Genomic DNA, 115343 nt, shown 5'->3' with positions numbered 1-115343 from the left:
ATTGATGGTTGATTTTTTTGCAGGAAGTGGTGTTGCTGAAGAGGCAGCTTGGAAAGCTTTTGAGATAGACTTTAGGTGGTTTGAAATCTGTAAGAATCGTATACAAAATGTCATAGAACTGCGGAGTTAACTAGGACGTGTCTGAAAACTCATTACTGAGTTAATTTGAAAATCGCAGCTAAGTAAACAAACGACAAGAATGATCGGGCTAGCTTGTCGTAACGAGTAGCCACGCGGCTAAAGTGCTTGATTTTATTGAAAAACACTCAACTACGTGGCGTTCTTTATACAATTGTAATTAACTTTTCATGGGTTTCGGCTATTCGTTTTAGGTGGAATAACATAGGATGTCTGTTTATCCGTAATCCATTTCCGAATAGCTTCTGAGCCATATATTTATCGCCAAGAATATGGCTTCCCGTAATATCAAATTCCTGAAGTAAGCCTATCGCGGGAACGGAATCATAGATTTGACCGCCCGTGAGAAAAAAGGCCAGGGGAAATCCTAATCCATCGACTACAGTATGAAGTTTTGTTGTCTTTCCACCACGACTGATACCGATATGTTGATTTACTTCGTGTCCTCTGCGTTTTTTTACACTAGTACTATGTTAATGAGCTTTAACCGATGTTGAATCGATGCTCAGGTTTTCAAAATCAGGTCTTACGTGATGCGCTTGGCAGATGGCGACAAGTAATTCCGTATCTCTCCATTTACAAAAACGGCTGTAGGCCGTCTTCCATGAGCCATAGCGTTTTTCCGGCAAATCATGCCAAGCGGACCACTGCAAACAATCCAAATAATGGCATAAAATATCGTGCAATTTCTTAATTTTGACGGACGTCCTGTTCGATAGGGAGGAAACATATCCTTAATTTGTTCCCATTGTTTATCGCTTAGTTCATACCGTCTTTGAATCATCATTGATGCTCCTTTCGTTTTCCTCAAATCTTAGCATAAAATTCTTTATTTTTCAGACACGTCCTAGAAAACAATCAATAAGATCTTTGAATTTAGATGGGATATCCCTGATTAGAGTTATCAAAGTTAAAGACCTATTTGTTATTTGGGTTTCCAATCTATTGCGGAATGCTTTTATCGTAGAACCTCTTCTATTGATAGAATTTGTCATTAAACTTCGCACATAACTTGAAAATATATAATCACATGAAAATACATACATTTACTTAACACAAAACGTAATATTATGCAATGTAACGAGAGAAAATAATACAATTGACAAGTAATGGCTGATCTAATGTATATTATATGTTAGAAAACATAACATGTAGTATTGGAGGAGTTTGATGTGAAGTATAAGTTTAAGAGTAAATTTGTATTTGTAGTAAGTATAGTTATAGCCATATTAATTAGTAATTACATATCTGTGAATGCTGATAACATGAATGTGATGAATGACACAGAGATTTTAGCAAATAATGTATCTGCTACTAAAAGCAATGCATTAGTTTCCGGAGGAGGCCATGTATTGCAGCTAAGGCCAGATGGAACTGTTTGGAGCGTTGGTCAGAATGACGGTGGACAACTTGGTAATGGAAACTATTCTAATCAAACCGAATTTGTGCAAGTTAAAGGATCAAATGGCATTGGTTATCTATCTAACGTTGAGATGATTGCAGCAAGTTCTTCAGGTGATATGATAGGGAATTCCATTGCTTTAAAAACAGATGGAACAGTATGGACTTGGGGATATGGAAATGATGGTCAATTAGGTAATGGGTCAACATCTACTACAAACATCCCAGTTCAGGTAAAAGGTATGGATGGCGTAGGTTTTTTATCGGATATTGTATCAATAAGCATGGGAACGAGATTTGCAACGGCTCTAAAATCAGATGGAACGGTCTGGACATGGGGATATAACTATCTTGGTTTAGGTGATGGGACTTCAGTAACCAAAAGAACAACACCAGTTCAAGTAAAAGGTCCTTCTGGAGTAAGTGTGCTATCAAATATTATTCAAATCGCATCTAGCTCATCACATTCATTGGCATTGAAATCAGATGGAACTGTATGGTCCTGGGGAGCTAACTCATCTGGCGCATTAGGAGATGGAACGACAGTTAGTAAGAATACACCTGTACAAGTAAGAGGTTTAGGTGGGAATGGGAATCTATCTGACATTACTTATGTATCAACAAGTAATGGAGGTAATAACATTGCATTGAAGTCAGATGGGACTGTATGGTCTTGGGGTAGTAATACATCAGGGGTATTAGGAGATGGAACTACTCTCAACAGAACGTCCCCTGTTCAAGTTAAAGGACACGGAGGAGTAGGTGTTCTTACTGACATCATTTCGATAAAAATTAGCACCTTACATAGTTTAGCATTAAAAGCTGATGGTACAGTATGGAGTTGGGGGGGGAATAGTAGTTACCAACTAGGAATTGGTTTTGCAGGTTCATCACACACACCAGTCCAGGTTAAAGGTGAGAATGGATTGGGTGCCTTAAATGATATAGTTTCAATACATACAGGTGAAAGAAATTCAATGGCTGTAAAGGTTGATGGTTCTGTCTATCTATGGGGTGATAATAACTGGGATTATATATATACCGGAAACCGAATCATAACTCCACAAATTAAATCTATAGAAGTAGAACAAGCTTATAGTCTTAATCAGGTTGCTGGTGATTACTATACTTCTACTACGCCTAAAAAATATATTGGTAATGTTGAAATTAGCAAAATGTTAATAGCAGATATCGAATCAGGTGCTAGTCATACATTGGCTTTAAATGCAAAGGGAAATTTGTTGAGCTGGGGCACGAATGAAAGTTTTCAGATAGGTAATGAGATGAATAATTACAATAATTTGGCGAACGAAGTATTGGGAATTGATAAAGTTAAGAATATAGCTGTTGGAAGTAATCATTCCGGTGTTTTAAAATCAGACGGAACAGTCTGGATTTGGGGAAAAATCCAATTGGGTATTCCAGGTGAAATTTCTACCATTAATAGAAGTAATCCAATACAAGTTAAGGGTGCTGGGGGAATTGGATTCTTATCAAATATTGTGTCTATCAGCTTCGGAAACGATAGCAGTTATGCATTAAAAGCAGATGGTACAGTCTGGGCATGGGGTTCAAATATGCGTGGACAACTGGGAGATAATACTTTAATAGCTCGTAATGTACCTGTACAAGTTAGAGGTGCCGGAGGAGTAGGAGTGCTATCAAACATTGTAAAGATATCAGCAGGAGAAAACCATGTTATCGCTTTAAAGACTGATGGAAGTGTCTGGGCATGGGGCTCGAATAATTATGGTCAATTAGGTGATGGAACTTATACTAGTCGAAGTGTACCCGTCCAGGTAAAAGGTTTAAGTGGTATTGGAAATATTAGTGAGGTTAAAAGTATTGACGCAACTAGTTCACAAAGTTTTGCATTATTAGCCAACGGTACAATTCGTTCCTGGGGGAATAACGATTGGGGACAACTCGGTGATGGAACAAAGTCTACTAGAGTAACCCCTATTCAAGTATCAGGATTATCAAATGTTATTCAAATAAAATCAGGTTTTGACCATTCTATAGCTTTGAAAGCGGATGGAACAAGTTGGTCTTGGGGCGATAATACATTAGGACAACTAGGAGATGGAACCTACACTAGCAAAACAACCCCAGTGCAAGCAATTAGCAAGAATGGAATTGGGTATTTAACAAATATTAAAATGATATCTTTAGGGCAGTATTTTTCTGTAGCAGTTTCTTCAGATGGAATGGTGTATACATGGGGGGGGAACAATAAGGGGCAATTAGGGAATGGAAATATAGTTGCTTCTAACCATCCTGTTTCACTTTCTTTTTTTAATCAGAATGTAATGCAAAACAGATACGATGAACGTAATCGTCTAATAACTACTTATTTCTATAGTAATGGCGTTCTGTATTCTCGTAATTATACTTATGATGCTAATGGGAATTTGTTGCGAGTATATAATCAAATTGTTTGATTATAATCAAAACCTTGATGGAAGAAATCATTCCAATTTTCCTTCGTTAGGTAGTCAATGTTTTTAGTTAATGATAGGCACATTTTTCAAAAAATATTTAGTACGTATTTCAAGTAGCAAAATCCTTTCTAACATAGCACTACAATAAAGCATGGATAGAGTCATGGAGATCTATAAGAGTTCACATTTTGATAAATTCAGTCAGGAGTAAAAATATGGAAAAAATAATCTTAAAAGCTATTACATTGTTATTGGTATTATCCATACTGAATACTTCTTATCCAGTATGGGCAAATGAAAACAACCAACAAGTGGAAATAGTGAATAATAATACTCAGAAAACCGAAGATCCTGTTAAATTAATCCCTCCAGTTTTACAATCAACATCGGTAAGTGGAGCCGTATATGATAATGATTGGGTACTAACACTCCAGAAAATAAACCAAAAGTCTTTGGAGAATAGCCATAAGCGTCTTTATAAACAAAATCAATATGTCTATAGCAAACAAGAATTAGAAGAGTTTGTTCTTAATGGCGTAACGGAAGAAGATATCTATTTATCGGATCTAATAGGAAACGAATGGATGATAAGTCCATACGAATTAATTAATCGAAAAAGAGAACATAAGGAAACGTGGGATGAAATAGAAACAAGTTTGAGGCAAGAGAAAGAAGAAAAGCTTGCAGAACTCCTGCTTAGTAACCCAGATGCTGGACAGGCTCTTGAAAAAAAGAGTATGAGCACTGCAGAAAAGATAGGTATTTTGGAAGGTACATTAAATGATAGTGGACGAATAATTGAACAAACTATAGAGGAATATCAATTAAATGGCCTAAGTGCGTTAAACCAAAGAAATGAGAAATCTAAAGAAGAGCTTAATAGGGCTACTTTTTTAGATGAAAATCTTCTTGAACAGTCAGTAAGTGATTCGGTTTACATTCCTGAAGATTTTGTGGAGCAACCAGAAAGCGAACCTATACAACCATTTACCTTAAATAGATATGCAGAAGATTTAAATAGCATATACAACGGATTAATCACCCAGACACAGATTAATCAAACCAATAAACCTCAATATTCCGATCAAAACGGGACTAGTGAAATAATCGATCCATCTTCTGGTAAATTACTATGGAAGCAGAATAACATAAGCCTCCCTGGTAGAGATGGTTTGGATTTGAATATCGGCGTTATTAATCAATCAAACTACTCATATATGTATCAAAAAACATATGGCACATCAGGTGATTTAAAAAAAGCAAACTATTTACTATCAAGGTATGATCTTGGAGTGGGCTGGGCTTTTCAATTTCCATCTATTCAATTGGAAGAAGGCGGCTATCTTTATTATCATAAGGGTGATGGTGCTGTATTTCGTATTGATTTAAATGCTAATAATAATCCTGATAACGTTACACATTTAGTTGGTTACCAAGGAAAAGATATGAAACTTATGCAAGATACACAAGGATTATTTACAAATGGGCAAGTGAACTCTGCTTATTATCTGGAATATGCAGATAAGAAGAGGGAGTATTTTGCAAATGATGGAATACTCCTTGGTATTGTAGATCGATATGGTAACAACATTACTTTTCATCATGAGGACAGAACGATAAACGATCGAAAAACTTATAAAGTAATTTCGTCTATAACAGATTCCATAGGTCGTACTGTAACATTTACTTATGATACCTCATTACAAAATGATAATGAAACATTTAATGGTGAAGGTATCGTTGTAGCAGTCAAAGATTTAAATGGGATTGTAACACAAACTGTCACTTACATGAAATCGAGATCGAGTGATACTTTTAATGGGGTTTCAGATGGATATTCTCCGATCTTATGGTATATACAAAATCAAAATAATGATACTACCTATTTTACTAATGAGAACTTTCAAAACAATAAGTTTGACTACCTTCGCTCAGAAGACTCAATTTATGCAGGTTGGGTTACTTTACATCCTTTAAAAACAATATACAATTCAAACTCATATACACACTATCAATTCGAAAAGGTTACACGTCGATTAGGTAGCAATGGATTCAGTCAGGAATATAGAACAACATCAAGGAAAGATCAAATAAAGAGAAACGCTATTGCTGCTGGAAATTTCAATCAAGTCAATTATAACTATTCAGGGGATTACACTGGATTCAACCCAGCCAATCCTTACAGTAACCCAAGCAGTTTTTTATATTCAACTACCCAAACGGTAATAAGTACGTCACCAACCGGTGGAATGGCAACAACAATAAACTATAATAATATTGGACAAGTTACCTCTATTTCAACGCGTGCATCTAATGGTGAACGTAAATTAGTCAGCAATGTTGCTTTTGATGCAACCTATATAAGTATGCCTACCGTAATTGAAAACCGAATATATGAAAGTGATAACGATTCCAGTCCAAATGTACTATATATAGAGAAACAATACACTGATTGGGGAGGGGTTAAAAGTGAAACGGTACCATTAACACAAACGCAATATAATAATGCGACAACCAAAAGTAAATATACTACCTCTTATACGTATGATCCAACGTATTATTTTTTGATCACAAAAAGTGGTTATCAAAACGATAATATTCTCCAAACAGAGCGTTATGATTATTTTTCCAATGGTCGAATAAAGAGCTATACAAACGCAAAAGGTGAAGTGACCAATTTTTGTTATGAGGGTGTAGACAGTAGTGGCGGACAAACTTCTAACTGTTCAACTTCTAGCATGAATGTAGTCGGAAAAGTTACTAAAATCAAAACAACAAAAAATCTTGGAGAAGGTCAATTATCCATTAGTGAATTAATATTTAATTCATCCACTGTTTATGCCTACCCAAGTGAAGTAAGAAGTTATTTTACTATTAAGACCGTACCCAATATCACCCAACTGGTTCAGAGTTCAATGAACTACAATATGGGGAATGGTACTTTGGAAAGCGAAATAAACGGAGACGGTAAAGTTACATCATATCAATATGATGCACTTGGACGAACAACCATGATTACTTATCCGAGTTTTACTAATGCCAATGGCGTTGGTTACAATGTTATGGACGAAATAACGTATAGTAATTCAGTTATTCCTTCATCAGCAGATGCCTATAATGCATACGTATCATCAATACTCGTCAGTTCTAAACGTAAATATACTCAGAAATCCAACAATGTAACCACAGCATTTGCTGTCCAAAATGACTATTATGATGCTTTCGGCTTTTTGCGCTATTCGCAAAAATCTAACAATGGAGAAACTCAGACCACACAATATCGTCCAGACGATTTAACTAGGGCTGTCTATGCTATTGACCCGATGAACAACACGACAACAGTTACTTACGATGCTTGGGGTGCTCAAAAAGAAGCGATTGATATATATGGGAATTTATATGTATCAGAAAGCAACCTGAAATTAAGAAAGGAAAATAATTATTTTATTGCCGTTACGGATATCCCTGCTTATCGGGATAATCAAATTCTAAACAAAAATGCTTTGAAATCGAACTATATTGAACGAGATTACGATCAATGGGGACAATTATTAGTCAATAGGGTATTTAAAGACTGGCCTAATCAAACGATTCCTTTGACAGAATTGTATTCGTATGACTTAAGAGGAAATCTAATCACTTATACAGATCCCAAAAGGAATTTGAATAATGAGAGTGTCACTACGAAATATACGTATGATATTCTGAACCGATTGATTGAAGTTAAAGATGCTCTCGGACAAATAGTAAAGTACTCATACAATAAAAGTGGTCAAATAACGGATACTAGCACACACAGCAGTGAATTTGATTCACCGACGCTCGTCAACACTAAGAAATATAATGAATTAGGCGGACTAATCTACAAAGAAGACCCATCCTTTATTCGAGAAACGTATGATTATAATAACTTAGGTCTGTTACAGCAATTAACCGACCGAAATGGGACAAAATCCAATTATCAATATGATGAACAGAATCGACCAATTCTCCTCACATTAACACGTTCAGGCGCAGCTTCGGAGCAAGTCAAGTCGATTTTTGGAAGCAATGGCATTCGTTCTGATACTCAAGAGTATTATAAAAATGGTGTAAAATCATCTTCTTTGACAACACAAAAGGATTATTTAGAACGGCTAACTTCTATTCAAGTTCAAGGAGCTAACAATACATTTTCATCATCACTAGGGATTGAATATGACTTGAATAACCGTATTACTGAACTTAATATATCAGGTGGAGCATCAAACAGCTTTCATACTCAGTTCAAGTATGACAGACTTCAATTGGAGAAAGTACAGACAAATGGACAGCAGACTTTAAACAATTCTGATGCCGTAAACGTCAAATATACGTATTATCCAAATGGGCGAGTGAAATCTTTATCCTATCCGCCTTTAATGGATGGCTCTATTCTGAAAACAGAGTATGTGTATGATAAACTCGAGAGGCTTGACACCATAACGAATAAAAAAGGTAGTACTTTATTATCTTCATATAGCTATAAGTATGATAATAACGGAAATATTGAAACGGTTTTACAGTCAGAAGTTAATCAAATGTTAAAGGTCAAATCCTACACCTACGACAAGCTTAATAGACTTTTAACTATTACAAGCGTTGATAAAACAGTTGTCTATACTTATGATGTTCAAGGTAATCGATTGACATTAAGTGACACTAGTAATGTACCCTTAATTTTAGACGAGAGATCGTATGAATATGATCTACATAACAACTTAATTAAGAATACCAATGGGAATGAAGTAACGACATTTGAATATTCACCAGACAAACTTCGTTACCGGAAGGCAAAAGGATCAGATATAAAGCAATATCGCTATAATTTGAATAGTGAAGTAATCTCAGAGGTGAATGGGAATAATGTAGTAACAGCAAATTATGTCCGTGGGGATAGATTACTTGTCAAAAAGGACATAGCAATGAATAAAGATTATTATTATTTATACAATGGCCATGGTGATGTTATTCAGATGGTAGACACTAATGGTGAAGTTATTAATTCATACGAATATGATGAATGGGGAAAAATCACAAAAAAAACCGAGGGAATTGCAAATGAGTTTAAATACGCAGGTGAGATCTATGATGAGGAAACGGGTCTTTACTATTTACGTGCTCGTTATTATGATCCCAACGTTGGTAGATTTATTAATGAGGATACGTATGAAGGGGAGATAACGAATCCGCTTAGTTTGAATCTTTATACTTATGTGCATAATAATCCGTTATTATACATTGACCCTACAGGAAATTGGGCAACAGTGATTACAGCCAATTGGACTATTAATGAAATGAAATGGAAATATCAAGAGGCGTATGAACAAGGGAACAAAGAAGATATGCGTTATTGGTCAAGTGAAGCTAATAAGCTCAGGGAATTGATAAGAAATGCTTCATGGTTTAAGGAACAAGGATTAAATGAAAATGACATAATGCAGTCAACAGATAAAATGATTCCAGAAGATGTTGTAATGAAACTTGCAAGGGATAGCACAATTAAATGGATTGAGTCAGATGAAAATGGATTTGGATTGTATGCAAATGCTACAAAAGTAGCGGTTACATTTTTAGGAAGAGGAGCAATAAAATATGGAAATAAGGTTAGTATTACAGCAAGAGAGATAATTACAAAAACAAAAAAAGGAGCTATAAATAAAGAATTTCCTAGTCAGTGGGTAGATAAAACAATGGAGGAAATAGAAAGAGCAGCAAAACAGGGAGATAAAGATGCTAAGAAAGCTAAGAAATTGCTGACAGACAAACGATTTGATAAGACAGACAATAGAAAGTGAATAAATATTTATCTTTTGTTTGTTAACCTATTGGAGGTAGATTACTTAAATGGGAGAATTACTATCATTGATTTATAATTTTTTTCCTAAGGGAATTGCATTTAATGATGTCAGATACAAATTGAGTGAAGAATATAATAGGTTAAGTAGGAAAAGGAATGAGTTTAAAGGAAAAACTAGCTTGCTAGTAAAGGAAATAGAGAAATTACTACCTGAATATTCGGTGGTTGATTGGACGAATTTAGAAGAATACAATTGCATGCAATATAAAGTCTTAATAGCCAAGGATCAGAAAATTCTTGACGATGATGTAGAATTAATTAATGTGCTAGGGGGTAGACGGATTGATTTGGTGCTATATGTAAGCATTCTTGGAGATTTTTATTATTTTAATTATGTCAATACGAATTTAATTGAAGGGAATTGGCACTTTAGTAGCGTAAATGTAATAAATAAAGAAATGCAAAGAATATCAATCGAAATTGATTCGTTGATGAAAAGAAAAAAGCGTACCAAACTAGAAGATTTAGTTTGCAAAAGTTTTGTTCCTGATTTAGAAACTGAACTTTTGAATTTTGGAGAGGTAAGAGTGTTTAACTGTTTATTCTCTGAATTAGATACAATCTAAAACTTGAGGAACTACATGTGAGTATAACAACTCCATGTAGTTTCTTTTTTTGAATTTTCTTGATACGTCGTTTTATTGGAGGGATATTTATGATTGGTTTAGAATACATCGTAAATTTTACAACGGAACGTATAAAAAATTAGCTGAGAAGCTGGAGATTACACCATCTACGGTTACGGATTGAATTAGTAAGCGCAGAGCCATTCCAAATGCCAAGCTAGAAGTACTTTCACAAATATTTAGGATTGAAGTGGAGTTCTTTCAGAAGGAACTTACTAAGGTTGAAGAAATAGAATTACGACTCGACTATGTAAGACGTATATCTAAACGAGATTCGTTTGAAGTTGAAGATATTATTACAAACGATGATGGTTAGGAATATGAATATACAACTATAAATGAGCAAAAACGAATATAAAATATCCAATTGAGATTAAGCTAATTTAAACCGCTCACGAACAAGATGAAAAGGGATGCCTTTCTGAACACAGTCGTAGACAAACTGCAGGCGATCCATTTGAACTTGTTTGCGAACGGCACGCAAGCCATCGCCAAATGGACAGGGTTGCCCTAAGCCAGTGGTACAGTACAAATGCGTCCACGCAAGTAGCGCCCAGAGTCGAACAAAAGCAGTTGCTGAACGAACTTGGTACGTATCGAAGCCGAGGTTATTCTTGGACTGACGGAAAAGGATCTCAATCGGCCATCGTTTGCTGTAGTAAGTCGAAATCGTTTCCGTGTTCAAAGAGACATCGGTGCATAGAAAAGCTCGGAGTGCTTTCGGCACGCCAAACGCTTGCTCCGGCCAGCACAGAAGAACAACGGCGTTTTCAATCTCGTTCAAAGCGCCCTCATATCGGTACGTCCAGTAAGAAGTTTCGTTCACGGTCACAAGGCGAACGTCTTCTTTGCGCATATGAGCGGCAAAATCCTGTATCGAAATGCGGATGCCTTGCGGGTAGATGATTCGGTTTGTTTTAAGACCGCCAATCAAGTGGTATCCCACAGCGGGGTAACTGCCGATCACACGGGCGCAAGTAAACCAGGAATCGACCAGTGCATAACCACCATAGGGCGGAATCGGAAGCGTAACGGCCATGTCACATACGTGATCGATCTTTGTGTAGACCCTGCCATCGGGATGTGTTTTCGTTTTGTCGTATAAGTCAATGTGATGGATCAATGAGGTGTCGCTGCTTTGGACGACCGTCGCTTGAACCTGATGTCGGTTAAACTCCCTTATTGTGGACACTGCACCTCTTATTCAGTATGGATCAAAGGATTGCTTTAAATATCTCTCTTATGCTCCAAAATGGACGTTTTGATCGATACTAAACTTTAATCTGCTTAGGCTTCACAGTTCCATCTTTGACTGCCTTCATATATTCGTATGGTGAAAAGTCGTAGATACTACCATGTAGGCGAATGTGGTTGTAATCTTGAATAAATTGACTAACGATCTCATACGCCTGAGGGTAGGACTCAAATTCATGGCGACGGTAGCACTCTAGTTCGATGATGGCATGATAAGATTCAATATGAGCATTTTTATTCGCTGTTTTAGGTGGAATACGCTCATGAATCATGACAAACTCAGCACAGGCCTTTTCAAATCGGTGGCTTATAAACTGTGGTCCATTATCGGAACGTCTAACTGGCTTAACCGCTTGATCAAGGAGCTGGCGCTTCGTGAGCGCTTCCTCCGTGATCTGAACGAGATGTTTGGCTTCACAGGTCAGTCCAATATGATAGGCGACAATGGCACGGTCAAACACATCTATAATGCACATTAGGAAGAAGAATCGCTGCTCCCCATGAATCCATCCATACTTAATATCGACCTCCCACAATTGATTGGAATCCGTTATCACACGATTGTTAGCAAGTCGCTTGGGATAGGTAATGATGATTTTACGCTGTGGACGAAGCACGCCCATGAGCTTGCACAGACGGTACACTTTCTTCTTGTTGATCTTCAGCTTTTGTCGTCTTCTAAGAAGCACGGTTAGTTTTCGGTAACCGTACGCTGCGCCTTCTCCTGCTAAGAATTCGGTTATCCATTCGCAAATTTGCTCGTCGCTAATGGGGTCCCCAGCTTGCGTGTAAGAATAACCTGGTGCAGGACGACCAACCCTGTGGATGGTTTTTGCTTCTTGCTGTATTTTAATCACATGTGCATAATACGTAGATCGTTCGACCTCTACTACACGTAGTACAAAGCTAATGTTATGCCCTTGTCCAATATATTTCTGAGCGATTTCTATTTTATCCGCAAGTGCGGGTTCGTTTTTTTTAGTAGGTCTTTGAGAATGTCCCTCTCCAAGGCTTGCTCCGCAAAGAGCTTCTTTAATTTTTCATTCTCTTTTTCCAGCTGTGCATAATCCTCTGCAGTAGGAACAAACTTGGTTTGTTTAACACTATTTCCGTCTAACTGATCTATATCCTTGCGGTTCAGGTCTCTGGCCCATCTGAGAACCATCTTAGGATCAAGCTCATGTTGGCGCGCTACCGCCGTCATATTACCGATCTCTTTCCCTTTGGCTACAACCATTTTCTTAAAGTTTAAGTCGTATTGTTTCTTCTTCATTTCTCGTTCCCCTCCGCTTGTTTTCATTGTATCTAAGTAAGGGGTGTACTGTCCAAGTCTTAATAGGGGCTAAATAGATGTCCCTAAACGACTTTACCTTCCAGATGCGAATGATGAAAGCCAGTCTGTTCCATCGGAGACGTAGCCTGTGACGAAGGCTTTGTCTTCTTTGAGATCGTATCATCATGAATAACAAACAGTGGCTCCGCCGTCTGGTTGGCTATCTGAACCACCTGTTGAAGGGATTCATCCTTCACTTTGTTTTGCAGCACCGCTTCATTCCACTTGCCTTCGGCTAGAAAATGTCCAAGTGTTGTGCGATGGCTAGCACTGAATTCGGCCAGATCCACCACTTTACCACGAAACCCTTTGGCTGTCGCGGCCACCATATACGTCTCGATATGCGCCATCACCGGCTTGGAATAATAGAGCGGCAGACGATGCTGTAAGAAGTAGTTGCGAAGTGCGACATGATTAGGTACGATGGCGGTATGAGACATAGCGATTTCTCCTTGGTGTGAAGGTTTGTTGTGGTGACTACTTTTTACCACAAGGAGAGCGCTTTGTCTCTATTCTTTTTGATTTTACAGTTTAGTGGAAGCGAATTTGCTCATTTATAGTTAAATACACAGATGAACAACTTACAAAAGATGATATTCATAATCTTATCAATTTTTTGCCTTTTGGTGATATGAAAATAAGTTTCTCAGATCATATAAATGGAAATGTAGTTCGTATCTATATCGATAAACAAAGAAATGTTTCAAATTGCCTCCCAATGGAAACATGTAACGAAATGCAATTGACTAACTAAAAAAAATTCTTAGTTTTTTAATAAATCAAACATTTTCAAAGTGTGGCTACCCATTACGACAAACTAGCAAAGTCATTCCTGTCGTTTGTATACGTGGCTGTCATTTTGAAATTGACTCAGTGATTAGTTTTCAGACACGCAAGTAAAAACAGTCAACGATTATTGATACATAAAAAGGGCGAAGAAGCTAAACCGGTCTTGAATGGACTGGTCTTGTCTCAATCGATCTTATAACTCATACTAAGTGTAGGCTATTATTCAATTTGGCACATCAAATTGTTCGTTTACGCCAATAATGAACGCAGAGTCTTTGGCATTTTTGCTTGGCGATGTTAAATGAGATGAATTTAAATTGAAATGGAGGATGAAATTGCCAATGAGTTATGAAACTTATTTTCAAAACTTAAGGGAACAGCAGTTGGGCGAGCTGAAGCAATGGTTGTCTATTCCGAGCATATCGGCTTTATCTGCGCATAAAGCGGATATGAACAAAGCGGCCGAATGGCTTGCGGACACGCTCACCCGCGCAGGTCTAGAGAACGTGGATGTCCATCAAACGGACGGACATCCGATTGTGTATGCCGACCATTTACATGCTCCCGGAAAACCTACCGTGCTTGTATACGGTCATTACGATGTGCAGCCAGTCGATCCGCTGCATTTGTGGACGACGCCACCCTTCGAGCCTGACATTCGGGATGGTAAGCTGTACGCCAGGGGAGCGACAGATGATAAAGGTCAGGTGTTTCTACATATTAAAGCAATAGAAGCCATATTGAAGCAGGAAGAGAAGCTTCCGGTTAATATTAAGCTATGCATCGAGGGTGAAGAAGAAGTTTCCAGCCGTAGTCTTCCTCCTTTCTTAGCCACGAATCGGGAAAAGCTGGCCGCTGACGTCATCCTGATTTCGGACACTTCGCTGCTTGAGCCGGGCAAGCCTGCTATCAGTACGGGACTTCGGGGATTATGCTCGCTTGAGGTCACTGTGAACACTGCGAATACGGATTTGCACTCCGGCTCATACGGAGGTGGTGTTCCAAACGCGCTTCATGCCCTCGTCTCTTTGCTTTCGACTTTACACGATAATGAGGGTCGCGTGAGCGTCGAGGGATTCTATGAAGGCGTACCGGAGCTTTCGCAGCTCATGAGAGAAGAATTCGCCAAGCAGATGCTGAATGAAGATCACTTGAAGGAAAGTCTTGGTCTTGACGCGTTGTACGGCGAAGAGGGCTTCTCCTTTGTGGAACGGATTGGAGCGAGGCCAACGCTTGAATTGAACGGCGTTTACGGTGGATTCCAGGGCGAAGGCACCAAAACGGTTATTCCGAAGGAGGCGCATGCCAAGATTACGTGCCGCCTAGTTGGAGACCAGGACCCGCAAGACATTTTGGAAAAAATCAAACGGCATTTGCAGAAGCATATGCAGTCCGGCGCGAAGCTGCAAATCAAAGACGGCGAGAAGGCTCGTGCGTTCAACATTGATCCTTCCAACCCGATGCTGCAGTTGGCTGCGGATGCTTACGCAGATGTCTACGGTACGCGGGCACTGTTCACGAAAGATGGCGGATCAATTCCGATCGTCGAAACCTTCTCCCGCGAACTGGCGGCTCCTGTCGTTATGATGGGCTTCGGTCTTCCAGATGAGAATCTACATGCACCGAACGAACACTTTAATCTGGACAATTTCGATAAAGGGCTTCTGACGATCGTATCGTTCCTGAAGCGACTATAGGTATGAAAAATCGCGAAGCGGCAGGCTTCGCGATTTTCACGTATCTTTCTAAAACTTCCATACAATCGGCTGTTCTTCTCTAGACTGATTCTTAGATTCCTCGATAATTTCAACCACTTCAATGGTACATTGAAACAATAGCTTCAGTATAGCGAGTCCTCTTATCTGACTTTCTCGCAATTTGTCGTTTGTGTCATTTCGTTTACATTCAACGAATCTGATCTCGGAATAATCCGGTTTGTAAATTAACAAATCCGGTTCTTCTACCTTTACATAACGAGAAAAAGCTGGATAGTATTCTCGACCGCTCTCGTATCTCGAATCTCCGAAATGTTTACGTAGTACAGCTTCTGTTTCAGGGTATTTCCCTAGTTTGTTGCCACCGAGCAGGTTGAAATCATGATGAATCCAACTGTAACCTAATGTTTCATAAAATGACCCCGCAATGTATTCAGCAAATCCTCGTGAGCCTTGGAGTTTTTTGCAATATGCATCGATACAGTCATCGCGATTCCCGCTCTTCCACCGCCCTAATTGCCCTTTATTGTAAGTCACCCTGCGGGTAGGAATAATAATCTCCAAGTGAATCACTCCTTAACATAACGAATGGATGTAAAGATAGGGCTAATCACAATTCGAGCCTACTTGCGTCATTATTCCATATACATCCAAATTGGATCTCATTACAATGATAACATAAGAAGATATTTGAGATTTGAAAGGTGTTTAATATGACCGATGCAAATAAAATCGTAGTTGTTGTTAAAGGTGTTATTGTAAACGGAGGCAAAGTATTAATTGTAAAACGAGCGGATGAGGATGAAGTCGGCGAGGGAACTTGGGAATGTGTCGGTGGGAAAATAGAGTTCGAAAAAAGGAGAGAGCAGATTACGCTGCACTCTCCCTATTTGCCTTACAGTACAACGACCAATCTAACGAATAATACCACAAGCGATACGATTGCCTGAGTTGCCAGATGGGTCGGTCACATAATCATCTGCTTTCTCGTGAATGATGATCGCTGTGCCGTCTTCCTTCAATAAGGAGTTTGGTTTTCCCTGCTGAAGAGTAACATCTGCGCTAGCAATATTGGCAATGACTTTTCCGTCTGCACCAACCTCGATATTCGGCAGGTCTCCGCTATGATAGCCCTTGGAATTGTTGAAGCCATGCTGTTTGCTTAATGGGTTGAAATGATCGCCTGCTGATTTGAAGTCAGGTGTATCGCATTTGCCTACGCTATGAAAGTGAACACCATGCATTCCCGGTGCCAGCTTCTCCGCTTCGATATGGACAAATACTTTATCTGCCTTTTGTACAAGCTGAGCCGCTCCAATTTGTTTTCCCTCGCTATTGATGATCGGGATCAGCAAAGCAGTTGGTTCGGAGTTCGACATAGCCATTGCGGCAGCTGCCGATTGTGTGCTTAACAGCAAACAAATCATCGTAATGATTTTTTTCATAGTATCCTCCCAGTTATAACGATCTTGGGATAGGATGTGCAAACCTTATTCTTTTATGCATAAAAAGGAAAAAAAGATAAAGCATAGGCGTGATTGCGGTAATGGTACACGATAAAGCAGCTTGCTTCAATTGTATATTTTTGATACATTTCGGATAATTCATGCTATTTTTTCTATGAATATGGGTATAAGAAGATGACTTTATACATCATGAAATGGTTGATCAGAAGAGGGGGATATGAACTTGATTACTACCTATTTGAGAGAGCTGCTTGCATTATTGGAGACGAGGCTTCCTCAGCTTGCTGAATCCTTAGAAGCACCTGCAACGCCGGATCAGATTGCTGCTGCGGAGCAGCATATCGGTGTGACCTTTTCTGATGATCTTAGACAACTATATTTGGCATTTAATGGTGAGAAACGAATGGGTGTCGGTTTGTTTTTCGGACTTCGATTCCTAAGTCTTAATGAGTTAGTCGCGGAATGGCAGATTTGGTCGAAGCTGAATGTGGATTACGGGGAGGAAGGCAATCATTTCTCCATTCCAACGGGATGGATTAAGGAGAAATATATCAACCTCGGATGGCTGCCAATAGCGGAGGATGGCGGGGGCAATCACCTAGGCATCGATGTAGACCCGGATGATGAAGGCATTAGCGGACAGGTCATTAATTTCGGACGGGATGAGGAAACCAAATATGTCATTGCCAATCGTCTAGCAGATTTGATGCGATTTATGTGCGACACGGTTAAAAGCGGCAACTACAAGGTGGACAATGATGAGGAATACGTCTATTGGATGTACGGTGAGCAGGGAGTCGGTCATTTCCTTGATGCTGTCCGTTCTTTCAAGCTGCCTCTCTATCATTCGCAAGAGGAAGAGCATAAATCGCATGTGCAGCTCGAGGTATGGGAACATTCGCTTAGCGAGGAGTGGAGGGCGCGGGTCGAAAGCAAAGCTGCTTCAGCCGAAGCTTTTGTCAAAATAAAGCAGCTCTATCTGATCCGGGAAGGCATAACGGATGCGACTCCGCTTAGCCGATGTACTGAGGTGCGAGAGCTTGTGCTAACCGCTAATGCAATTGTAGATATTGAACCGCTGCGCGGCTGTGATCAACTGAAGGTGCTTTACCTTGGAGGGAATCCGGTATCGGATATTAAACCGCTCGCTAGTCTGCGGCATTTGCAGTTTCTGAATATAGCGAAGACGAATGTTGAAGACATATCACCGCTGGAAGAGCTCCCTAAGCTCAAGGAGCTGCAGCTAGAAGGTGCAGCAGTGCGAGATTTTTCTCCGCTCAGACAGATGAGGGCATTACGCATACTGTCCGTATCTGGTGTGGGAGCAGAGCAGCTTCGAGCATTGTCGCAAATTAAACAGCTGCAAGAGCTGTCGATCGAAGCAATTGAAGCAGGTGCAATGTCTGAACTTCCTATCATCGGAAAACTAAAAAGCTTGAAGGCTTTGCATTTGAAAGACATGAATCTTGCTGACCTTCAATTCCTCAGCGGATGCGTGAAGCTGGAGGAGCTGAAGCTAGAACAAGTGTCTGTGGCTGATTTCTCAGCAATTGCACAATTGAGCAGCCTACGAAGCTTAGAGCTGCAAGGAAGCGAACAAATCGGTCAGTTGCTTGAGGCAACGAGTCTTCCGAACCTCCGAAAGTTTACGGGTTCATATGCACAGTTCAACTTGCTCAAAAAACAATTTGTACAGAAGGTGGATTTCTCAAGCATTACAGGGGCAATGACGAAGGAACAGTCAGAGCTCTGGAGCCAGTATTTACGCGCAAATCGATAATGCGATTAAAACTAGCGGTTGCGTGACCACTTATTTATATGTTATTTTTAAGAAACGAACGTAAAGGGAGGTGAAGTAGGTGAATCACGAAATGGTCAATAACCGTATTAGCCAGCTGCCGATTGCTATGGCTGGCATAGTTCATGCTTTTTCCGCGAACGGGATCAGTCTGTCTAATTATGCTTATACGATTAAACCATTCGCGAGAAGACGCCTACTTTAACCACGACGGATAGCTGTACATTCCGAAGGGTCGCAGGCTTGTTGCTGCGGCTCTTTTTGTTATGCCGGGAACGATTCCGACATTGCTCGCTGTACGGGGAAGTTAGGGTCTTCATCTATTAGGAGGCTCTTTAGATGATTATTGTTAATATAAAGGATGTTAAAAAATACCATGCTGCCGATTTGTTGTTCGATGGTCTTACGCTTCAAGTACATGAGGGGGAACGGATAGGGCTGATCGGAGCCAACGGAAGCGGCAAATCAACCTTGCTCAGGTTGATCGCAGGTACTGACCAATCGTACGAGGGAATGCTAACGGTGAAGAAAGATTTGGTGATCGGTTATTTGCCGCAAATTCCAGTGGTGTTCGATTCGCTCACCGTTTATGAAGTATTGACTTACGGATGCCAAGAAGTGCTGAGCTGCAGAAAACGAATGGCCGAGCTGGAGGAGCAGATGTCGAGCGCTGAGGTGGCATCGGATCAGGCGGCGCTGAATCGATTGCTCAGCCTATACGCAGAGCTGCAGGAGCGGTTTGAGCGAGACGGCGGCTATAATCTCGATACAGGGATCGATCAAGTGGCAACTGGTCTTCAGATTGAACGTTCGTATTATGGGAGAATGTTTGCCAGTCTCTCTGGAGGAGAGCAAACCCGAATTTCGCTGGCCTCGCAGCTTATTGTTCGACCGGCCTTGCTCCTGCTGGATGAGCCATCGAATCATTTGGATCTGCGCGGCATGGAGTGGCTTGAGCAATTTCTAAGACAATATGAAGGAGCATGCGTCATCGTATCCCATGACCGCTACTTCCTAGATACAGCTTGTTCGCGAATTATTGAGCTTGAGGATGGAGAGGCTCATGCATTCCATACAAACTATACTGGCTATGTGAAAGAGAAGGAGGAGCGGCTGCTTCAGCAGTTTGCCCAGTATCAAGAGCAGCAGAAGCAGATTAAAAAGATGAAGGAAACGATTAGGCAGCTGGAGGAATGGGGACGGATCGGCTCTAATGAGAAGTTTTTTAAACGGGCAGCCTCCATTCGCAAAGCCTTGGAGAAGCTAGAGCGGGTGAAGCGTCCAGTATTGGAGCGTAAAACAGCCGATTTCGAGCTTTCACCGCTGGATCGTTCTGGACGCAGGGTGATTACCTTCGAGAAGGTGACGAAGCGCTTTGGTCAGCGAACCCTTCTAGAAAACGCAGAAGGCAGCTTGCTGTATGGAGAGAAGGTTGTGCTTATGGGCGATAATGGCTCTGGTAAAACTACCTTATTCAAGCTGCTGCTTGGTGATCAGCAGCCGGACAGCGGTGAGCTCGTCCATGGAACTAGGCTGACGATCGGTTATTTGGCACAAGAGGACCGTGTAGAGGATCGAAAGCTGACCGTATTGGCCTTTTTCAAGGAGGAGGGCAAGCTGGAGGAAGGTGAAGCAAGACGTATTCTCGCAAGCTACCTCTTTTATGGTACCGACGTGTTCAAGCCGCTGCATACTTTATCCGGGGGTGAGTGGTCACGCCTGCGCCTAGCACTGCTTATTCGCAAGCAGCCGAATCTGCTGCTCCTGGATGAGCCCACGAATCACTTGGATATTCGCTCACGCGAGGCGCTGGAAGAAGCGTTGGAGCAATTCCAAGGAACAGTGCTGGCGATTTCGCATGATCGCTTCTTCACCAATCGAATCGCCGAACGAATTTGGCAGCTAAAAGACGGACGAATAGCTGCTCATCTCGGCAATTATAACGATTGCAAGGATAAGCTGCATAATAACGATGGAACCAAGATAGAAGGCTTGTCAGCTAGTCGTACCGATGCTGTTCCAGATACTTTGCAAGTCAAACGAGTGGAGCGCCTGCCAGCTGGAGGAAAGCATACCGCTGCAGCGATTGGGCTAAAGCGCCTTGAGCTTGAGATTGCCGAGCTGGAAGAGAAGCTTGCTGCTGCGAGCCAAGAGATGGAGCAGCTTGCGGCTGCCAGTGATGCGGTGATGTTGAACCGACTGTGGGAGCTTCAAGAACAGGATCAAAAGAAGCTCGAGCAGCTGCTTGAGCAATGGATGAAGATCGCTGAGACGGATTAGTAAACGCTGTATATTTCTTTCATTTTTCTAATATAAACGCTTACTTCCTCTTTAAGATATGGTAAACTAAATCTTGGAAGCGCCAAGTCTGAGGGAGTGTAGCAATGGAGCAGTTAATCGGGAAAAAAATGAAAAATGATATTTTGAATGCATATGGCGTAACGATCGTACCAGCTGACTCTATCCTAACCAAAGAATCTATTCAAATTATGATCAATCATCGGATAGATTTAGACTCGATTATAACGACGTTTGATCATAAACCGGTAGCAGAAACGACTATTCAGCTTGGAGAGCTCGTACAGCAGACGGTCAGTGTATCCAAGGAGCTGTTTGAATCGATTCTAGTGTCTCGGAAGGTTCCGTTAATGGAAATTCGTAATGCAGTGCTGCCTTCTATCCTACAGCTTTCCAAAAACCCGGACATCTTCGAGCTATTCGAAGCTGTGAAAGCGAAGGATGACTACGTATACCAGCATAATGTTGGTGTTGGTGTCATATCTACACTGATAGGCAGATGGATGAACCTAGATGACGCGGAGCTTTCGATTCTGTCGCTTGCGGCCACTTTGCATGATGTCGGCAAGGTTAAGCTGCCGCTTGAGGTGCTGAACAAGCCTGGCAAGCTGAATGAAGTGGAGTTCCAGCTCATTAAGAAGCATACGATATACGGTTACGAGCTGCTAAAAGGCACAACTGGCTTAAGCTTGCGTATCGCTAGAGTGGCACTTCAGCATCATGAACGCGAGGATGGCAATGGATATCCATTAGGTATAAAGAAAGAAAACATAGATTTATTCAGCTCTATCGTATCGGTAGCGGATATTTTTCATGCGATGTCCTCTAAACGTCCCTATCATGAGCCGTTGTCCTTCCATGAGATTGTCAGTCAAATGAGCGAAGGGAAATTTGGCGCGCTAAACCCGCAGATCATTTCCATATTTATAGAGAACATGATGAAGCGGCTGGTAGGCAGACAAGTGCTGCTGACGGATGGACGAGCCGGAGAGGTCGTCTACATCAACCCGCATAACATCGAGACGCCGTTAATTAAGCTGGCTGATTATTTCCTCGATCTCAGCCAAGAGCGGGATATTCACATTAAGAACGTAATTGCATAACATAGACAAGCTAAGGCGCTGCTAACCAACTAATGTTGATTAGCGGCGCTTTTTATATGTGTATTTCTACGATCGTTGTCGGCGCTGCTTCCAGAAACGGGTAGAAATAGCCACACAGGCAGCCTTATATTTTTGCTATAGTACAATTATTAGCCGGAGGTGTCAGCATGCGAACGGGTTTAAGCAATCCTATGACAAAGCTGAACGTGAAGCAGCAGCTTATTCTATTGTTTCTTGTGATGGTTAGTCCAATTTTCCTGCTTCATTGGTACGGGAATATGAAAGCGGAGCATTTGCTCAAAGATCATATAACGAGTGCCTACGTGGAGCTTAGCAAGCAAAACTATACGGTCATCAAACGGGATATGGATACGATTAGCAAAATTACGACGACGATCATACAAAACCCGATCACGCAGCAGCTTATACCTCTCGAGAGTGATTCGGTTATTGAACGGGTACGCAAATATGATAAGGTCGACAAGCTGCTTGCCGGCAACTCCATCCCGCTGAACGGCGGAGAGGCAGTGTATTACTCCTTATACATTTATGATCCGAATGACTATTATTTCTTCGCTCCCAAGCGCCAGCTGATGCAGACGGGGGTATACTTCTTTTCTGATAATGATAAGCCGGATTGGTTCGATAAGGCCGTCCAGCACAAGAGCAAAGGCTATATGGACATTATTAATACGAATGTAGGGCTCTCCAGAATCGATACACTTGCCTACATTCGGGCAGTTAACAATGTGACAGTTGGAAACGGTATCATTGGTGTGCTTGTTGCGACCAAGATGGATATGAAAATCGTGGAGTCGCTTAGCTCCGTCTCGCTTCCTGACGGTAAAATCATGTTCACAGACTGGAACAACCGCGTACTTGCAGCTACGGATTCAGAGCTGATGGGGAATGAACTTGATCTGCCACCCGAAATGGAAATCGAGGATACGATGGAGGCGGAGGGCAACTTTGACATTATGACGGATGATTTCATTTACGTGGTCAATTATAACCGTATCATGAATCATAAGCTTGTTTATCAAATTCCCGTCAGCTCATTATTGAAGCAGCAAAGCGAGCTAAAGAACGTCATTCAGCTGATTTCAGTAGCGTATATGATGTTCGGATGTATCGTTATCGTTTATTTCTGGCGCTCGCTCATGATGCCGCTCCAAAAGCTAGCTCAGTTTGTCCATGCTTACGAGCCAGGCAAGCTTGTGCCGGAGACGCCGGGCAAAGGACGGAACGACGAGATCGGCGTATTGTTTGCTGCTTTGTATGATATGGCACGCAGGCTGAATACGCTCATTCACTATAAATACCATATGGACATTAAGCAGAAGGAATCGCAGCTGCAGCTGCTTTATCAGCAGATCAACCCGCATCTGCTCTACAATACGCTCGAGAGCATCTATTGGAAAAGCTCGCTGGAGGGAAATACGGAATCGGCTGAAATGATCAAGGATTTATCGAAGCTCATGAAAATAGGCCTTAGCCGAGGAAGGGAATTGATTCCACTCGTAGAAGAGCTTGAGCATGCATCAGCCTATGTGAGTCTTCAGCAAAAGCGTTATAAATATGAGTTTCAAGTACTGTGGAGTATACCAGATGCAGCTAAGGAGATTCTGATTCCAAAAATATCGCTGCAGCCGCTCATCGAGAATGCCATCATTCACGGCGTTAAGCATATGGGCGAGGATGGCGAAATTCGCGTATCTGCCGTAATTGAAGGCGAGCGGGTGACGATTAAAGTAGAAGACAACGGACATAAGGAAGTGGACTACGCCGCGCTTGACCGCTTGATAGGCGGGGATAAGCCTGAGCATATAGCAGGCTACGGTATACGAAACATACATCAGCGAATCCAGCTTCATTTTGGCAATATATATGGAATGAGCTATAAGCGTGGAGAGCTCGGCGGAACGGCTGCAACGATCATATTACCAGTCAGCAATGAGGGGCCGAAATGAGCGGAGTGGACCTAAAGAGAATCGGGAGGAAACGGTATGTATAATGTATTGATCGTGGATGACGAACCATTAATTTGTGAAGGGCTGGCGAGCCTGCTTACGTCTTCCGGCATTAATCTGACCCATGTTTATATTGCACACAGCGGCTACGAAGCGCTCGATTATTTGAGAATCGAAGAAATTGACTTGCTTATTACGGATATTCAAATGGGCTCGATGAACGGTATAGAGCTGATGCATCAAGCCAAGCTGCTTAAACCATGGGTTCAAACGATTATTATATCTGCTTATGAAACGTTCCAATATGCTCAGATGGCCATTCGCCTTGGCGCCAAGGACTATATGATCAAGCCGCTGAGCAATGAGCAATTTCTGGATTCTGTTCGGAATGTGCTGCTTAAGATGGATAAGCCTGCGGCCACGGAGAATCAGTTCCTATCACAGCTGCAAGCACACTTCCATATGGATGAGCCGCTGCCGCAGCGTAACGAGCTGTTTAATAGGCTGCTGACTAGCACAGAGGACGACGCTTATGAGGTCGCGAAACTGCTCAATGATCGGTATGCGGTTAAGCTGAATGGTCCATATTTCGCAGTCATCAAGCTGCGTCTGCATCTAACCGCTCCAGATCATGTGATTCCGGCAAGGGATGCGCGTCTGCTGCAATATGCAGCTCTTAATATTGCCAACGAACTGCTCGATAAGGAGTGGAACCATAGCGCCTTCTATTCGCCCAATGAGGAGATCAGCGTCCTCATCCAATGGGATGAGAATGAATTTGGTGATTCAAGCGCGAACAAGCTGAATCAGCTTGATATGATCGGTCGCAGTCTTCACCATAACATTCACAAATATTTGGGGCTCCATGTCGTTATCGGTATAAGCCAAATCATACGCGGGATGGAGTTCTTGAGCATGCTCGGTGAGCAGGCGCATAAGGCGATTCTATGGAATCGTGAGCATCGTGACCATTATGTATTTTATTACGGCGACTTTAATTGGAGCACTTATTCGCAAGAGCCGACATCTGAGCAGCTAAGCGAGCAGAACAGCCTCATTGTGGAGAAGTCAAAGGACTATATCGACAATCATTTTGCCCAGAAGGGCCTTACCCTGCATGAGGTGGCGCAGAAAAATCATGTGAGTCCGAATTATTTGAGCTATTTGTTCAAAAAGGACACGGGCTATAACCTATGGGAGTATGTCATAAAGCTCCGCATGGAAGAGAGCCGCAAGCTCATTCTTCACACGGATTTGCGAAGATATGAAATTTCGGAGCGGGTCGGTTATGAATCACCAGAGCATTTCAGCAAAATCTTCAAGAAGTATTACGGCATGAGCCCTAGTGAGCTGAAGAAGGATGACAAAAAATAAGATGAAGTAAAAATAGCTATCATTGCCTTAGATATGCACATTACCAGCCTGCTGTCTTCCTTCTAAAATGATATAGAGCGATAGAAAAGAAAAGAGGGGAAATTGGATGAACCAACCAGCAGCAGTAAGCAAGCCGCTCGATACCCAGGTGCAGAGGAAGGCTGGCAGGTGGAAAAAGCATATTTCAGGCTATTTGTTTCTATTGCCGGCAGCCATCATATTTATTTTGTTTTTGTGGGTGCCGATAACGAAAGGGATTATTTACAGCTTCTATACGATCGATTTTGTCAAAGGCAATGCATTTGTCGGTCTGGACAACTACAAGACGATCTTTAATGATCCGGATGTATGGATCAGTGTGAAAAATACACTGTATTACATGTTTTTATGTCTCATAATCGGTTTTTGGGTACCGATTCTGTTCGCAATTGCCATCTCTGAACTGCGTCGCTTCCAAGGCTTCGTGCGCGTAGCGGCTTACTTGCCGAATGTCATTCCTGCGGTCGTGCTGTACGGTTTGTGGCGATGGTTCTATGATCCGGTTGGACCGATCAACGGGGTGCTGACGCAGACGGGGGCGGATCAGATTGCGTTCCTAACGAATAAGAGCTGGTCGATGGTCTCATTGGTCATTATGGAAACGTGGCAGCAATTCGGTTCTGGTATGCTCATTTATTTGGCGGCGGTGCTAAGCATTCCGCGTGACTGGTATGAAGCGGCGGAGATCGACGGAGCGGGCATCCTCCGCCGAATCTGGCATATTACGCTGCCTTCAATTCGCGGGCTGGTTCTGCTGCTCTTCCTCTTGCAGCTAATTGCAACGACGCAGGGCTTTCAATCACAGCTGGCATTGCTTGACGGCGGACCGAATAAAGCGACGCTTACGTACTCACTGCTCATCGTCAAATACGCATTCACCAGGCTGGATTACGGGGTTGCTTCCGCGCTTGGCGTGCTGATGTTCCTTGTTCTTGGCGGATTGGCGCTGCTGCAATTTAAATTGAGCAACAAGGGGGCAGCGAAATCATGAAGAGTCTAGACAGAGGTATTCTATCGAGCTACGATTACCGAAAAAAAACAAACAAGCTTGGTTTCCTGTTCATTATTGCAGTCATTATTGCGATGGTAGCTTCGATGCTTTATCCGGTATTGACCGCGTTGTTTAATGGCTTGAAGGCAAATACGGAGGTTAATTCTTTCCCGCCTCGCTTTCTGCCTTCGGAATGGCATTTCGATAATTATAAAGCAGGATGGAATTTTATGGACCTGCCCGGTTTTCTAAAAAACACGCTGATGATATTTGGCGGCAACATGGTCATGACGGTCGTTGTGCTCGGTCTTGCAGCCTTCAGCCTATCAAAGCTCAATGTTCCGTATCAACGGGCAATATATTTCTTCTTCATGATTACGTTGTTCATACCGCCGAGCACATATATTATTCCGAACTTTCTCAATTTGAAAGATCTTGGCTTGCTGAATACTTATGCAGCTTTCTGGCTGCCGGCCAGTGCCAGTGCATTCTATTTGCTGCTTCTCAAAAACTTTATGGACGGCATTCATCATGAGATGATCGAGGCGGCTCGTATTGACGGTGCATCCGATTGGAAATGCTTTAGCTTAATTGCTGTACCGCTATCCATTCCGATTTTCTCTACACTAGCGATCTTCGTATTCTCGACGGCTTGGAATGATTGGTTCTGGCCATCTCTTGTGATGCACAGCGACAGCAAATATCCACTCGCAACGGCTGTATACAAATACGTCATTAGTGCGCAGCGGCTAAATCTGAATATTAGGTTCGCCATCCTCACAATGGTTATGCTGCCTCCGATTATCGTATTTCTTACGTTCCAGAAATTCATTATGCGTGGACTTCAGCTTGGCGGGGTCAAGGGATAAGCAATTCGTAAACATACACATGATCGGAATAGGAATACACCTCGTGGTATGAAAACGCCTCCTTTATGATGGGGATGTAGCGAAAATATGAGTTGAGAAGGGGAATATCGATGGTAAAGAAAAATGTAGCAATCCTAATTTGTATGGTTATGCTATGCTCCATCTTGGCTGCATGCAGCGGCGGCAACGCCAAGAACGATCCGAAGGAAACGGAAAAGCCAACAAATGCAGCGACGAACAATACAGCACCGGCGGAGACAGAGCCTCCTAAGGAAGATATTAAAGACAAAAAAATTACGATCAGCATCTATTATCCACTGCCTGACCAAGTTGAGAACCGCAAGCTTGAAGACGACAAAATTAAACGGTTTAACGAAGTCTATCCTAACGTTGAAATCGTGAAGAGCGACTGGCATTATAATCCAAGCGAAATTGGAATCAAAATGGCAGCAAACGAAGCACCGACTTTCTTCAATACGTGGGCAACCGAAGCAAAGTTTTTGCAAGAGCGCGGCTGGGTAGCCGATATTACGGAGCTTTGGAATGCTTATGAATATAAAGATCAAATCAATCCTGTACTGCAAAGCCAGTTCATTATTGACGGCAAAGTGTTCGGGGTTTCCCAGAAGGCCTATGTAACAACTACGGTTGTTAACAAAAAGATGCTTGATGAGAAAGGCGTACCAGTTCCTTCCTACGATTGGACATGGGAGGATATGTACAACACAGCCAAGGCGGTTGCCGATCCGAAAAAAGGGATCGCAGGTATCGCTCCAATGGGCAAAGGCACAGAAGCAGGCTGGAACTGGACCAACTTCTTGTTCGAAGCGGGCGGTGAAATCCAGACTGTTGCAGACGGTAAAGTAACTGCAGCATTCAACTCGCCTGCTGGTCTGAAGGCGCTTGAGTTCTACAATAAGCTTAGATGGGAAGCTAATGCGATTCCTCAGGACTGGGCACTTGGCTGGGGAGATGCGGTTGGCGCATTCGGCCAAAGCCGTACTGCAATGGTTATTGCAGGAGCAGAAGGCGTACTCGAGCAAGCGCTTAACCAAGGCGGCTTGAAACCGGAGGATGTATTAACATTCCCGATGCCGGCTGCTGAGAAGGGCGGCAAGCACACGGGTGTACTTGGCGGCGATTACCTAGTCATCAATCCGAACGCAACGAAGGATGAGCAAGAAATGGCGTTCCGCTATATCACATTCGATTATTTTACGGATAAAGGCCTAGAGTCGATCGAAGCAGATATTCAGAAGCGCCAAGCAGAAGGCAAGTTTTTTATTCCACCACAAATGAACTACTATAGCCCGGCATCGGAATACGGTCAGAAGGCGCAAGCGATTTTTGACAAATACGACAACGTCTACAAATACAATGCAGAATCCGATGCGCTGCTAGACGGCAAGCCGGAAGCGCAATACAATACACAGGATTATTACGGCGAAATGACAAACGTGCTGCAAGAGGTATTTTCGAATAAAGGCTCGGATCTTCAAGCTCTGCTAGACAAATCCGCGAAGGTTGTTCAAGAAAAGTTTTTTGATTCTATTAAAGTAGAATAGTAAACGAAAGGCCTCCCTCTCATATTGAGAAGGAGGCTTTTTGATGTCTAGCTTTCGAAATCTTCATTCGAGTTCGTATGCACGCTGTCCTCTTCGTTGTCGCGAATTGTTTTTTGCAAGACTAGACAAGCGACGATCAGGAAAGCACCAGCAATGGCATAGTAGCCTTTGACGTAAAGCGGTTCTTCAAGTACGTAGATCCCGATATATTGGGCAAGAATGGCGAGAATGAATCCACCCCAAGCCATGAAAGTGAAAGCCGAGGTATTGCGGTTTCTATATCCAGGGTTATATTCTTTAAGAAATTTATCTTCGTCGTTATCGCGCGCTACCTTTTGCAGAAGAAATGAAGTAATGATGAGTAGAATGCCGGTTACGGCGTAATAGCCTTGTACGGAAAGCGGCTGCTTAAGCGTGTAGATCCCGATAAATTCAAATCCGGCTGCGATCAGGAAAGCGGCCCATGCCATGAATGTGTATGTCGGTGTATTGCGGCGGCGGTAAAAGTTAGCTGGTTTGCGTACGTGCATCGTTTCCATTTTTTCCATTTGTAAAGCCCTCCCGAACCGTGTTGTTGTTGATGTCTTTATTTTACTTTATATTCAGATTCTTAAAAGTACCAACTTCATATAGTACCAGGTCCGTATACCTGGAGTGCCTGTACGTTCATACGTTGATTCACAAAGAACAAGCTCCTGCTGAAGGCAGGGGCTTGTTCTTTGTATCCGTAATATAACACCTACTTTATTTAGAATTGCACATCGTTATGAAAGCGATTCCAAATTATGATAAATAGGAATGATTGCTTTACATAAACGAGTGCTTTCGAAGTCCGTCAGCACTTGCAAACCCTTGGGGAGGTCTGTGCAATGAAACGAGCAAGGTCCATATTGGCAATGCTGCTGGCACTTCTGCTGCTCCTTACAGCAATGCCGGTCTATGCGAATGAGACAGCACCGGAAACGGAAGGAGCTTCACCACCGGAGACAGCCGCCATATCGGTAACGGAGTCTACCTATGTGCGCATTCAGAACAAATGGCAGAGCAATTACTTGTATGAGGATGAGAGTGGGATTGTCCGTTACGGCTTCCCGAGCTATGAGGATCATTCCTCGCAATGGCTCATAGAGGATTATAACGGCAACAAGCGGTTTCAAAACCGCGCAACCGGACATTACATTACCATTGCAGAGGTTGGACAAAGGAGGGACGCGCTGACGAGCCGTAAGCTAGAAGAGAGTACGCTTGCTGATCAATGGACGATTCATGATTCCAATCGTGCGGGTTTTGTGGTCATTAAGAGCGCTACCGTACCGGCAAATGCGAATCTTGTCATTCATCAGGAGGATCAGCTCGGGTTTGCGGAAGCTAGCAACGATATCAATATTACGTTTGAAAGCCCGCAATGGGCGCTTGAGCCGGTAGAGGTTGAAGCACCAATACGTCTCGCTAACAAGTTCCGAGCAGGCCAGTATTTGTTTGAAGCAGCCGACGGTTCCGTTGATTATGGCGAGATACCGGCTGTGGACCGCGCTTCGCATTGGGTGCTGGTACCTGGGGCAACCCCGGAATCCTACCGGATCAAAAACCGTTCTACCGGACATTACATTACGCAAGGCGTTTTGTGGGAGCCAATCAAAGCCGTTACTTTGGATTCCACGGTCAAGAGTGAATGGATGATTGCGCCTGCGGCCGGTGAAGGTTTTGTCACCTTTCAGAACGTAGAGGCTTATCAGTCAGACCCTGCGCAGCCTTTCGTGTTGAACACGCAGTTTGAAGATATTCATGTAAGGTCCAACAATTGGTCGGTGCTGGAGAGGGACAATGCCCATTGGCGAGTCGAGCTTGCGCCGGACGTACAGCCCTACCGAATCGTTAATTTCACGAATGAGGCCGTTGGAGTCACTTACTTGCATGAAGAGACGGGACGGGTTGAATATGGTCCGCTGACTGCCGCGGCAGTGGAAAAGACGTATTACCAATGGGTGCAGGAGGACTTTAACGGAAAAAAAAGGCTGCGCAATCTAGCAACCGGGCATTACATGACACGTAATGGCGCTTTGAATCCAAATGATTCCATTCAGGCTTTGACACTTGCAGCAAGCTCAGCAGACGATCAATGGTCCATTACCAGCTCTAAGCTGTATGACGATTATAAAGTGGTGAAGAGTGAAGCGGGTTCCGATCATTATTTGCATATTCAAGGAAGCACGGGAGCTGCGCAGGCGGGCGCTATTGATCCGAATGAGGATGCAGCACAGTGGCTGTTCGAAGATCCTGCCTTTAGTGGGGATGGCACTCCGCAGTATGTAAGAATTCAGAATGATTGGCAAGCATTTGTGCTCTATGAGGATGCTTCGGGTCAACTGAAATACGGCAACATTGCAGAGGATGACCATAAGGGACAATGGCTGATTGAGCGCTTCAACGGCCGCAAACGCATTCAGAACAGGGCAACGGGTCATTATATCAATCTTCAAAATATGAAGGACGGGCGTATTGATGTAACCGAGGTTGCAGATGAGTGGACGAGTGCAATATGGGTTATCGAGGACGTTAGCGGCTCGAAGCTGATTCACAGCGTTCAGGATGCGAATGAAGTTGTGGGTCAGCAGAAATATATCAGTTTGCAGAATCTAACCAAATACGCGGAGTACGGGGCGATTAATCCGACTTGGGGCAGTCCCAAATGGAAGTTCATTCCGGTTGTCGATGCGGCATTGACGAATGTACGGCTCAAAAATAAAGCAGCCGGCGGCTATCTATATGAGGTGACGGCAGAGGGTGAGGATCTAGGCAAGCTGAAGTATGGCGAGCTGCCGGAATCGGATGCGAGCTCGGTTTGGTATTTGGAGAGAACGGGAGATGGTCCAACATCTGTACGCTTGAAAAATGGGCAAACGAGCCATTATGTGTCCATGGAGCATGTGGGAGGCGACGTTGAGCTTGAGGCTCCAACGCAGCAGATTATTGCACAAGGCGATATTTGCACCTGCTGGGGCAGCGCGAAATGGCTTATGGAGCCGGGAGCTTCGGATGACTTGGCTGTTTTCAAAAGCGGTTGGGCAAGCCATTTGCTCTACGCGGACGGAGATGGATACACGAAGGTGAGCAAAGCGGTCGCTGGAGAGGACAGCGCCCAGTTCGTGGTGGAGCCCGTTGCGATGGCTTCAGAGCCGCTTTCGGAAGCTCCAATTCGCATTCGTAATAAGGCAAATGGCCAATACTTGTATGAGAATAACGGCGGTATTGTGTTATATGGCGATTTGGCAGAGATTAATGGCTACAGTCATTGGATCATTGAGTCTGAGGGTAACTCGCGAAGGCTGAAGAACAGGGCGACTAGTCATTATATGGTTATGACGAATGATTACGCTTTTATTGAAAGCAAGTATGTGGAGGCCTCTGATCAGGCTTCGCAGTGGGCGATTGAAAGTACGCCAAGCGGCGCGGAATATTGGATACGCAGCATGAATGGGAAATATAATGATGAGCTCATTCATGTACAGAATAACGCTGGATATGCGGAACGCGGCTTGTATCCGGACAGGTTCGGAACGGTGCAATGGACCTTCGAGGCTGCGCCTGAGCAATTCGAGACGCCCCTGATGGGTGAGGAGAAGACGAATGACACGGCTACTCCGATCTTTGATGATACGGGATATGTTCGGATTAAGGCCAAACATGGCGGTTACTTGTATGAGAATGAGGGTGCTGTATTTGTAAGACCGTTGGCGAGTGACAGTACCAGCTCCCAGTGGCTGCTGCAGGATTTCAATGGGCGGCGCCTGCTGAAGAACAAAGCGTCAGGGCATTTGCTCGCTTGGGATGCGCAAGCAGCTAGTCTTATTGGCTATTCGGGCGAGCTTAGAGGGTATGATGCCGCCCAATGGATGATCGAGAGCAAGGCAGGCTATAAACAGCTGTTGAATGCTTCGGAGACTGGCGCTATGCTTCTATCAGGAGACCAAGCGGAGTACGGTATAACAGATGCTATAGACGATAAGTTATGGCAGCTTGAGCCGGTTGCGTCGAATCAACGCTACGAGGCCGAGAAGGCATTTGCATCAACGGGAATGAAGGTGGAGGCCGAGTATAAAGGTTACACAGGTGGTGGCTACTTGGGCAGTTTCGCAGGCACGGGGGACAGAATCAGTTTTACGGTTCATGCTCAGGCTGCGGGTAATTACGAGGCGGAGCTTCGCTACTTGAACCATTCAGGTGATGGCAAACAATTAAGCTTATATATAAACGGTGTGCGTGCGCAGCAGGTATTGTTCGCGGCCGCAGGAAGCACATCAAGCTGGTCGAAGACTGCTATTGCAGTTCAGTTGCGCAGCGGCATTAATACGATTGCCCTGCAGCGAGATACAGCGGATTCAGGCGAGGTGTGGCTTGACAGCTTGGTTGTGAAAGACAGCGTAGGCATCGCATATCGGGGCGCTACGGTTCCTTATATTACTTATGAAGCGGAGCATGGTACAACGAATGCTGAGCATATCGGGCCGTCGCGCAGCTATCGCGAGATGGCCGCCGAGGCGTCGGGCCGCCAAGCTGTTAAGCTGAATGATGATGGCGATTACGTGGAATTTACACTGGCGAAGCCAGCTAATTCACTCGTATTGCGCTATGTAATACCGGACAGCGCGGACGGCGAGGGCTTGAACGAGACGCTGGCGCTTTATGTGAACGGCGAGTTTAAGCAGCATTTAGCGCTCAGCTCGAAACATGGCTGGGAATACGGCAGCTATCCATGGTCGAATGATCCGAAGCAAGGCAATGCACATCGCTTCTTCGCCGAGATCCATGAGCTGATTGGCGAACTGCCGGCAGGCGCTGTAATTCGATTGCAGAAGGATCATGAGAATGAAGCGGATTATTATGTCATTGACCTAGTGGATATGGAGCAGGTAGAAGGCCCGCTTGCTATGCCGAATGGCTTCCTGTCAGTGACTGACTATGGAGCAGTATCCGCTGATGGCATCGATGATTCTGCAGCCTACCATACCGCTGCTCTCGCAGCAAAGGAGCAGGGAAAAGGCGTATGGTTCCCAACCGGCCAATTCGAGCTCAAGGCAGATGTTATTTATTTGGATGAAATCACGATTCGCGGAGCGGGCATGTGGTATACGACACTGATCGGAGCCAGATTTATCGGTAAAGGCTCACAAATTGGCGTATATGATCTGCTTATCGACGGTGATCTCAATATTCGCGATGATGAAGCACTGACGCACGCATTCTATGGCGGCTTTGGCGCAGGCTCAGTTATTCAGAATGTGTGGGTAGAGCATTCAAAAACGGGGCTTTGGCTCTCAAAAGTCAGAGGAAGCGACGAGCTGACAGATGGTCTGCATATGGTTAATCTGCGTCTTCGCAATCTGATGGCCGACGGTATTAACTTCTCTGTAGGCACGAGCAACAGCCTGATGGAGCAATCTGATATTCGTTACCCAGGCGACGACGGAATTGCGATGTGGTCGGCTGAAGGACGCGCGAGCGTGAATAATACGGCTCGATTCAACACGGTTGCTTTGCCATGGCTGGCCGATAACTTTGTTATATTCGGTGGGCAAGGCAACAAGCTGCAGGACAGCATCGGTACGGATACGATTACGAATGGAGCGGGAATTGCCGTGTCCACACGTTTTAATCCCGTAGCATTCAGCGGGACCACGATCGTTGAGCGTAATACGTTGATTCGCACAGGAAGTGCAGATTCAGCCTATAATATCAATTTAGGCGCGATTTGGATTTTTGCAGGTGAGAAGGATTTGAACGGCAAGGTTATCGTACGTGATAACGTAGCGCTCGACAGCACATACGCGGGCTTAATCGTTCATGGCGGCGGCTTCCATATCGATAACGTTACGCTGCAGAACCTTGTGCTCGATGGTATGGGAACGAATGGAATAGACGTCACAAGCAACGTATCCGGTACCATTGAAGCAGATAACATCATCGTACGGGGAGAGAAGATTGCGATGGTGGCGGACGCGAATGATCAGCTCTCATTCACGGAGCTGAACGAAGGCTTTGCGAATCGATTGAAGCCGTTCCGCATCACGACTGCTGCTGGAGATAGAGGCCCACTCACCTTGACAGTGGGAGAGTCGGTAGCGCTTCAGGTGTTTGATTCGGAAGGTGTGGATATTACAACCGATGCAAGCATTAGAATTGAGCTTCCGGAAATTGCTTCGATTGGGGCGGATCAGAAGCTGACTGCACGGACAGCGGGATTGACGAGGCTTACGGTGACGGCAGCAGGGGAGAGCAGAGTTTACACGGTAGAAGTGAAGGTAGCTGCTGAGGCTGGCGGAGAAACAGGAGGAGAAGGCAATGGTAATGGCAACGGCAGCGCAGGTGGAGCTGGAAACAGCGTTCTGACGCAGAAGAACGACAGCGCATTGAAAGAAGCAGCTGGCGGCAAGCTGCAGCGGATCGTATTTGACAAGGCGGCGTTCTCCTCAAAAGGCGAGCTTGCTTTCACAGCAGCAGCGCTTCTGGAAGCTGCAAAGAGCAGCCCAGCTATAGTAATTGTAATGGAGCAAGGAGTTGCGACGTATGAGTTTCCTCTTTCGCTTGTTCAAGATTTGCTGGAGCAGTCAGAACTAGCTGGAAGCATGAAATCCGTCTTCGTTTTCACCATACAACCAGTAAGCGCGGATCAGTCGGCTGAACTGAAGGCGAAGGCAGAAGCAGCTGGCTTAGAGCTTACTGGAAATCAAGTAGGCTTTACGCTTTCCATTATAGATGGCAGTACTTCAACCGAGGTTCACAGCTTAGGAGGGAAGTATGTGAAGCGTACTTTAACCGTGGAAGGTTTACCAGATACGAAGTCTGCTGTAGCGCTGGTATACGACAAAGCAACTGGTCAATTCCGTTATGTCCCTGCTTTGTTCACGACAGAGGACGGACAAACAACGGCAGAGATCATGAGTCTTAGCAATAGCATCTATGCGATCGCCATTCATAAGCAATCCTTCAAGGACATTGGCAAACACTGGGCCAAATTAAACATCGAGCTGCTAGCTTCCAAGTTAATCGTCAGCGGCGTTTCCGACTCGGCATTTATGCCGAATCGAACCGTTACACGCGCGGAATTCGCGACCATGCTCGTCAGGGCGCTTGGACTTGGCTCAAGCGATGGCACCAAGCTACACACGTTTGCAGATGTATCGGCATCTGCTTGGTATACAGATGCAATTACAATTGCCGCGAGTCATGGCATTATTAAAGGTTTCGATGATGGTACATTCCGTCCGAATGCGACAATCACACGCGAGCAGATGGCTGTAATGGCAGCGAATGCACTCGAATTCGCGAAACAAGCTGGCGCTAGCGTCGGTCTTGACACTGTTCAAGCGGTGAGCTTCGCAGATGAAGCCGCTATTCACAGCTGGGCACTTGCTGCTGTGAAGACCGTTGCCGCCGCAGGCATCTTGCAGGGCAAGGGCAATGCATCATTTATGCCCGCCGAGCTTGCAAGCCGCGCGGAAGCGGCAGCCGTTATTACGCGTTTGCTGCAGCATGCGCAATTATTGAATAAATAGCAGCCGATGTCTATACAAAAACGGAGTCAACCTATTCCGCTAACGCGAGAAGGCAGACTCCGTTTTTTGCTGTGCTCATCGCTTTCTCAGTACAAAAAATTCGCATTCATTGCGGTTATGATAGGCAATATCGCTTACTCCAGACTGAGTGACGATAATGTTATCGTCAAATCGCACGACAAGTGAACTTGCGTCGATAAGCTGATTGTTCTGAAACACGCGTATGCGATGCTGCTGTTCGAGGACCTCTTCGAAATCGAGGTCGGTGCTCAGCCTTCGGTTTATGGCCATCGTTAAGCTCCTTTGGCTATGCCAGCTTTTCTGTTAGTTTATCGCATCAAGGGGACATTGCAAAGTCCCCTCCTTCGGTGGCGGCTTATCTTCTTTTTTGGCCAAGTTCCGCATAAGTATGGGTAATGGAAGTGAGCCGGAATACAGGAGGGGATCGGATTGGCGAAGTGGGGAAGGAGAGGCTGGCGGTTCAAGCTGTTTGGCGGAAGCCGGATGCTCGGGTCAGGCCGTCCGTTCTCAAGGGTGAAGGCAGTAAGCTGGGGAAGCCGTGTCCATACGTCCTCGTCTCGTTCAGCCCCTAAGAAATGGGGAACGCGCGGAAGAGTATCCAGCAGCAGACGTCCTGCGCTTAACTTTGGCAGCTTCAGAAGCAAGAGCAGCGGCAGCTCTGGCGGTGCATGGGGAGCAGGGCCGACAAGGCCAAGAATCCGACGCAGGACGATATTCATTATCACGCTTATTGTAATGATGATATTCACGATACAATCCTTCGTTTATATTGAACGAAATCTGCGGCCGCCACTTATGAACATTGCCAAAATTAGAGTCAAGCAGGTTGCTACGCAAGCGATTAACAAAGCGATAACCGAGCAGGTAGCAAGCCGTTCTGATACGGATAAGCTGATCGATTGGAAGATGAACAGCAATGGTAAAATATCGGGATTCATGCTGAATTACGCTGAGCATATGAGCATTACCTCGCAGACGATTAATACGGTGCAAACTACACTGAATGACATGAAGGATATTCCTGAGCACATTCCGATCGGGCATGCGCTGAACAGTGCCATAATTTCTTCATTTGGCCCGCGGGTTCCGGTCAAGTTCGAGCCGGTAGGCGCCGTAAAGGTGGATCTCAGCACGCGTCAAAAGGATGCCGGCATCAACATGATTTTGGTTGAGGTGTACATTCGCATCATAGCAGAGGTAACGATCATTATTCCATTTGACACCGAGCCGGAAATCGTCGAAACAGATATACCGATTTCCTATTTGCTCGTTGTTGGAGACGTGCCTATGTATTATTACGACAATACGGGCAAGCCTGTTGGGGATTCAGCCGCTCAAGCGCCTAACATCTCAGTTCCGCTCGGCCAAGGTAGCGGTAGTGGTGTGACGGCGAACCCTTCAAACAGCGAGGGTAGTGAAGGTTCCAACGCTGGCACGGGCTCATCGAATACAGGCAGCTCGTCAGAAGGTTCTACTGAAAGATCTAGTCATTCGGATGCATCAGGCAACGCAGGCATCAGCGGAGAATAGCGTTTATTTAATCAAAAACGACTTTATTGCCCTAGCTTAGTGAGGGCGATAAAGTCGCTTTCGTTCAAATATAGGAAAGCATATGATTTCGCCAACTTTCTCTATATTTGTACGCAAAACGTTAGCTTAGCCGCCAGAGGACGGCTTCAGCCGTTTGCGCTTGAAATATAAGAATCTAAAAGTTTGTTCGCTTATTAAGGGCTTATATTTCACCGTCAAAGCTACTTCAGCGTTTTAAAGGATGCCGAAGGCGTTTTTGCTTGGTAATTATTTTGGTTTTTCCTTATTTTCCTGCTCGAATTCTTTTACGTTCTGCTTGCTCCCACCGACGAAGCATCGGATACGGATCGAATGACCATTCAATGAGACCGCGGTCGCTGTAGACGCCATAGTGCAAATGAGGCGGGAATTTTCCTGACGTACCCGGTTTTCCATAACCCGAGCTGCCTACCCAGCCGACTACCTGCCCTGGCTTCACGACATCGCCTATGCCGATCGTTTTGTCAAATCCGGAGAGATGTGCGTAATAATGATAGAAGTTATTGAGATCGCGTATGCCGATCCGCCAACCGCCATAAGGGTTCCAGCCCCTTACCTCGATAACCCCATAGCATACGCTTCGGACTGGAAGTCCATGATCCGCGAAAATATCGGTTCCCTCATGTGTCCTTCTGCCTCCCCAGCTCCGTCCCGTTCCCCACGTACTGTTGTAGGAGTAGTGGGTGCCGATTGGAACGGGAAAAGCATGTTCGAACAAATCTAGCTTGCCGAATGCAGCATAGATGCGAGCGAATTGCTGAATACGTTGTACGGCACGGTTATTCTGGTAATATTCCCATAGCCCTATCGAGAAATCATCATCAGATAGGCCATATGCGGCAACCTGGCTGACGAGCGAATACAACAAATCGTCATCGCTTGTTCGCTCCGCATGGCCGTTTCCGTCGCCATCACGGCCAATGCCGTTGAAAAAGCGAATGGAAGCTGGCGAGTTGTCGGCCACGTTCGGATTGAGCGGACCTGCCCAGCGCTCCAAATCGATAAACACACCGACCGTGCTGCCCAGCATAGGTCTTGCCTTAGGCTTAACCTTTGATAATGAACGCTCATATTGATCAATGGCGGCTATCCAGTACCAAGGAACGTCCGTAAATAAGCTTAACTTCTCATATAAGCTTCTTCTTGCTGGCAAAGGATCAGCCTCAGCCGCTGCCTGCCGATTCGCTTCTGCCCCGGCCTGACTTTGAATCACAGGAGAGGCTTTGGCATCGCTGACTGGCAAATTAATGAGTAGTGAGGCTGCGATTAGTGTTGCCGCAGCAGGTATAGTCAGTTTCATGCGTCTCATCCTTCCAAAAGCATGACGGTTATGACGTTATCGTTTGCAAACAGCTCATTTTTATGCGAAATCAGCTTCCATAAGATATGAAATGCTGATAAAGTGCTATTATTTATGGAAACATGTTATAATAACCCCATGAGTTTAGGATGTATAAATGAACTTGAAAGCAGGTTATTCCTTATGAAACAACGAGAAACTCTAAAAAAGCCTGATTGGCTTCGCATAAAATTAGCGACAGACGGCAATTATGCCGAAATTAAAAATATGATGCGCACCAAAACATTGCATACCGTTTGCGAGGAAGCTCGTTGTCCGAATATATATGAATGCTGGTCGAATCGGACGGCCACATTTATGATTCTGGGTGATATTTGTACGCGCGCCTGCCGTTTCTGTGCGGTCAAAACAGGTATGCCGACTGAGCTTGATTTGGATGAACCGGAGCGCGTGGCAGAAGCTGCGGAGCAAATGAACCTGCAGCACTGCGTCGTTACGTCGGTAGCGCGCGATGATTTGAAGGATGGCGGAGCTTCGATATTCGCTGCTACAGTCCATGCCATTCGCAAGCGTATGCCATTTTGTCGCGTAGAGGTGTTGATTCCGGATTTCCTCGGCAACATAGAGGCGCTTCAAGTCGTTATGGATGCGAATCCGGATATCCTCAATCATAATGTGGAGACGGTGGCGCGGTTATCTGATCGCGTTCGCGCAAGAGCGAAATATAGCCGTACGATGGAGCTGCTAAGACGCGCCAAAGAAATGAAACCCAAAATCCCGACAAAATCAAGCATTATGCTTGGCGTTGGCGAGGAGTGGGATGAAATATTGCAGACGATGGATGATCTTAGAGCCAACGATGTGAATATTTTGACACTGGGTCAATATTTGCAGCCGTCACCAAAGCATCTTCCAATCGCACGTTATGTCCACCCAGACGAATTCGCAAAACTTAAAGAAGAAGGGCTGAAGCGCGGTTTCAGGCATGTTGAATCCGCACCATTAGTACGCAGCTCTTACCATGCACATGAGCAGACCGATTCGGCACACGCAGCTATTGCTGCTGATGCAGTAGAAGCGGGATTTGACCGTGAAGTTTCTTCCGGTGCTTGCTCGAGCAGCTTGTAACTGACGCTCAAGATGAGGTGGAGACCATGGCTTTGATTCATATCGGCGGAAAATCATATGAAATCGTACAAGAAAATAGGAATGGCTGGAATCCGGAAGCATTTCGCGACCGATACAGTGAAGTGCTGGAGCGTTATGATTTTATCGTAGGTGACTGGGGCTATAGCCAATTAAGGCTGAAGGGCTTCTTCCGCGATAACCATCAGAAGGCGACGAAGGACAGCAATTTATCGAGTATGTCGGACTACATTAATGAGTATTGCAATTTCGGCTGTGCTTATTTCATTCTCGAGAAGACGATAAGCACGCAGCGGGAGCCTGAGGATTTCGACTTGGATGCTGATGATCAACGTCCACGTCTCGATGGGGCTGATTTGCTTGCTGCAGTTGCAGGAATGGCGGATGGTTCTGACAGTTCGGATATCGACACAACCGAGGTTGCTACTGCGAAGGAAGAAACAGCAACTCCTTCTCATGAACGTCATAGCCGCCCTCATAATCGGGAGAATCGTCACAGAAGTTCCAATCGCAGCAGTAATCAGGAACAAAAAGGCGAGCATACAAGTACATCGGCAGGCGAAGGCCGTAACCATAGCGAGCAGCAAGGCAGCAGCAAGCGAGAGCATCAACGCAAAGGCGGATATAAAGGCAATGACCATCGCGGCAAAAAGCCGTTCCGACTTGCAGCTAGCGAAACTGCGGCCGCTTCGGCTGAACCAAGCAGACCAAACAAAAAAGACACGGAGCGCCATTAATCGGCGCTGAAGTGTCTTTTTTTTAATGTACGTCATAGCCAAGGAAGGCTTCTCGTACCCGATTCCAGAACGGGAAAGGGCGATAGCGGGCAAAGCTGACCTTGCGGCTTGACACGCTGCAGCGAATGGAGAGGATGTCGCTGCGCATGATGCTGACATGGTCAATCGTGAGCTGAAGCCGCTGTTCCTTCTTGGATATGATGTCGCAATGATGATGCTGTGGAAGCAGCACCGATGAGCCGAGTGTGCGGTACACACGGTTGTTAATGGAGGCAATCTCAGCAATTTGGAGCGATTCTATAGACGGATGGACGATGGCGCCACCCAAGCTTTTGTTATATGCCGTACTGCCTGAGGGTGTCGAGATTACAATTCCGTCACCACGGAACATCTCAAACATTTCGTCATTAATATTAATTTGGGCAACGAGAGTTCCGTCTACACCCTTGAGTGTAAACTCATTCAATGAGAGGTAATGACGTGTTTCGGTCGGAGTCTCAAGCTCAATCTCCGCAAGTGGATATCTAACAATCTTTGGTGTTTCCTTGGCCATCATCGTGACAAGCTCATCCAGCTCATTCGCCTGCCAATCCGCATAGAAGCCAAGATGGCCGGTGTGGACGCCTACAAAGGCGACATCTGTTATTTGGTCGACATATTTATGGAATGCAAGCAGCAGCGTACCGTCTCCTCCAATTGAAATGACAATTTCAGGTGTTTCGTCATTTCGGGTAAAACCACGCTCCGCAGCCAATGTATGAAATTTCTCCGCCAACGATTTGGATAGCGCATCGCCTCGATCTATTACCGCATACCTCAAAATAAATCCCCTTCCGATCACCTTAGTAATTACGATGATAAAGGAAATCGCCTTTAAATTCAATGCGCTGCGGTGCATTGACAATGAAAGGAACCAGCTCAAGGACCGATCCAGCCCCAGAGCACATAAACGAGTGCCATTGCGATCAATCCATGCAAAAACCTAGCAAGCAGGAAAGGGCGGTAGCGCAGATCGGTTTTGCTTAGCAGACTTGCGATTTGAGCATGGACCGAAAGACCTCCCCAGGACAGCACCCAGGCGGCAATCGCAGCTTGATGCAGGAGTCCTGTGCCTGCTGTACCTGCTGATCGAGCTCCAAGCGTGACCTCGAACAGCCCATATATCCCAGCGTCTGCGAGTGGTTTAGGAAGTCCAATAAGCTGGAACAGAAATCGCAAAGCTTCAGCCATTGCTTCTACGATACCCGCGTGGGTGAGCATCTCCATGACGACGGAGAAGAATACGACCAGACCGCCGACAACGATCATGAGACGAAGTGCAGACTGGACAGAATCCTGCAGTAACTTACCTAGGTCTCTTCCATCCAGAAGTCTGGCTTGGTGCATGGCTTTCAGTGCTTCCGCTATAACTGAAGGTTTACGCTGACGTATGCTGGATGTCGTATTAATAGTTTTGGATAGAGTCGAGGGCAGGGCACGGCGGTCATGGAAACGCATGAGCAAGCCAATAACAAGCCCTCCGCCGTAGTGCGCAGCAGCAAGCACAGGGGCGAGCGCAACGTTATGGAAAAACCCAACTGAAACGGCACCAATCAGAAAAATAGGATCAGAGGTCGTGGTAAAGGCAACAAGCCGTTCGCCTTCTGCCCGATTAATGAGTCGCTGCTCCCAAAGCTGAGCAGTAAGCCTTGCGCCTACAGGATAACCTGAGATGTACCCCATCGTTACAACGAACCCGCCGATGCCGGGAAGCTTGAACAAGGGGCGCATATACGGGTCGAGCAGCTTGCCAAAAAAATGGACGATGCCAAAACCGAGCAGCAGCTCAGATATGACGAAAAAAGGAAACAGCGCGGGGAAAAGCACCTGCCACCAGATCGATAGGCCTCGAAGCGAGGCGCCCAGCGTTTCTGTGGGATACACAGTCATAAGCACGATTATAAAAAGAGCGCTGAACGCGGTAACGGATAATGGATGAATGAATGATCGCAGCAGATTTACCGCCTCCAATTGGACTAGAAGAGCGTATGTTATGAATGATATAAACAAGCTGTACAACCTCTCCTACACTTATATGATGGAATCAGGAGATCCATCACCCATGTCTAATGAAAATAAATTCTGCACAAAAAGAAAACGCTTGCAAAACACTGGATTCCTGACATTTTTATGGTACAATAGAATTACCTTTGAAACGGTTGGAGTGATGAGTATGAGTATAATCGCTGGCATCTTGGTATGTGCTTTCGTCTATGTCATTCGAGAATCTCTTACAGCGCCTGGGGAAGAGGACTATGAGGGTTAATGGGTAATAAGAACTATAGGCTAGTGCCCGCATATTCATTTGCGGGCTTTTTTTTTATTTCTGCAGTAATAAATTTGTGATATAATACTAAGTACCTACAAATTGGAGATGGTTTTGACGATGAATAGGAATATTAGCCTCTATGAAACGATTGGCGGAGCTGAGACTTTAAGACTGATTGTTGAAGCCTTCTATCCGAAGGTGCAAGCTCATCCCCTGCTTGGGCCTTTGTTCCCGGAAGATATTATTCCGGTTATGGACAAGCAATATTTATTTTTGACCCAGTTTTTTGGAGGACCGTCGCTATATTCTGATGAATATGGGCATCCAATGATGCGAGCTAGGCACTTGCCTTTTCCAATTACACCTGAGCGAGCAGAAGCATGGCTTGGCTGCATGCGGCAAGCTCTGCAAGAGATCGGCATACATGAGGAGCTTCAGCTCATCATTATTAATAGACTATCCGGACCAGCACATCATTTTGTTAACACATCTGAAGAGGAGACGTGATCGTATGGAGCCGCTCTACCAATCCAAAATCGTATGCATTTGCTGTGACAATTCGTTTATGACATCTCGGGTAAGACCTAGCTTCAAGCGAGCAGCTAGCGTGGACTCTGACTTTTGCGGATATTATAAAACAGAAGTAAACCCGGATTATTACGTTGTTCGCGTTTGCCCGAATTGCGGCTTTGCTTCGACTGAGAATGGCATTGAGCGGTTGAATGATCAACAAAAGAAGCAATATCATGAGAAAATAGGAGTACGCTGGCTGACGCATGATTATGGCAGTGAGCGTAATGCGAAGCAGGCGATGGCGAGCTATAAGCTTGCTCTTCTCTCTGCACAAGCTATCGGTGAGAAGGACCGTGTTATTGCGGGCCTATTGCATCATATTGCATGGCTCTATCGGTATGATGGCAATCAAAGTGAAGAGAAGCGGTTTTTACGCTTTGCACTGCAAGCGTACATACGAGTGTATGAGGCGGAAGGCGTTGCGCTGAACAATGCGAAGCTGATGTTCTTGATCGGAGAGCTTAATCGAAGAGTCGGAGAACTAAACGATGCGGTAAGATGGTTCTCACGTGTTGTGAACGACAAGAAAATTGTTGATGGTGCTATGATTCGTGCAAGCCGCGAGCAATGGCAGCTGATTCGCGAGGAGATGGAGGTCAGAGCTAAGAACGGATCTGGCGACCTATCTCCAAGCGATCTTCAAGGCTTGTCTGAGCAACCGGTATCTACTTCCGCTTAATAAGCGGTTACCTAAGAACGCGGTCGGTTAACAAATAATCTCGGTCAGCATCGAGAATGGTGACTTTGTTGTGGCAGCATGGGAAGACGAGCAATCGTTTCATTCCGTCTTGAATGTCTGGCAGCTCAGCGGGTTTAACGGGCAGAAGCACATTCTCCGCGGAGCAGAAGGGACAGCTTGATACGTAAAGATCGCCCATAATGATGTCATAAGGCCATGCCTTCTCGAACGGAATCATAGGCTGGTATCGCTCTTAGGTGCTGCTGGAGCATCGGTTTTGGCAAGCTCGGCAAGCTTCTGCAGCAGGATATGCCTAGGCATATGCATTAAGTGCTCGATCGGCACGCCAAGCTGCTCAGATAGCTTCACAGCGGTATCGGCCGAAATTTGCAACGGTTTAGACATGGTGAAATTCCTCCAATCTGGATATAATTAAGTTATACACTGCCAAGAAGGTTTGCGCAAATAAAAACGCAGCCGTAGCTTGGCTTTTTTTTGTGGAGGAGAGGGTGGAGAAATATGGATAAGGGATATCCGCAAAGTTGGGATTTGGATGTACTATACGAAGGCGGCTCAGGCTCAGCAGCTTTTCAAGAGGAACTAGCGGGCATTGAAGACGATATTGTGAGGCTGGATGGCCTGCTGCAAGCAGATTCCAGCTCATCAGGGACGAATATTATTGAAATGACAGAGCTGCTGCAAAGTGTCATCATAAGGCTGCGCGAATCGGAATCATTTGTTTCATGCTTGCTGGCGCAAGACATAAAAGATACGGCTGCGAATGTACGGGGAGATCGTGTCAAAACGCTTGGGGCGAAACTCCTTGGCGTGCTAACGCGTTTTGATAATTTACTGCGTGGGTTAAGTGATTCAGAATGGTCCGTGCTGCTTGAGAATGAGAAGTTGGTCGAGGTTGCCTTCAATTTGGCTGAGCGTCGAGAGCTGGCCAAGCAGAAGATGGCGCCAGAGCTTGAGGCGTTAGCGGGAGATCTTGCAGTTGATGGTTATCATGGATGGGGCGATTACTATAATATGATCGTCTCGCGAGCGAAGTTTACAGATACCGACAAAGACGGAAAAACAACTGTGCTGTCCGCTGGACAAATGCATAACCGGTTATCTGATGCCAATCGTGATGTACGCAAGGCAGCCTTCGCGGAGTGGGAACGTGAATGGTCCGAGCAGGCAGATTTGTGTGCGGAGACGCTGAATCGCATTTCTGGCTTTCGCCTGAAGCTTTATGAGAAACGCAGCTGGAGCTCGGTGCTTCAGGAGCCTCTTCAAATCAATCGCATGAGCGAGGCGACATTGCAAGCGATGTGGGACGCCATAGAGGAGAGCAAGCATGTGCTTGTTACCTATCTGGATCGCAAGGCCAAGCTGCTCGGCGTAGATAAGCTTGATTGGCATGACGTAGAAGCACCAATCGGCTCCGCGACGAGAACGATTCCGTATGATGAGGCAGCCGCTTTTATCATAGAGCAGTTCCGCTCGTTCAGTCCGGAACTGGCTGATTTCTCGGAGATGGCTTTCCAGGATGGCTGGATTGAAGCCGAGGATCGTCCTGGCAAGCGTCCTGGCGGTTTCTGTACTGCGTTTCCCAAAAGCGGTCAAACCCGCATTTTCATGACCTATTCGGGCAGCGCATCGAATATCTCGACACTTGCGCATGAGCTGGGTCATGCCTATCATCAGCATGTCATGAACGATTTGCCGGCATTGTCACAGGAATATGCGATGAATGTAGCAGAGACAGCATCTACGTTTGCAGAGCTGATCGTATCTGACCGAGCATTCAAGGCAGCAACGGAGCCAGAGGAGAAGCTGGGCTTGCTCGAAGATAAAATTCAGCGGTCAGTTGCTTTCTTCATGAATATTCATGCCAGGTTCCTATTCGAAACGAGGTTCTACGCTCGCCGCAGCGAAGGATTGGTATCTGTAGAAGAACTGAACGCAATGATGGAAGAGGCGCAGCGTGAAGCCTATTGCGGTAAACTTGGTGAGGTACACCCTCATTTCTGGGCATCGAAGCTTCATTTTTACTTAACGGATGTGCCGTTCTACAACTTCCCGTATACGTTCGGCTACTTGTTTAGCGCAGGTATATATGCAAAGTCTTTGAAGGAAGGCCCTGATTTCAAAGAGAAATACGTTGCCTTACTGCGGGATACCGGAAGGATGACTGTCGAGCAGCTGGCAGCGATGCATCTTGGCGTAGACCTTGAGCAAAAGGAATTTTGGCGCGATGCGGTTGCTTTAACAGCAAGTGATGTGGAGCAGTTTATTGCTATGACAAATGAATAAACGCTATTGATAGCACGATCGGACAGCCGGAGACGTAGGAGAGAAATCCTGTCTCTGGTTGTTTTTTTTTGAAATATAGGAACGTGTATCTTTGAGCTATTATACATTCTCTATATTTCTCTGAATGAGACGCGCCGCGTCGTCAAATAATGGCGATAGCCGTGTCACCTGTTAGAATGGTTATATCGATACTAAACTCCAAGCGAGAGGCGGAAATGAAATGACAGAGCAAGTGATTGATCAAGCGATTGCTATCGGATTTATCGGGACAGGCATTATGGGGGCTAGTATGGCCGGTCATTTGCTGGAAAGCGGGTATAAGCTGAATGTGTACAATCGCACGAAAACTAGAGCAGATGGTCTGACAGCTAAAGGTGCAGTATGGCGGGAGTCGCCCAAAGAGGTTGCTGCCCATTCGGATATTATCTTCACCATGCTCGGGTATCCGGCTGATGTCGAAGAGGTTTATTTGGGGGAAGGGGGTTTGCTGCGTTATGCAAGGCCGAGTGCCATATTTATTGATATGACGACATCCAGCCCTTCGCTTGCTAAGCGAATACAGCTTAAAGCGGAGAGTATTGGACTGCAGACGCTTGATGCTCCCGTCTCAGGGGGAGATATAGGAGCGAGGGAAGCAAGACTTTCGATTATGGTTGGCGGGAAGGAGGAGACCTATGAGGCTGTCTTGCCGTTGTTCGAACATATGGGCCAAAATATTGTGCACCAAGGAAGCGCAGGCTCTGGTCAATTCACCAAAATGTGCAATCAAATCGCAATTGCATCTAATATGATCGGTGTTAGCGAAGCACTCGCTTATGCGAAAAGCTCAGGGCTTGACCCAAGCAAGGTACTTAAAAGTATCGAGACAGGAGCAGCTGGAAGTTGGTCACTGTCGAATCTGGGTCCGCGGATTATTAAAGGGGATTTTGCCCCAGGCTTCTATGTGAAGCATTTCATGAAGGATATTAAAATTGCAATTGAATCAGCAGAGGAGATGGGGCTCTCTCTGCCAGGTCTTGCGTTGGCACGCTCGCTCTACGAGAAAGTGATTGAGCAGGGGGATGAAGACAGTGGAACACAAGCCTTGTATAATGTCATATTTCAACAGAAATAATGGTATGTATGGTTGACATTGTTTTAATGTGATGTATTATTAAATAAATAGGAGTGCTATTTGGGTTAGTATGACTCATAAATGAGATGGAGGTGAGTCCGATTCAATTATCCACACGGCAGTTGGAGCTTCTTGAGCTTGTGAAGAGGCATGCGCCGATTACCGGTGAGCAATTAGCAGATAATCTGGGCGTGAGCAGACCGACGCTTCGTTCTGATCTGTCGCTCCTTGTCATGCTGGGCTTACTTGATGCAAAGCCGAAAGTCGGTTACTTCCTAGGCAATGCTTACCGAACCAGCCGCGAACCGCTGCAGCAGCTTAACAGCATGAAGGTTAAGGAGGTTCAAGGTGTTCCAGTGAACGTGCCAGACTTTTTATCAGTGCATGATGCTGTCATTACTTTATTCACTGAGAATGCGGACACCCTTATTGTTGTCAATGAGCAGAAACGATTTGTTGGCATAGTGACCCCTAAGGATCTGCTCAAAATAACGTTAGGAAACGCTGGTGCTGCAGCCATTCCAGTCAGTATGGTGATGACCCGCTATCCGAATATTGTGACGCTTATGCCTGAGGATTCCGTCATGGATGCGATCCGGAAAATGTCGCTCCATCAGGTCGATTGCCTGCCCGTTATCGTTCCTCGCGAGGAACATGCGGCTGATCCTGAAGTGACTGGCTCGGTATCGAAGTCGAACATTATACGTCTAATGGCGGACATTGCAATGGACGGGAAATTGGGGGAGCCGTATTGATGACACAGCAAACGATATATGTATGCTCTGATGCTGTCGGTGAAACGGCGGAAGCGGTTGCCAAGGCGACCTTGCGTCAATTTTCATCCGAACAAGTAAAAATTAAACGTTATGGGCATATCAAGTCCGAGGATGAAATCGTACGCATTGTCACAGAAGCGCTCAGCACTGGAGGATTTATCAGCTATACACTCGTACAGCCGGAGCTGCGCGAGCTTATGAGGGAAGAAGCGCTTAGAGTAGGTGTGAGAGCCGTAGATGTCATGGGGCCAATGCTGCAGGCATATGTGGATACGTTCGGGAGCTTCCCTAAGCGTGAACCGGGATTACTGCATTCCATTGATGATGCTTACTACCGACGAATGGATGCCATAGAGTTTGCAGTCAAATACGATGATGGCAAGGACGCACGCGGCTTTATGCAGGCGCAGGTCGTACTGATCGGGGTATCTCGGACATCAAAGACGCCGCTAAGCATCTTTTTGTCGCATAAAGGAATTATGACTGCTAACCTGCCATTGATGCCAGAGGTAAATCCGCCGGAAGAGCTGAAGCCTTCCCCTGGGCGGCTAATTGTTGGGCTTACGATGCAGGCTGAGCATTTGCTGGAGATTCGTTCCGAACGGCTCAAGACGCTTGGACTTCCGGCTTCTGCACAATATGCGACGATCGAACGGATTCAAGAGGAGCTGGATTATGCGGAGGCGGTAATGAAATCGCTGGATTGTCCTGTGATCGATGTAACGAATCGCGCAATTGAAGAAACGGCAGGGATCATTACTGAATGGCTTAACAAATAAATGGCTATACCGATAGTAACAAGGGGGATTCCACATGGACAGAACGTTTGTAATGGTTAAGCCGGATGGCTACGCACGAGGTTTAGTAGGTCGAATTGTTGCACGATTCGAGGAAAAGGGCTTTAAGCTTGCAGATGCAAAGGTTATGCAGTTGTCGAGAGAGCATGCTGAGCGTCATTATGATCACTTGCGGTCCAAGGTTTTTTTTGACGAATTGGTAGACTTTATCGTCTCGGGACCTATATTCGCAATGGTATGGGAAGGCAAGGACGCCATTAAAAATGCTCGTGCACTTATTGGGGCAACGAATCCCTCTGATGCTCTTGCAGGAACGATTCGCGGTGATTTCGCAATCGACGTGGCAAGTAATATTATTCATGGCTCCGATTCGGCTGAGAGCGCAGAACGGGAAATTAAGCTATTTTTCCAATAGCTGATGCGAGCTGATGAGATCATCCGCTGTCGTCTATAGGAATTGTGAAGATATTTTGCGCGAAGCAAGTGGAAGAAAATTCCTTGGTTGACGAAAGTAATCAGGATATGGTAAATTCTACTCAAAGTTAATAATCAAACACGGAAGCACCGTACAAGGACGCAGCTAACTGCGCCTTCTACGGTGCTTTTTTTGTGTTTTCTGAAGAAAGGAGGCGTTTCAGCATGAACATCTATCAACTGGGAGTAGCTGTGAAGGATTCCGAATATTTGAGAAGGCTGGCCGAATACATTCGCGATAGCAAGCTAGGCGAACAGTGGAAGATTATTGCGTTCACCCATGCCGAAGCATGCAAGCAGTACATTCAGCAGGGATATAAGCTTGATGTGCTGGCCGCTCAGCCCGATCTGCTGGCAGAGGTTAAGCCTGCAGTTCCTAAGCTGCCTGTCATCGCGCTTGTACATAAGCTGGGCGAAAGTGGTGAGGAGCATGAGCTGCATCAATATCAGCCGCTTCCTCAATTGCTGCAGCGTTTGTCAGAAATTCATGCTCAGGCAGCGCCGCTTGCAGGACAAGCGGCGGCAGTTGCGGATGAGCCATCTGAAGGAGCACGGGTGCTTTCCGTATATTCATCATCCGGCGGAACTGGGAAGACTGCCCTTGCGCTTCATTTGACACATGCAGCAAGTATACATCGCTTTCGCACCTTTTATCTGAACTTGGAGAGATGGAATTCCTCTGAGGCGTGGCTTGGAACGTACGCTGGCAAGGAAGTGATGGAGGGAGTGCGAGGGACCACTAAGCATGAAGGTTTGTCGGAGCTGCTTTACAGCCTCAAGACACAGCCAGCACAAGCGGCCAAATGGCTGTTGGAGCATAGGAAGCGTGATGCTCGGCTAGGCGGCGATTATTTGGCGGTATGTACGAATTTGGAGGATCGCTTAACGCTTTGTGAGGAAGACGCAGGCTTGTTAATCGAGGCGATATCGGCAAGTGGGCAATATGATTTGATTATCGTGGACCTCGATAGCGATTTGGAAGGTATGCATATAGGACTGTTTGAGAAGTCGCATCGTATTCTTTGGCTGATGAATGACTCCGCATCCGCACGGCTGAAACAAAGTATGGTTCTGCGTTACGGCGAGCAGAAGTGGAATGGTCGGTTTAACAAGTTGCTTAGCAAAATCATTTATGTGCACAAGGAAACGATTCGGGATGAGCTTGCAAGGAATGCGCAAGAGATTGGACAACATGCAAGCAGGCTACAACTGCCTGAGATTGCCGACTGGCGCGGAGCGGGCAACGTCCAGCTGTTATCATCTCCCTTGTACCGAGCAGCGGCCGATCAATTGTTTAAGCAGCTTTTTCTGGAAGGAGCGGGAGCGGTTGCCGAGCGATGAAGCGGTGCTGGAGCTTCGGGATAAAATTCGGGCCAAAATTGATTTCAGCGGTTCTTTATCCGATGAAAGTTTGCTGCTTATTGCGGAGGAGACCGTATTCGAGTGGTGCCTGCATAACCCGTTGACGGCAACCGAGAAAGTGATACTGGTACGCCGATTATTCCATTCCTTTCGCGGACTCGATATTTTGCAGCCGCTGATGGAGGATGCATCGATTAGCGAAATCATGATTAATCATCATGCAGAAATTTTTGTGGAACGCAGAGGACAAATGTCTTTGCTGCCCGTGTCCTTTGAGAGCAAGGAGAGGCTGGAAGATTTGATCCAGACGGTTGTAGCGAGTGTAAACCGTGTCGTCAATGAGTCTTCTCCTATTGTGGATGCCAGACTGAAGGATGGTTCAAGGGTACATGTTGTGCTGCCGCCAGTTGCGCTCAAGGGACCATGCATGACGATTCGTAAGTTTCCCGAGCAGCCGCTGACGATGGAGGAACTGGTCTCACTGGGATCATTGTCTGCAGAAGCAGCTTCATTCCTCCAAGAGCTGGTAGGGGCGCAGTATAACATGTTTATCAGCGGGGGAACTGGGACGGGGAAAACGACCTTTCTGAATGCCTTATCGCAGTTCATTCCACAGGATGAGCGAATCGTCACAATTGAGGATTCGGCTGAGCTGCAAATTCGATCGATACCGAACCTTGTCTCTATGGAGACGCGAAACGCGAATACGGAAGGCAAGGGCGAGATTACGGTCAGGGACCTGATTCGGGCGTCGCTCAGGATGCGTCCAAACCGGATCATCGTGGGGGAGGTACGCGGAGGTGAAGCATTGGATATGCTTCAGGCATTAAATTCCGGACATAGTGGAAGTGTGTGTAGTACAAAGTGCTATTCAACGATACTTTATTTCTATCCGAGCTGGGTAATATCTGCCGTTTCTATAACCCCTCGGATTGTTTATATCACTGAATATGCGAATCTCGTCAAATATCTCATTCAGCAGCTCTTTCTTCTCTAGATCATCTGCATGCTCCCACGCTTGACTAAACGTATCCAGCTTAACCTTAATCTCATTTGACTCCTTAACGCTCTCTTGTGCGTCCTCAATGGCCTTCAATATATCAGACTCAGCTTGATACTCAACGGCTAACCGACTTCTTAAATCGTCTGCTGTGACAAGCTCCTCAATGAACATAAACTGCCACTTCTTAACCCGCGCGCGAACAGATTCAAGATCGCGTGTCAATTTTTGAATCATTTTTTCGCGAGCTGCATTTTGATTATCAGCTTTCTTCTTTTCAACCGTAGTTAATGCTTTATCAACATGAAGAGCAGATATATATTCCATTAGCATATGTTCAATGTGTCGCTGTTGTATTGTTGGCAACATGCAGGAGTTGTTTTCTTTACGCATATTACAAATATAGTAGGAGGATTTTGTGGTATTCCCATTCTTGTCTTTACGACTGTGCACCATCCTACCATGCATAGCTGCTCCACATCGGCCACAACGCAACAAACCAGTGAAGTAGTACTCTAGTTTGCGAGAGTAGCTGTTCCCAGACCTACGGCGCATAATTCTTAAATGCTCGTAAAACTCTTCTTCTGTGAATATGGCTTCATATATTCCTTTTTCATGAATTACATCCTTACGCATCTCTTTCTTATGATTGGCGTATTTACCATTCTCCATTTTATTTCCGAACTGAATGATACCGGCATAAAAAGTATTTTCAAGAGTCGAAGAAACGGTAGAGGCTCTCCAAATAGAACCACGGCGAGTTATTCCCTGGTCTATTAATCTCATTGCAATCGTCTTAAACCCCATCTGTTCTTTCATATACATGTGTCTTACTAATCGGATAATTTCTGCTTCCTCAGGGATAATGTTTCCTTTCTTATCGTACCCATATGGGAACATGCCGTTTGGACGCTTTCCTTCTCTAACCTTCTGTTCCATCCCAAAGCGTACACGTTCCCCGATCAGCTCACGCTCAAACTGTGCAAACACGCCAAGCATGCCGAGCATAGCCATACCCATGGCCGTTGAAGTATCAAATTTCTCCTGCTTGCTGATAAAGGACACGCTGTGAAGCTTCAGGTAGCCTAGCAGCTCGTACAAGTCCTTCACCGAACGAGTGAACCTATCGAACTTATGAACCAGCACAGCGTCAAATAGACCCTTTGTAGCATCGTCAAGGAGTCGTTGCAGTTGCGGACGGTTCGTATCCTTTGCGGAGATGCCTTCATCCATATAAATATCAGATATTTCATATTCATTGACCTTACAGTATTCGATTAAGGTAGCGCGCTGAGCTCGAAGTGAGTACCCATCCTCAACCTGCATTTCTGTGGAAACCCTTAAATATATCGCGATCCTCATAACGTTCCTCCTGAATGTCCAGTTATACCTATTATGATAGGAGTGGGGGAAATAGGAAAGCTGATTTACAAAGTGAAAAGATGAAAATTGTAAATATAGGAGTTTTCAAATTTATGGTAAAATAGTCATGTGATTTTATAGAGATGAGAATAAGAAATATATTAAACAGTTGATCTATCAATTATAGATTTTATCTCAGGAGGGAATAAAATGCTCAAAATTGGACGAAATGAACTCTGTCCATGTAAATCGGGTAAAAAATATAAGAAATGTCATGGGGCAATTGAAGATAAGAAACAAATTTTAGATGCAAACATTCCGGTTGATTCTGCTATTGATAAATGGCTGAATGTTAACCGGATCAAGGATTGTGCACATCCCAATAAAACAGAGTGCTCTAAAGATATCATCAAAGCTCATTCAATTCAGAACAACAGAATTTTATCGAAGCTAAGCGAAAATGGAGATGTATTAATGGTTCGTCAAGCTGCCACAAGGGAGAAATTTGATTTTAAGTTTAAACCAATTGGAAGGAAGGTTGCTACCACATTTACCGGATTTTGTGGACATCATGATAAGCAACTTTTTCAGGAGATTGAAGATATTGAATATGTAGGCACTAATAAGCAGAAGTTCCTTTTTGCATACCGAGCTTTTTCTTACGAGTATCATAAAAAACTTGAAGCTAAAAAAAATCATAGAAGTGTTATTGAGCATAAACCTAGTCTACTAAAAGAAGAAACGTTCCATTCAGTAAGTTTAGGTTATGATTTAGCTGAAAGCGACAGTCAGCGTATAAAAACATTATTAGATAATGCTATCATAGAAGAAAATTATGGTGTTATAGAAACAATAGAATTCAGTTTTCAATGCAAACCTTCATTAGCAGTATGTTCTGGATTTAATTTAGAGTATGATTTAAAAGGTAAAGTAGTTAATAATCTATCTGATTTTAATGCATCAATGTCAATGATGATGTTAAATGTAATCCCAAACGATGATTCTACTGTTATATTAATGAGTTGGTTGAAATCAGATAGTTCTTTGTATGTTAATTTTTGTGATCAACTAACAAAATTATCTGATTGTGAATTAAGGCAATGTATGAGTAATTTGATACCTTCATATTGTGAGAATGTAGTTTTTCATCCACCTTTTATCAAAGGTTGGGATGAAGCACTCAAAAAAGAATATTTATCAATTATTTTAAGGTCGCTAATTATTCCGTTCGAACCCAACAAACGAAACTTATTAAAACCAACAAAATTTAATTTATTTCCTGAATAAATTATTCTAGCTTTTCAATAATTTTTTCATGTTAATGCTTGTATTTTAGTAAGTGGTTATTCAGACGTGATTAAAGGATCTATCTATACTCTTATGGGTATACCTTCGATATTAAAGATATTTAACACTAGATGGAATGGTTTTTGAGAAGGTTTCGATTAGACAGGTCCTATTACTGGACATACCTTCTACTAGGGAGATAGTGACAAAGTGCATTTAAATTACTCTTACTGTAATACCAGGTAGTGGAGGAGCGTTTTTGTGATTTTTCTCTAGAGATAAAACCAACCAATCTTTCTTTAGATTGCGTTCAACTATCGTATCAGGAATAATTAATTGAATTCCGTTACCTTCAAGAAAAATTACGTAATAAAGAGCGCTGCATCCGCGATTTTTTGCTAATGCTTTATGTGCCTCAAATATATCTCTTCTCACACAATTTACGTGTGGTTGATATGAAGCACGATTAATCGTTCGAATTGAAATTGAGCCTTTTTCTGTTGAATAGGCTATAAAATGATTTCTTGCATCCTTTTTTGGTTCCGAAAAATTGTTTTTAGATAACCATTCAGTTAAATGTTTGAGAGAATTAGACATGTAAAAAGCTCCTTTCATGTAATTGTGATTGATAGTATCACATTCGAAGTGGATGATTCCAACAAGTAGCCCCACTTCAATGGTGCTACTTCTTTATTATTTTCTTGACCTTTATCTGCTGGCCATACCTTGGATGATGAGTAATTACACCTTCAATGACATATTCTTTGTTTATAGATAGTCGGTCTTCGTAATTCCCAACGATTGTAAAGCATTCACCTTCATTATTAATGAATCTCGCAACAAAGAATGGAACCTTCCTATAGACACGTTTAATAATAACGCCTGAAAACGTTATTGGTTCGTCTGGAGGTGGTGGTTCTTTAAGTGCAGGAGTTATGTCTATACGTTTACGAACTGGACGTTCAAAAGAGGTGTTTCTAATAAATTTGGCTATGTAATAAATAACAATGGCACCGACAATTCCCCAGATAATGAAGGCTCCCATAATGCTATTATCCTCAGTCTTATTTGTTCTGTTAACAGTATTATGAAAGTGATATTCTCCGTATTCCAATCCCCATCTCTCGCAATTAGTTCTACATGTATGCCCTCCATTAGCATCGGTTCTTCCAGGGTGTGAGGATACTGGATAAGAAATGAATACAAACATTAGCAGAGTAAAGGCAAGTGCAACAAACGACTTCTTCATAAATTTACCGTGTTCTGGATTTGGTTCAGCATCATGTATCGAGCTTCAGTCCTCAAGTTTTCGAGCTTTTTGATATACCGATCAGCAGATCCTGTGTTGAGCTCGCAAAGAATATCTATGTAGGCATCAATTTTAACTATTAGCTGTTCAGGGCTATCAATTGCAGTATATGTATGACATAACTTTTCATCTACAAATTTTATCCGAGGCATATTATAAACCCCTCTGTATTTTTCCAATATAATATACTGTGTCCTGCTCTTAATCTTTCTTAATAAGCTTTCTTGAATTATAAGCGGGGAGGAATGCTGATCATTAAATGGGACTACACTGGCTACTGCATATGCTAATAACAAAAGGAATGCGACTCCGATAGCTTCTAAAAACTCGGATCTAAAAGTGAATTCCATGTCGTTAAAGTACAATATACAAATTTTCACTCCGAAGTATATAACGAACATTTTTAAAGGGAATACCATAGGCTCTCGCAAAAACTTCATTTCCACACTCTCCCATGATTAGATGTAACTATGTAATCGGAAAGTAATTGGAAATTGTGTAGGTATAGAGAAATGATACTTAAGACTCTTTGTTCTAAATAAAAGCAGCGATCGCCGTGAAAGATAAGGCTTAGACCGCTGCTGGTATATTGAGTTAATATCTTTAGTTTTTGTAGATTTAAGTTCGATAAATGAATTTTAAAATTCCGTGTTCTGTGTAATCTTTTTTAGTCGATAGGATATTTCAGGATCATATGTGACAATGGGATTAACTGTTGGTAGATGCTTTTGTTCCATATTAAACAGTGCATAATTAGTATAGGTACCAGCTGACAGATGGACACCATTATACTGCACACCATCATAACCTATGTAACTGCAACAGATTCCAATAAAGTTGGGTAGTAAATAGGCTTTCTTTAATGGTTTCGATTCTTCGTTCACTTCATTAAAGAAACCGGTGAACTCTTTGTTAAAAACTCCAATATCAAATAGTTTTAAGTCTTTCTGGAGTTCAAATTCAGCTATATCTAGTAGATCATCTGAAGCTGGATGCACCTCAAACGGCAGTCCGTCTAATTTATTTGTAACATATAACACAGGAACACCAATGGTATTAAATCGGCCGTGTTGTGGAAGGCCAGGTGGTGGGGACCACATTCCATCGACGCTATAAGGTTTTTGACTATCTTTTTTTCTGGTCCGGCCTCTAAATAATATAGATGATGCACATAGAGGGACATATTTATTTTGATCAAAGTGAATCCGCAATGCTTCGAGAATCTTCTTGCCAGTTTCATGTTCCGTTCCTAACATTGGATAGTGGATCAGGTGATCACGAAAATCGATAAAGTCATCCGTTGAAAGATCAATACCGTATTGTTCCGTGAACTCTAAGAATTCAGGAATATCAAATCCCCAGAAATCAGCTATACTGCTTTGAGTGAATATGTCATCTTCTGGTTCAAAAATTCCTCCGTCTGGATTATGTTTATGGCTGTATCTATCTCGTCCATATCCACAACGACACACAATTAATTTAGCAAACAAATCAACTAACTCAAACGGAACTCCATTTTCCTGAAGGTGATATGAAACACTTGTTCCAGTTGTTATAGACTCATCCATCCTTGATGTTCGATCAAAAGGATCGTTATTGTAAGCATTAACCATTGCCGATCGTCTGTCGCCTTCACAATGTTGACATCCTCCGATATCCTCAGAAAGCGTGTCACCCATATTTTCTAGGACATGTTCAGGTACTAGATAGCTTTCTGCCTCCTGAAGAATTTCAGAATTGCAAATATCACAATCCACTGAATCATCATGCACCATATCCATGCCTAATGCTTCCAACGGAAATTTTATATCATTGGCAGCCTCCTTCAGATAGTCATAACATTCAGGACAAAAAATCTTATTCTCAGGATTAAAGTTCATATAACAGCACCACCCGTTTCAAAAATAGTCAAACAGTAATAACCATGGGAGCTAAGGGTTTATTTAGAAAGCAACTCGTAATTATACAATTCGTAATCCATATCTGGCTAAAAAAAGCACAACACTAGGCTATGCTTTAGCTAATATGTTATGAGTAACTTTTATTAAGTACTATTTTCTAGAAAATAGTATATTGAATCACTTCTTGATATTAGCATAATTGGAAGTGTAGAATATTCAATAACATTCATTCTAGCGATGATTCTATAAAAAAAATACTTAACAAAATATCGAGCATACGATGATGGAGGTACAATATTAATGAAAACAGATGAAGACTTGATTGAAAGAGTAAAGAAAGAAATTAACAAAACGGGATTTCCTTTAGAAATACGGATTGGAAATCTACTTATCAATAGAGATTATTACGTGACTCATAGTAAATTTTATGTTGATGAAGAAGAAGGGAAATCTAGGGAAATTGACATTCGAGCAATTAAAAACTATACATTTCTAGATGAAGATAAAAAGGTGTTTGTACGAAATTCTATTCATATTGAATGTAAGAAAAGTGATAATAAACCGTGGGTATTCATGTCTTCAGATAAAACAGGAAGCGATCCAGGGTTAGATGACATTTTTGTATTTTCACGCAAGAGAAGTGTAATACCTCTTAGTATTATAGATAAATTACAAGGTGTGCACCCTTTTTCAAAGAAAAGTAATGTAGCCAGAGGATATTTTGAAGCTTTTAAAGGTAATGAAACGGGTGAGATGATATTTAAAGCGATTACCTCTTCTGTAAAGTCAAGTTTGTATAATAGAGGAATTGATGAACAATACTCTAATGATATAGAAGACATAAATTTTTATTATCCGTTGATTGTTTTTGAAGGAAATATGTTTGAAGCTACTATTATTAATGATGATATTAATGTTACAGAAGTGGATTCAGTTTTTATATCATTCCTATATGAATCCAAATTTTATGAGAGGTCCAATTTCATAATTCCGGTATTAACACCAAAAGCGTTACCTGGTTTTTTGGAAGAACTAGAGTTAAGTTTGATGCGTATCGGGGATGAAATACAAAGTAAGTATGACATGATAAAATTATTATATGAGAATTCAGAGGATTAATATTTGATGATATTAAAATAAATTATTTCTATTTATTGGGGATGCCCTCGTGGATCGCGAGGGCATCTTAAGACGTTTATGCAATCGGATAACGGGCATGTAGAAGATATAATTCTAGAAAAAGACACCTAGCGATTAGGTGTCTTTTTCATTTTATGACTTATAGTCGGTAAGTCAGATTACAATGGTTCAGTTCTAACTGTTATTACATCTTCTTTGTTTCTCGATGGGTTTTCAATTATTTCTACTTTTTTCAGTGACTCTTCACTAATAAATGGTATATCTTTTGCGTAATCTAAAAACTTCAGATAGAAATGATGATGAAGTTCTCGTAATTCCTTTTTCTTTTTAAAAAGTTCTGGAGTCTCCCAGTCAGGGTTGAAAGATTCGAAAACTGATTGATAAATTTCATAGTTGTAAAATAATATCCTAGCTTCTCTATCGTAATTTGTTAACCCTATTAAAAAATCTGAATTTTCATTGACTATCCTTGATAGTTTAACAAGTGTTTCTAAGTTCGGTTCTCGTTGTCCATTCTCTATTTTGCCGTATCCCGCTGCAGACATTCCGATCATGTCAGCAATTTCTTTTTGAGTCATTCCCTTCTTTTCCCGTATCCATTTTAAACGTGCAGAAAAAAGTTCCAAAATATGTGCCTCCACTCATTGACTTATAAACAAAATGGTTATATATTTAATCCGTGATAAACAAAACGGATACAAAAGGTGGTGTTAATATGTCATATCCAAAAACTAGCATTGAAAAACATCGACGAACTAAATACTTGAATCAAGCAGATGTTTCATCTGAACTTGGTATGTCTGTAGTTAATTATTCTAAAATAGAGCGTGGTCAACGAAGGTTAACAGTTGATGTTGCTCTGAAGCTTGTTAAAATATTTGAATTGAACTCAATCGAAGAACTGATTGAAAAGGAAACATTAGAAGTAGTTTAAATCCATTATGGCTATTTTATACTGCGTTGAGCAGTAAAACAAGGAGGAAAGGTAAATGAATAAGTTGATAATGTTTGAAGGCCATGAAGTTTTGGTATTGAGGAATGATGATGTGTCAATATCATTCAAGGGAGACTTCATTATTAGCGCGAAAGATGTAGCTGCAATTTTGGAATATCAAGGTGCATCAGCAACAAATGAAGTTTTGAAGTTTTGCAAGGAAGAACACATTTATAAATTGAGCAATTCAGACATGGTGAATCGCCATGTTAGAAAACTACACAATACTGGTGAGAAGTTTATATCCAATTTTTCACTCAATCGTGTACTCGGTCAATCTGGACAGCCAAAGGCAATGACATTTCAAGATTGGCTTTACGAAGACATGCTTCCAACCGTTCAGAAACAAGGAAGTGAACGAATTCCTTCATACATGCTAGAAGATCCTGAGGATAGAGCTAAGAGATGGATTGAAGAACATAGGCAACGTAAGGAACTGGAGAATCAAAAAATCCTTTTAGAAAATAAAATCATCAAGCATATGCCTAAAATTGCTTATCTCGATACGATTCTTCAATCCAAAGGAACTGTTACTACTACTCAAATTGCTAAAGACTATGGACTAAGCGGTGCTGAACTCAACAAAATACTTCATGACCTAGTTATTCAATATCTAGTGAATAAGCAGTGGGTTCTTTACAGCAAGCATGCGAATAAGGGATATACGCAATCATATTCATTCGATATTACACACAGAGATGGTACGCCTGACGTGAAGATGAATACTCGATGGACGCAACGTGGACGCATCTTTATACATGAGCAGATAACAACACTAGGGATTAAAGCAAACATCGAAAAAGAATATGGGGATGCCAAATAAGGGGGAAACAATGTGTTTAAGGTCATCGAGAGCATTCCAAAAATTAAACCTGATATATACCGTCTTTATTTGAATGCTTATATCCGCTGCGTGGATCGCATCATTGAATCGGACGTACGGTTTGATGAGGTGGAGCTTATTGAAAGGCAGCGCCTCGTATTTTATGGGGTGAACATGATAAATCGCCAATCTCAGGAAGGTATGAGTTGCGACGATCTAGATCTTCGATTCCGAACTATGGACTTCATTCAAGCGGCGTTTTCGTCACTTACACCCAATGAATTTGAAACTATTTTTCCGATAGATAAAGAGTTTGATGGTAATCGATATGAGAGGAAGGATTACTTCTACACAAAGAAAATGATAGAAAGCAGAGGATCAGACCAGAAAATTGGGCATACTGTTGAAGAGTTTCTCTGGGACTATCAGAATGTTACAGTAACTATGTTCGTTGTACATTTAATGTCAACAGTAAGTGAATTAAGGAGACGCCAGGGGCAGAAGGGGATAATGGAAGAGTTTTGTGAAGAAAATGGAATAGATACGTACTCTATGTATAAAAACGAGAATGGGAAACAATACTTACAAAATAATACTACTGGAGAAGTTGCTGCAGTGAAGAAGCCAAAACCAAGATATTTGAACGTAGTAAAATAAAAAATCGCCTTCATAAGAAGACGACCATTCACCTATTCACCGTCCAAAGTATATAGGTGACAAAAAAACAAACCGGGCAGCGCCCATCTGAGTAATTATACACTAATATATTCTACATAAGTCAACCCACAGATGGCGTTGCCCTCAAAATGGAGGGTAATATTATGATCACAGTAAACAACGAGTCTTATCCGATCGAAGGCAGCTTATACGTTCCAGGAATGGAAGATACAACCGTGCTGGTAGATGATAGAGTAGAGACAACTAAAGCAGGAGAAACAGACACGGTAATAAGTGAATGGATATCACTTTTAAGTAATGAACAAATCGAAGCATTGGAAACCATGCTATCAAAGAGTGAACGTAGCCCAAAACGGTCGATAAATGAATTCCTTACTTTAATAGCGAATATAATTGATGATGAAATGCTTAAAGACCCTAGTTTTACTCTTTAATTATTCTTGAATGGGGGAGATTTAGATGAAGGAAGATCACTCTTCGTTATACTGGAGGGTAATGGATATTTGCATCGATATTGAAGAAGGCGTTAAAGGCCATGCAGCCGCTACAACAGAGATCTTTGATCTAATGAATGGTAGACATCGAAAACACTCTAAACACCCCAAAGAGACCGCCTAGGCGGTCTTATTTTATTGCAGCCACAATTTAATCATATCGTTAATTCTACGTATTTCATCTGCATCTAATGGCCTTCCGTGGAAATAAACAGAAGGTTCTCTCTCCAGAATCAAACCGATATCCGCTCTTTCTCGCTCGTTTTGTTCTCTTAAAATAATAGATATATGTTGGGAAGTTTCTTCGTCTGTCAAGGTACGAGTATGTCCTTCAGCGTCTATAAACATTTGACCATTCAAGTATCCAGCTCTAAATAATAAATCTTCATACATGTGATTATAAGCTTCAGATAACTTCTTTAGTGTTTCTGGAGTGGGGTTGATCGGTGAGTTAGATCCCGGTCGCTTCCCTTCTTCCAGATACCTGATGTATGAATGACTTAAGCCACTTTTCTCAGCTGCTTCCCGAAATGATAATTTTAGTTGAGTCCTTAATTTTTTTAAATACTCGCCTATTGGTTCCATAGTAGTCTCCTATTCTATTAACCGTGCTGTTAAACATGTTAACCACATTGTAAAACAAATATTCATTCAGCACTGTGCAACATGTTGACGAAAGTGTAAAACGAGTTTATTATTAATAATGTAAAACGTATAGCACGAAAGGGCTGGTGATGTTAAATATGAAAAACACTCTGAACTTGCTCTTGGAAAGTAAAGGTATCAACAAGAGCGATTTTGCGCGTGAAATTGGTGTTACACGGCAAACGGTTATCAGGATTTCTAACGGCAGTCCTCCTTCTTTAGAAATCGGTCTTAAGATTGCAAATTATTTTCAAAAAGATGTAAGGGATATTTTTTTTATTTCAAGTGTAAAACAAAGTGCACGAAAAACAAAGAAGGAACTAGCATAAGGGGGAGTCACACGTGAGGCCTATTGGACATGACGGCAAGGAAATGTCTGAGCAAGCATGGAGGCGAGTGCACATGGTAATTGCACGGATCGAAGAAAGATACAACGCTCGTCTAGCAAATGAACAAAAGCAAAATAGTGCCTGATCTCGTTAGGTATGTTGGGGAAAGTCATTCTTGAAATTATTATACGTAATCCTAGCAAGTTTCTTACGAGAGTGATATGAGAGGATGCTGCATTAATATGGCCAAAAAGTTAAAAAGAGAACGTGGGTATTATCGAGAGTTGAAAAATGAAATGAAGGCAGCCTATCAACGATCATTAAAGAAACCGAAGATTATTGAATTTTGGTTGAAGCATTCGTCTGATTTATTGAAAGATGTTCACTTTTATGTGAATTGGAATGACAACACTCAAGTGCTTGAAGCATGGGACTATATATCAAAAGTTAAAGACGGTGATTTTGAAGAAAACGTCAGTATCAGAATCCTGGACGCTCCAACAACTCGAGCGCAAAAAGCAATTTTAAAATCACACATGCATGGGATTCCTCATCTAATTGAACTAAGTTAGGCGGTGGTATCGTGCCGGGATATATTAGCTTACATCGGGATATTCAAAAGCATTGGTTGTACCAAGAAGACAGGGTTTTTAGTAAGTATGAAGCATGGATTGATATCCTTATGCGTGTCAATCATTCGGAGGGAAAGGTAACGCATAATGGTTCACTTGAGACCGTTCAAAGAGGGTCAACAATATGGTCAATGGGCGATATGGAACGTCATTGGAAGTGGTCAAATCGTAAAGTTAAGCGGTTCTTAGATTGTCTCGTAAGTGACCAAATGTTGGCTTATAAAAGCACCACCAAAAAAACGTACTTATCCGTTATAAATTATGATGTTTATCAACTTACAGAAGGTGCAAAAGCACCACCAATGCACCAACAAAGCATAACAGAAGCATTTCAAAAGCATACAAACAATAATGATAATAATAAAGAAGAACTAAAACATATAGTCGATTCTAACGAATGCGACAGTAGTTTTGAAACATTTTGGGGAGTGTATCCCAAGAAAGATGGCAAAGCTCCTTGCCTGAAAAAGTGGCAGACGTACTGGAAAGCAAAGAAGATTAATCCTGAGGAAGTTATGGCTGGTTTCCAAAGGTACAAGTCATTCGTCGAACATGAAAGAAATGTTCGCAAGTTTGATAGAGCATGGCTATCTCCGTTAACCTTCTTGAACCAACGTCAGTGGGAAAGCGAATGGGAGATTTCAAATGTCGCCATATTTAAACTAAAAGAAGGCGATGCCCCAGTTAGGAAGTATGAGGAAGTTATTGCAGAAGAAAACAAGCGTAGCGAACAACTGGTAGAGGAAATGAGGAGGGACATGTTTTGAGACAAAACGAACTAGCAGCAATCGGCAAGGCGATGCTCGATCGCACTTTCCTAGAATTGTTCCTTTCAGAGTTTGGAGACGATCATTTTTCCATACCTGAAACGCGGTCCATGTTCCAAGCGATGGCGAAGATATACGAGAACGGTAAATTCCCGGATGCTTCTGAAATGCGCAGGCAGTACCCAAACGCAACGAACTGGATTCAAGATGCTGTTATAGCCGGAGCAAAGACGAACAGTATTGAGCGTGACATGGATGCATTGGTGAAAACGAAGAATAGATCATTATTCAAGCGAATGGCTGAGGGGCTAATAGATCTTATAAACGATCCTACCTTTGAACCGAAGGCCGCTGAAGAAATCGTAAACATGTATTTGCCCGAAAAATACGGAATTGTCGGTGGAAAGCATATGGTCGAGATAGCGGAGGCAGTACAGACCGCATCAGACGCGCTAGAAGAACGCATGAAGACACCCGGTAAGGTAAATGGTGTATCGCTTAGCTATAAAGCGGTCAATGGCGCTATACAGGGTTTCCCGGGCTTAGACGAGGCGTTACATGGATTGCGACCTGGAGATTTTATCATGTTCGCTGCAAAGAGTGGTCATGGTAAAACGGCGATGGCGATGAATTTAACTCGGATCATGGCACACCACAACAAGAAGCGAGTCTATTATCTTAACACAGAGATGGACTTAACACAGATGGTTAACCGCTGGGCAAGCATGGCGACATTAATCCCTTACTCAAGCATCGAGCGCGGTGATATTAGTCTAAGTGATAAAGAACGGTTTGATAAGTGGGCTGCAGACTTCTCTATGAGTCCGCTATTGGTATCACAAATATCCAACCTAACGCCGGACTCAGTAAAGGCGCTAACTAAGATCGCGCAGCGCAAATACGGTCAAATTGATTGTATTATCGTGGATTACGTAGGGCGGATGGAGGTTGAAAGTACAAAGAACATGCAAGAATATCAAATCATGAGCTATTTAGCCAAGAAATTAAAGACATTTGCGCAGGATTTTGGTGTGCCGGTAATTGCTTTAGCACAGCTTAATGACGAAGGAAAGCTAGAAGGCGCAAAGAAAATGCGTAACGAGTGTGATGGTCTATTCTTCTTAGAGCCAAAGGTTGAAGAGGTCGAGGTGGACGGAAAGAAAGTTAAGAAACATAGCGATATAGATTACTTTATGGTGAAAGAAAAGGTTCGTCGTGGTAGTCCAGGAATAGTAAGATTGGAGTTTGAAAAACGATTTCAGTTCATTCGGGAGGTGTAGCGTGTACGAGCAAATCGATCTGTACAGTTTAGACTCACCACCGATTACGGACCCGAAAACACACGAAGAATACTTAGGTATACTGCAGAAAGAAGAAGAGGATCGAAGGTGTGAGACGGTAAGATTCTTAAAAGAACGATATTTAGCGATGGTGGATTCTCAATATGATCACAGGGCAATTAATATATTCGGCCATTTACGGAATAGGGCTCTGGATACATTGGAAGAAATACAAGGATCAATGATCGAACTAGCCCATTTCATGAAAAACAGAGACTATTACATCACGATAGAGAGAATTGAACATGGCGAGAAATTGATGAGTGATGAATTAGATAAAGCCAGACGTGACTACTTTGCCAAGATATTAAATGAATTGTATTCACAGTTAAATAAATTAATGCCAAAGGATGAAGCGGCATGAATAATGGTGTCAGAATATTAAGACTAATTGAAATGGCAGATAGAGAGCAGGATCGATATAAACGACGATTAATGATGCTAGAAGTGAGATCATTTGAGAAAAGATTACGTGATTTAGGTCATAATAGTTGCTTGTAGCGGGTTAATCTTAGAATGTGAAAGTGTTCGATATGACATGTTATTATGTATTTTAATACCTAAATGAATAATTTGATTTATTACTTATATTATAAGGAATATTGTGTGTATTTGCTACTCATTAACATGTCATAGTGATATAATTATAAGAGATGAAAAATTGTGGGAGGTCTCAAATGAGCCAATTAGAACAGGAAATTAAGGCGTTGGAAGAGCAGGAAACCATCTACACAAACGAGATTGAAAGAATCGCTCAATCTGACCCATTTGACTCATACCAACACAGTGCGTTAAAGGGTGAGTTGGACACGGTGCAGGATAAGTTAGCTGCGTTGAGATCGGAGCAGTCTGCAGAAACTAAAGTAGAGGTTGAGTCCTTTGAAAAACTCACAATGCCAGGAACAACGGACGAGATCCCTCTTGCATATTTACTTAGCACAGACCTCATTCCGTTAGAAGAGAAAATGACGATCATCACAGCGGCGCTGCAGAACAAATTGGCTAATGCTGCAAGCGTTAAGGCGAGTTTGGAACGGCAGATTGATTCAATGCAGGACCGTTTGGACGATTCGGAAGCAGAGAACAAACTGCTATACCAAGGCAAGAAAGAACTGGAATTGGTGGTCAACGACCTCGAAACCAAGTTACATAATGCCAGCAAGCAGATTGAAGAATATAAAGCGGCAGACGATCACAAGGAATCGGAGATCACTAAGCTACGGGAGCAGCTCAGTAAAAATGCTCAGCCGGTAGATGCGAAAATTGAATCAAACGAGAGTGTACAAGAAGCGCTGGCGAAGCGTCCGGCTATTTATAACGTTCGGTGGGAGCCAGTAGTAGGGCCACAAACTCATAAGCTCGCTAACCTCGCGGAAACGGATGAAGAAATCCGCTACCACTACTTCAACGAAGGCATTTACCGGATTCTGGACAAAGAAGAGTTGTTGCAGTTTCGCAAAGAAAAGGAAGATAGAGACCATCAAGCAGCTCTTGAAGCCGAACGTTTGGATCAAGAAGCTCTGGCAAATACCCCATTGGTGAATCCACCCCTATTCATTCCCAGTGGCGAAGGGACAGAACACGGACTGGCTGAAGGAAACACTGGTGTGGAAGGTGCAGGAGAAGCGGTTACGAGAGCAGAACACGAAGCACTCGCCGCACGAGTCGCATTCCTTGAACAGCAGTCGCAAAGGAGTGTAGCTTAGTGCTTAAGTCGGAAGTTGAAGTCGGAGTTGAAAACGTAAAAATAACTTTGAAGAAAAAGCTGGATTTTTACGTTGGAAAAGTCTACGAAACTGAAGATAGCGAAGGAACTAAGGTGCTAGGTGTAGTCACTGAGATAACAATGGTGAAGATTGAAAACGGAATGTTAACACTGGATGCTAAGGTACAACCGCTTCACATAATCGAGTAATTTAATCATACAGAGCGTCTCTACGGGGACGCTCAACAAATAAACTAATCAAGGGGCTGATTAGGATGCAGAGCTTATTCAACGAGCTAATTGCAGAACTAGAGATTTTAAGGGGCAGAGAAGACGATTTAGTCAAACAAGCGGAGATAGCTCAGAAACATTGCTACAACAGCCGTGTGGACCGCAACACGTATCTGCCACTAGATGTGGCACTATACAATTACGACGAGGCTATGGCGAAGTTGGAAGCTGTGAGAGCGTATATTGACGAGAAGATGGAGCTGTTCCGCAAAATCGAGATTTTATTGGAGAACGCGAATGAGCTTCCGGCAAGAGTTGCGTATATGAGAGACATTGAACGCCTTCCGCTTACGGAGATCGCCAAGCGCACTAATTACGCATACGGGTATATCAGGCTTGTAAGTGCGAAAGCGCCACGGCTGAAACTAGCATAACTAACATTATTATAACAATATTGTCATTTCAACCGTGGTATAATAGTAATGTGGACACCACGCCGTTACGGGTAAAGCGTACGGTTACTCGCCCCGACGGCGTGGGTCTGATTAGCATTATATTGACGAAGAGGATGATACGAAGATGACAGAAAAGGATCTAGGAATCACAGATGTTCGTGGAGCTAAAGCAAACATTTCTGACTTGCAAGTATACGGAGACGGTGACACGTTTACGCTATTATGTAAGGCATCTTCTCAATCGCAAGGTTGGATGAAGTCGACGAAGGTAGCGAATGTTGATGGCGGATGCATCGTACAAGTCACAACGCAGCAAAAGAATCCAGATGGAAGCTACGCTGTTGCTGAAGCTGTAACATACGTACCAGGAATGAATATCGACAAAGATTCCGAACCGCGTCAATTAGTGCCATTTAAACGTTTTAATTTGCTCACTGAAGAATGTGTGCCAGCACAGGATGCCGCTAGACATGACGATTATGAAAAGAATTACAACCGCCGCGAATACCTAGCTGTACTGATCGAGCTACAAAAGAACGGCCACAACGTACACGATGAAATTAATGAGTCGTTGAAAACGTTGAAGGAATCATACGGAATTTAATTGGTGACAAGCGCCCCTTGCGCTTCACATATCCTTTTCAGAGAACGAACAATCCAGCGCGACAGGAGAGCCGATAAGGCTCTTTTTTCGTTATAGGATAACTTAGGAGGAATAAAATGATTCCAACAGTAGGAAGAGTAGTGTATTACAAAAGCAGAGGTAGCAAGGATGGCGCATATGAACCAGTGGATCGCGCTGCAATCATTACGATTGTAAATAGTCCGACAGATGTGGGATTGTGTGTGCTCAATCCTGAGGGACTATACTTCCAACCAACCGTTAATCAAGGAACTGAACCCGGTCAATGGGACTGGATGCCATTCCAAAAAGGTCAGGCGGCAAAGACGGAAGAGTTGGAAAGAAAGTTGGATGAAAAATCGTAAGGAGGGCCTAGCGGCTCTCTTTTTGTTTGGGGAGATGAAACAATGAAACAAACACTCCATAAATGTGGAACGCCATTAAAGGTAGGATACGAATGGAATTCACACTATTACTATTGCCCCAAATGCAGGGAAGAAGTCAGCGAAAAAGAGTATCGAGGATAGTGTGACTGACCTAGACGCCATATCCATATATGCAATAGGGAACTGGTTATTATGGCAATATGCGATGTATGCGTTCTTTGGAGGGGATGACGATGGAGAAGACGATCACCATAAAGATGAGCCAGATTGACGGAACAATCGAGTATGAGCATGATGGTGGGCCGACATACGCTGAGACATTAGGGATGCTAGAGTACGTTAAGTTGATCCTAGCAAAAGAGTGGATGGATGAAGTGGAGGGGCGATGATTAAACTCATATGTTTGATATATGCGGTCATTGTCATGGGTACGTTGATGTTTTTTAGAGGGGCTAGAGGCGAATAAGGATGGTGATGAGATGGAAAAAGGATTTATCGAAATCACCCAGAGAGACAACACAAAGAGGTATATCAAAGTATCGGACATTGATTGGTTTAACGAGCTCAACGGATATGTGACTATATGCATGACAAATAAGCAACTATATCACCTGCAGGATGGATTAACGGCGGAACAGTTTAACGATATGGTGAAAGAGACACAGACTCTGACGGTAAATGAGTCGGTATCCATCGAGCACGGAGATTTCGAGATTGATGGAGAAGTCATGCTAAAGCAGCCGATCGTTATAGAGCTGCTAAACCAGTTAGAAGATCTTGGTATAACATTAACGTGGCCTAATCCGTTACACATTAACTTAGATAATCCTGCAAGCAGCATTAATATAGGCACGATGCCAGATCAAACAGTGAAAGAGACACAAGTTCCACTTAGTGTCGCACATGCTGTTATAAGCGTCACGACAAGCGCTGTAACAGTATTGGCAGCAGCAACAGCGCGTAAATACCTCTTATTAGTAAATGGGGGGCTATTGCCCATTCTAGTGCGTTTAGGAACAGGGGCAACAACGAGCAACACAATTAAGTTATATGCTGGGCAAAGGTACGAGTTTCCACGAGGGCTGATTTACACAGGAACGATTACGGCGATAATGGTGAGCGGTACCGGTACGCTGCACGCGATGGAGGGAACATGAACTACATTGACGCATTAGTACAGCATCCTAACGCAAAGATCATCACAGGAGAGGCAGTCACTAACGTTTCAGGGATAGCGACATTTTACTTCACAGATGATGGCACTGCTACAGGACAATCGTTGCTGGGTGTGGTGTACAAGGCGTTCGTGAGCAGCTTGAGCAATTCAACGGCGATAAATACACCTAGCGCGGAGTTGAGAGAGATCAATTTAGCAGGCAAGTACGTATCGGCTACGGCGAGGGCATTTACAGGCGTTACAGTGTTGTCCATTAACGTATTGGGCAGCGTAGGGTTTGTGTCTGGAGCGACAATATACTTTTGTGTTATAGGGGAGTGATCGAATGGCTGACTTGAGTCCAAAACAGATGATATTTGTCACTGAGTACCTCAAGAGTAGTAATATGACTCAAGCAGCAATAGCTGCAGGTTACAGTGAAAAAACAGCATATAGTCAAGGTAGTAGGTTGTTGAAAAATGTTGGGATTCAACAATATCTCAACAAAACCGAACAGAATCTCAACAGGGATTTGCGAGAATTGTTCACTGCTGATGCTGTTGAAGCTTATGGAGTATTGAAAGAGATCATGAATGATCCCGGTGTACCACCTAAAGATAGGTTAGTAGCAGCTAGAGATTTACTTGATCGAGCTGGTTATAAACCGACAGATAAAATAGTTGCTGATGTGAACACTGAGGGAACGTTGACCGTTGTGTTTGACGCAGGAATGGAGTGATTGTATGGCAGTCATTCAGATACCATACAAGCCGCAACCAAGGCAATGCAAATACCATCAAGCAAAAGATATCGACGAATTACTGTACGGCGGTGCAGCTGGCGGCGGTAAATCAGAAGCGACGATATGGGATGCGTTGAAATACGCACTCAAATATCCACACAGCAGACAAATCATATTCAGGCGCACATTTCCTGACTTACAGCGTTCAATCATTATGAGGACGTTACAGGTGTACCAGAAGGCGATAGGCAAGTACAATCAATCAAAACATGAATGGGTCTTCGTTAACGGAAGCGTTATTGAATTAGCGTATTGGGACAACGATTCAAACTACATGAATTATCAAGGTGCAGAATATGACGTAATTCGATGGGAAGAGCTCACCCAATTCGAAGAGCGTTGGTACACATACATGCTATCTCGTTTGCGTGGTAGCACTCCTTATCCGCGATCTGTTAAAAGCACTACTAACCCCGGTGGCGTTGGTCACAGTTGGGTAAAGCGGAGATTCGTTGATATAGGACCTCCTGAACAAGTGCATCACATGCAAGAGTATGACGATAACGGAAATGTATTGCATTGGCCGGATGGTATGCCGAGTGCAGGTGAACCAATCATTCGCAGGCGCATATTCATACCAGCCAATGTTTTTGACAATAAAGCACTCATAGACAATGATCCTGGTTATGTTGCTCGGCTCATGTCACTTGCAGATGCTGAGCGAAAGCAATTGTTAGAAGGTGACTGGGATTCGTTTGCGGGACAGTTCTTCTCAAGCTTCTCTCGCGCTGTGAACGTCATTGAACCTTTCGCTATACCGAGGGAGTGGAAACGATACAGGGCAATGGACGAGGGTTATAACGATCCGTTTGTGTGTCTATGGTTTGCGGTAGATCCCAAGACAAATGATGCCATTCTGTACCGCGAGTTATCGCAATCAAAGCTTGTCACTAGCGAGCAAGTTGCAGCAGTTCGTAAGCTGTCACCAGTAGATGAGGAATATGTGTATAGCGTGGCTGATACATCATTCTGGAATAGGTCGAGAGTCGAAAACGTCACTCCTGCTGATATATTTCAGCGGATGGGAATTACATTAAGGCAGGCGAAGAAGGAGCGCGTCAACGGCTGGAAACGAATGAGGGAGTGGTTACATCCCCATGATGCCGTGGACGGAGCAACGGGAAAGACATACAAACATAGCAAGTTGAAGATATTCAACACATGTATCAAAACAATAGAGGCAATTCCATCAATGGTGCACGACGACACTCATCCCGAAGATGTTGCTGCTCATTCGCTGGATCACATACCCGATGCCATTAGGTATTGGTGCATGTCTATGCCTATGCCGTTTCCGTTCAACAAAGAGAAGGAGAATAAAGCCAGCCGCGTTGATAGATTTGATAACGACGATGATGACAAAGGCAACTCAAATTACGGAGGGTTTTGGTAGATAAATGATTTATATAGCTATCACTTACGATGATGTTGGTATGGTGTCAATTAACGCCAGAAACGTGGCGGAATACGCAAGAAGAGAGCAAGTATTTGAAATGGGTGGCAGGATTGAAGTATGGAACAAGGATAAAAGGCAAACAACATTCGAAACTATGGACGAGTTCAGGAAGTCGTTTAGAAGTCAGTCTGGAGATGACGAGGATGACCGGACATCAAAAACGTTTTGGTGAGGTGATAGCATGGATTGGGTATTTGCATCAATAGCTTTTATTGCGATGATATTTGCCTGTTGGGTTATGTGGTCGCAGCAGCGTACAATTGACCGTCTAACGAATAAACTCATGTCGAAGGACTACGGTGAATACAAGCGCCACGAGAAGCAAGTGGAGCGCGAATCAGCACCTAAGAGAAAGCCAATGAGCTACCACGACGATGATAGTGTTGATTTAGAGGATTAGGAGGTGAATGAATGTCAGTCATAGACAAAGCCAAGGAAGCTTTTGCGGGCGTGTTTGGATCATCTGACACAGCAGAGAAGGAGCCTATTAATACACCTGAGCAACAGAAGCTTGTTGATATGTCGTACAACGACTATCAATACTTCAAAAGTGATAGACAGCGTGTGGAACCAATGTGGCGAGAGGAACAACGATTCTACAGTGGAGACCATTGGTATGGCTTGCGTCCTCCAGAGGTCAGTCAGATGCGCCCTAACAGCGTTGATAATATCGCGTGGAGTCAGATCGAGAGTATAACGGCCAAACTTTGCTCATGGATGCCATATCCTGAGTTTGAGCCACCTGAGCCTAACGATGAACAGAAGGCGCAAGAGCTAACTGCATATATGCCGTATGAACTGAAGAGTATTCGGTTCCAACAGAAGCATATACGTGCTATCCGGCGTATGGTCATACATGGTCCACTCATCTACAAGGTTATATATGACCCTACTGTCGAGGGTGGATCAGGTATGTACCGGTTCCTTGGGCAAAATGATATCATCCCTGTTGATCTCGGAACGTTCTTTCCTGATCCGCGCATTAGAGATTTCATTGATTTGCAGAAAGGCGCAGCTCATATTTTCCACTTTCGCAAGCCGATGGAGTACTTTAAACAACGGTTTCCTAAACAAGGCGAAAAGGTTCAGCCTGACATGGATGAGGACGATGTTTATATCTACGATCAAGAGGAATACTCGAAGCGCGGATTCAATTCAGATCGTACACCGGGCGATGGAACAAGCAATATTAAGACAGCTGGGCTGCTTGAGTATTGGTATCGAGGGAAGCCAAAACTGATGACAAAGGAAGACAAGACTTTGTTCGAGGAAATGGCTGCAGATAAGCTGGCAGAAGGTAAAGATCCAGCCGAAGCGTTGGCTAAATCAAAAGGTTCGATGAATGGCATTCATTGCTTATACATCTCTGTAGGCGGCGTGTTCTTGGAGCATAAGTCATACGTATACGACCATGGACAGTATCCGGTAATTGCTCGTACATTGTTCCCGGATGAGGATAATGCATGGGGCAAAGGGTACATGAGAGACATGATGAAACCGCAGATTATGCTTAATAAGTTTGCGGAGCTTGCAGTCGAGACAACGGCTAAGCAGGGTACCGCAGGAATTATGTATGAACCCGATGCGTTGCTTAAACCTGAGAAGTTTAGACAACAACGTGCATCTGCTGGATTCATGATGGAAGTAAATAGACTAGATGGTCTCAAGGAGATGCAAGGTGTCAACGTACCGCAAACGGTATTCAATCTGCTCGAGTACTACAAAGACATGTTGCAGAAGATACCAGGTCAATTTGATTCAGCCAATGGACAAGCGAGCTCTAATGTTAAATCAGGAGAGCAAGCGAAGGCGCTCATATCTGCAGCTAATAACCGTTTGATTGTTGCTACCGAATTGATTGAAGACGCTTTGGATGAGGTTTTCAGGCAGTATATCTACGACATGGCACAGTTTTACACTACAGAGCGAATTGCGAGAGTCACAGGTAAGTCTGTAAAGCTGAGTCGTGAGTCCATGATTGGAACTGTCCAGTCTGAATACGATACAGGTAACAAGATTAAGGATCCAGAAACAGGACAAGAAAAACCAGAGGTGTTGCAAGTGCAAGAGGAATACGTGCCTGAGTTTGATATCACAGTGAAAATAGGCGTTGAAAAGCCTACAGACCGTGAGTATTACATTCAGACTGCATTCAACTTGTTTAATCTGATCAACCCTCTAACTGGTCTGCCAATGATAGATGCTAAGGCTGTGCAGTACACTGTCGAGAATGGGCGTATGGAGCCATTTAGCATCATTGATGAGCGTATGAATACTGAAGCACAAATTAAACAACAAATGGATCAGCAGAACCAGCAGATTGAAACACTCACTCAGCAGCTTGAACAAACGCAGAAACAACTCGGTCAGGTCGATGAAGCGAAGCAACAGACTGATTCCGCTAAGGTGCAGACAGACCAGTTTAAAGCGGAAACTGACCGTATGAAGGCAGAGGGGGATTATATCCTCAATGCAGAGAAGGCGACACAATCACAGAAACAAAGCGAATTCGGAAATGTAATGCAGGTAGCCCAAATGCAGCAAAGCAATCAGTAGCAGGCCGTTCCTAGTCGTAGGACGGCCTTTTATATATTCTTATCCCCGCCCCATGCCAAGGGGCTATTTGTATTGGAGGTTTTATAGATGAGTGAGGTAATCGGCAGCCAAACCGTACCCGCACAGCAAGACGATCAGCAAGCGGCTATATCAAGCGCGTTTGAAGTGTTTGGGTTAGATGTACCAGACGAACAACAAGACGCGTTAGAAGCCAATCAAAACGATGTAACTGGACAAGGTGAGCCTCCTGCCAAAGAGGACACAACGCCAGCGAAAACGATCAAAGTTAAGGTTGATAAAGAGGAACGGGAGTTCGATATCTCTGACGAAAAACTCCCCGAATATGTGCAAAAAGCTTATGCGCTAGACAAGGTGCGAGGTAAACAAACTGAGCTTGAAAGGAATCTCGAACGAGCTGCCAAACTCAACGGATTCGATAAGACAGATGATTACCTAGCCAACCTTGATCGCATGGAGTTGGAAGCACAGCAGAGACAGCACAATAACTTTAAAGATTTGAGAGACCAACTCAGAGAAGAGGCTGAGGATGCTGGTCTAGATCCTGTTAAGTTAGATGCGTGGCTAGATAATCATCCATTGCTGCAGGAAGCAAATAAAGCAATCCTCTCTCGTCAAAACGAGCAAGAAGAGAGAAATCGCAATGATGTTCAGTTACAGACGGCTAGTAAATGGAATGATCTCTATACTACTTATCCCGACCTTGCTGAAAGCTCCAAGGCATTCGGCGAGGGAGGCACACCTGACTGGTTTACGCCTGAGATGCAATCGCGCATCGAACGCGGATATGACCCTAAAGATGCCTATGAACTGGCACATCGCAACACATTGACAGCTCAAACCAAGAAACAAATGGAGCAAAAGGCAATTAAAGATCAACGATTAGGGCTCCGCGCTCAAGTCGAAACAGAAGGCCGTGCAGAGTCGGAGGCGGAAGTTCCTCCAGAACTTGCATCGGCTTTTTCTATGTTCGGATTAGATCCGAAAGCAGCTAAAAAATACGTGAAAAAGTGAGGTAATCAATATGCCACAAGGATTTAAGTTTGCATTTAACGATTATGGATCACCAGAACGCCGAGTAAGCCACATTCTAGCCACGAATGCAGAAGCATTTGCACAAGGTGAAGCGGTGAAACTTGCATCCGGCCGCTGGACTAAAGCAACAAACGGAGCAAACGTTGCGGGTTTTGCTAACCAGACACTAGCAGCCGGGACAAACCAAGCGCTTGAGGTCATTATTGCGCGTGAGGGCGATTGGTTCGACGCTCCTTACACCGGTACGCCCGATGTAGGGTTTGTTGTAGGCGTTGAGGTGGCCGATGTAGCAGCAGACGGTTTGTCTGTACTTGCTTCTGATATCACTGGCGGGCCATTCTCTGTTATTGAAATCAACACAAATAAAGCAACGTGCCGCGTTAAAGTTAAAAAACGCGTGTTCGGTTAAGGGGGACTCATAGATGCAAACTAAACTGCAATGGAATCGTGATGTGCTTGAACCAGTATTCCGCGAGCTGTATGGGCGCGAAATGAAGAATAAGAAGGACTTCATTCCTCTCATGTTTGATGTACAATCATCTTCCAAGGACACTGAAAGCATTGAAATGATCGGCGGCGAAGGTCTCATGGAAGAGTGGGGCTACTCCAACAATCAAGTTTTCTATGCTGATGTGGATGAGTTGTGGCAGAAGTTTTTCACTCATAAGAAATTTTCTCTTGGCCGCGAGATTGAACGCGACTTTGTTGATGACCTGAAGCTTACGGCAATCCGTGACCGTATCCGCTCACTTGCTGATGCTGTGTATAAAACGGAGCAAATGCAAGGCGCTCAGTGGTTCATTAACGGCGACAAAACAACTGCTGCTGTGGACTTCCGTGGTCGTACGTACAACGCTGCATTGCCTGATGGAAAAGCTTTGTTTGCTACAGATCACCCGTACAGCCCGACAAATACTGTGGATGTGCAATCCAACAAAGGAACTGCAGAACTTTCCATCGATGCGTGGGACGATACGGCGGTGGCTATGCAGGAATGGAAGGATGACCGCGGAAACTTGATGGGTGTTATTCCAAACACGCTGTTTGTTGCGCCTTACAATGCTCGTCGTGCATTCCAGATTGCAGGAATTCCTGGTAAAGGTGAAGGGTACGAGCCAGATTCGGCAGATCACAACATCAACATCTATGAGGGAGATATCACAGTCGTGGTAAATCCGTTCTTTACTAACCGCAAAACATGGGTTGCTGCAGATAAAACTCGTATGATGAACGCACAAAAATGGTTCAACCGTCGCAAAGCGGAGAATGGCTCGATTACCGACTTTGATACAGAGGTTACGAAATACAAAGTCGTTAAACGCTGCTCTTTCGGAACGATTGACTGGTCATTTGGTTACGGACACTTCCCAACATAAGGAGGGCTTTGGATGAGTACAGTTAAAAAGGGGCTTCATTCTGAAGCCCTTGGCATTAAGAAAACCAGATCAGCTAACGTTGATTATATAACCAACCTATTTATTGCAACTGTTACGGTTGACCCTGCGTCACTTGCAACTGTTGCTGGAGCTTTGACAGCGGGAATAACCGTGACTGGCGCTGCGCTTGGAGACCGCGTTGAGTTATTTCCTCCGTATGATATGCAAGGCGTAATGGCGTTCGGTTTTGTTTCAGCTGCTAACACCGTTAAAATTTCCTTCTTTAACCCGTTGGGTACAACCATTGACCTTGCATCGGGTAGTTGGACAATTCAAGTGATTCGGAAGTGATCCCATGGTGCAGAGAGTAGGGTTTGAATCTGGAACAGGAGAGCCTAAACGCAAGGCTCCATTCACGGCCAAGCATAAAATCACTAACACGATGGACGAAGCGCAGCGTGCTGGTTCGGAGCGTTGGAATTTATTCATCGACATTTTAAACGAAAACGGACTTATGGAAGGTAAGAAGTAGGGGGGGCTAATGCTCCCCTTTTTTCTTTATGGAGGTAATCATGTACCGAATTGAAATAGAAGCGTTAAATGCGCTGATTGTGGAGCAACGCCGAACAAATGAACTCTTAGAAAAGATGCTCGAAAGGGGAATGACAGATGGGCTGCATAAGAACGGTGAAGAACCGGTCAACGACACCGTTGGGGTCGAATGCGACATACGAGGGACCAGTGTTCAAGTCGGAGATGTACAACCAGATAAGGGGACTAGTAAGCGCAAATCAATCAGGGACGATAAGCCTACAGGAATCGTTTGATGGAGTAACGTGGTACCAATCAAATACAGCAGCAGTTACAGGCGGTACACCTGCAGCATTCCGATTCTATTGCCATGCGTACTATGCGCGGATTGTATACGTTAATGGCGCTACAGCTCAAGGTTCATTCGACCTGCAGGCGTACGCAGACCCATTCGGAGCGTGATGATATGGCTGTTACGTTAGGAGATATTCGCTCTGTAGTGATCCGAGAGACAGGCATGACAGTCATTGAACATGAATCAATCATCAACTGGTGCAATGATGCGAATATGGACATTGGCGTAGCGCTAAATGTTCCGGCTACAACGTTCCAAATCGCGTTAACGACAACTGACTTGTCCTACGCATTGCCAGTAGACGCAAAGGAAATAAATCGGTTGTGGCTAGAAAGTGATATTGACGCAGGTATTAACCGAGATTTATCGGTAAATTACCGTATATATAACGGATTAATAGAGTTCCCTATAGCGTTTCCGACACTTGACACGTTGAACATAGATTATTACAAGATTCTCACCTATTTCACAACAGAAACTGATGTAATCGATTTTCCTGATCGGTACATCACCATATACACGTCATACTGCAAAATGCGGTACTACGAATTGTTTTCTACTCAGGAAAAGCTAGGTCAGGTAGCAACCCTAAACTATGACCGATCAGCACAAATTTATCAGTCCACAAAGCGCCAAATCATTCAAAATTACAGCTTCACAAACCCTGATCTCACCATAAAAGAGAGGTGGTAAGCGATGATAACAGCAGACGATTTATTGCCTACGATTAAAAAGCTTTCCGCCTCATTCATCGAAGAAATCGGGGGAACGGACACCGCGCAGAACAGCTTTATATTCATTTATTTAAACAATGCTTTGCGAAAACTGGCGAAAATTGCGTATGTAATGAAAATATCTGATCCACTTACGGTTAGCTTAGATGGTTTTGTGACGTTTAAATCAGGCACTCAGGACATATCAAGCCTATATGCTCCGCTTAGGATCATTAATCCATCAGGCAGCGAAACGGCTAAACGCACATCGTTTGTCGATACGAAGATTGGTTGGTGGCGTGAATCGTCAAACACACAGATTCATGTGCGCGGTATGGTTGGGGATTACACGCTACATTACCTGACATATCCTGCGCAAGTGGTACAAACGTCAAGCGCTATCGAATTTCCTGATGCGGGTAGTATGGGACTTGCTTATTACACGGTTGCTTTGATTGTAGAGAGTTTGCCTAACTCAAAGAGCTTGTCAGTGCATTTTTACACACTAGCTCAACAGCACCTGAAAATAGCAACACAAGCGAATATCGATGCACGCGGTCACTCATCAGGTGGATTTATCCCAAGCCTGAATGATGTGGACATGGCTTTTGGGGGTGGATAGATGGCCGCAGAAGACGTACAAGAGTTAGTCATGGAGGTTTACCCATCATTAGGCGTTAACACCGCCCTCAATCCTGCTCAATTGCCTCAGGGGTCGCAGAGACGCGCTTTTGATGCTTGTATGCGATCAATCAACACGATAGGCAAAAGAGACGGATCAGCGCCAGTCATAAATGATGCGGTGCCATCTGCTATTAGCCATCTAACTGGCTATAGGACTAACCAAACAACCGAAGAATTATACGCAGTATCTGCTAACACGCTCTACAAACTCAATGTAGACGACTTAGATGCAGTGACTATGACTAATCCATTCGTCACTCCTAACGTGTACAGCGTGGCATTTACGGACGCAACGAGTGCATCTGTGCTGTTCTTAACGGACGGAGGAAGTGTGAAGCGTTATAACGGAACGAATGTTGCGAACGTCACACCAGCTGCTAATGATCCGAATCCAGCACCGCCAAACGGATTGACCACGATAAACGCGCTAGGCATTAAATATTGCTGGGTGCATAGCGGTCATATCTTTGTAACAGACGGTTCAGATACAGTGTATTACTCCAAACGATACACATTCGACTATTTCCCAGTCGTTCAATTTGAGCGGTGGGTGAGAAATAACGACATCATCACAGGACCCGGCATTACATTCAATAACGTTTGCCTCATTCCGATGCGCAGGGGATGGGGCTTTTTGACGGGCGAGTTGTTCGATGATGGCGTTACGGCGAATGGATTCAGCGGAAATCGATTTTTAAACACTGTGGCCGGGAACATCTCACCGCGAGGGATGGCACGCATTACTTATCCGGATGGAACAGAAACGATCGCGTATTTATCCGACAGCGGCGTACATGAGATTTATACCGTGACGGCGCTGTCTACAGGAGATAGGCAATATGCAACAAAATCTATAACGGAGAACAAGCTCGATATTAATGAGTTTGGATTCACGGAAGCAGAGAAGAAAGCAGCAGTCGTATGGTTCGATCAAGATCGCAGTCAGATGCTTATCTCGATTAAACGGGACACGACAAATTATATCCTATGCTACGACACTCGCAATTCAGAATGGTACGTTTGGAGGCTTCCGTGGGCAGTAGGGGCTTTAGAAAAATTCAATGGAATAAACTACTTCGGTAGTGCGACAAAGCTATTACACGCCTTCTCAACTGATCTGTATAGTGACTGGAACGAGATAGGTAAAACAACAGGTACACCAGTTGATTTTGATGTGTATTCAGGTCTGCTGAGTTTCGAGTTCAGCGGTGATTCTTCTTACCTTCACTACTATTTAGTTGAGGCACAACAATTCCCGCTAAAATCATCCATAGATGTGGCAATAATCTACGGATCCGGTACGCGGTATGACGTTGAAGCCTTGCGAAATACCGTGTTTATTTGGGGTGTTCCGGGGTGGGACGTTGCCGAATGTGCGAATCTTGATTACACGGATTTAATAAACAATGCAAAACGACTTGTGTTTCATAAAAAAGCGAAATACTTCCAAAGAAGATGGAGAAATAATAGGGACGAACCCGTCATTATTCTACGTGAAAAATTGATAGGTTCAGTTTCGGGGAGGTTGTAATATGGCATACGTTCCACAATCGCCGCTAACTGATTTATATACCAATACAACGCCAGGAACCGCAGCGAGTTCTGCTGCAATGGATGCAGCCATTCAGGCGATTGTAAACACAACAAACGAAAACTTTGATTATGTATCCGGTTTAGTGTCAACTAGCGTCATTGCTAGACTGAATATTTACAGCGTCACGCAATTCGGTGCAATAGGGAACGGCATAGCAGATGATACAAATGCCATTCAAGCTGCTCTGAATGCTGCCTTTACAGGTAGTATCGTGTACGTACCGATTGGGACATACCTCATTACTCAAATACTACAAATTCCATCTACTGCAACTCTACTCATGAATCCTAGCGCGGTAATCAAAAGAGGATCGTCCATCAATGCAATGCTTATTAATAAGAGCGATGGAACGATAGGCGGATATAACGCAGGAGAGCGGATCAAGGTTATAGGCGGGATATTTGATGGTAATCTAGCTAGCTTTCCTACGGCGTGTACAGCGGTTGGCTTCGCTCATGCCACGGATATATTGATAAAAGACGTAAAGTTTGTAAATGTCCCTATTTGGCACATGATCGAGTTTAATGCTGTTAAGCGCGGAGTAATTCAAGGGTGCGCATTCGATAACAATGCGGGTGTAGGCGCAACTGAGATGATACAACTGGATCTCATGCTTAACTCATCGGTATTTCCGTGGTTTGGTCCGTATGATGAGACACTATGTTACGACATAACCATCGAAGAATGCACATTCACAAATGGCGTAGATGGTATCGGTACTCACTCAGCCAAACTAAACACTAATCATAACTACATTAGGATCATAAATAATAGATTCGAGTTAATGAGTGGTTCGGCAATAAAAACTCTAAATTACTCAGGTGTCATTATTACAGGAAATCATTTTATAAACTGCCAAAAAGGTATATTTGCAAGCGTCCAAGCGTCGATATCAAAGGGTTATACTATTGCCAATAATATGTTCTTTACGATGAGTCAAAGAGCCATTCAAATAGGCACGAATGTTAGGGATGGTATTATTCAAGGGAATACAATCAGCGTTTGCGGAACACACGGCATAGGAGTAGATCTTAGTCAAAACTGGATAATTGACTCCAACAACGTGCAAAGTTGTGGTCAGGTTGGTATATGGAGCTACGCAAGCGACAACGTGACCATTTCAAACAATGTGTCCATAGGTAACAATACAGGCGGATTCACGGACAGATTTGATATCAATGTAGGCTTCCTCACAACTCCATTGAACCAATACAACAAGGTTATGGGTAATCATGTCGGAACGCTCGGGCTTGATTACACAAACAGAACAATCATGACCAACAATGTTCTGACTGGGGCTTTAACAAACAAAGCATCCAACACAAACGGACGCGTGTTTAACAACTTTATCGCAGGCACATGGACACCTTAAGAAATAGTAAATAGTATATCGCTATCAATTCCTAGTGTGGTAGAATGTGGATATTCTTTTTCTGCTAAAAATTACTAAATAAGAGGGTGTGCATGTATGACCCATGAAGCAATAGATAATGACGTTTTGTTAATTGAACAAATCCGCAAAGCTGAAGAAGCAGAGAGGAAGAAACAAGAGAATGACAATGAAAAAACCGAAAATTAATATTAAGGCCGTGTTGCTGGTGATCATCCTGCTCACGGCCTTTTCTGTGCCCGTTACTGCAAAAGGTAAAGAGGTAATTAACGTCGGACCGGCATACAAGATTCTTGAATCCATCCTCCCTATAGAGTGCTACATTAACGGCGTATACTCACAAGGCAGTGGGTTCGTAATCGAAGGAAAAGTGTTTGTTACCAATTATCACGTTGCTGGTGGTGGTCGTGATATAAAAATAAACGGTGAGTCGATTGATTCGGATAAAGTAATTTTTTCCAATGAACAGCTCGATTTGATGGCTTTCCAGTTGGAATCAGGCACTCCGCTCTCTTATAACACAAAGCTCCCAACGGTGGGAGAAGAGGTATATGCGATCGGATATCCGCGTAACAGGCTTAAAGTATCGACGGGGTCAATTATAACCACGTTTAAAAAATACGGATTGCAGATGATATTTAGTAACGTTTCAACGGATCACGGTTCGTCTGGCGGCGTACTGCTCAATAGGCAAGGCGAGGTAATTGGCATCACATCTCGCATCTCAGCAAATAAAAAGATAACGGAGTCTATCCCTATATCATATGTTATCTCGGAAATTGAAAAGAGAGGGGCATGAACCATGGCGGTTATGAGTGCAGCACAAGTTGCGGCAGAATTACAGCGTAAAAAGAATTTAGGAATCGCTCCAACAAGCGCAGCTAACCAAGCGCAGTACGATACCCTCAAGCCAATGAGCGCAGCGCAAGCAAGTGCGCCACTTGCAAATGCAGCAACTTCTACATCAGCACCTTCTACAGGGTTCGGTGGAGCGACATACGGCACTTCCGGTGCTGCCAATCAAGCAATATCAGCAAACCAAGCTAAACTCGCCAGCGATCCAACATTTAAACAAGACGAGATTACTCGTACCCAAAACGTTATCGCTACTAATAAAGCGCAAGGTTTAGACACAACAGCTCAAGAAAAGTATTTGACCACCAACCTTGGATACACAGCACCGCAACAAGCTATTCAAACATCTTCAGGCGGGTATATGCCGAATGATGCAGTAACCAGCGTACAAAACTCTGGTCAATTACAGCAACAAGCTACAGACGCTACAGCAACGGAGAGAGCGGCACTATTAAATGCCATCAACACGCAAATGAGCTCACTCAAGAATAATGCAGCGTATTCTAACCAACTCATTCAAGACAACAGAACGTTAGAGGATCAGGCATTGCTCAGAAATAAAAATCCATTCAGCGGAGCTACCAACTACCAGTTGTCACAAGTACAACGTGGCCGGTCAATTGACGATACATCTCGTGCGTCTCAGTTAGACAATACGCTTAACTCGCTATCTACAGAGATTGCGAACTTCGATAAGCTTACTCCTGAGCGTCAACGGGCTATTTACCAAGAACTACTCGCAGCTGAGCGCACATTCGGCTTGAATGTCGGTCAACTCACTGGAAATTATGCAGGTCAACGCACACTTGCGGGTGGAGCACAGGATTGGAGTCAAGCTATGGACTTGGCAAATCAAACGGGCAACCTCCCAAACGGTACTAGCGCGTCCGGCTCAAACAGCGGAAACAATTACGGCATGAATCAACTGTCGCAATTAGGTGGTACGCGCACACTACAAGGGCAAGCAATGGATCTACAGAATAAACAAGCGAATCAAGATACAGCATTCCAATACATGGATCGTTTCGGACAACTTGTTAATCCTCAGAGCGATTGGAGTGGCTATGGTAGACAAGTTGCTGCAGGAGGGCAACCTCAAACATTGCAAGGTCAACAAGTGGCAAGCGGTCTAATAAGCGAGCAACAAAATAGAGAACTTGCAACACGACAATCCGCATTGCAAGAATGGCAAACTACAGGAGCTGCGACACCAGCAGTATCAGCTATCCTAGGCGTTCCAATTGGCACTCCTACATCTGATCAGTCATATCGACAAGCTTCATTAACTCTAGACCAGGACAAATTTAAGTATTCACAATGGGCCGATGCTGCAAAGGCTGGCGAACAAAAAACGGTTAATGCATCTACAGCTGGCGACATGCTGTCTCAGGCGTTACAGAAGGTTGTAGGAACAGACGAGGATGGAAAAGTGAAATATGGCGTATACAGTGACCCTGACACTAGGGAGCAGGCATTCGTTAACATGCTTACGACAACTGGATTGCGTGGTCCCGATGTGGTGACAGCCCTCACAAAAGCTGGGTATACAATGAACGAAATAAATGCGCTACAGAGGGAGTATGCAGAGTTTTTTCAGTAGCCAGCGGGGCTAACGCTTCAGGTTCCGCTGGCTCATACGGAAACTATTACAAAGCAGCAAAAGATGCAAAGGGTAATCCTAAGGCGTATGAAACGGCATCAAATGCAGTTATTCAAGCACTACAGGCTGGAGGATATGATCAAACATGGGTGCAGCCTATCCTTGAATTGGTGGCGCGGGAATCAAGCTTCAATCCCAATGCTAAAAACCCTAAATCATCAGCAGCAGGTCTATTCCAATTTCTTGATAGCACTCGTAAAAACTACGGTGGCAATAAGGTTGATTGGTCTGATCCATATCAACAGGCGGTTGCTGGTATACAGTATGTAAAAGATCGTTATGGAACGCCAGAAAAAGCTCTCGCATTCTGGGATAAAAACGGATACTACTAAAAAACTTCGGAGGAGTCGTCATAATGACGGCTTCTTTTATTTGCAGGAGGTGATCTAGTTGGCTAAGAAGGAAGAAAAAAAGAGAATAACAGCACCAAAACCAACATATACACCCATAAATTCAGTGCTTAATTCTACCTATACGCCTCCAGCGTTCGAAACATCGTCAAATCTCGTCGTATCTCAACAAGATTTAATGCCACGCCAAAATACATCACAGCCCCTTCAAGTTCGAGGGGCTTTATCTCGTAATCAACCAGAAGTTAAACAAACACCTGTTAGCAATCCATTTCCGCTGCTACCAACCGTATTTGAGAATCAGCAAGCAGCGAACAATCTGTTCCAGCAGCAGCCACAGAAGCAAGTGCCGTCTGTGGTAAGGCAACCTGCACAAACGCCGCAATCATTTATCGATCTGCAGAGTCAACGTGAAAAGTTATTCCCGACTACCCGAGTACAACAGAATCCAGTTTTGTCTGAGCTTAGTGGAGTGGCTGACCAACAAGATTGGCGATATCAGCCAGAAATACCTATGACCAGCAAAGAGTGGATACTGAACCAGAAAGACCATCGGGCAGCTAATAATATCCCTGGCTATGAGCCATTGGATGTAGTGGGTGACTACTTTGAAGCTTATACGCCGGGAATAGCGGCTTTCCAAAAGGGAGCAGGTAACGCTTTGAATATCCAGACTCAGACAGCACCTATTAAAGGGTCTGAGATTGTAAATGGTATCGCTGGAGCTTTGGGTGGACTGGCAGGATTAGCAACAAATCCTGCAGCTTTAGAACAAGGGCTTATTACTGGTGGGTACAAGATAGCTAACGCCGCTATGAATTCAAAGGTAGGCCAAGCGATTGGTAGTATGGGTCAGAAAGCAATAACCAAATCCGCTAATGCGATAAATCCTGCTCTGAACACAGTGGGTATCAATATCGGATCAAATATCACAAACGGTATAGCGAATCGCGCTTTAACTGGATCGATAGCTGGTGGCGTTCAAGGAGCTTCTATAAGTGGCGTTCGTGGAGAGACTGATGCTGACCAAGTTTTGAAGTCGACTCTTTATGGAGCTGCGCTTGGCGGTGTCGGTGACGTTGCGATAGCAGGGATAGGTGCGGGGATCAGCAAATTGTTTAAGCGTAACGGAGTGACAGTTCCTGATACTGAAATTCAAGAAATGCTAGCACTCCCAGCACCTCGCCAACGCGGGAATGCTAACGGAGCGCAAACGCCCGATACCATGCCGGGATTTGGTGGTGGGAGATTACCAGAATTGCCTGCACCAGGACCATTAGGTTTGCCTGAACCTCAAATACAAGCGCCGACAACGGGAAGGATAGCGCAGCAATCGAATCCATATCGTGAACAATTCGAAATCCTCATACAACAAGCTAAACAATTGCAAGAAGAAGGTAGATTTACTCCTGGTCGTGAAGATGCCGATCTAGAATCTCTATGGTCACAGATGGCAGGCAGAGAAGGTGTAAGTCTTGATGAATTAATCCAACGTGCATATCCGTCTAAACCAAATCGTGTAAATCCTGACTTAGTACAGAACGCACGAACGTATCAAGCTGCAAGAGAAGTGGCTGGAGCGCCGCTACCCGTTAAGACAAGGACAGAAAGACTAATAAAAAATCAAGGAGCCTTAAGTCGTGCAGAGTCACCTGTAGAGCGTGTCGGCCGCACTCCACAAGAGCCGCCCTTTTCCAAGCAAGAGATCATACAACCAAATAGTCGAATATCCGGATCACGTATTGAGGTTAACCCTGACGCAGTGAAATCTGGTGAAATTATTAACTCAAAACCAATAGAAGTACGGGGGGCTTTGAGTTCTCCCAGATCCAGTCAGCCAATTATTCAAGAATTACAATCGCCGTTACAAAGTCCAAAAATTAATGATCTGGTAGTTCCTGAAGTACAACTAAAGAATTTACGCGCGAATTATCAAAATCAATTAAAAAACGGAAACTTCTCGTCAGAGTTGCAACAAAATATACGTAATACCGATCAAACATACGATGTTGCTCGTAATGCGGATACCGTTGCGAAAGCAAATGAAAACGTTAAGGATCTGCCAAAAGCTGAAGCTGACTTCCTTGCAAATCAATCAGCCAATGCTGAACATATCGCTACGGGTTATAGATTGATGCAGCAATTAGATGCTTTAGGAGAACATCAGAGGTCATTGAATGTTGCCGATAAACTTGCTTCTGATCTCACGAAAAGCGGTCAAACGGTTCAAGCTGCTTCATTACTCGCTCGTTTAAGCCCTGAAGGGCAATTATTAAACCTGACTCGTGCCGCTGCTCGTAACGGGAAAGAAGTTTCGGTAGCGGACAAAGTTAAGTTTCAAGAGCTTGCAGCAGTTGTGCAAGATAACACGGGAGCAGGGGTAAGAGCCAATCGGTTTGACGAAATTTTGAATCGCTTAGAAAAGGGCGAAACTGTATCACCTGACGAACTAAAAACACTGGGTAACATGTTAGAAAGAGCGAATAAGTACACAAAGACACCTAAGGAAATGAAGGACGTTCTCCCCGATGAGCTGAAAGACGTTAAAAAGCGTGAAAAGATTATTTCTTATTTTGATGATGCTGAGCAGGCTGCGTTGGCTAGAATTGCAGCTCGTAAAAGTCGGCTGAATTCATTACCGTTTGACGAATGGAAAGATCATTCTATTGTTGTGGCATCGCAATTAGTAAAAGGGACTATTAAAGCAGCTACTTACGCGGAGGACATGGTCAAGCTATTTGGTGAAGAAATACGTCCCGTTGCTGCACAAGTATTTGAAAAGGCTCAAAAACTGGTTACTGGAACATCTCGCAGTATAAGCGAAGGAAAAATTAATCAGGCAAACAGGGTTTTACGAAACTTATCGGGTGAATCGCAAAAAGAAAAGGCCATAGTAGCAGAAATGGCTACGCATGTTCGCAAGGTAATTTCTGATTCAAAACAAGGGAACCTAAACCCTGAAGATATTCAAAAGCTGCGGGATTATTCAGAAGAAATAGCAGAGATCATGGAAAATAAAAAAAATAGCCCCTTAATGACTTCGGAACAGAAGTATCTTCAATCAGTTAAATCTTTGGCAAAAAAGATAGCTGACGTAGAAAGCGGATCTGTTCCGGCGGATAAAGCTAACAGAGAAGTTTCGAACTTACTCAGACAAGTTACCAAATTATCTAAAGACGGAGAATCTCCAATAACACTAGAGCCACTAGACAGCAAAGCACTTATCGATATAGCGCATGATGTTTTGGAGAAGACACGCCCTCCTGCTAAACCAACGACATTACAAGAAAAAATTGTCGAAAAATACATTAAAGAAAACCTTGTCAGTGAAACGGATATTCAAAAATTACGCGAATTAGCCAAGAGAGTTAATGAATTGTCAGGCGACGAAGCAGTTAATGCAGACATGGCAATGCAAAAAATCCTAAATAGCTACGAGAAGTCGTCTCTTTGGGATAAGATTCAAGCATTACGGTATATCGCAATGCTATTAAATAGCTCGACACAGGCGGTTAACGCAATATCGGGTCCGATAATGGCGACAACAGGAACAATCGCTGACGTATTTGGTACGATGATTGATATCCCTATGAGTAAGTTGCTGAAGCAGCCGCGAACAACAACGCTTTATGGAACAAATCCATTAGCATTTATATCCCGATGGATGAAATATGCAAAAGTTGGAGGTAAAGCTGGATTTAATGGCGTTAACCCCGCTGGAATAGCCGGACCTAATGAAATAAGAGGACTAACATACAAAAGTTTGTATAATCCACTAAGCTTAGCAGAGCGCTCGCTGGGTGCTGTAGCAAAAGGCGCAGACTATGGCGCATATAAAGCGGTACAAATCTCTGAGATGCGTAAAATGGCCTTTCTAGACGCTAAGAATAAAGGAATTAAAGGTAAATCGAACATTGATGAACACATTAAAAAGTTCGTTAATGATCCGCCTCCAGAAGCCATTTTACAAGCTGACCGGATTGGCAAAAATACAACATTTCAACGATCGGATACATTCGGGGGAAGCACTGCTAATTTCTTAGCGAATATGCCCGGGAAAGCAAAGTATTTAAAGCCTGCAATTGGAGCAGTATTGCCTTTCGTTAGAACTCCCGTGAATATTGCCTCAACTGCTGTGACACTAACTCCTGGAGGGATAATAAAAGGTCTATTCCAATTAACGAGCAAGTCAGATGCATCACGGCGTGAAGCTATACGAACATTATCGCTTGGGTTAACTGGAACAGGGTTGTCTGCGCTGGGCTATGCATTAAGTAGTATGGGAATCATAACTGGAGCTAATGATAGCGGAAATAAAAACGTAGACGCTTTAAAAGAACAAATTGGAGAAGGAAAGTACCGCTTTAACACATCTGCTATGGGTCGATATTTAAAGTCAATGTTAGAAGGTAAAGGTCATGAAGCATCCGCAAAAGCCGCTAAGTATCAAGAGGGAGACAAACAGTTCGATTATAATAGACTACAGCCACTAGCATTTCCATTAGCTGCAGGCGCTGCATTTAATGAAAGAAAAGACGAACCACTAGATAACCAAGTGGGAGGTACTTTATCTGATGCGGCTGGTTCATTTCTAGGAATGTCTACTCTTAGAGGTGTGCAAGATGTATTCCAGCCGCAATACGGTGGTACAACTGGAGAAAAAGCTATTGGTATATTTGAAAGGGTTGCTACATCATTTCTGAAAAGCTTTAGTCCAAGTGCATTGGCGCAAGAAGCTAGGCGACAAGACCCGATTCAACGTAAGACAAGCTACAATAACGGAATATTGGAGGACACAAAAGCTTATTTTCAATCTCGTACGCCGGGACTATCTCAATCATTGCCGCCAAATAAGACGACACTTGGACAAACAAAGATGAACGCACCTGGAATAACCGGGCAATATCTTAACCCTTTTAAATCAGAAGTGGCTCCATACAACGAAGCTGCAGCAATAGTTTCGCAATTAATTGACAGCACGGGAGATGAAAAACTCGCGCCTAGCGCACCAGAGAAAACAGTTAGTGGTAAGAATAGCAAAAACGAGAGCGTGACACTATCCATTCCTCCTGATCGGTACGCTAGATATCAAGAGGATTTAGGAAACGAAATTACCAAAAAGATAGTTAGCATACCAAATAATCTGTCAGATAATGCGAAAGCGGATAAAGTTCGTGAAATTTATAAGAAAACGGAGGCAAAGCATCGTAATATAATAAAAAGAGAACTGGGAATAAGAGTATTGGGGGGATAGTGTGAAAGTTTTAATATCAGCACTGAGTGATATTAAGAGGTTGGTAATTGATATAAATAGCTTTCCTATAGGTAGGCGGATAGGCGGATATGTAATATTACTGATTGCACTATTCGCGTTATTAACATCTACTTTTGTATGTGTTTTGGGGTTGTGGGGGTTGATAGAATCAGTGTTGGATGGCAGTTTTCCACCATATATTGATCCCGAAGAAAGTGAATGGGATATACGATGAACAAAGAAGACACCTAATCGCTAGGTGTCTTTATTGTTGTTTATCCAACTTTCAATTGAAGCTAGTATAGCTTCTTTAATTTCTGAATCATTTTCGATATCCACGCTATATCTTTTTCCAATTTCTCTCATTACGAGTTTTATATATTCATCTTGAATTTCAATATTAATATAGTTCGATTTTCTTCCTAATAAATAATCAGAGGTAACACCAAACAAATTAGATAGTTTCTCTAATGTATCAATACTAGGTTTAACACGGCCGATCTCTAATTGCTTAATTGTATTTAAAGACATGCCTATAGTTTCAGCTAATTGTGGCTGAGTTAATCCTAATTTTCTTCGTTGTTCACGTATCCTTTGACCTAAACTCATGATAACACTCCTAAAAATATCATTGACGGTATATTAAAAATAAACTATCATGAAAAAGTACAGTTAGAATAAACTAAAGGGGTGAGGACTTGGTAATTAAATTAAAGCAACTTCGTAAGAGAAAAGGTTGGACTCAACCAGTTACTGCAATGGAATTAGGTGTATCGCTTGATACAATTAAACACATTGAGACACAGGGAACATTCGTAAGTAAAAGAACACTTACTCAAATTTATAAAATTTTTGAATGCAAAAGTTTTGACGAAATTTTTGAAGCTGTTTAACGAAAGAAAACGCCCCCGATACTTGGCGGTAGAAGGGCGCTTTCAAAAATAAATGAGGATATCTCCTGTTCTTAGTATATCCAGAGTGTACCTTTCTGTAAACATTCTTGATGACAAAACTATATACTTCCATGGGAATATCCTCCAACAAACGGAGGAATTGAGATGAAAATTAATTACAACGATCCAAACTCAGTTTTTTATAAAGTTCACGATGTTTGTACTGATATTAAAGATGGAATTGTTTCGGATCGTGATGCAACGGAACAATTGCTTGGTATTTACGAGCAAGGTTTGCAGGATTTAGCGGAGCGAATTATAAAAAAAGCCTCTCCTGAAAAGGAAATTTTGCTTGACGGTTTTGTTTCCTTTTTAAATAAAACGATCGAAGATGCCTTTTCGGGGGTGTCGATATGACCGTTGTTCGCGACAAAGTATTCGAGGAAAAGGTTCATCAAGTATTAGTAGAAATTGAGGAAAGAACAGAGATAAAAGAGGCATCTGACGGTTTCTATTCATATTTTAATAAATTGTTTGCGGCTTTGCCGAATATGCATCATGGCGATATGCTGGAAATTGAAAGTCACATGAACAATCTTCTTGACTTAAGCCAGCGTCAAGCTTATATCAATGGATTACAAGAACAAAGAACATTCAATATAGCTGAAGTATCGGTGTAGTGTAGAAGTAACTGCTGTTGAGTGAACCGACTGACCTTCAAACTCAGGTGAGTGAAACTAATCATCAAATTGATGACCAGTTGAACAATCGGAAATTTCATGACAGTTCGACGAACCCTGAATTTCAAATCCCTTCGTCGACCTATCTTGAACATAAGCAGGAGCTCTAATCAGTGTCCGAATACATGGATAAAGTTCAACTGCAGCTGTGAAACCTCAATTATGAGGTTTCTTTTTATTTAAAGTTACTAATTTGAAGGGAGTTGATGATTATAGTCAAAAGCCACAAAATCATTCTCTTTTGTCAACAAATTTGATTACAACAAGAATCAACTGTTGTATAATTGTTTACAATAAGAAAGAACGCAGATGTTACTAGCATCTACGCTCTTGGTACAGACTGCGAGGGTTATCCCCTCCAACCGAATGAATTTGAAGGGACCCAATGGCGGCTAACCGAGAGGGTCCCTTCGTCGTATCTACCTACAACCTGCGTTTAACGCAAATAAGTGGCTATAAACGACAGAAGGACTAAAAGGAACGTTCCAGCGGCAAATAGCAGCGTGAGAACATCTTTCATCTTCATTCGTCACCACCCCCTTAATCAGGAGCAGGACGACCAAGCAGCTTATGTACTTGTTATATTATACAACTCGTTTGTAGGTTTGTAACTTTTTGGATCAATAAAATATGATCTTGGAATCTTTAAAATACAATACGAAGAACAATACTTGAATTAGTTCCTTCTTCAGCTCATATTAACCTACTTTTGAACAGGCTATTTATCTCTTTATTTTGTAAACAAATTGGATGAAAAATGTGTACATTTGGGCATGAATGTATACAAATATCATACTATGTGCCATAATAAAGACAAAACTGTTCGCATTTTTGTTCGCATTTGTTCTCGTCGAACAGAGAGAAGAGGTTATATGATGACAACACATCAAACAACAGAAGCATTATTTGATGTTAACACCATAGCAAGATATCTTTATTCCCTTAAACCCAATATTTCACCACTAAAACTTCAAAAAAGTCTTTATTTCTTATTTGCCTTTCATGGGGCGGTATACCGTAACAAGGAGGAAGAAGGCGTATTTGAAGGAAGCTCAGGCGCTACTACTCGTTACTTATTTGATGCGGAAATTCAAGCCTGGAAGTATGGTCCAGTAATTCCTGAAGTTTATTTTGCTCAACGCGATGGAGAATATGAAGATAAAGATAAAATTAAAGCTGCGATTGATGAAGTCTCAGTGAATGACGAGGTAAAGGAATTTATTAATGAGATGTTCGAACAGATTGATGGAGTAACTGATTTTAAACTCGTTGATCGAAGTCACCGCGACGATGCTTGGCAGCGAGCTTATGCTGTTGAGCAATCGACAGAGATGGATAAAGAAGCAATCATTCAAGAATATATCGAGAAGTATGTCTAAGATAAAAAAAAACCGACTTTTCGAGAAAACGTTAACACCGCCGTTAGTCAGGGTTGCAACAAATCACTTTAAAACGAATGGTTTTTTAGGTGATGAGACCGATATCGCTTCAGAGGTTTATTATTACAATGAAGATGTTAAAAAATCAAAGATTAATCAGGACATCAAGTTTACTAATTACGTATCTAATCGAACAGATCAAGAGATAAAAATACGTATACAAGAGCTTGCGGATAATCCTTCAGTTATTACATCACACGCAGATATTGTAAATAGGAACACTAAAATCGATCAATGTTTGGCACTCTACGTTAATTTGGTAGCTGATCCGCAACTAGGAGTTTTTAAAACTAATCTTCAAAACACCCTTGGAACTCGGACAATGGTAAGGGTGTTCAGTGTGGCGGATCTAGTCACTCAAGATGATGGTAAATTAAAAGCTTTATTTAGGATTGTGCTCATTGATCCGTTTCATTTGGTTATCCCTAGTGAACATCAGGGAGTAAGCAAAGAAATCGTTGAACAACGAACATTTAATGATAATCGTAGTAATACAATTTGCATGAGTGAGTGGATGGGTTCATGGTTTAATTAACTCAAAGTATTTACAATATTGGATATTATTGATACAATTATCACGAATCCGGAAGCACCGGTCGAAAGAGTCATGGGGAAGCACCCTATGGCTCTTTTTGTGTTCAGGAGGAAGCTATGGACCCACCAGTCGAGTTCCATGAAGATGAATACCTAAACTCCCCAGTGGACGATGATACTTTGCGCATCGTCCTTTTATTATGCGGTCAAGAGGCGAAGGACAAGCTGTTATATAAGGAAGATGCTGTATGTTCGAATTTATCGACTGGCTTATCACAAACCGAAACAAGCCGTTAGATTACATATTTCTAGCAGCTATTGTCTTTATAATCGATCGATTCGGCCGCAACTTGATAACGTCACAGGTTAAGCGGCTATTTCACGTTGACGATAAATCGGAGTTTAAACAGTACATCCAAAACCAGCAAAGGATCGAGGAAAAGCTTGAGCTCCTGCTGCAGAAAGAAGGAATTACATGGACTGCCCCTACGTCACAGCAAAGTTCAGAGGATACAGTATCGAAAAGAAGCAGGTTGTCTTTGCCGCTCTCGGAGGCGTTATCTCTTGTCCGCGTTGTAAAACAATTCATCATTTATTGGAGGTTCAAAATGTCCAACATTAACAAAGGAATTCTATTTCCGCTACTGGCCGCAATCGCTTCCTTCATTAAAAGTACGTTTGGTTATGAGATTCCGGACGATACACTTAACGGAGCTGCTGACTTGATACTGTTGCTCATCATGGTAATAGGTATCTTCATCAAACCTAAGAATGAAAAGCCACAACAAGAAGAAGTGGACGGATATTACCACTAGGAGGATGTTATGGAGATCATCGAAAAGCTAGTACCGAGCTTTAACGAACGTAATGGTCAGAAGCCAATCATAATTGTGAATCATATATCCGTAGGCTCAATGGGATCGATGTACAATACGTTCGCTAACAAGAATAACAAAGCGTCGTCACACTTTGGTGTAGGTCGTGACGGAACTATTGTTCAATATGTGCCTATCAATAAATCAGCTTGGACTCAGGGCAAGATACAACTTCCTACAGCTCCAATAATCAAGCAGATTGGCGGCGATCCCAATAAGTACGGAGTATCCATCGAACATGAAGGGTACGCAGGTAACGGTCTCGATGGCAATCTAACGGGGGAACAGTTTCTTGCTACTTGTTGGATACACAAGCACATTCAGACAGCCGTGGAAGCTGAATATGGCGTCAGAATACCACTAAACTCACATCAAGTGTTGGGGCATTATCAGATTGATTCGAAGGGAAAACCATTTTGCCCAGGACTCGCATTTCCGTGGGGTAGGTTATATGCTGAGCTTGCCATCGCGGATACCATGACACTAGAGCAGTACGAGGAACGGATAACCTACAATAGCTCACAAGCAGCTGATAGAACCATTGCTTACGCATTCGCTGAACGCATTCAGGATCTAAAGTCAAAGTTTGCAGATCCAAGATGGGGAGTACCAGCTAAATCTAAAGTTATGATGATGGCACCAGTGATTTATCAAATGGGGTATGCAGAAGATAAGGAAGTAACACCCGAAGGCATTGCACAACGTGTTCTGGAGCTTCACAATAACTCAGCAATAGAAAAGTATCGCGATTCAGGGTTTAAGAAACTTTTGATCGGCGCGAAACGAGCTAAAGAGGTGGGGCTCCTGTAACGGGAGCCTTAATCCACAGTTGTCTACAGGCTGTGGATATTTTTTTGTGTTTTTAAAGTACCACTTTGTACATGACAGAAGCATGTCAACGGGCCACAGCAATGGGGCAAAGGATATGCTTGCACGGCTTGAGACGATGGTGCTTAGCGCAGCAGAATTACCTGTAACGGTAATAAGGCAGCAGATCGCTTCGGCAATCGACGTTATCATTCATTTATCAAGGTTCCGAGATCGATCGCGCAGAGTAACGGAAATATGCGAGGTCGTTGGGATGGCTGAAGGTGAAGTGCTGCTGAATCCCCTATTTTATTTCGAGGAGAATGGGGAGCATGAGGGCAAGGTGGTAGGCGGGTTGAAACGGACAGAGAACGTCATTGTAAGGCAGGACAAGCTGATAATGGCTGGGAAAACCGCCAAGGGAGGAGCAGCGATATGAGCACTGGTATTGACACGGGCAAGGCAGCGAAGCTGCATACTAGGCAGAACGGGAGGATACGGCGTTTTCTGGATTGGTGCGGCTGGGAAGACGAACAAAGTATGGTGAATATTCGTAATGGCAGAGTATTGACCCATTATGATCAGTACCAGCTTAATCATAGACAATTTCTGTTGACTGCGGCTGCAGCTTCTCTAGTGATCTATTCCGCGATCTATTTGTTCTATCATTCAGCACTTCTGTCACTGCTCGTATCTGTACTTGGCATACTCGCCCCCCGCTATAGGCGCGGATCACTGCTCAAGCAGCGCAAGGAACGGCTAAAGCTGCAATTCAAGGAAGCGTTGTTCTCACTGACCTCTTCACTTGCAGCGGGACGCTCAATCGAAAATGCTTTTCTGGCTTCCCTTGATGACCTTACTCTTCTGTATCCGAACTCGCGGACGGAGCTGCTCATTGAATTCCAGATCATTCGCTTTCGTTTAGAGAATGCTGAGCCACTTGAATATGCGTTGCGAAACTTTGCAGATCGGGCGGACATTGATGAAATTACACAATTCGTTGATGCGCTGGCAGCTTGCAAGCGTTCGGGAGGGGATTTGCTGGAAGTGATGAAGCGGACGGCAGTCATTATTGGCGAGAAATTGGAGATCGAGCAAGAAATTGCTGTCATGGTGGCACAGAAACGTTTCGAAGGCCGAATCATGATGGCGGTGCCCTTTGTGTTTCTAGCTTTTCTAAGCATGGCGGCACCGGATTATATGGCGCCTTTGTATGGAGGGGCTGGCTATCTGCTGCTGACAGCTGCACTGCTGCTTTTGCTAGTTTGTTTTTGGCTGATGGCAAAAATGATGCACATTCGAATGTGAGGAAAGCGAGGATCGTTATGGCAGCGGCAATCGCTTCGTTAATGCTTACGGGAATATGGCTGTACTTGGCTGGTGTCAGCACATGGCAAGCAATCTTGAAGCGGCTGGCGGGCAGGAAGCAGCGAGACGTTATGTCTGGAGAACAGATGAAACAGCTGCTTATCGTTAGTCCTTTCCAGCGTATGCTGGAGCGTTATAAGGTGTTTGATTCGATGCATCTGCCAATGGGGAGCTACCATATGAGGCTTCTCCTGCTAATGGAAAACGGTTGGAGCATCGAGATGACGAAAGCGCAGGCAGCAGCGTCCTTTGGGATGGGTTATGCAGCATTAACGGCATGCGCGTGGCTTAGCTTGCTTGGTCAGGAGCCGTTACTGCTCGTCGTAGGCATCATATTCGGCATTGTTCTTGCGCTTCGCCCATTCGTAGAAGCTGGAAGAAAGGTTGAGCAGCGCAAGCAGCTGATGATTATCGAACTCCCAGATATGCTGAGCAAGCTAATGCTGCTAGTAGGAGCAGGAGAGACGGTGCACCAGGCGCTTGCAAGATGCCTGGAAGGCAAAGAAGCGAAACAGCATCCGCTTTACAAGGAATGGGGCGAGGCGGTATCCATGCTGCGCAACGGCCAATCATTCATGGCGGCAATGGAGCGTTTCAATCGACGCTGTTCTGTGCAGGAGGTATCTGTCTTTACGACGGTGCTGCTGCTCAATTATCGCAGAGGTGGAGAACACTTTGTGCTCGCTTTGCGTGAGCTCTCTTACACGTTATGGGAGAAGAGAAAGGCAATTGCTAGATCTCGTGGAGAGGAGGCTTCCTCCAAGCTGGTATTTCCACTTGTAGGCATATTATTAGTACTCATGATCCTGGTTGCTGCGCCAGCAGTATTGCTTATGTCTTAACTAACAAAAGAGGGGAAGAGGACAATGAATCAAATAGGAAAAGCTATGCAATCGTTTTGGAAAGAGGAAGAGGGACTAGGTACATTGGAAATTATACTGATCATTGCGGTTGTTATTATTATCGCCTTGCTATTCAAAGATTGGATCATCGAATTAATAGAGCGGCTAATGGGTAAAGCGGATGATGAAGCAGATAAAATATTTAGTTAATGGACAGGGCGTATGAATGGTTAAACAGACGTTCTGGGGAAGGCTGCTGCATGGACTGAGAAGAGAACAGGGTAGCTTTACACTGGAAGCAACCCTTGTTTTTCCACTTTTGCTTGGTCTTATTTTGTTATTTATTTTGTTTGGCATGTACATGTATCAGAAGGTTGTGCTTTATTACGCCGCATCGTCAACTGTTGAGCGGGCTGCATTCAGCTGGGATAACAGCTACCGCACAGCTAGAAGCGGCATGCTGAACGAGCCCGTTTATGATGGCTTATACTGGCGTGTAGGCGAAAATGATATGCTTGGTAGTCTGTTCGGTATGGCTGGAGATCATGTATCATCCACCATCCTGCTCCCGCTTGAAGATCAGGATGGTGCTGGCGGCAGCGACCTATCTGAACGTAAGCTGCTGCAATCTGCGAAGTGGATTGGTGCAGCTTCATTAGCCTATCAAGGGCAAATCAACTATGCGAGGAGCGTATTGAAGAAAGAGGTCGAGGTCAAGCTGAAGTCGCCATTCGCGAATGGAGCCGCTGAGAAAAGCTGGCTGAGAAGAGAAGCCAAGACGGTATCATCTGCCACTATAGTAGATCCGACTGAATTTATTAGAAGCGTTGACCTTGCGCGTTATTATGCGACGAAATTCGCTAATCGGACAGGAGGTGCGCGCCTGGCAAGAGAGGAAGCCGGTCAGGTGCTCGCTCCCTATACGGAACATGCCAAAACCCGCGAGCAAAAGAAAAAGTAATCATGGAGGTGGAGGATGGCTAAGACCGTGAAAAAAAAGCGGCAGGAAGCAGTAGGGGGCAAACGTCGCTTGCTGTTCCGTGAGGACGGGGCGGTAACGGTGTTTTCTGTCATCGTGTTGTCCTCCTTGCTGTTATTCTTTTCTCTGTTGATCGACTACGCGCGTATTGCTGCCGTGCACAAGCTGGCAGAGGATGCCGTTCGATCTGGCGTGAGGTCCGTGCTCTCAGCTTATGACTCTACTCTGTATGAGCGTTATGGCTTGTTCGGCCGGGGAGGCACGGATGGCCAGAAACTATTCTCGGAGGTACTGTCAGCAGCTACAGACCAGCAAGAACGTTTCACAGAACCAGGCATAAAGCTGGTAAGACTGAAGTTGGAGAACGCTGCGCTGCATTCGGCGTCATTTCTGGGGAGTCATGAAATATTTGCTAGACAAGTATTGGAGGAAATGAAATATAAGGCGCCTATTGATTTTACATTGGAGCTGGCTGCTAAGTTTATACCGATGGCAGGTGCAATGAAGGAGGCCTCGGTAACGATAGACTTGCTGGAGAGTATGCGCAAGCTTTATGAACGCCGTGAAGCTCATTTGACCAGAGTACTTCAACTGCAAGAGCAGGCTGCTGCTGTAATGTTGGATAGCGGCTTAGTTTCCATGATACCGCTTCAGTCTAATACAGGTGAGATTCCAGAGGATACCGCATTAGGCATTACAGGGGCATATGCAGATTATGCTTCTGCAGCTATCGGTATGAACAATAATCATCAGCAATCTGATGGAGAGCACGAGCAAGCACCGCACATAAAAGCCTATGAAGAAACGGTGAGGGCGTTCGGATTAGAGCTTAGGAAAGTCAGCGCTGAGATGCTGCAGCGCCATACTAAGCTTCAAGGCGATGCCATCACAGAGCTCGAAGCTGCAAGAGTTCTGAATGAGGAATTACAGCTGCTTGCCGAGCAAGCGAATCAGCAGCCTGGACAAGATGGATACGATACGCTGGCTAGTCAAAGGCTGCCTAATTCTGATCAGCATGAAATGCCGAATAATGCGGCTTCTGATTTGGAGCAAATAAGGAAAACAGCAGATGAGCTAGTGAAGCCGGATACGTGGTTTGTCGATTATCGGCAAGAGCTCACGACGCAAGGCACGGTCGCTGCTGCTGTAGACATGGAGACGGGGAGCTTTCAGACGAGCAGCCTCGCAGCTTTAACGAGCCCTATAACATCGCAATCATCCGATCAATTGCTGGAAGGCGCAGCGAGTCTTAGTCTTGCTTATGGAGACTACCATGAGAAGTATATTCAACCGGCTGTCGTTATTGCAAGCAGAAGGAGCACCTTGGAGCAGGGCGATATCAAATCAAAACTGAAGGAGCAGGATCAACAAGCTGAATCCTTGTGGAAACAGGCACGCGGCATGCTTAACGGGATGACAGCTATTCCGCAATCAGAGGAGCATCAGCAAGTATTTGATCAGGTTAAGCAGTTATACAGCGATAATCTTCTATTTAATGAGAAAGAAGCGGAAGCAGCTGCTTCAATTGTTCCAACAGAAGCTGGGGAAGCCCATGAGGCTGCCAAGCGGTCAACTTCTTTGATGGATGGTTTGTTCTCGGGTATGGGAAGTATGCTGGAGCAATCGAGAGACGACTTTTACTTCGGAGAATATGTAATAGGCAGATATGCCTTCTTTGCACCGCAGCATCTTCGTTCGATGCTGACAGAAGGAGAGTGGTCGGAGCTGGCGCATGCCGTTTCCTTCAATAATCAGGAGGCTGAATACGTGATTTACGGATTTCACAATCCAGTTGGAAACATTGCCGCTGCGTATGGGGAGTTGTTTGCGGCTAGGCTTGCCGTTCGAACGATGGAGGGCTTGCTTGAAAGCAGGACGCTTGGGCATCCCCTGCTCATTCTATCTGCAGCACTTATATACGGACTCGAAAAGACGCTAGAGGATATGCTGGCCTTCACCGAGCGCGGATCAGCGCCTTTATCGAAATACGTAAAGATAGAGCTGTCTTACCAAGATTATTTAAGACTGTTTATGATGATGCATAAAGCGGGAGATAGCCCCAGCCTTGCACGTATGATAGCAGTCATCGAGCATAACAGCGGCGCCATACTATCTGCCGTGCCAAGCGGCGTGACAGGAGAAGCTTCATTCTCTACTGAGCTTTGGTTCGTACCAGGCTTAATGGGCGTCCTAGGCGGAATGGGACTAATGAATGGAAAGGTTGAAGGCAACCGCTATGGGACAACACAAACGAACGGATGGTCTTATTAAGCACCGCAGGCTAGGTGATGAACGAGGTTCGATTGTTGTGGAGGCAGCGCTGGTCATGCCCATGGTCATTGTTGTGCTGCTGGTATTTGTAATTCTAATCCGGCTATGTGCGGTGCAAATAGCCATGCATTCGGCAACCACGCAATCGGTTCGGCAGATCGCGGCTCACATCCATCCTGTAGAGCTAGCTTGGCAGCAAGCGAATGCCAGCATTCCGGCTTCTTCGCAGACGCTGATTCCGCTCTCACCGTGGAGTGAGGTAGCAGCGGATGCTGCTGAGTGGCTTCCTACACCAGCAGGTTCGCTAATCTCATCTGCGCTGCGTGGAAATTTTGAACCGATACAGAACATGGCGGCAACTCAAATCGGACGTGCTGTTGTGGAACCGATGATCAGAAGCTTTACAGATGCTGCCACTATTGACCCTGCTGGTTTAAGGCTAAGCTGGTTATCCTTGCCCGACTTGGAGAAGGGGAATGAACCGTTCATATCCATTGAGGTGGAGTATGAATTTCCCTTGAAGCTGCCCTTTATCGGCAAATCTATTCTGCTCAAGGAACAAGCAGTGGAGCGTGTATGGATTAGTGATGCAGCTCCTGCTAGGTACGGTATTGAAGATGGAGACCCATCCATTGTTCCCATCCAGATCGTTGCCATTGAGCCAGCGCCTCTTCGTCCAGGCAGGAACGCCTCTGTAACGGTGAAGACGACCCCAGGAGCTGCGATTTCCCTTGAAGTAATATACAAAAGCGGCTCAAGCAAAGCGAAGCATTTGGGAGAAGCAGTTGCAGATTCCGATGGGTACATCAAGTGGACATGGCTTGTATCAGGCAATACTACGCCCGGTACGTGGGAGCTTGCTGCTTCTGAATCCGGCCGTGCTGATAACCGTGTATCCATGTATTTTGTCGTAGAGAAAAGCAAGAGCGCCAGCTAGATGAAAATAAATGCAGCTGCAGAGAGGAGTTTATATGGATTTACTTCCAATGCTCGCCATAGCCACGCTTTTAATTTGGGCATTTATAACGGATTTGAAATCGCAAATCATTCCGAACCGGCTCACACTTCCTTTTTTTGTTGCTGCTTTCATCTATCATACGGTTGCGAATGGTTTGACCGGGGCAGGGGCTGCTGCATTAGGAGCCGCTGCAGGATTTGTTCCGCTTCTATTGCTTCATATGGCCAAAGGCATCGGAGCAGGAGACGTTAAGCTGTTTGGAGCAATAGGCGCCTGGACAGGCGTGTTGGTGGTGCTTCAACTTATGTTTTATGCCATTCTGTATGCCGGAGCAATCGGATTGTTGCTCCTTCTTGTTAACCGCGATTTCGGGAAGAGGGTTGCATCGGGTGTTATCGCGATTATTTCTCCTGCTGCGGGATGGAGAAAGCCGGAGTGGCTGCAATGGGCAGGCTCAGGTAAAAAGTTCCCGTTCATGCTCGCGGTTGCACCTGCTGCGGTGACGGTTTGGTCTATTTTCAACATATAGGAAAGTATATCCTCAGGCTATACGTTCTCTATATTTCTCGGTATGAAACGCGCTGCGCCGCCAGAGGACGGCGACAGCCGTTTCACCTTAATTAAAGCTGGAAGCTGGAAAGGGGATCATAGGCATGCAGCGTTATCGCATCGACTTTGCCATGAATCAAGGTCATGAAATGATGATTGACCGCGAGAGCGGGATTTACAGGAGCGATCTGGATGATATTGAGCTTCAGATGCTTCGAAATGGTCAGATTCCGTATTTGCTGCCAATGGATTGGTTGGAGATGGATGCAAGAGTAACATTTCGTTACAAGCTGTCCGGCATGAAGATGCTTCTGCATCGTCTGCAGCAGGAACCGCTTACGATGGAACAATATTATATGCTTCTATTAGGTGTAACAGATGCGCTATATGAATGCAGGCATTATATGCTGCGGCCGGAGGGCTGTTTGCTCGATGAACAATTTATTTTTACCGGAGATAAGCTTCATGATATACGTCTTGCATATGTGCCAATTAAGGCGGATCAGGGAACGCAGACAATGGGATCAGGCGATCTTCTATCGTTGATTGTTCGCTTCACATCCTATATTGAACAAATAGATGGAGAAGGATTGAAACGGGTACTGAACCATTTAACAGGCAAGCGATGGCCATTAGAAGAACTGCGCGGTACTTTGCTGGAGTTAATTAGGGAGAGCTCAATTAAAAATAGGAGTACCACCTTGCAGCACCGTGAACGTAAGCAGGAATGGAATACATCGACGCAAGGAGAAAAGGTTAGGACTGAACATGCACAGGTACCGGGAATAGAGCATCAAAGTAGTCAAATGAAAAATGAGAGAGTGCCGTGGCAGCCTGTTTCAGCAGACAGTAAAACATCTTACGAGCCTAATACGCGATTGGAAAGTTATCAAGAGCACGCATCGGCGCAAGAATATTTTTCCGAATTTGAGATGGACGCGGGGTTGAAAGAAGGCGGAAAGGCTAGACGAGTTGGAGTGGCCGTACTTCTTGTCGCATTAGCTTGCACCTGGCGTTTTATTTATCTGGAATCGGCGTCAAAGCAAACCATGCTGCTGAGCTTAGGCATAACCTTGCTTCTAGCTGCTGCTTTAATTTGGGTATGGAGAAAGGGGACGAATCAAGATGATACTCACCCCGAGATGGATGATTGGCATCAGCCGTCTCTCGAACCGGGCAATATTCACGGATCAGCTCATTTGCATGCAGTAAAGGAAAATCTGGATTTTGGTATAAAGGCTCCAATGAATGTTGAGGAGGCTGCTGTTAGCCGGCCTGTTGAACAGCTGCATGTTGTTGCAGCTAATCCCGTATACCCCGTGGTCAATCCTACCGTATGGCTAAGCCCGAGTGAGCAGCAGCAAGAGCTCTCTAGCTCTTCGATCGTATGGCTTCAACGAAGCTTGAATGGTGAAAAAACAAAGCTGGACTTATTGAATGGAAGCTTCAAAATAGGCCGTATTGGCGAAAAGGTAAGCTATGCGGATCATGCTAATGGAATATCGCGGATTCACTTGGAGCTAACAAGCGAAGACGGGGAATACACAGCAAAGGATTTGGGGTCAAGGAATGGAAGCCTGCTCAATGGACAAGCGATGATTCCATACAAAAGCTATAAACTTTCGCTAGGAGATGTTATCCATTTAGCAGGCGAGCAGGGTCCTTCTTATGAGCTGAAAAGAGACAAAGGATACTAATTGCGACCGAACAATTCCTTCATTGCACTATCTACCGTTGGGTAACGGAAGCTAAAGCCGTGCTCGATCGCTTTACGAGGCAAAGCACGTTGGCCATCGAGCAGAAGCGTCGACATCTCTCCGAATAGAGTACGCATCACAAAGCCAGGGACGGGAAACCAATGTGGGCGTCCCATTGCTTTGCCTATTGCGCGTCCAAAAGTGTCATTCGTCACCGGCTCGGGTGACGAACCGTTTACCGGTCCGCTTATCTCTTCACGATCTAGAATAAATAAGATCATTCTGATCATGTCGGTTAGATGAATCCAAGAAAGCCATTGCTTCCCGCTGCCGATTCTGCCGCCGCCGAACAAGCGATAGGGCATTGCCATTAACGGAAAGGCACCATCCTGCTTATCAAGAACGACACCAACGCGAAGCTTTACGAGTCGGTCAGCGGGAATGCTGTCTGCTGCAAGCTCCCATTTCTGCACAACCTCAGATAAGAAATCGGTCACATTCGTTCGGCTCGATTCATCGAAGATGCCGTCCGCAGAAATACCATAAGCAGATATGCCTGATGCATTCAGGACAAGCGACGGTCTCTGCTTCAAGGATTGGACAAGCTTCGCTATGCGGGCTGCTGCTGTAATTCTTGAATCCATCACTCGCTGCTTTGCAGCTGTTGTCCAGCGTTGGTTAATGGATTCACCGGAGAGATTAACAATCGCATCTATGCCTTCCAATAAGGCGGGCGAAGCCTCGATCTCTGCCCAGGTGAGATGGTTCAGGCCTGAACGCTTTGAATCGGTCTTCGCATGTTTTCTTGAAATAATCCAGACCTCGTCATTTCTAGCCAGAAGCGCTTCCTTGAGCGCGCTTCCGATAAAGCCTGTCCCTCCGGCAATGGCAACCCGCATTTCCTATCGCTCCTATTCCTTCATTTGCGCGATGCTCACTAGCCAATATTGCTTGGCTGATGCATCGCCTTCAATTGCTTTTTCCGTATATTCGAATTTCACTTTCGCATCATCTGGCAATGCTTCCAGATCACTTTTCATCTCATCAGTTATTTGTAATGGGATAGCGCCCGCTGCGGTTTCAATCTCTATAGAGTGCGAGTCGCTAAGACCGCTGTATATTCCTTCATTAACCTTAACTGCTTCAGCCGGCTCTGCGGTTGCTGTTCCGTTATCAACTGTAGCCTCGGGTTCTGCTGTCGGCTCAGGTGCGGATACATCTGGGTCGATCACTCCAGTTTCTTCAGGCAAATCTGTAATGACCGGAGACTCTTCTACATTTCCTTGTTGATCATTCCCTGCTGCGGGCTTATTGGCATTCGCACCGCTGCAAGCTGCTGTTGCTAGCATGACAGCTAGAAGAACGGCTCCTGCTGCTGCTTTTTTGCTTTTTTTACGCTTTGATGAGTTCATCATGAGAACCACCTCCTGCTTGTTATAACGAAATGGATGTTCGTTTGGTTACATTTATAATTAACCTTAACAGATGAATATGAAGCAATCCTTAAAAAGGCTTTCACTTGAAATATAGTAAAGTATAGCATTTCGCCATCCTTTCACTATATTTCTCGGAATGAAACGTACCGCGCCGCCAAAGGACGGCGACAGCCGTTTCACCTTGGTTAAATAAACATAAATGAGTTTAAGCCGCACTGCTGCGGCTTAAACTCATTTATTAAGTAGATGCTTATAGGGAGCATAGTCAATGCCTTGACGATCAAGGAAAGTGACTAAGCTGCGGTAATCACGTTTGGGAGTAGCTCTTATGTAGCCTTCAATGCAGTGCGCGCGTGTAACGGATGAGGCCCCATGCTCAATCGCAACCTGACCGATCTTAGCTGCGATGGAATGCTTGGCTATATCGCGGAAAGCGCTGGGTACGGGGGATACGAGCTCGTCGAGCAGTGCCTTGGAATCCTCGTTCCACATGCTGCGGCTGCGTTCAACCCAGTAGTTCTGCCAATCGAGCTTGGACTTGCCATCCCGCATCGGAAGTACCTTAAGAAATTTGCGAAACATGAAAAACCCGCCAATCGACATAGCCACAACCATGACGACCGCCCAAAAAACGATAAAGTACATAAACCAATCGGGCGCTACTTTCATACTTGTCTTTCACCTCAATAATGAATTATACCGTATTCCTAGATTTATTTCGACATTCCTTGTAAAATAAGGTTTGATCAACCGAAAGGGGCGTAAAATTTATGTTGAAAATAGGTTCCCATGTATCATTTTCGGACAAGGGGCTGCTGAGTGCAGCACAAGAGGCCGTATCCTACGGATCAGGCACATTTATGATTTACACCGGCGCACCTCAGAACACGAGAAGGAAGCCGATCGATAGCTTATATATTGAAGAAGGCAAGGCGCTTATGGAGCAATCTGGCATTAATGAGATTGTTGTTCATGCGCCTTATATTGTAAATTTGGGTTCTTACAAGGATTCAACGTTTGAGCTTGCAGTATCATTCCTGCAGGAGGAAATTCGCAGAACCGATTATATCGGTGTTCGTAATATTGTCCTTCATCCTGGTGCTTATACGGACAAGGATGCGGAGTATGGCATTGCGCGCATAGCCGAAGGCTTGAATGAAGTGCTTGCGGGAACGAAGGACACTAATGTCAACATCGCGCTTGAGACGATGGCGGGAAAAGGTACGGAAATCGGACGCAGCTTCGAAGAGCTCGCAGCCATTATCGACAAGGTTCACGATAACGATAGGCTGACAGTATGCATGGATACCTGTCATATGCATGATGCCGGATATGACCTCATTCATGACTTGGACGGTGTGCTTCAGCAGTTCGACCGTCTTGTTGGACTGAACCGCGTTGCCGTTGTGCACGTGAATGACAGCAAAAACGCTCGTGGAGCGAGCAAAGATAGACACGCACCTATCGGGGCTGGCTGGCTTGGTCACGATGCGATCTCGAGAATCGTTAACCATGAGGGCTTGAAGGGTCGTCCTTTCATCCTTGAGACTCCTTGGATTGGGAAAGAAGACAAAACGGAACGCCCAATGTATGAAGTGGAAGTAGCGCTGCTCAGCAACAATGGGAAAAACCGTCTAGGTGAGCCGTTTTTCGAGGACGTAGAGCGACTGCATCATTTCTTCGATAAGCAGGATATTGATCCGAGAGCCTATGTATTGTCGGTATGGGATTTGCTCAAAACCGATGCGAAGGCAAAAAAAGCGGATCCGCGCGAGCCGATGGAACGGTTATACGATCTTATCGTTTCTGGCCATGCATTGCCAGAGGGGCTGACCGAGGAACAAATTAACCAACGCATTACGGCTTGGTTCGGCGGCAAAGAGCTGCTTGCCAAGGTTTAATATAACTCTGTTATCAATTATATTGCTTTGAAAGGAAGTTAGGAGTCCATGTCATCACAATCCAATCCACCAGAGGTTCAAACGGGATCAGGAGGCAAAGCCGGCCGCGCGCGGATGCTTATTTCGTGCCCGGACCGTTCGGGAATCGTTGCAGCTGTTTCTCATTTCTTATATGAGCATGGCGCAAACATCGTTCAATCGGATCAATATACGATGGACCCTGAGGGCGGCATGTTCTTTATCCGCTTTGAATTTGATCTAAATGATCTTGAGAAGGAGCTTCCAGTATTAGTGGAGGACTTCGCAAGAGTAGCCGATCGATTCGATATGAAATGGCATACCTTCCGCGCGAGCCGCAAGAAACGGCTTGCCGTGTTTGTATCCAAAGAAGATCATTGCTTGCTGGAGCTGCTATGGCAGTGGAAGGCAGGCGATCTCGATGCCGATATTTCAATGGTTATCAGCAACCATCCGGATATGCGGGAGCTTGTTGAATCGTTCGGCATTGAATACCACCATATTCCGGTTACGGCGGCAACGAAGGCAGAAGCGGAGCGCAAGCAAATGGAGGTTGTCGCAGACAAAGCTGACATTATTGTGCTTGCTAGGTACATGCAGATTATATCGCCAAAGTTTATTGAACAATTTCCGAACCGTATTATTAACATCCATCATTCTTTCTTGCCTGCATTTGTGGGAGGCAAGCCTTATGCGCAGGCTTACACGCGCGGCGTGAAAATTATTGGCGCCACCGCGCACTATGTAACGGAAGAGCTGGATGGCGGACCGATTATCGAGCAAGACGTTCAACGCGTCAGCCACCGCGATAATGTGGATGATTTGAAGCGAATTGGCCGGACAATTGAGCGCGTCGTGCTAGCTCGTGCGGTGAAATGGCATATTGAAGATCGCGTAATCGTGCATAATAATAAAACGGTAGTATTCAACTAGGTGTATTTTTATGCGAATATCATAATTATTATGATGGAAAACAAGTATGCAGAGTGATACAATATTCAGAGTTGTTGCGTACTGGTAGGGCACTGTAACGTTATCATGAAAACAGATGACGAGACAAAATTAGAGTAGACTATAGGAGGAAATAGGAATGACTGTTACACAAAAATCTATTGAACAGCTATCTATTGACACGATCCGTACACTGGCGATCGATTCGATCGAGAAAGCTAAATCCGGACACCCAGGTATGCCGATGGGCGCGGCTCCAATGGGCTATCAGCTATTTGCTAAAAATATGAAGCATAATCCGGCAAATCCGACTTGGATTAACCGCGACCGTTTTGTTTTGTCTGCAGGACACGGTTCGATGCTTCTTTACAGCCTGCTTCACCTTTCTGGCTATGATCTTCCTCTGGAAGAGCTGAAAAACTTCCGTCAATGGGGTTCTTTGACTCCAGGGCATCCGGAGTTTGGTCATACAGCAGGCGTTGATGCAACGACAGGTCCACTCGGACAAGGTATTGCTATGGCCGTTGGTATGGCAATCGCGGAAGCTCAACTTGGCGCTACTTATAATAAAGAAGGCCATGATCTAATTAACCACTTCACGTATTCGATTTGTGGCGACGGCGACTTGATGGAAGGCGTTTCCCACGAAGCAGCTTCCTTTGCAGGTCACTTGCAGCTTGGCAAATTGGTTGTTCTATATGATTCCAACGATATCTCGCTTGACGGCGAGCTGAGCCTTTCGTACTCCGAGAGCGTTCAAAAACGTTTCGAAGGCTATGGCTGGCAAGTTCTTCGCGTAGAAGACGGCAATGATCTTGGAGCACTATCCCAAGCAGTAGCTGAAGCGCAAGCTGACTTGTCCAAACCGACTTTGATTGAAGTCAAAACGGTTATCGGCTTCGGCAGCCCGAACAAAGGCGGAAAAGGCGGACATGCAGGCCCTCACGGATCACCGCTTGGTGCTGATGAAACCAAATTGACTAAACAAGCTTACGGCTGGTCGGAAGATCATCAGTTCCACGTGCCAGACGAGGTTCGCGCTCATTTCGCAGATGTGAAAAGCAGCGGCGAGCAAGCAAATGCAGCATGGGATACGGCTTACGCAGCTTATAAAGCAGCTTTCCCTGAGCTTGCTGCTCAGTTCGAGCTAGCGATCTCCGGCGTATTGCCAGAGGGCTGGGATGCTGATCTTCCTGCTTACAAAGTAGGCGACAGCGCGGTATCTACTCGCGTAGCATCGGGCAACGCGCTTAATGGACTTGCCAAAAACGTACCGACAATCTTCGGCGGCTCCGCTGACCTTGAGAGCTCGACAATGACGCATCTGAAAGGCTTGACTCAATTCAAGCCGGGCAGCTACGATGGCCGCAACCTGTATTACGGCGTTCGCGAGTTCGGTATGGCTGCTGCAATGAATGGTATTGCCCTTCACAGCGGCTTGAAAGTATTCGGCGGTACGTTCTTCGTATTTACCGACTACCTGCGTCCAGCAATTCGTCTTGCTGCATTGATGAAGCTGCCAGTTGTTTATGTACTTACACATGACAGTATCGCAGTCGGCGAAGACGGCCCTACGCATGAGCCGATCGAGCAGCTTGCATCAATCCGTATTATCCCTGATCTTACCGTTATTCGTCCTGCTGATGCGAATGAAACATCTGCAGCATGGGCTTACGCAGTGGAGAACACGGGCAATCCAGTTGCCTTGGTATTGACTCGTCAGAACCTTCCGATTCTTGAAGGTACAGTTGATGGCGTTCATGAGAACATTCGCCGGGGCGCATATGTTGTATCCGATGCAGAGGGCGGCAAGCCGCAAGCTCAAATTCTTGCAACAGGCTCTGAGGTGCAGCTTGCAGTTGCTGCTCAGAAGGCTTTGGCTGAGGAAGGCATTCAAGTTCGTGTTGTCAGCATGCCGAGCTGGGATCTATTCGAGAAGCAATCGAAGGAATACAAAAATTCCGTTATTCTACCTGAGGTTAAAGCTCGCCTTGCAATCGAAATGGCTCATCCGTTCGGTTGGGAGCGTTACACAGGAGATCAAGGCGATATTCTTGCCATCGACCGTTTCGGTGCATCTGCTCCTGGCGATCGCGTAATCGAGGAATATGGCTTCACAGTAGAAAACGTTGTAAGCAAAGTGAAAGCATTGCTGTAATAACTTACCAAAGATTCAGCATTCGATAGATAAGGGAGAATTTAACTACCATGTCTCAATTCGATAACGTATCCATCGTCAAGAAAGCTAATGTTTACTTTGACGGAAAAGTAACAAGCCGCGCTGTATTGTTTGCGGACGGCACCAAAAAAACGCTTGGCATTATGCTGCCGGGCGACTATGAATTCGGTACGGATTGTCTCGAAATCATGGAAATTCTGGCAGGCGACCTTAAGGTGCTTCTGCCAGGCGAGACAGAATGGATTCACATTCAAGGCGAAGGCGAATTCAAAGTGCCTGCGAACACAAAGTTTAAGCTTCAGGTTACTGAAGTATCTGACTATTGCTGCTCGTATATTTACGAATAAGCTGAATTTGATTAACGAAGAGGCCTTCCTGCAGGCGGCGATTTATCGCTTGAGGGAAGGCCTCTTTTTAATAGTTTCGAATATCGCCAAATTTCAATAATTTGTGATAAATATTGTGTGAATTTGATTGCTTTGTACCCTGTATATCGGATATGTTAATAGAGTAGGTAACGCCGTTGTTTAAGCATTAATACGGTTGATTAGGAGGGTTATGCGCTTGAAGGAAAAAAATGTTGGACCTTTGGTAGCGATATTATCCATCGTTCTTGTAGCGATCATTACAGTGCTGTTCTTTTTGCCTGCTTATGACGGAGAACTCGGATTTGATGTTACGATCTTACCGCTGCTGAATGCAATTTTTAATTGCTTCACCTTTATTTCTCTGGTGATTGCATTAGTCTCTATTCTGAAGAAGAATGTTAAGCTTCATCGTGCTTTTATCGGAGCTGCTTTTACGTCAACTACGCTGTTTCTTGTCTCATATGTGACGTATCATTATTTGACGGAATCGACCAAATATGGCGGTGAGGGCGCGCTGCGTTCGATCTATTTCTTTATTCTACTCACACATATTTTACTTGCCATTGTCGTTGTGCCGCTCGCGCTACTGTCAGCTGTGCGCGGTTTGCAAATGAAGCTGGACAAGCACCGCAAAATTGCAAGGTGGACCATGCCGATCTGGCTTTATGTTAGCTTTACAGGAGTTGTCGTGTATTTGATGATTTCTCCTTATTATTCATAAACCGATAATTAGCCGACCTTAGGGTCGGCTTTTGGCGGTGTTTAGTCAGGCAGTTAAAAACAGGGGAGTGTTGTGTAAATGCAAAAGAAACTGAAAGCGGTTCCGCTATTATTAGTCTTTATGATGATTTTTTCAATGTTTCCAATGTATGTATCAGCGGCAAATGTTGATATCGGTTCTGAACGAGTCGATGTTGAAACGAATGAAAGCACAGATTCCTATGTAATAACTCCACCAGTGGTTGTTGGCGATAAGGTTGTTATTGCTTGGTATGATCAAACTGATCACCTACATACGTCAGTTATTAATGCTGACGGTACGCCAGGCTCTTTTCCAGCATTCACGATATCTCCTAAAACGAATGATAACTCAGATGACATTCTAATTAAGGAACTTTCGAATGGCAATTTACTTATTTATTGGTATAGCGGATCATCGGGCACTGGTTTTACGGATACCTATTTCAAAATCATTAATCAAGTCGGTAGTGAAGTTGTCGGGGCTACAAAAATCAACTCAGAAGCTGGCGAATTAAATCGATTCACGGATGTCGCTGAGCTCTCGAATGGCAATCTTGCCTTTGTGTGGACAACTTCTAGCAGTAACTATGCGCTTAGAAGGTTTGCTCCGAATGGAACAGCTGTAGATGCTTCACAACTATCAATTACTGCTATTGCAGGGACACCTGGTTCGCAATATTCACATAAAATCGTTTCTAATGATAATGGAAGATTCATGATTATGATATCTTATAACAACCCTGACTATAAAGGGATGGTGTTTGATAACAATGGCTCCATGCCCATTCAAGTAGGTGGACAAAATTCATTTGTTATTTCTACTCATAACGATGCTGCAAACGGGGTTATCTATTTAAGATTATTGTCTAATGGAAAATTTTTGACCGTCTATCAGAAAAAAACAACCAGCGATGATAGTAGCAGAAGTACTGCTTTTCGAATATATAATGCGGACGGTACTCCGTTTGCTGCGGAAACAGTAGTTGGAGCAACTCATACTTGGGGTTCGGTTGGTGAGCCTATTATTACGGATGATGGTTTTGTATTATCATACACATATAATGATTTGATAAACCCATCTAATTATTTAGTAGAGTATAGTAATAGCGGTGTCCTGCAAAATGATTTATCTTCGCTATTGCCTGCTGTGAATGCCGAATACGGCGTTTTTTTTCCATTTCGAGATGTAGACGGCAAACTTTCATTGCTAGTCAATGATGTCGAAGCAGGCAAAAGCGACTATAACACTTGGTTGCTAAGACATCCAGCAGCACCTCTAAATTATACGGTAACCTTTAAGGACTGGGATGGAGATGTATTGAAGACGGAGCTGGTTAACACGGGCAGCGATGCTACGGCTCCAGCGAGTCCAACACGTACCGGCTACACCTTCACCGGCTGGGATACAGCCTTCACGAATGTGACAGCGAGTACAGTGGTTACTGCTGAGTATGCGATTAACCAATACACAATCAGCTTCAATAGCAATGCTGGAAGCGCAGTAGCCGATGTTCAAGCGGACTACGGAACGAAGATCGCTGCTCCGACAGCGCCAACTCGAGTAGGTTACACATTCCATGGCTGGTACAAGGAAGTGGGTCTCACGAATGTATGGAACTTCAGTGTGGACATGGTGCCGGCAGTAGGCATAACGCTATATGCGAAGTGGTCGATTCAGACGCATACGGTAACGTTTAAAAACTGGAACGGAGATACGTTGAAAACGGACACGGTTGATTACGGAAGTGGTGCTGCGGCACCAGCTGATCCAACACGTACCGGCTACACCTTCACCGGCTGGGATACAGCCTTCACGAATGTGACAGCGAATACTGTGGTTACTGCTGAGTATGCGATTAATCAATACACAATCAGCTTCAACAGTAATGCTGGAAGCGCAGTAGCCGATATTCAAGCGGATTACGGAACGAAGATCGCTGCTCCGACAGCACCGACTCGAGTAGGTTATACATTCGATGGCTGGTACAAGGAAGCAGGTCTCACGAATGTATGGAACTTCAATGTGGATACCGTGCCGGCAGTAGGCATAACGCTATATGCGAAGTGGTCGATCCAGACGCATACGGTAACGTTTAAAAACTGGAACGGAGATACGTTGAAAACGGACACGGTTGATTACGGAAGTGGTGC

General features: G+C 44.1%; 110 protein-coding genes and 5 pseudogenes (1 of these 115 running past the window's edge). 89 read left to right on the top strand and 26 right to left on the bottom strand.

All coding sequences use genetic code 11. From position 1 onward, the window contains the following. Positions 1-130, top strand: the 3' end of a protein-coding gene (locus tag FGT79_RS11755) for a DNA-methyltransferase (protein WP_138752827.1). 329 nt of this gene lie to the left of the window's left edge; 130 of the gene's 459 nt are visible here — the last part of the coding sequence; the start codon falls outside the window, past its left edge; it ends in the stop codon at positions 128-130. Between the two features lie 22 nt (positions 131-152). Here the strand turns inward: FGT79_RS11755 and FGT79_RS11750 are convergent. Beyond that, positions 153-925: pseudogene (locus FGT79_RS11750) on the bottom strand (IS5 family transposase). Positions 926-1310: 385 nt separating this feature from the next. Here FGT79_RS11750 and FGT79_RS11745 point away from each other — a divergent pair. From FGT79_RS11745 to FGT79_RS11735, 3 genes are all read left to right on the top strand, one after another. Next, positions 1311-3980, top strand: coding sequence for an RCC1 domain-containing protein (locus FGT79_RS11745; RefSeq protein WP_138752826.1), 2670 nt, complete (start codon positions 1311-1313; stop codon positions 3978-3980). Between the two features lie 215 nt (positions 3981-4195). After that, positions 4196-9796 (top strand): RHS repeat domain-containing protein, encoded by a 5601-nt coding sequence (locus tag FGT79_RS11740; RefSeq protein ID WP_138752825.1) that lies wholly within the window; start codon positions 4196-4198, stop codon positions 9794-9796. 49 nt (positions 9797-9845) lie between these two features. Beyond that, entirely contained in the window at positions 9846-10424 is a 579-nt protein-coding gene (locus FGT79_RS11735) for a hypothetical protein (RefSeq protein WP_138752824.1), read from the top strand. Between the two features lie 433 nt (positions 10425-10857). On the opposite strand, the pseudogene FGT79_RS11730 reads toward FGT79_RS11735, so the two are convergent. The 4 genes and pseudogenes from FGT79_RS11730 to FGT79_RS11715 form a co-directional block, all read right to left on the bottom strand. Then, positions 10858-11649, bottom strand: a pseudogene (locus FGT79_RS11730) (transposase); the annotation flags it as partial. Positions 11650-11755: 106 nt separating this feature from the next. Further along, complete coding sequence (locus tag FGT79_RS11725; RefSeq protein ID WP_246096363.1) at positions 11756-12649, bottom strand: IS3 family transposase; 894 nt, start codon at positions 12647-12649, stop codon at positions 11756-11758. 35 nt (positions 12650-12684) lie between these two features. Further along, positions 12685-13011: a transposase gene (locus tag FGT79_RS11720; protein WP_171056183.1), complete on the bottom strand. Its 327-nt coding sequence runs from the start codon at positions 13009-13011 to the stop codon at positions 12685-12687. An 86-nt stretch (positions 13012-13097) separates the two neighbouring features. Continuing rightward, positions 13098-13511 (bottom strand): annotated as a pseudogene (locus FGT79_RS11715) (IS701 family transposase); the annotation flags it as partial. 690 nt (positions 13512-14201) lie between these two features. On the opposite strand from FGT79_RS11715, the gene FGT79_RS11710 reads away from it, so the two are divergent. Then, a complete protein-coding gene (locus tag FGT79_RS11710; RefSeq protein ID WP_138752819.1) occupies positions 14202-15557 on the top strand; it encodes a dipeptidase in 1356 nt (451 codons plus the stop codon). 48 nt (positions 15558-15605) lie between these two features. On the opposite strand, the gene FGT79_RS11705 is transcribed toward FGT79_RS11710, so the two are convergent. Then, positions 15606-16148, bottom strand: coding sequence for a hypothetical protein (locus FGT79_RS11705; RefSeq protein ID WP_246096282.1), 543 nt, complete (start codon positions 16146-16148; stop codon positions 15606-15608). Positions 16149-16288: 140 nt separating this feature from the next. Between FGT79_RS11705 and FGT79_RS32390 the strand changes: the two genes are divergently transcribed. Then, the gene (locus tag FGT79_RS32390) at positions 16289-16525 is read left to right on the top strand and encodes a hypothetical protein (protein WP_342778474.1); all 237 of its coding nucleotides are present in this window, start codon (positions 16289-16291) and stop codon (positions 16523-16525) included. Here the strand turns inward: FGT79_RS32390 and FGT79_RS11695 are convergent. Continuing rightward, positions 16490-17020 carry a superoxide dismutase family protein gene (locus FGT79_RS11695; protein WP_138752817.1) on the bottom strand — a complete coding sequence of 177 codons (531 nt, stop codon included), beginning with the start codon at positions 17018-17020 and terminating at the stop codon, positions 16490-16492. The genes FGT79_RS32390 and FGT79_RS11695 overlap by 36 nt on opposite strands. 244 nt (positions 17021-17264) lie before the next feature. Here FGT79_RS11695 and FGT79_RS11690 point away from each other — a divergent pair, with 244 nt between their 5' ends. The 9 genes from FGT79_RS11690 (at position 17265) to FGT79_RS11655 (ending at position 29048) form a co-directional block, all read left to right on the top strand. Continuing rightward, positions 17265-18821, top strand: a complete 1557-nt coding sequence (locus tag FGT79_RS11690) for a leucine-rich repeat domain-containing protein (protein ID WP_171056182.1) — start codon at positions 17265-17267, stop codon at positions 18819-18821. Between the two features lie 79 nt (positions 18822-18900). Further along, the gene (locus FGT79_RS31105) at positions 18901-19044 is read left to right on the top strand and encodes an RAxF-45 family protein (protein ID WP_171056181.1); all 144 of its coding nucleotides are present in this window, start codon (positions 18901-18903) and stop codon (positions 19042-19044) included. 134 nt (positions 19045-19178) lie between these two features. Beyond that, complete coding sequence (abc-f, locus tag FGT79_RS11685; RefSeq protein ID WP_138752815.1) at positions 19179-21119, top strand: ribosomal protection-like ABC-F family protein; 1941 nt, start codon at positions 19179-19181, stop codon at positions 21117-21119. 104 nt (positions 21120-21223) lie between these two features. Further along, on the top strand, positions 21224-22240 hold the full coding sequence (locus FGT79_RS11680; RefSeq protein ID WP_138752814.1) for an HD-GYP domain-containing protein: 1017 nt from the start codon (positions 21224-21226) through the stop codon (positions 22238-22240). Positions 22241-22407: 167 nt separating this feature from the next. After that, a complete protein-coding gene (locus FGT79_RS11675) occupies positions 22408-24210 on the top strand; it encodes a sensor histidine kinase (RefSeq protein WP_138752813.1) in 1803 nt (600 codons plus the stop codon). Positions 24211-24246: 36 nt separating this feature from the next. After that, the gene (locus tag FGT79_RS11670; protein ID WP_138752812.1) at positions 24247-25584 is read left to right on the top strand and encodes a response regulator; all 1338 of its coding nucleotides are present in this window, start codon (positions 24247-24249) and stop codon (positions 25582-25584) included. A gap of 106 nt (positions 25585-25690) precedes the next feature. Beyond that, the gene (locus tag FGT79_RS11665) at positions 25691-26614 is read left to right on the top strand and encodes a carbohydrate ABC transporter permease (protein ID WP_138752811.1); all 924 of its coding nucleotides are present in this window, start codon (positions 25691-25693) and stop codon (positions 26612-26614) included. Beyond that, a complete protein-coding gene (locus FGT79_RS11660) occupies positions 26611-27483 on the top strand; it encodes a carbohydrate ABC transporter permease (RefSeq protein ID WP_138752810.1) in 873 nt (290 codons plus the stop codon). Before FGT79_RS11665 ends, FGT79_RS11660 begins: the two co-directional genes overlap by 4 nt. A 110-nt stretch (positions 27484-27593) precedes the next feature. Beyond that, entirely contained in the window at positions 27594-29048 is a 1455-nt protein-coding gene (locus FGT79_RS11655; RefSeq protein WP_138752809.1) for an ABC transporter substrate-binding protein, read from the top strand. Positions 29049-29095: 47 nt separating this feature from the next. Here FGT79_RS11655 and FGT79_RS31870 read toward each other — a convergent pair whose 3' ends face one another. Beyond that, positions 29096-29296 (bottom strand): YiaA/YiaB family inner membrane protein, encoded by a 201-nt coding sequence (locus tag FGT79_RS31870; protein WP_246096361.1) that lies wholly within the window; start codon positions 29294-29296, stop codon positions 29096-29098. A 60-nt stretch (positions 29297-29356) separates the two neighbouring features. After that, a pseudogene (locus FGT79_RS32385) lies at positions 29357-29578 on the bottom strand (YiaA/YiaB family inner membrane protein); the annotation flags it as partial. Positions 29579-29917: 339 nt separating this feature from the next. Here FGT79_RS32385 and FGT79_RS11645 point away from each other — a divergent pair. After that, positions 29918-36601: an S-layer homology domain-containing protein gene (locus tag FGT79_RS11645; RefSeq protein ID WP_138752808.1), complete on the top strand. Its 6684-nt coding sequence runs from the start codon at positions 29918-29920 to the stop codon at positions 36599-36601. Between the two features lie 75 nt (positions 36602-36676). Here FGT79_RS11645 and FGT79_RS11640 read toward each other — a convergent pair whose 3' ends face one another. Continuing rightward, positions 36677-36892 carry a hypothetical protein gene (locus FGT79_RS11640; protein WP_138752807.1) on the bottom strand — a complete coding sequence of 72 codons (216 nt, stop codon included), beginning with the start codon at positions 36890-36892 and terminating at the stop codon, positions 36677-36679. Between the two features lie 159 nt (positions 36893-37051). Between FGT79_RS11640 and yunB the strand changes: the two genes are divergently transcribed. Further along, entirely contained in the window at positions 37052-38152 is a 1101-nt protein-coding gene (yunB, locus tag FGT79_RS11635; protein ID WP_246096280.1) for a sporulation protein YunB, read from the top strand. A gap of 283 nt (positions 38153-38435) precedes the next feature. On the opposite strand, the gene FGT79_RS11630 is transcribed toward yunB, so the two are convergent. Beyond that, positions 38436-39491, bottom strand: coding sequence for a M23 family metallopeptidase (locus tag FGT79_RS11630; RefSeq protein ID WP_171056180.1), 1056 nt, complete (start codon positions 39489-39491; stop codon positions 38436-38438). 138 nt (positions 39492-39629) lie between these two features. On the opposite strand from FGT79_RS11630, the gene lipA reads away from it, so the two are divergent. Together lipA and FGT79_RS11620 are read left to right on the top strand one after the other, a co-directional pair. Further along, on the top strand, positions 39630-40619 hold the full coding sequence (gene lipA / locus FGT79_RS11625) for a lipoyl synthase (RefSeq protein WP_342778482.1): 990 nt from the start codon (positions 39630-39632) through the stop codon (positions 40617-40619). A gap of 26 nt (positions 40620-40645) precedes the next feature. Continuing rightward, entirely contained in the window at positions 40646-41374 is a 729-nt protein-coding gene (locus tag FGT79_RS11620) for a YutD family protein (RefSeq protein WP_246096278.1), read from the top strand. 22 nt (positions 41375-41396) lie between these two features. Here FGT79_RS11620 and FGT79_RS11615 read toward each other — a convergent pair whose 3' ends face one another. Both FGT79_RS11615 and ylbJ read right to left on the bottom strand, forming a co-directional pair. Beyond that, positions 41397-42194: an NAD kinase gene (locus FGT79_RS11615; protein ID WP_138752804.1), complete on the bottom strand. Its 798-nt coding sequence runs from the start codon at positions 42192-42194 to the stop codon at positions 41397-41399. 98 nt (positions 42195-42292) lie between these two features. After that, on the bottom strand, positions 42293-43303 hold the full coding sequence (gene ylbJ, locus FGT79_RS11610) for a sporulation integral membrane protein YlbJ (protein WP_246096359.1): 1011 nt from the start codon (positions 43301-43303) through the stop codon (positions 42293-42295). A gap of 496 nt (positions 43304-43799) precedes the next feature. Here ylbJ and FGT79_RS11605 point away from each other — a divergent pair, with 496 nt between their 5' ends. Continuing rightward, positions 43800-44189: a globin domain-containing protein gene (locus tag FGT79_RS11605; protein ID WP_138752803.1), complete on the top strand. Its 390-nt coding sequence runs from the start codon at positions 43800-43802 to the stop codon at positions 44187-44189. Between the two features lie 4 nt (positions 44190-44193). Beyond that, positions 44194-44934 carry a DUF2225 domain-containing protein gene (locus FGT79_RS11600; RefSeq protein WP_138752802.1) on the top strand — a complete coding sequence of 247 codons (741 nt, stop codon included), beginning with the start codon at positions 44194-44196 and terminating at the stop codon, positions 44932-44934. 7 nt (positions 44935-44941) lie between these two features. Here FGT79_RS11600 and FGT79_RS11595 read toward each other — a convergent pair whose 3' ends face one another. Beyond that, complete coding sequence (locus FGT79_RS11595) at positions 44942-45172, bottom strand: hypothetical protein (RefSeq protein ID WP_138752801.1); 231 nt, start codon at positions 45170-45172, stop codon at positions 44942-44944. Then, positions 45169-45339 (bottom strand): YycC family protein, encoded by a 171-nt coding sequence (locus FGT79_RS11590; protein ID WP_138752800.1) that lies wholly within the window; start codon positions 45337-45339, stop codon positions 45169-45171. The genes FGT79_RS11595 and FGT79_RS11590 overlap by 4 nt, the downstream gene beginning before the upstream one ends. Positions 45340-45453: 114 nt before the next feature. Here FGT79_RS11590 and FGT79_RS11585 point away from each other — a divergent pair, with 114 nt between their 5' ends. The 7 genes from FGT79_RS11585 (at position 45454) to FGT79_RS31860 (ending at position 52758) form a co-directional block, all read left to right on the top strand. After that, a complete protein-coding gene (locus FGT79_RS11585) occupies positions 45454-47238 on the top strand; it encodes a M3 family oligoendopeptidase (RefSeq protein ID WP_138752799.1) in 1785 nt (594 codons plus the stop codon). A gap of 220 nt (positions 47239-47458) precedes the next feature. Beyond that, positions 47459-48352, top strand: coding sequence for an NAD(P)-dependent oxidoreductase (locus FGT79_RS11580; protein WP_138752798.1), 894 nt, complete (start codon positions 47459-47461; stop codon positions 48350-48352). Between the two features lie 92 nt (positions 48353-48444). Beyond that, complete coding sequence (locus tag FGT79_RS11575) at positions 48445-49107, top strand: CBS domain-containing protein (protein WP_246096276.1); 663 nt, start codon at positions 48445-48447, stop codon at positions 49105-49107. After that, the gene (locus FGT79_RS11570) at positions 49107-49907 is read left to right on the top strand and encodes a pyruvate, water dikinase regulatory protein (RefSeq protein WP_138752796.1); all 801 of its coding nucleotides are present in this window, start codon (positions 49107-49109) and stop codon (positions 49905-49907) included. The genes FGT79_RS11575 and FGT79_RS11570 overlap by 1 nt, the downstream gene beginning before the upstream one ends. A gap of 34 nt (positions 49908-49941) precedes the next feature. Next, entirely contained in the window at positions 49942-50340 is a 399-nt protein-coding gene (gene ndk / locus FGT79_RS11565) for a nucleoside-diphosphate kinase (RefSeq protein WP_138752795.1), read from the top strand. Positions 50341-50564: 224 nt separating this feature from the next. Next, on the top strand, positions 50565-51740 hold the full coding sequence (locus FGT79_RS31100; RefSeq protein WP_171056179.1) for a P-loop NTPase family protein: 1176 nt from the start codon (positions 50565-50567) through the stop codon (positions 51738-51740). Next, on the top strand, positions 51727-52758 hold the full coding sequence (locus FGT79_RS31860; protein ID WP_246096274.1) for a TadA family conjugal transfer-associated ATPase: 1032 nt from the start codon (positions 51727-51729) through the stop codon (positions 52756-52758). Before FGT79_RS31100 ends, FGT79_RS31860 begins: the two co-directional genes overlap by 14 nt. A gap of 330 nt (positions 52759-53088) precedes the next feature. On the opposite strand, the pseudogene FGT79_RS31855 reads toward FGT79_RS31860, so the two are convergent. Beyond that, a pseudogene (locus FGT79_RS31855) lies at positions 53089-54123 on the bottom strand (recombinase family protein); the annotation flags it as partial. A gap of 210 nt (positions 54124-54333) precedes the next feature. Between FGT79_RS31855 and FGT79_RS11550 the strand changes: the two are divergent. Beyond that, complete coding sequence (locus FGT79_RS11550; RefSeq protein ID WP_138752793.1) at positions 54334-55410, top strand: YecA family protein; 1077 nt, start codon at positions 54334-54336, stop codon at positions 55408-55410. Positions 55411-55626: 216 nt separating this feature from the next. On the opposite strand, the gene FGT79_RS11545 is transcribed toward FGT79_RS11550, so the two are convergent. From FGT79_RS11545 to FGT79_RS11530, 4 genes are all read right to left on the bottom strand, one after another. Next, on the bottom strand, positions 55627-56007 hold the full coding sequence (locus FGT79_RS11545; protein WP_138752792.1) for a hypothetical protein: 381 nt from the start codon (positions 56005-56007) through the stop codon (positions 55627-55629). Between the two features lie 85 nt (positions 56008-56092). Then, the gene (locus FGT79_RS31850) at positions 56093-56659 is read right to left on the bottom strand and encodes a YHYH domain-containing protein (protein ID WP_246096272.1); all 567 of its coding nucleotides are present in this window, start codon (positions 56657-56659) and stop codon (positions 56093-56095) included. After that, positions 56656-57159 carry a hypothetical protein gene (locus FGT79_RS11535; RefSeq protein WP_138752791.1) on the bottom strand — a complete coding sequence of 168 codons (504 nt, stop codon included), beginning with the start codon at positions 57157-57159 and terminating at the stop codon, positions 56656-56658. The genes FGT79_RS31850 and FGT79_RS11535 overlap by 4 nt, the downstream gene beginning before the upstream one ends. 198 nt (positions 57160-57357) lie before the next feature. Further along, positions 57358-58599 (bottom strand): RES domain-containing protein, encoded by a 1242-nt coding sequence (locus FGT79_RS11530; RefSeq protein WP_138752790.1) that lies wholly within the window; start codon positions 58597-58599, stop codon positions 57358-57360. A 321-nt stretch (positions 58600-58920) separates the two neighbouring features. Between FGT79_RS11530 and FGT79_RS11525 the strand changes: the two genes are divergently transcribed. Continuing rightward, positions 58921-59739, top strand: coding sequence for a hypothetical protein (locus FGT79_RS11525; protein WP_138752789.1), 819 nt, complete (start codon positions 58921-58923; stop codon positions 59737-59739). A 179-nt stretch (positions 59740-59918) separates the two neighbouring features. On the opposite strand, the gene FGT79_RS11520 is transcribed toward FGT79_RS11525, so the two are convergent. Then, positions 59919-60386 (bottom strand): helix-turn-helix domain-containing protein, encoded by a 468-nt coding sequence (locus FGT79_RS11520; RefSeq protein WP_138752788.1) that lies wholly within the window; start codon positions 60384-60386, stop codon positions 59919-59921. 89 nt (positions 60387-60475) lie between these two features. Here FGT79_RS11520 and FGT79_RS11515 point away from each other — a divergent pair, with 89 nt between their 5' ends. From FGT79_RS11515 to FGT79_RS11500, 4 genes are all read left to right on the top strand, one after another. After that, the gene (locus FGT79_RS11515) at positions 60476-60694 is read left to right on the top strand and encodes a helix-turn-helix domain-containing protein (RefSeq protein WP_138752787.1); all 219 of its coding nucleotides are present in this window, start codon (positions 60476-60478) and stop codon (positions 60692-60694) included. 55 nt (positions 60695-60749) lie between these two features. Next, complete coding sequence (locus tag FGT79_RS11510) at positions 60750-61577, top strand: phage antirepressor KilAC domain-containing protein (protein ID WP_138752786.1); 828 nt, start codon at positions 60750-60752, stop codon at positions 61575-61577. Between the two features lie 12 nt (positions 61578-61589). Further along, positions 61590-62234, top strand: a complete 645-nt coding sequence (locus FGT79_RS11505; RefSeq protein WP_138752785.1) for a hypothetical protein — start codon at positions 61590-61592, stop codon at positions 62232-62234. A 164-nt stretch (positions 62235-62398) separates the two neighbouring features. Continuing rightward, complete coding sequence (locus FGT79_RS11500; protein ID WP_138752784.1) at positions 62399-62689, top strand: hypothetical protein; 291 nt, start codon at positions 62399-62401, stop codon at positions 62687-62689. Between the two features lie 195 nt (positions 62690-62884). Here FGT79_RS11500 and FGT79_RS11495 read toward each other — a convergent pair whose 3' ends face one another. Further along, complete coding sequence (locus FGT79_RS11495) at positions 62885-63334, bottom strand: helix-turn-helix domain-containing protein (protein WP_138752783.1); 450 nt, start codon at positions 63332-63334, stop codon at positions 62885-62887. A gap of 158 nt (positions 63335-63492) precedes the next feature. Here FGT79_RS11495 and FGT79_RS11490 point away from each other — a divergent pair, with 158 nt between their 5' ends. The 32 genes from FGT79_RS11490 (at position 63493) to FGT79_RS11345 (ending at position 91646) form a co-directional block, all read left to right on the top strand. Next, positions 63493-63723 (top strand): helix-turn-helix transcriptional regulator, encoded by a 231-nt coding sequence (locus FGT79_RS11490; protein ID WP_171056178.1) that lies wholly within the window; start codon positions 63493-63495, stop codon positions 63721-63723. 242 nt (positions 63724-63965) lie between these two features. Next, a complete protein-coding gene (locus FGT79_RS11485; protein ID WP_138752781.1) occupies positions 63966-64295 on the top strand; it encodes a hypothetical protein in 330 nt (109 codons plus the stop codon). 11 nt (positions 64296-64306) lie between these two features. Then, a complete protein-coding gene (locus FGT79_RS11480; RefSeq protein ID WP_138752780.1) occupies positions 64307-65122 on the top strand; it encodes a hypothetical protein in 816 nt (271 codons plus the stop codon). Further along, a complete protein-coding gene (locus tag FGT79_RS11475; RefSeq protein ID WP_138752779.1) occupies positions 65119-66402 on the top strand; it encodes a DnaB-like helicase C-terminal domain-containing protein in 1284 nt (427 codons plus the stop codon). Before FGT79_RS11480 ends, FGT79_RS11475 begins: the two co-directional genes overlap by 4 nt. A gap of 1 nt (position 66403) precedes the next feature. Further along, positions 66404-66826: a hypothetical protein gene (locus FGT79_RS11470; protein ID WP_138752778.1), complete on the top strand. Its 423-nt coding sequence runs from the start codon at positions 66404-66406 to the stop codon at positions 66824-66826. Positions 66827-67139: 313 nt separating this feature from the next. Further along, positions 67140-68168, top strand: a complete 1029-nt coding sequence (locus tag FGT79_RS11465) for a hypothetical protein (protein ID WP_138752777.1) — start codon at positions 67140-67142, stop codon at positions 68166-68168. Next, a complete protein-coding gene (locus FGT79_RS11460; protein WP_138752776.1) occupies positions 68168-68377 on the top strand; it encodes a hypothetical protein in 210 nt (69 codons plus the stop codon). Before FGT79_RS11465 ends, FGT79_RS11460 begins: the two co-directional genes overlap by 1 nt. Before the next feature lie 65 nt (positions 68378-68442). Next, complete coding sequence (locus FGT79_RS11455) at positions 68443-68832, top strand: hypothetical protein (protein WP_138752775.1); 390 nt, start codon at positions 68443-68445, stop codon at positions 68830-68832. 145 nt (positions 68833-68977) lie between these two features. Continuing rightward, positions 68978-69457, top strand: a complete 480-nt coding sequence (locus FGT79_RS31845) for a hypothetical protein (RefSeq protein WP_246096270.1) — start codon at positions 68978-68980, stop codon at positions 69455-69457. Between the two features lie 116 nt (positions 69458-69573). Continuing rightward, positions 69574-69840, top strand: coding sequence for a hypothetical protein (locus FGT79_RS11445; protein WP_212758540.1), 267 nt, complete (start codon positions 69574-69576; stop codon positions 69838-69840). Positions 69841-70094: 254 nt separating this feature from the next. After that, positions 70095-70250 carry a hypothetical protein gene (locus tag FGT79_RS31095; RefSeq protein WP_171056177.1) on the top strand — a complete coding sequence of 52 codons (156 nt, stop codon included), beginning with the start codon at positions 70095-70097 and terminating at the stop codon, positions 70248-70250. A gap of 90 nt (positions 70251-70340) precedes the next feature. Beyond that, complete coding sequence (locus FGT79_RS11440) at positions 70341-71018, top strand: hypothetical protein (protein WP_138752774.1); 678 nt, start codon at positions 70341-70343, stop codon at positions 71016-71018. Continuing rightward, positions 71015-71359 (top strand): hypothetical protein, encoded by a 345-nt coding sequence (locus FGT79_RS11435; protein WP_138752773.1) that lies wholly within the window; start codon positions 71015-71017, stop codon positions 71357-71359. The genes FGT79_RS11440 and FGT79_RS11435 overlap by 4 nt, the downstream gene beginning before the upstream one ends. Before the next feature lie 4 nt (positions 71360-71363). Then, positions 71364-71756: a terminase small subunit gene (locus FGT79_RS11430; RefSeq protein ID WP_138752772.1), complete on the top strand. Its 393-nt coding sequence runs from the start codon at positions 71364-71366 to the stop codon at positions 71754-71756. A gap of 4 nt (positions 71757-71760) precedes the next feature. After that, positions 71761-73212, top strand: coding sequence for a terminase large subunit domain-containing protein (locus FGT79_RS11425; protein ID WP_138752771.1), 1452 nt, complete (start codon positions 71761-71763; stop codon positions 73210-73212). Positions 73213-73216: 4 nt separating this feature from the next. Beyond that, on the top strand, positions 73217-73447 hold the full coding sequence (locus FGT79_RS31625; protein WP_138752770.1) for a hypothetical protein: 231 nt from the start codon (positions 73217-73219) through the stop codon (positions 73445-73447). Between the two features lie 9 nt (positions 73448-73456). Continuing rightward, positions 73457-73675, top strand: a complete 219-nt coding sequence (locus tag FGT79_RS11415; protein WP_138752769.1) for a hypothetical protein — start codon at positions 73457-73459, stop codon at positions 73673-73675. A gap of 11 nt (positions 73676-73686) precedes the next feature. Continuing rightward, positions 73687-75831, top strand: coding sequence for a portal protein (locus tag FGT79_RS11410; RefSeq protein WP_138752768.1), 2145 nt, complete (start codon positions 73687-73689; stop codon positions 75829-75831). Positions 75832-75918: 87 nt separating this feature from the next. Then, positions 75919-76863 (top strand): hypothetical protein, encoded by a 945-nt coding sequence (locus FGT79_RS11405; RefSeq protein WP_138752767.1) that lies wholly within the window; start codon positions 75919-75921, stop codon positions 76861-76863. Positions 76864-76873: 10 nt separating this feature from the next. Beyond that, positions 76874-77293, top strand: a complete 420-nt coding sequence (locus FGT79_RS11400; protein WP_138752766.1) for a hypothetical protein — start codon at positions 76874-76876, stop codon at positions 77291-77293. Between the two features lie 13 nt (positions 77294-77306). After that, positions 77307-78260, top strand: a complete 954-nt coding sequence (locus FGT79_RS11395) for a phage head protein (protein WP_138752765.1) — start codon at positions 77307-77309, stop codon at positions 78258-78260. 12 nt (positions 78261-78272) lie between these two features. Next, positions 78273-78611: a hypothetical protein gene (locus FGT79_RS11390; protein WP_138752764.1), complete on the top strand. Its 339-nt coding sequence runs from the start codon at positions 78273-78275 to the stop codon at positions 78609-78611. A 4-nt stretch (positions 78612-78615) separates the two neighbouring features. Next, entirely contained in the window at positions 78616-78792 is a 177-nt protein-coding gene (locus FGT79_RS31090; protein WP_171056176.1) for a hypothetical protein, read from the top strand. Positions 78793-78929: 137 nt separating this feature from the next. Continuing rightward, complete coding sequence (locus tag FGT79_RS11385) at positions 78930-79253, top strand: hypothetical protein (RefSeq protein WP_138752763.1); 324 nt, start codon at positions 78930-78932, stop codon at positions 79251-79253. A gap of 4 nt (positions 79254-79257) precedes the next feature. Beyond that, positions 79258-79839 (top strand): phage adaptor protein, encoded by a 582-nt coding sequence (locus FGT79_RS11380; protein ID WP_138752762.1) that lies wholly within the window; start codon positions 79258-79260, stop codon positions 79837-79839. 3 nt (positions 79840-79842) lie between these two features. Continuing rightward, positions 79843-80481, top strand: a complete 639-nt coding sequence (locus FGT79_RS11375) for a hypothetical protein (RefSeq protein WP_138752761.1) — start codon at positions 79843-79845, stop codon at positions 80479-80481. Beyond that, complete coding sequence (locus FGT79_RS11370; RefSeq protein WP_138752760.1) at positions 80482-82074, top strand: hypothetical protein; 1593 nt, start codon at positions 80482-80484, stop codon at positions 82072-82074. A 1-nt stretch (position 82075) separates the two neighbouring features. Further along, complete coding sequence (locus tag FGT79_RS11365) at positions 82076-83509, top strand: right-handed parallel beta-helix repeat-containing protein (protein ID WP_138752759.1); 1434 nt, start codon at positions 82076-82078, stop codon at positions 83507-83509. A gap of 187 nt (positions 83510-83696) precedes the next feature. Next, on the top strand, positions 83697-84326 hold the full coding sequence (locus FGT79_RS11360; protein WP_171056175.1) for a S1 family peptidase: 630 nt from the start codon (positions 83697-83699) through the stop codon (positions 84324-84326). A gap of 3 nt (positions 84327-84329) precedes the next feature. Beyond that, on the top strand, positions 84330-85982 hold the full coding sequence (locus FGT79_RS11355) for a hypothetical protein (RefSeq protein ID WP_138752757.1): 1653 nt from the start codon (positions 84330-84332) through the stop codon (positions 85980-85982). Between the two features lie 149 nt (positions 85983-86131). Continuing rightward, the gene (locus FGT79_RS31085) at positions 86132-86374 is read left to right on the top strand and encodes an aggregation-promoting factor C-terminal-like domain-containing protein (protein WP_171056174.1); all 243 of its coding nucleotides are present in this window, start codon (positions 86132-86134) and stop codon (positions 86372-86374) included. A 58-nt stretch (positions 86375-86432) separates the two neighbouring features. Then, positions 86433-91646 (top strand): hypothetical protein, encoded by a 5214-nt coding sequence (locus FGT79_RS11345; RefSeq protein ID WP_138752755.1) that lies wholly within the window; start codon positions 86433-86435, stop codon positions 91644-91646. Between the two features lie 255 nt (positions 91647-91901). Here FGT79_RS11345 and FGT79_RS11340 read toward each other — a convergent pair whose 3' ends face one another. Next, the gene (locus FGT79_RS11340; protein WP_138752754.1) at positions 91902-92255 is read right to left on the bottom strand and encodes a helix-turn-helix domain-containing protein; all 354 of its coding nucleotides are present in this window, start codon (positions 92253-92255) and stop codon (positions 91902-91904) included. 89 nt (positions 92256-92344) lie between these two features. Here FGT79_RS11340 and FGT79_RS11335 point away from each other — a divergent pair, with 89 nt between their 5' ends. The 17 genes from FGT79_RS11335 (at position 92345) to FGT79_RS11260 (ending at position 105598) form a co-directional block, all read left to right on the top strand. Then, entirely contained in the window at positions 92345-92539 is a 195-nt protein-coding gene (locus FGT79_RS11335) for a helix-turn-helix transcriptional regulator (protein ID WP_138752753.1), read from the top strand. A gap of 165 nt (positions 92540-92704) precedes the next feature. After that, on the top strand, positions 92705-92956 hold the full coding sequence (locus FGT79_RS11330; RefSeq protein WP_138752752.1) for a hypothetical protein: 252 nt from the start codon (positions 92705-92707) through the stop codon (positions 92954-92956). Next, a complete protein-coding gene (locus FGT79_RS11325; RefSeq protein ID WP_138752751.1) occupies positions 92953-93219 on the top strand; it encodes a hypothetical protein in 267 nt (88 codons plus the stop codon). The genes FGT79_RS11330 and FGT79_RS11325 overlap by 4 nt, the downstream gene beginning before the upstream one ends. 932 nt (positions 93220-94151) lie before the next feature. Further along, on the top strand, positions 94152-94658 hold the full coding sequence (locus FGT79_RS11320; protein ID WP_171056173.1) for a Panacea domain-containing protein: 507 nt from the start codon (positions 94152-94154) through the stop codon (positions 94656-94658). After that, the gene (locus FGT79_RS11315) at positions 94651-95253 is read left to right on the top strand and encodes a hypothetical protein (RefSeq protein ID WP_138752749.1); all 603 of its coding nucleotides are present in this window, start codon (positions 94651-94653) and stop codon (positions 95251-95253) included. Before FGT79_RS11320 ends, FGT79_RS11315 begins: the two co-directional genes overlap by 8 nt. Before the next feature lie 116 nt (positions 95254-95369). Next, positions 95370-95549 carry a hypothetical protein gene (locus FGT79_RS31080; protein WP_171056172.1) on the top strand — a complete coding sequence of 60 codons (180 nt, stop codon included), beginning with the start codon at positions 95370-95372 and terminating at the stop codon, positions 95547-95549. Continuing rightward, positions 95501-96067, top strand: a complete 567-nt coding sequence (locus FGT79_RS11310; RefSeq protein ID WP_138752748.1) for a hypothetical protein — start codon at positions 95501-95503, stop codon at positions 96065-96067. The genes FGT79_RS31080 and FGT79_RS11310 overlap by 49 nt, the downstream gene beginning before the upstream one ends. 9 nt (positions 96068-96076) lie before the next feature. Next, complete coding sequence (locus tag FGT79_RS11305) at positions 96077-96937, top strand: N-acetylmuramoyl-L-alanine amidase (protein WP_138752747.1); 861 nt, start codon at positions 96077-96079, stop codon at positions 96935-96937. Between the two features lie 115 nt (positions 96938-97052). After that, positions 97053-97373: a hypothetical protein gene (locus tag FGT79_RS11300; protein ID WP_342778473.1), complete on the top strand. Its 321-nt coding sequence runs from the start codon at positions 97053-97055 to the stop codon at positions 97371-97373. Further along, positions 97370-98242, top strand: a complete 873-nt coding sequence (locus FGT79_RS11295) for a type II secretion system F family protein (protein WP_246096269.1) — start codon at positions 97370-97372, stop codon at positions 98240-98242. Before FGT79_RS11300 ends, FGT79_RS11295 begins: the two co-directional genes overlap by 4 nt. Positions 98243-98259: 17 nt before the next feature. Further along, positions 98260-99144 (top strand): type II secretion system F family protein, encoded by an 885-nt coding sequence (locus FGT79_RS11290; RefSeq protein ID WP_138752746.1) that lies wholly within the window; start codon positions 98260-98262, stop codon positions 99142-99144. Between the two features lie 24 nt (positions 99145-99168). Beyond that, complete coding sequence (locus tag FGT79_RS11285) at positions 99169-99354, top strand: Flp1 family type IVb pilin (RefSeq protein ID WP_138752745.1); 186 nt, start codon at positions 99169-99171, stop codon at positions 99352-99354. 16 nt (positions 99355-99370) lie between these two features. Continuing rightward, complete coding sequence (locus FGT79_RS11280) at positions 99371-100105, top strand: TadE/TadG family type IV pilus assembly protein (RefSeq protein ID WP_138752744.1); 735 nt, start codon at positions 99371-99373, stop codon at positions 100103-100105. Positions 100106-100120: 15 nt separating this feature from the next. Next, on the top strand, positions 100121-102394 hold the full coding sequence (locus FGT79_RS11275) for a hypothetical protein (RefSeq protein WP_138752743.1): 2274 nt from the start codon (positions 100121-100123) through the stop codon (positions 102392-102394). Next, positions 102360-103331, top strand: a complete 972-nt coding sequence (locus FGT79_RS11270; RefSeq protein ID WP_138752742.1) for a hypothetical protein — start codon at positions 102360-102362, stop codon at positions 103329-103331. The genes FGT79_RS11275 and FGT79_RS11270 overlap by 35 nt, the downstream gene beginning before the upstream one ends. 34 nt (positions 103332-103365) lie before the next feature. Continuing rightward, positions 103366-103881 carry an A24 family peptidase gene (locus FGT79_RS11265; RefSeq protein ID WP_171056171.1) on the top strand — a complete coding sequence of 172 codons (516 nt, stop codon included), beginning with the start codon at positions 103366-103368 and terminating at the stop codon, positions 103879-103881. A gap of 124 nt (positions 103882-104005) precedes the next feature. Then, on the top strand, positions 104006-105598 hold the full coding sequence (locus tag FGT79_RS11260; RefSeq protein ID WP_138752740.1) for a DUF6382 and FHA domain-containing protein: 1593 nt from the start codon (positions 104006-104008) through the stop codon (positions 105596-105598). On the opposite strand, the gene FGT79_RS11255 is transcribed toward FGT79_RS11260, so the two are convergent. The 3 genes from FGT79_RS11255 to FGT79_RS11245 form a co-directional block, all read right to left on the bottom strand. After that, positions 105595-106497 (bottom strand): TIGR01777 family oxidoreductase, encoded by a 903-nt coding sequence (locus FGT79_RS11255; RefSeq protein WP_138752739.1) that lies wholly within the window; start codon positions 106495-106497, stop codon positions 105595-105597. The two genes, FGT79_RS11260 and FGT79_RS11255, sit on opposite strands and share 4 nt — an antisense overlap. A gap of 12 nt (positions 106498-106509) precedes the next feature. After that, entirely contained in the window at positions 106510-107013 is a 504-nt protein-coding gene (locus FGT79_RS11250) for a hypothetical protein (RefSeq protein ID WP_138752738.1), read from the bottom strand. A gap of 252 nt (positions 107014-107265) precedes the next feature. Continuing rightward, a complete protein-coding gene (locus tag FGT79_RS11245; RefSeq protein WP_138752737.1) occupies positions 107266-107703 on the bottom strand; it encodes a DUF2621 domain-containing protein in 438 nt (145 codons plus the stop codon). A 101-nt stretch (positions 107704-107804) separates the two neighbouring features. On the opposite strand from FGT79_RS11245, the gene FGT79_RS11240 reads away from it, so the two are divergent. From FGT79_RS11240 to FGT79_RS11215, 6 genes are all read left to right on the top strand, one after another. After that, a complete protein-coding gene (locus tag FGT79_RS11240; RefSeq protein WP_138752736.1) occupies positions 107805-108935 on the top strand; it encodes a deoxyribonuclease IV in 1131 nt (376 codons plus the stop codon). Between the two features lie 48 nt (positions 108936-108983). Further along, a complete protein-coding gene (purU, locus tag FGT79_RS11235) occupies positions 108984-109886 on the top strand; it encodes a formyltetrahydrofolate deformylase (RefSeq protein WP_138752735.1) in 903 nt (300 codons plus the stop codon). Between the two features lie 157 nt (positions 109887-110043). After that, positions 110044-112062: a transketolase gene (tkt, locus tag FGT79_RS11230; RefSeq protein ID WP_138752734.1), complete on the top strand. Its 2019-nt coding sequence runs from the start codon at positions 110044-110046 to the stop codon at positions 112060-112062. Between the two features lie 50 nt (positions 112063-112112). Continuing rightward, a complete protein-coding gene (gene ppnP / locus FGT79_RS11225; protein ID WP_138752733.1) occupies positions 112113-112430 on the top strand; it encodes a pyrimidine/purine nucleoside phosphorylase in 318 nt (105 codons plus the stop codon). Between the two features lie 217 nt (positions 112431-112647). Beyond that, positions 112648-113172 (top strand): DUF420 domain-containing protein, encoded by a 525-nt coding sequence (locus FGT79_RS11220; protein ID WP_425464997.1) that lies wholly within the window; start codon positions 112648-112650, stop codon positions 113170-113172. Between the two features lie 78 nt (positions 113173-113250). After that, positions 113251-115343, top strand: a 2093-nt coding sequence (locus FGT79_RS11215) for an InlB B-repeat-containing protein (RefSeq protein ID WP_171056170.1), incomplete at its 3' end; no start/stop codon positions are given.

This window comes from Paenibacillus sinopodophylli, assembly GCF_005930355.1.
GTDB classification, from domain to species: domain Bacteria; phylum Bacillota; class Bacilli; order Paenibacillales; family Paenibacillaceae; genus Pristimantibacillus; species Pristimantibacillus sinopodophylli.
This window is presented reverse-complemented; position numbering and strand designations above follow the sequence as displayed.

Coding starts and splice junctions, on each gene's coding strand:
- FGT79_RS31095 (WP_171056177.1), top strand. CDS start 70,095: ATGGAGAAGACGATCACCATAAAGATGAGCCAGATTGACGGAACAATC.
- FGT79_RS11250 (WP_138752738.1), bottom strand. CDS start 107,013: ATGATGAACTCATCAAAGCGTAAAAAAAGCAAAAAAGCAGCAGCAGGA.
- FGT79_RS11290 (WP_138752746.1), top strand. CDS start 98,260: ATGGCAGCGGCAATCGCTTCGTTAATGCTTACGGGAATATGGCTGTAC.
- FGT79_RS11400 (WP_138752766.1), top strand. CDS start 76,874: ATGCCACAAGGATTTAAGTTTGCATTTAACGATTATGGATCACCAGAA.
- FGT79_RS11660 (WP_138752810.1), top strand. CDS start 26,611: ATGAAGAGTCTAGACAGAGGTATTCTATCGAGCTACGATTACCGAAAA.
- FGT79_RS31850 (WP_246096272.1), bottom strand. CDS start 56,659: ATGAAGAAGTCGTTTGTTGCACTTGCCTTTACTCTGCTAATGTTTGTA.
- FGT79_RS11655 (WP_138752809.1), top strand. CDS start 27,594: ATGGTAAAGAAAAATGTAGCAATCCTAATTTGTATGGTTATGCTATGC.
- FGT79_RS11370 (WP_138752760.1), top strand. CDS start 80,482: ATGGCCGCAGAAGACGTACAAGAGTTAGTCATGGAGGTTTACCCATCA.
- FGT79_RS11580 (WP_138752798.1), top strand. CDS start 47,459: ATGACAGAGCAAGTGATTGATCAAGCGATTGCTATCGGATTTATCGGG.
- FGT79_RS11495 (WP_138752783.1), bottom strand. CDS start 63,334: ATGGAACCAATAGGCGAGTATTTAAAAAAATTAAGGACTCAACTAAAA.
- FGT79_RS11270 (WP_138752742.1), top strand. CDS start 102,360: ATGGGACAACACAAACGAACGGATGGTCTTATTAAGCACCGCAGGCTA.
- FGT79_RS11665 (WP_138752811.1), top strand. CDS start 25,691: ATGAACCAACCAGCAGCAGTAAGCAAGCCGCTCGATACCCAGGTGCAG.
- FGT79_RS31080 (WP_171056172.1), top strand. CDS start 95,370: ATGGACCCACCAGTCGAGTTCCATGAAGATGAATACCTAAACTCCCCA.
- abc-f (WP_138752815.1), top strand. CDS start 19,179: ATGATTATTGTTAATATAAAGGATGTTAAAAAATACCATGCTGCCGAT.
- FGT79_RS11735 (WP_138752824.1), top strand. CDS start 9,846: ATGGGAGAATTACTATCATTGATTTATAATTTTTTTCCTAAGGGAATT.
- FGT79_RS11245 (WP_138752737.1), bottom strand. CDS start 107,703: ATGAAAGTAGCGCCCGATTGGTTTATGTACTTTATCGTTTTTTGGGCG.
- FGT79_RS11670 (WP_138752812.1), top strand. CDS start 24,247: ATGTATAATGTATTGATCGTGGATGACGAACCATTAATTTGTGAAGGG.
- FGT79_RS11675 (WP_138752813.1), top strand. CDS start 22,408: ATGCGAACGGGTTTAAGCAATCCTATGACAAAGCTGAACGTGAAGCAG.
- FGT79_RS11325 (WP_138752751.1), top strand. CDS start 92,953: ATGACCGTTGTTCGCGACAAAGTATTCGAGGAAAAGGTTCATCAAGTA.
- FGT79_RS11380 (WP_138752762.1), top strand. CDS start 79,258: ATGGCTGTTACGTTAGGAGATATTCGCTCTGTAGTGATCCGAGAGACA.
- FGT79_RS11260 (WP_138752740.1), top strand. CDS start 104,006: ATGCAGCGTTATCGCATCGACTTTGCCATGAATCAAGGTCATGAAATG.
- ppnP (WP_138752733.1), top strand. CDS start 112,113: ATGTCTCAATTCGATAACGTATCCATCGTCAAGAAAGCTAATGTTTAC.
- ndk (WP_138752795.1), top strand. CDS start 49,942: ATGGACAGAACGTTTGTAATGGTTAAGCCGGATGGCTACGCACGAGGT.
- FGT79_RS11740 (WP_138752825.1), top strand. CDS start 4,196: ATGGAAAAAATAATCTTAAAAGCTATTACATTGTTATTGGTATTATCC.
- tkt (WP_138752734.1), top strand. CDS start 110,044: ATGACTGTTACACAAAAATCTATTGAACAGCTATCTATTGACACGATC.
- FGT79_RS11340 (WP_138752754.1), bottom strand. CDS start 92,255: ATGAGTTTAGGTCAAAGGATACGTGAACAACGAAGAAAATTAGGATTA.
- FGT79_RS11375 (WP_138752761.1), top strand. CDS start 79,843: ATGATAACAGCAGACGATTTATTGCCTACGATTAAAAAGCTTTCCGCC.
- FGT79_RS11430 (WP_138752772.1), top strand. CDS start 71,364: ATGGCTGACTTGAGTCCAAAACAGATGATATTTGTCACTGAGTACCTC.
- FGT79_RS11445 (WP_212758540.1), top strand. CDS start 69,574: ATGATTCCAACAGTAGGAAGAGTAGTGTATTACAAAAGCAGAGGTAGC.
- FGT79_RS11630 (WP_171056180.1), bottom strand. CDS start 39,491: ATGAAACTGACTATACCTGCTGCGGCAACACTAATCGCAGCCTCACTA.
- FGT79_RS31870 (WP_246096361.1), bottom strand. CDS start 29,296: ATGGCTTGGGGTGGATTCATTCTCGCCATTCTTGCCCAATATATCGGG.
- FGT79_RS11395 (WP_138752765.1), top strand. CDS start 77,307: ATGCAAACTAAACTGCAATGGAATCGTGATGTGCTTGAACCAGTATTC.
- ylbJ (WP_246096359.1), bottom strand. CDS start 43,303: ATGACTGTGTATCCCACAGAAACGCTGGGCGCCTCGCTTCGAGGCCTA.
- FGT79_RS11255 (WP_138752739.1), bottom strand. CDS start 106,497: ATGCGGGTTGCCATTGCCGGAGGGACAGGCTTTATCGGAAGCGCGCTC.
- FGT79_RS11455 (WP_138752775.1), top strand. CDS start 68,443: ATGCAGAGCTTATTCAACGAGCTAATTGCAGAACTAGAGATTTTAAGG.
- FGT79_RS11645 (WP_138752808.1), top strand. CDS start 29,918: ATGAAACGAGCAAGGTCCATATTGGCAATGCTGCTGGCACTTCTGCTG.
- FGT79_RS11585 (WP_138752799.1), top strand. CDS start 45,454: ATGGATAAGGGATATCCGCAAAGTTGGGATTTGGATGTACTATACGAA.
- FGT79_RS11695 (WP_138752817.1), bottom strand. CDS start 17,020: ATGAAAAAAATCATTACGATGATTTGTTTGCTGTTAAGCACACAATCG.
- FGT79_RS11595 (WP_138752801.1), bottom strand. CDS start 45,172: ATGATTCCGTTCGAGAAGGCATGGCCTTATGACATCATTATGGGCGAT.
- FGT79_RS11515 (WP_138752787.1), top strand. CDS start 60,476: ATGTCATATCCAAAAACTAGCATTGAAAAACATCGACGAACTAAATAC.
- FGT79_RS11415 (WP_138752769.1), top strand. CDS start 73,457: ATGGATTGGGTATTTGCATCAATAGCTTTTATTGCGATGATATTTGCC.
- FGT79_RS11265 (WP_171056171.1), top strand. CDS start 103,366: ATGGATTTACTTCCAATGCTCGCCATAGCCACGCTTTTAATTTGGGCA.
- FGT79_RS31625 (WP_138752770.1), top strand. CDS start 73,217: ATGATTTATATAGCTATCACTTACGATGATGTTGGTATGGTGTCAATT.
- FGT79_RS11410 (WP_138752768.1), top strand. CDS start 73,687: ATGTCAGTCATAGACAAAGCCAAGGAAGCTTTTGCGGGCGTGTTTGGA.
- FGT79_RS11485 (WP_138752781.1), top strand. CDS start 63,966: ATGGCCAAAAAGTTAAAAAGAGAACGTGGGTATTATCGAGAGTTGAAA.
- FGT79_RS11550 (WP_138752793.1), top strand. CDS start 54,334: ATGCTCAAAATTGGACGAAATGAACTCTGTCCATGTAAATCGGGTAAA.
- FGT79_RS11605 (WP_138752803.1), top strand. CDS start 43,800: ATGAATAGGAATATTAGCCTCTATGAAACGATTGGCGGAGCTGAGACT.
- FGT79_RS11640 (WP_138752807.1), bottom strand. CDS start 36,892: ATGGCCATAAACCGAAGGCTGAGCACCGACCTCGATTTCGAAGAGGTC.
- FGT79_RS11390 (WP_138752764.1), top strand. CDS start 78,273: ATGAGTACAGTTAAAAAGGGGCTTCATTCTGAAGCCCTTGGCATTAAG.
- lipA (WP_342778482.1), top strand. CDS start 39,630: ATGAGTTTAGGATGTATAAATGAACTTGAAAGCAGGTTATTCCTTATG.
- FGT79_RS11570 (WP_138752796.1), top strand. CDS start 49,107: ATGACACAGCAAACGATATATGTATGCTCTGATGCTGTCGGTGAAACG.
- FGT79_RS11405 (WP_138752767.1), top strand. CDS start 75,919: ATGAGTGAGGTAATCGGCAGCCAAACCGTACCCGCACAGCAAGACGAT.
- FGT79_RS11600 (WP_138752802.1), top strand. CDS start 44,194: ATGGAGCCGCTCTACCAATCCAAAATCGTATGCATTTGCTGTGACAAT.
- FGT79_RS11240 (WP_138752736.1), top strand. CDS start 107,805: ATGTTGAAAATAGGTTCCCATGTATCATTTTCGGACAAGGGGCTGCTG.
- FGT79_RS11465 (WP_138752777.1), top strand. CDS start 67,140: ATGAGCCAATTAGAACAGGAAATTAAGGCGTTGGAAGAGCAGGAAACC.
- FGT79_RS11490 (WP_171056178.1), top strand. CDS start 63,493: ATGAAAAACACTCTGAACTTGCTCTTGGAAAGTAAAGGTATCAACAAG.
- FGT79_RS11525 (WP_138752789.1), top strand. CDS start 58,921: ATGAAAACAGATGAAGACTTGATTGAAAGAGTAAAGAAAGAAATTAAC.
- FGT79_RS11590 (WP_138752800.1), bottom strand. CDS start 45,339: ATGTCTAAACCGTTGCAAATTTCGGCCGATACCGCTGTGAAGCTATCT.
- FGT79_RS31100 (WP_171056179.1), top strand. CDS start 50,565: ATGAACATCTATCAACTGGGAGTAGCTGTGAAGGATTCCGAATATTTG.
- FGT79_RS31090 (WP_171056176.1), top strand. CDS start 78,616: ATGGTGCAGAGAGTAGGGTTTGAATCTGGAACAGGAGAGCCTAAACGC.
- FGT79_RS31845 (WP_246096270.1), top strand. CDS start 68,978: ATGACAGAAAAGGATCTAGGAATCACAGATGTTCGTGGAGCTAAAGCA.
- FGT79_RS11435 (WP_138752773.1), top strand. CDS start 71,015: ATGAACTACATTGACGCATTAGTACAGCATCCTAACGCAAAGATCATC.
- FGT79_RS11275 (WP_138752743.1), top strand. CDS start 100,121: ATGGCTAAGACCGTGAAAAAAAAGCGGCAGGAAGCAGTAGGGGGCAAA.
- FGT79_RS11710 (WP_138752819.1), top strand. CDS start 14,202: ATGAGTTATGAAACTTATTTTCAAAACTTAAGGGAACAGCAGTTGGGC.
- FGT79_RS11385 (WP_138752763.1), top strand. CDS start 78,930: ATGGGCTGCATAAGAACGGTGAAGAACCGGTCAACGACACCGTTGGGG.
- FGT79_RS32390 (WP_342778474.1), top strand. CDS start 16,289: ATGACCGATGCAAATAAAATCGTAGTTGTTGTTAAAGGTGTTATTGTA.
- FGT79_RS11360 (WP_171056175.1), top strand. CDS start 83,697: ATGAAAAAACCGAAAATTAATATTAAGGCCGTGTTGCTGGTGATCATC.
- FGT79_RS11535 (WP_138752791.1), bottom strand. CDS start 57,159: ATGAAGTTTTTGCGAGAGCCTATGGTATTCCCTTTAAAAATGTTCGTT.
- FGT79_RS11315 (WP_138752749.1), top strand. CDS start 94,651: ATGTCTAAGATAAAAAAAAACCGACTTTTCGAGAAAACGTTAACACCG.
- FGT79_RS11285 (WP_138752745.1), top strand. CDS start 99,169: ATGAATCAAATAGGAAAAGCTATGCAATCGTTTTGGAAAGAGGAAGAG.
- FGT79_RS11440 (WP_138752774.1), top strand. CDS start 70,341: ATGGAAAAAGGATTTATCGAAATCACCCAGAGAGACAACACAAAGAGG.
- FGT79_RS11295 (WP_246096269.1), top strand. CDS start 97,370: ATGAGCACTGGTATTGACACGGGCAAGGCAGCGAAGCTGCATACTAGG.
- FGT79_RS11320 (WP_171056173.1), top strand. CDS start 94,152: ATGATGACAACACATCAAACAACAGAAGCATTATTTGATGTTAACACC.
- FGT79_RS11545 (WP_138752792.1), bottom strand. CDS start 56,007: ATGTCTAATTCTCTCAAACATTTAACTGAATGGTTATCTAAAAACAAT.
- FGT79_RS11330 (WP_138752752.1), top strand. CDS start 92,705: ATGAAAATTAATTACAACGATCCAAACTCAGTTTTTTATAAAGTTCAC.
- FGT79_RS11305 (WP_138752747.1), top strand. CDS start 96,077: ATGGAGATCATCGAAAAGCTAGTACCGAGCTTTAACGAACGTAATGGT.
- FGT79_RS11530 (WP_138752790.1), bottom strand. CDS start 58,599: ATGAACTTTAATCCTGAGAATAAGATTTTTTGTCCTGAATGTTATGAC.
- FGT79_RS11355 (WP_138752757.1), top strand. CDS start 84,330: ATGGCGGTTATGAGTGCAGCACAAGTTGCGGCAGAATTACAGCGTAAA.
- FGT79_RS11300 (WP_342778473.1), top strand. CDS start 97,053: ATGCTTGCACGGCTTGAGACGATGGTGCTTAGCGCAGCAGAATTACCT.
- FGT79_RS11310 (WP_138752748.1), top strand. CDS start 95,501: ATGTTCGAATTTATCGACTGGCTTATCACAAACCGAAACAAGCCGTTA.
- FGT79_RS11280 (WP_138752744.1), top strand. CDS start 99,371: ATGGTTAAACAGACGTTCTGGGGAAGGCTGCTGCATGGACTGAGAAGA.
- FGT79_RS11365 (WP_138752759.1), top strand. CDS start 82,076: ATGGCATACGTTCCACAATCGCCGCTAACTGATTTATATACCAATACA.
- FGT79_RS11500 (WP_138752784.1), top strand. CDS start 62,399: ATGATCACAGTAAACAACGAGTCTTATCCGATCGAAGGCAGCTTATAC.
- FGT79_RS11720 (WP_171056183.1), bottom strand. CDS start 13,011: ATGAAGAAGAAACAATACGACTTAAACTTTAAGAAAATGGTTGTAGCC.
- FGT79_RS11620 (WP_246096278.1), top strand. CDS start 40,646: ATGGCTTTGATTCATATCGGCGGAAAATCATATGAAATCGTACAAGAA.
- FGT79_RS11680 (WP_138752814.1), top strand. CDS start 21,224: ATGGAGCAGTTAATCGGGAAAAAAATGAAAAATGATATTTTGAATGCA.
- purU (WP_138752735.1), top strand. CDS start 108,984: ATGTCATCACAATCCAATCCACCAGAGGTTCAAACGGGATCAGGAGGC.
- FGT79_RS11425 (WP_138752771.1), top strand. CDS start 71,761: ATGGCAGTCATTCAGATACCATACAAGCCGCAACCAAGGCAATGCAAA.
- FGT79_RS11510 (WP_138752786.1), top strand. CDS start 60,750: ATGAATAAGTTGATAATGTTTGAAGGCCATGAAGTTTTGGTATTGAGG.